Origin of the sequence: Sphingomonas sp. PAMC 26617 (genome assembly GCF_000242835.1) — a bacterium.
In the GTDB taxonomy this organism is placed as follows: Bacteria; Pseudomonadota; Alphaproteobacteria; order Sphingomonadales; family Sphingomonadaceae; genus Sphingomonas.
The window spans coordinates 718,777-832,048 of sequence record NZ_JH594425.1; the positions used below are offsets into that span (position 1 = coordinate 718,777).

Annotated in this window: 112 protein-coding genes and 1 pseudogene (2 of these 113 running past the window's edge); 52 read left to right on the top strand and 61 right to left on the bottom strand. The window is 67.8% G+C overall.

The genetic code is table 11. The features are described 5' to 3' along the window. The 3 genes from rnc to RH91_RS02910 all read left to right on the top strand — a co-directional run. A protein-coding gene (rnc, locus tag RH91_RS02900) for a ribonuclease III (protein ID WP_010161022.1) crosses the window boundary here: on the top strand, positions 1–154 show its 3' portion. It extends 512 nt beyond the left edge of the window; 154 of the gene's 666 nt are visible here — the last part of the coding sequence; the start codon falls outside the window, past its left edge; its stop codon occupies positions 152–154. A 200-nt stretch (positions 155–354) separates the two neighbouring features. After that, positions 355–1,356 (top strand): threonine aldolase family protein, encoded by a 1,002-nt coding sequence (locus RH91_RS02905; RefSeq protein ID WP_010161023.1) that lies wholly within the window; start codon positions 355–357, stop codon positions 1,354–1,356. Continuing rightward, positions 1,353–2,282, top strand: a complete 930-nt coding sequence (locus RH91_RS02910) for a DMT family transporter (protein WP_010161024.1) — start codon at positions 1,353–1,355, stop codon at positions 2,280–2,282. The genes RH91_RS02905 and RH91_RS02910 overlap by 4 nt, the downstream gene beginning before the upstream one ends. Here the strand turns inward: RH91_RS02910 and RH91_RS02915 are convergent. Then, the gene (locus tag RH91_RS02915; protein WP_010161026.1) at positions 2,192–3,028 is read right to left on the bottom strand and encodes an SDR family oxidoreductase; all 837 of its coding nucleotides are present in this window, start codon (positions 3,026–3,028) and stop codon (positions 2,192–2,194) included. The genes RH91_RS02910 and RH91_RS02915 overlap by 91 nt on opposite strands. A 132-nt stretch (positions 3,029–3,160) precedes the next feature. Next, entirely contained in the window at positions 3,161–4,813 is a 1,653-nt protein-coding gene (locus tag RH91_RS02920) for a M28 family peptidase (RefSeq protein ID WP_010161027.1), read from the bottom strand. Positions 4,814–4,911: 98 nt separating this feature from the next. On the opposite strand from RH91_RS02920, the gene pepN reads away from it, so the two are divergent. Beyond that, on the top strand, positions 4,912–7,518 hold the full coding sequence (pepN, locus tag RH91_RS02925; RefSeq protein WP_010161028.1) for an aminopeptidase N: 2,607 nt from the start codon (positions 4,912–4,914) through the stop codon (positions 7,516–7,518). A 175-nt stretch (positions 7,519–7,693) separates the two neighbouring features. On the opposite strand, the gene RH91_RS22785 is transcribed toward pepN, so the two are convergent. The 3 genes from RH91_RS22785 to pabB all read right to left on the bottom strand — a co-directional run bounded on the left by RH91_RS22785 (position 7,694) and on the right by pabB (position 10,981). Further along, positions 7,694–7,831 (bottom strand): hypothetical protein, encoded by a 138-nt coding sequence (locus RH91_RS22785; RefSeq protein WP_170318333.1) that lies wholly within the window; start codon positions 7,829–7,831, stop codon positions 7,694–7,696. A 132-nt stretch (positions 7,832–7,963) separates the two neighbouring features. Then, positions 7,964–9,163 (bottom strand): pyridoxal phosphate-dependent aminotransferase, encoded by a 1,200-nt coding sequence (locus RH91_RS02930; protein WP_010161029.1) that lies wholly within the window; start codon positions 9,161–9,163, stop codon positions 7,964–7,966. Positions 9,164–9,199: 36 nt separating this feature from the next. Next, the gene (gene pabB, locus RH91_RS02935) at positions 9,200–10,981 is read right to left on the bottom strand and encodes an aminodeoxychorismate synthase component I (protein ID WP_010161030.1); all 1,782 of its coding nucleotides are present in this window, start codon (positions 10,979–10,981) and stop codon (positions 9,200–9,202) included. 94 nt (positions 10,982–11,075) lie between these two features. Here pabB and RH91_RS02940 point away from each other — a divergent pair, with 94 nt between their 5' ends. Then, positions 11,076–11,735: an MBL fold metallo-hydrolase gene (locus RH91_RS02940; RefSeq protein WP_010161031.1), complete on the top strand. Its 660-nt coding sequence runs from the start codon at positions 11,076–11,078 to the stop codon at positions 11,733–11,735. A 61-nt stretch (positions 11,736–11,796) separates the two neighbouring features. Here the strand turns inward: RH91_RS02940 and RH91_RS02945 are convergent, their stop codons facing one another. Next, entirely contained in the window at positions 11,797–12,219 is a 423-nt protein-coding gene (locus RH91_RS02945; protein ID WP_010161032.1) for an MAPEG family protein, read from the bottom strand. A gap of 219 nt (positions 12,220–12,438) precedes the next feature. Between RH91_RS02945 and rpmF the strand changes: the two genes are divergently transcribed. The 5 genes from rpmF to RH91_RS02970 all read left to right on the top strand — a co-directional run bounded on the left by rpmF (position 12,439) and on the right by RH91_RS02970 (position 15,455). Further along, positions 12,439–12,618, top strand: a complete 180-nt coding sequence (rpmF, locus tag RH91_RS02950; RefSeq protein WP_010161033.1) for a 50S ribosomal protein L32 — start codon at positions 12,439–12,441, stop codon at positions 12,616–12,618. A gap of 70 nt (positions 12,619–12,688) precedes the next feature. Continuing rightward, positions 12,689–13,720, top strand: coding sequence for a phosphate acyltransferase PlsX (gene plsX / locus RH91_RS02955; RefSeq protein ID WP_026046386.1), 1,032 nt, complete (start codon positions 12,689–12,691; stop codon positions 13,718–13,720). Beyond that, on the top strand, positions 13,717–14,691 hold the full coding sequence (locus tag RH91_RS02960) for a beta-ketoacyl-ACP synthase III (RefSeq protein WP_010161036.1): 975 nt from the start codon (positions 13,717–13,719) through the stop codon (positions 14,689–14,691). Before plsX ends, RH91_RS02960 begins: the two co-directional genes overlap by 4 nt. Before the next feature lie 93 nt (positions 14,692–14,784). Further along, a complete protein-coding gene (locus RH91_RS02965; protein ID WP_026046385.1) occupies positions 14,785–15,084 on the top strand; it encodes an integration host factor subunit alpha in 300 nt (99 codons plus the stop codon). A gap of 8 nt (positions 15,085–15,092) precedes the next feature. Further along, on the top strand, positions 15,093–15,455 hold the full coding sequence (locus RH91_RS02970) for a MerR family transcriptional regulator (protein WP_010161038.1): 363 nt from the start codon (positions 15,093–15,095) through the stop codon (positions 15,453–15,455). A gap of 155 nt (positions 15,456–15,610) precedes the next feature. On the opposite strand, the gene RH91_RS02975 is transcribed toward RH91_RS02970, so the two are convergent. The 6 genes from RH91_RS02975 to rpmI form a co-directional block, all read right to left on the bottom strand. Continuing rightward, entirely contained in the window at positions 15,611–17,182 is a 1,572-nt protein-coding gene (locus RH91_RS02975) for a peptide chain release factor 3 (RefSeq protein ID WP_010161039.1), read from the bottom strand. 17 nt (positions 17,183–17,199) lie between these two features. Further along, a complete protein-coding gene (locus RH91_RS02980) occupies positions 17,200–18,075 on the bottom strand; it encodes an aldose 1-epimerase family protein (RefSeq protein ID WP_010161040.1) in 876 nt (291 codons plus the stop codon). Between the two features lie 134 nt (positions 18,076–18,209). Next, positions 18,210–20,573 (bottom strand): phenylalanine--tRNA ligase subunit beta, encoded by a 2,364-nt coding sequence (pheT, locus tag RH91_RS02985; RefSeq protein ID WP_010161042.1) that lies wholly within the window; start codon positions 20,571–20,573, stop codon positions 18,210–18,212. Further along, positions 20,570–21,646 carry a phenylalanine--tRNA ligase subunit alpha gene (pheS, locus tag RH91_RS02990; RefSeq protein WP_232283396.1) on the bottom strand — a complete coding sequence of 359 codons (1,077 nt, stop codon included), beginning with the start codon at positions 21,644–21,646 and terminating at the stop codon, positions 20,570–20,572. The genes pheT and pheS overlap by 4 nt, the downstream gene beginning before the upstream one ends. Before the next feature lie 345 nt (positions 21,647–21,991). Then, positions 21,992–22,357 carry a 50S ribosomal protein L20 gene (gene rplT, locus RH91_RS02995; RefSeq protein ID WP_010161044.1) on the bottom strand — a complete coding sequence of 122 codons (366 nt, stop codon included), beginning with the start codon at positions 22,355–22,357 and terminating at the stop codon, positions 21,992–21,994. A 17-nt stretch (positions 22,358–22,374) separates the two neighbouring features. Next, positions 22,375–22,578, bottom strand: coding sequence for a 50S ribosomal protein L35 (gene rpmI / locus RH91_RS03000; protein WP_010161045.1), 204 nt, complete (start codon positions 22,576–22,578; stop codon positions 22,375–22,377). Between the two features lie 166 nt (positions 22,579–22,744). On the opposite strand from rpmI, the gene RH91_RS03005 reads away from it, so the two are divergent. Next, positions 22,745–24,868: an AsmA family protein gene (locus RH91_RS03005; protein ID WP_029623558.1), complete on the top strand. Its 2,124-nt coding sequence runs from the start codon at positions 22,745–22,747 to the stop codon at positions 24,866–24,868. A 110-nt stretch (positions 24,869–24,978) separates the two neighbouring features. Here the strand turns inward: RH91_RS03005 and hisN are convergent, their stop codons facing one another. Further along, complete coding sequence (gene hisN / locus RH91_RS03010; RefSeq protein ID WP_010161047.1) at positions 24,979–25,764, bottom strand: histidinol-phosphatase; 786 nt, start codon at positions 25,762–25,764, stop codon at positions 24,979–24,981. A 95-nt stretch (positions 25,765–25,859) separates the two neighbouring features. Here hisN and RH91_RS03015 point away from each other — a divergent pair, with 95 nt between their 5' ends. The 3 genes from RH91_RS03015 (at position 25,860) to RH91_RS03025 (ending at position 29,913) form a co-directional block, all read left to right on the top strand. Further along, positions 25,860–26,939, top strand: coding sequence for a phospholipase A (locus RH91_RS03015; protein WP_232283397.1), 1,080 nt, complete (start codon positions 25,860–25,862; stop codon positions 26,937–26,939). Between the two features lie 117 nt (positions 26,940–27,056). Continuing rightward, positions 27,057–28,079, top strand: coding sequence for a GGDEF domain-containing protein (locus RH91_RS03020; RefSeq protein WP_010161049.1), 1,023 nt, complete (start codon positions 27,057–27,059; stop codon positions 28,077–28,079). A gap of 517 nt (positions 28,080–28,596) precedes the next feature. Next, positions 28,597–29,913 (top strand): S41 family peptidase, encoded by a 1,317-nt coding sequence (locus tag RH91_RS03025; protein WP_010161050.1) that lies wholly within the window; start codon positions 28,597–28,599, stop codon positions 29,911–29,913. Between the two features lie 199 nt (positions 29,914–30,112). On the opposite strand, the gene RH91_RS03030 is transcribed toward RH91_RS03025, so the two are convergent. Continuing rightward, positions 30,113–30,634 carry a YciE/YciF ferroxidase family protein gene (locus RH91_RS03030; RefSeq protein WP_010161051.1) on the bottom strand — a complete coding sequence of 174 codons (522 nt, stop codon included), beginning with the start codon at positions 30,632–30,634 and terminating at the stop codon, positions 30,113–30,115. Between the two features lie 232 nt (positions 30,635–30,866). On the opposite strand from RH91_RS03030, the gene RH91_RS23430 reads away from it, so the two are divergent. Continuing rightward, the gene (locus RH91_RS23430; protein WP_269724634.1) at positions 30,867–30,995 is read left to right on the top strand and encodes a hypothetical protein; all 129 of its coding nucleotides are present in this window, start codon (positions 30,867–30,869) and stop codon (positions 30,993–30,995) included. A 2-nt stretch (positions 30,996–30,997) separates the two neighbouring features. Next, a complete protein-coding gene (locus tag RH91_RS03035; RefSeq protein WP_010161052.1) occupies positions 30,998–31,312 on the top strand; it encodes an alkylphosphonate utilization protein in 315 nt (104 codons plus the stop codon). Positions 31,313–31,349: 37 nt separating this feature from the next. Here the strand turns inward: RH91_RS03035 and RH91_RS03040 are convergent, their stop codons facing one another. After that, positions 31,350–32,783 (bottom strand): GH1 family beta-glucosidase, encoded by a 1,434-nt coding sequence (locus RH91_RS03040; RefSeq protein WP_010161053.1) that lies wholly within the window; start codon positions 32,781–32,783, stop codon positions 31,350–31,352. A gap of 199 nt (positions 32,784–32,982) precedes the next feature. Next, positions 32,983–36,189: a TonB-dependent receptor gene (locus tag RH91_RS03045; RefSeq protein WP_010161054.1), complete on the bottom strand. Its 3,207-nt coding sequence runs from the start codon at positions 36,187–36,189 to the stop codon at positions 32,983–32,985. 264 nt (positions 36,190–36,453) lie between these two features. Here RH91_RS03045 and RH91_RS03050 point away from each other — a divergent pair, with 264 nt between their 5' ends. From RH91_RS03050 to RH91_RS03060, 3 genes are all read left to right on the top strand, one after another. Then, entirely contained in the window at positions 36,454–37,491 is a 1,038-nt protein-coding gene (locus RH91_RS03050; RefSeq protein WP_029623560.1) for a LacI family DNA-binding transcriptional regulator, read from the top strand. Then, positions 37,488–38,813 carry an MFS transporter gene (locus tag RH91_RS03055; RefSeq protein ID WP_010161056.1) on the top strand — a complete coding sequence of 442 codons (1,326 nt, stop codon included), beginning with the start codon at positions 37,488–37,490 and terminating at the stop codon, positions 38,811–38,813. Before RH91_RS03050 ends, RH91_RS03055 begins: the two co-directional genes overlap by 4 nt. Positions 38,814–39,298: 485 nt before the next feature. Next, positions 39,299–41,950, top strand: coding sequence for a TonB-dependent receptor (locus RH91_RS03060; RefSeq protein WP_029623561.1), 2,652 nt, complete (start codon positions 39,299–39,301; stop codon positions 41,948–41,950). Between the two features lie 61 nt (positions 41,951–42,011). Here the strand turns inward: RH91_RS03060 and RH91_RS03065 are convergent, their stop codons facing one another. From RH91_RS03065 to RH91_RS03100, 8 genes are all read right to left on the bottom strand, one after another. Continuing rightward, a complete protein-coding gene (locus RH91_RS03065; RefSeq protein WP_010161058.1) occupies positions 42,012–43,358 on the bottom strand; it encodes a sensor histidine kinase in 1,347 nt (448 codons plus the stop codon). Then, complete coding sequence (locus RH91_RS03070; RefSeq protein ID WP_010161059.1) at positions 43,355–44,032, bottom strand: response regulator transcription factor; 678 nt, start codon at positions 44,030–44,032, stop codon at positions 43,355–43,357. Before RH91_RS03070 ends, RH91_RS03065 begins: the two co-directional genes overlap by 4 nt. Positions 44,033–44,119: 87 nt before the next feature. Next, positions 44,120–44,503: a hypothetical protein gene (locus tag RH91_RS03075; RefSeq protein ID WP_010161060.1), complete on the bottom strand. Its 384-nt coding sequence runs from the start codon at positions 44,501–44,503 to the stop codon at positions 44,120–44,122. Positions 44,504–44,598: 95 nt separating this feature from the next. Next, positions 44,599–45,018, bottom strand: a complete 420-nt coding sequence (locus tag RH91_RS03080) for a hypothetical protein (protein WP_010161061.1) — start codon at positions 45,016–45,018, stop codon at positions 44,599–44,601. A 140-nt stretch (positions 45,019–45,158) separates the two neighbouring features. Beyond that, positions 45,159–45,923, bottom strand: coding sequence for a flagellar basal body L-ring protein FlgH (flgH, locus tag RH91_RS03085; RefSeq protein WP_010161062.1), 765 nt, complete (start codon positions 45,921–45,923; stop codon positions 45,159–45,161). A gap of 180 nt (positions 45,924–46,103) precedes the next feature. Then, entirely contained in the window at positions 46,104–46,577 is a 474-nt protein-coding gene (flgA, locus tag RH91_RS03090) for a flagellar basal body P-ring formation chaperone FlgA (RefSeq protein WP_010161063.1), read from the bottom strand. Then, entirely contained in the window at positions 46,574–47,356 is a 783-nt protein-coding gene (gene flgG / locus RH91_RS03095) for a flagellar basal-body rod protein FlgG (RefSeq protein ID WP_010161064.1), read from the bottom strand. The genes flgA and flgG overlap by 4 nt, the downstream gene beginning before the upstream one ends. A gap of 24 nt (positions 47,357–47,380) precedes the next feature. Continuing rightward, the gene (locus tag RH91_RS03100) at positions 47,381–48,121 is read right to left on the bottom strand and encodes a flagellar hook-basal body complex protein (protein WP_029623562.1); all 741 of its coding nucleotides are present in this window, start codon (positions 48,119–48,121) and stop codon (positions 47,381–47,383) included. Positions 48,122–48,244: 123 nt separating this feature from the next. Between RH91_RS03100 and RH91_RS03105 the strand changes: the two genes are divergently transcribed. The 4 genes from RH91_RS03105 to RH91_RS03120 are packed head-to-tail and all read left to right on the top strand — an operon-like array spanning position 48,245 to position 50,671. Next, positions 48,245–48,820 carry a flagellar basal body-associated FliL family protein gene (locus tag RH91_RS03105; RefSeq protein ID WP_010161066.1) on the top strand — a complete coding sequence of 192 codons (576 nt, stop codon included), beginning with the start codon at positions 48,245–48,247 and terminating at the stop codon, positions 48,818–48,820. Beyond that, positions 48,817–49,833, top strand: a complete 1,017-nt coding sequence (fliM, locus tag RH91_RS03110) for a flagellar motor switch protein FliM (RefSeq protein WP_010161067.1) — start codon at positions 48,817–48,819, stop codon at positions 49,831–49,833. Before RH91_RS03105 ends, fliM begins: the two co-directional genes overlap by 4 nt. After that, entirely contained in the window at positions 49,830–50,171 is a 342-nt protein-coding gene (locus tag RH91_RS03115) for a hypothetical protein (protein ID WP_010161069.1), read from the top strand. Before fliM ends, RH91_RS03115 begins: the two co-directional genes overlap by 4 nt. A gap of 2 nt (positions 50,172–50,173) precedes the next feature. After that, entirely contained in the window at positions 50,174–50,671 is a 498-nt protein-coding gene (locus RH91_RS03120; RefSeq protein ID WP_010161070.1) for a MotE family protein, read from the top strand. Here the strand turns inward: RH91_RS03120 and RH91_RS03125 are convergent. Beyond that, positions 50,652–51,041 (bottom strand): hypothetical protein, encoded by a 390-nt coding sequence (locus tag RH91_RS03125; protein ID WP_010161071.1) that lies wholly within the window; start codon positions 51,039–51,041, stop codon positions 50,652–50,654. The genes RH91_RS03120 and RH91_RS03125 overlap by 20 nt on opposite strands. 79 nt (positions 51,042–51,120) lie before the next feature. On the opposite strand from RH91_RS03125, the gene RH91_RS03130 reads away from it, so the two are divergent. Next, positions 51,121–51,348 carry a hypothetical protein gene (locus RH91_RS03130; RefSeq protein WP_010161072.1) on the top strand — a complete coding sequence of 76 codons (228 nt, stop codon included), beginning with the start codon at positions 51,121–51,123 and terminating at the stop codon, positions 51,346–51,348. Next, complete coding sequence (locus RH91_RS03135) at positions 51,345–53,084, top strand: hypothetical protein (protein WP_010161073.1); 1,740 nt, start codon at positions 51,345–51,347, stop codon at positions 53,082–53,084. The genes RH91_RS03130 and RH91_RS03135 overlap by 4 nt, the downstream gene beginning before the upstream one ends. A gap of 27 nt (positions 53,085–53,111) precedes the next feature. On the opposite strand, the gene flhB is transcribed toward RH91_RS03135, so the two are convergent. From flhB to flgC, 5 genes are all read right to left on the bottom strand, one after another. Beyond that, the gene (flhB, locus tag RH91_RS03140) at positions 53,112–54,176 is read right to left on the bottom strand and encodes a flagellar biosynthesis protein FlhB (protein ID WP_010161074.1); all 1,065 of its coding nucleotides are present in this window, start codon (positions 54,174–54,176) and stop codon (positions 53,112–53,114) included. Positions 54,177–54,180: 4 nt separating this feature from the next. Next, the gene (locus tag RH91_RS03145; protein ID WP_010161075.1) at positions 54,181–54,939 is read right to left on the bottom strand and encodes a flagellar biosynthetic protein FliR; all 759 of its coding nucleotides are present in this window, start codon (positions 54,937–54,939) and stop codon (positions 54,181–54,183) included. 2 nt (positions 54,940–54,941) lie between these two features. Beyond that, positions 54,942–55,205, bottom strand: a complete 264-nt coding sequence (locus tag RH91_RS03150) for a flagellar biosynthetic protein FliQ (RefSeq protein WP_010161076.1) — start codon at positions 55,203–55,205, stop codon at positions 54,942–54,944. Further along, positions 55,205–55,531 carry a flagellar hook-basal body complex protein FliE gene (locus tag RH91_RS03155; RefSeq protein WP_010161077.1) on the bottom strand — a complete coding sequence of 109 codons (327 nt, stop codon included), beginning with the start codon at positions 55,529–55,531 and terminating at the stop codon, positions 55,205–55,207. Before RH91_RS03155 ends, RH91_RS03150 begins: the two co-directional genes overlap by 1 nt. A 193-nt stretch (positions 55,532–55,724) precedes the next feature. Next, positions 55,725–56,132 (bottom strand): flagellar basal body rod protein FlgC, encoded by a 408-nt coding sequence (gene flgC / locus RH91_RS03160; RefSeq protein ID WP_029623563.1) that lies wholly within the window; start codon positions 56,130–56,132, stop codon positions 55,725–55,727. 145 nt (positions 56,133–56,277) lie between these two features. Here flgC and RH91_RS03165 point away from each other — a divergent pair, with 145 nt between their 5' ends. From RH91_RS03165 to fliP, 3 genes are read left to right on the top strand one after another with little or no spacing between them, the layout of a single operon-like run. Then, on the top strand, positions 56,278–56,517 hold the full coding sequence (locus RH91_RS03165; protein WP_010161080.1) for a FliM/FliN family flagellar motor switch protein: 240 nt from the start codon (positions 56,278–56,280) through the stop codon (positions 56,515–56,517). After that, positions 56,514–56,966 carry a FliO/MopB family protein gene (locus RH91_RS21390; protein WP_010161081.1) on the top strand — a complete coding sequence of 151 codons (453 nt, stop codon included), beginning with the start codon at positions 56,514–56,516 and terminating at the stop codon, positions 56,964–56,966. The genes RH91_RS03165 and RH91_RS21390 overlap by 4 nt, the downstream gene beginning before the upstream one ends. After that, positions 56,959–57,687 carry a flagellar type III secretion system pore protein FliP gene (gene fliP / locus RH91_RS03175; protein ID WP_010161082.1) on the top strand — a complete coding sequence of 243 codons (729 nt, stop codon included), beginning with the start codon at positions 56,959–56,961 and terminating at the stop codon, positions 57,685–57,687. Before RH91_RS21390 ends, fliP begins: the two co-directional genes overlap by 8 nt. A 318-nt stretch (positions 57,688–58,005) precedes the next feature. Here fliP and RH91_RS21200 read toward each other — a convergent pair whose 3' ends face one another. From RH91_RS21200 to motA, 13 genes are read right to left on the bottom strand one after another with little or no spacing between them, the layout of a single operon-like run. Further along, complete coding sequence (locus tag RH91_RS21200) at positions 58,006–58,617, bottom strand: PilZ domain-containing protein (protein ID WP_010161083.1); 612 nt, start codon at positions 58,615–58,617, stop codon at positions 58,006–58,008. A gap of 19 nt (positions 58,618–58,636) precedes the next feature. Continuing rightward, positions 58,637–59,080, bottom strand: a complete 444-nt coding sequence (locus RH91_RS03185; protein ID WP_010161084.1) for a hypothetical protein — start codon at positions 59,078–59,080, stop codon at positions 58,637–58,639. A 3-nt stretch (positions 59,081–59,083) separates the two neighbouring features. Continuing rightward, complete coding sequence (locus RH91_RS03190) at positions 59,084–59,941, bottom strand: flagellar motor protein MotB (RefSeq protein ID WP_010161085.1); 858 nt, start codon at positions 59,939–59,941, stop codon at positions 59,084–59,086. Between the two features lie 5 nt (positions 59,942–59,946). Then, complete coding sequence (locus RH91_RS03195) at positions 59,947–60,231, bottom strand: hypothetical protein (protein ID WP_029623564.1); 285 nt, start codon at positions 60,229–60,231, stop codon at positions 59,947–59,949. A gap of 35 nt (positions 60,232–60,266) precedes the next feature. Next, on the bottom strand, positions 60,267–60,803 hold the full coding sequence (locus RH91_RS03200; protein WP_010161087.1) for a chemotaxis protein CheD: 537 nt from the start codon (positions 60,801–60,803) through the stop codon (positions 60,267–60,269). Beyond that, entirely contained in the window at positions 60,800–61,189 is a 390-nt protein-coding gene (locus RH91_RS03205; RefSeq protein ID WP_010161088.1) for a response regulator, read from the bottom strand. The genes RH91_RS03200 and RH91_RS03205 overlap by 4 nt, the downstream gene beginning before the upstream one ends. After that, positions 61,190–62,230: a protein-glutamate methylesterase/protein-glutamine glutaminase gene (locus tag RH91_RS03210; protein ID WP_010161089.1), complete on the bottom strand. Its 1,041-nt coding sequence runs from the start codon at positions 62,228–62,230 to the stop codon at positions 61,190–61,192. Beyond that, positions 62,230–63,108 carry a CheR family methyltransferase gene (locus RH91_RS03215; RefSeq protein ID WP_010161090.1) on the bottom strand — a complete coding sequence of 293 codons (879 nt, stop codon included), beginning with the start codon at positions 63,106–63,108 and terminating at the stop codon, positions 62,230–62,232. The genes RH91_RS03210 and RH91_RS03215 overlap by 1 nt, the downstream gene beginning before the upstream one ends. After that, a complete protein-coding gene (locus tag RH91_RS03220) occupies positions 63,105–63,659 on the bottom strand; it encodes a chemotaxis protein CheW (protein WP_010161091.1) in 555 nt (184 codons plus the stop codon). The genes RH91_RS03215 and RH91_RS03220 overlap by 4 nt, the downstream gene beginning before the upstream one ends. Then, complete coding sequence (locus RH91_RS03225; RefSeq protein WP_010161092.1) at positions 63,656–65,914, bottom strand: chemotaxis protein CheA; 2,259 nt, start codon at positions 65,912–65,914, stop codon at positions 63,656–63,658. The genes RH91_RS03220 and RH91_RS03225 overlap by 4 nt, the downstream gene beginning before the upstream one ends. Further along, positions 65,911–66,276 (bottom strand): response regulator, encoded by a 366-nt coding sequence (locus tag RH91_RS03230; RefSeq protein WP_010161093.1) that lies wholly within the window; start codon positions 66,274–66,276, stop codon positions 65,911–65,913. The genes RH91_RS03225 and RH91_RS03230 overlap by 4 nt, the downstream gene beginning before the upstream one ends. Continuing rightward, positions 66,273–66,602, bottom strand: a complete 330-nt coding sequence (locus RH91_RS03235; RefSeq protein WP_051116666.1) for an STAS domain-containing protein — start codon at positions 66,600–66,602, stop codon at positions 66,273–66,275. Before RH91_RS03235 ends, RH91_RS03230 begins: the two co-directional genes overlap by 4 nt. Continuing rightward, positions 66,577–67,461, bottom strand: coding sequence for a flagellar motor stator protein MotA (gene motA / locus RH91_RS03240; RefSeq protein ID WP_010161095.1), 885 nt, complete (start codon positions 67,459–67,461; stop codon positions 66,577–66,579). The genes RH91_RS03235 and motA overlap by 26 nt, the downstream gene beginning before the upstream one ends. Before the next feature lie 171 nt (positions 67,462–67,632). On the opposite strand from motA, the gene RH91_RS03245 reads away from it, so the two are divergent. Then, the gene (locus RH91_RS03245; protein ID WP_010161097.1) at positions 67,633–67,992 is read left to right on the top strand and encodes a flagellar biosynthesis regulator FlaF; all 360 of its coding nucleotides are present in this window, start codon (positions 67,633–67,635) and stop codon (positions 67,990–67,992) included. A gap of 6 nt (positions 67,993–67,998) precedes the next feature. On the opposite strand, the gene RH91_RS03250 is transcribed toward RH91_RS03245, so the two are convergent. The 9 genes from RH91_RS03250 to RH91_RS03290 all read right to left on the bottom strand — a co-directional run bounded on the left by RH91_RS03250 (position 67,999) and on the right by RH91_RS03290 (position 77,497). Beyond that, the gene (locus RH91_RS03250) at positions 67,999–68,616 is read right to left on the bottom strand and encodes a response regulator transcription factor (protein ID WP_010161098.1); all 618 of its coding nucleotides are present in this window, start codon (positions 68,614–68,616) and stop codon (positions 67,999–68,001) included. Continuing rightward, entirely contained in the window at positions 68,613–70,550 is a 1,938-nt protein-coding gene (locus RH91_RS21205; RefSeq protein ID WP_442852551.1) for a PAS domain S-box protein, read from the bottom strand. Before RH91_RS21205 ends, RH91_RS03250 begins: the two co-directional genes overlap by 4 nt. Positions 70,551–71,365: 815 nt before the next feature. Continuing rightward, positions 71,366–72,493, bottom strand: a complete 1,128-nt coding sequence (locus RH91_RS03260; RefSeq protein WP_010161100.1) for a helix-turn-helix domain-containing protein — start codon at positions 72,491–72,493, stop codon at positions 71,366–71,368. A gap of 94 nt (positions 72,494–72,587) precedes the next feature. After that, positions 72,588–73,118: a hypothetical protein gene (locus RH91_RS03265; protein WP_157136836.1), complete on the bottom strand. Its 531-nt coding sequence runs from the start codon at positions 73,116–73,118 to the stop codon at positions 72,588–72,590. An 11-nt stretch (positions 73,119–73,129) separates the two neighbouring features. Continuing rightward, positions 73,130–74,197, bottom strand: a complete 1,068-nt coding sequence (locus RH91_RS03270) for an RNA polymerase subunit sigma-70 (protein ID WP_010161102.1) — start codon at positions 74,195–74,197, stop codon at positions 73,130–73,132. Between the two features lie 219 nt (positions 74,198–74,416). Beyond that, positions 74,417–75,346 carry a hypothetical protein gene (locus RH91_RS03275; RefSeq protein WP_010161103.1) on the bottom strand — a complete coding sequence of 310 codons (930 nt, stop codon included), beginning with the start codon at positions 75,344–75,346 and terminating at the stop codon, positions 74,417–74,419. Further along, positions 75,343–75,777: a hypothetical protein gene (locus RH91_RS03280; RefSeq protein WP_010161104.1), complete on the bottom strand. Its 435-nt coding sequence runs from the start codon at positions 75,775–75,777 to the stop codon at positions 75,343–75,345. Before RH91_RS03280 ends, RH91_RS03275 begins: the two co-directional genes overlap by 4 nt. Continuing rightward, positions 75,761–77,098, bottom strand: coding sequence for a flagellar protein export ATPase FliI (fliI, locus tag RH91_RS03285; protein WP_010161105.1), 1,338 nt, complete (start codon positions 77,096–77,098; stop codon positions 75,761–75,763). The genes RH91_RS03280 and fliI overlap by 17 nt, the downstream gene beginning before the upstream one ends. 6 nt (positions 77,099–77,104) lie before the next feature. Continuing rightward, positions 77,105–77,497: a flagellar biosynthesis repressor FlbT gene (locus RH91_RS03290; protein ID WP_010161106.1), complete on the bottom strand. Its 393-nt coding sequence runs from the start codon at positions 77,495–77,497 to the stop codon at positions 77,105–77,107. A 187-nt stretch (positions 77,498–77,684) separates the two neighbouring features. Between RH91_RS03290 and RH91_RS03295 the strand changes: the two genes are divergently transcribed. The 4 genes from RH91_RS03295 to RH91_RS03310 all read left to right on the top strand — a co-directional run bounded on the left by RH91_RS03295 (position 77,685) and on the right by RH91_RS03310 (position 84,205). After that, on the top strand, positions 77,685–78,989 hold the full coding sequence (locus RH91_RS03295; protein ID WP_081469491.1) for a flagellar hook protein FlgE: 1,305 nt from the start codon (positions 77,685–77,687) through the stop codon (positions 78,987–78,989). Positions 78,990–79,177: 188 nt separating this feature from the next. Beyond that, positions 79,178–81,280 carry a FlgK family flagellar hook-associated protein gene (locus tag RH91_RS03300; RefSeq protein WP_029623566.1) on the top strand — a complete coding sequence of 701 codons (2,103 nt, stop codon included), beginning with the start codon at positions 79,178–79,180 and terminating at the stop codon, positions 81,278–81,280. Positions 81,281–81,291: 11 nt separating this feature from the next. Further along, positions 81,292–82,194, top strand: coding sequence for a flagellin (locus tag RH91_RS03305; RefSeq protein WP_010161109.1), 903 nt, complete (start codon positions 81,292–81,294; stop codon positions 82,192–82,194). Positions 82,195–82,306: 112 nt separating this feature from the next. Continuing rightward, positions 82,307–84,205, top strand: a complete 1,899-nt coding sequence (locus RH91_RS03310) for a methyl-accepting chemotaxis protein (protein ID WP_010161110.1) — start codon at positions 82,307–82,309, stop codon at positions 84,203–84,205. A 170-nt stretch (positions 84,206–84,375) separates the two neighbouring features. On the opposite strand, the gene map is transcribed toward RH91_RS03310, so the two are convergent. The 3 genes from map to RH91_RS03325 form a co-directional block, all read right to left on the bottom strand. Next, positions 84,376–85,149 (bottom strand): type I methionyl aminopeptidase, encoded by a 774-nt coding sequence (map, locus tag RH91_RS03315; RefSeq protein WP_010161111.1) that lies wholly within the window; start codon positions 85,147–85,149, stop codon positions 84,376–84,378. A gap of 1 nt (position 85,150) precedes the next feature. After that, positions 85,151–85,369, bottom strand: a complete 219-nt coding sequence (locus tag RH91_RS03320) for a ParD-like family protein (protein ID WP_010161112.1) — start codon at positions 85,367–85,369, stop codon at positions 85,151–85,153. A gap of 72 nt (positions 85,370–85,441) precedes the next feature. Further along, a complete protein-coding gene (locus RH91_RS03325) occupies positions 85,442–85,831 on the bottom strand; it encodes a flagellar assembly protein FliX (protein ID WP_010161113.1) in 390 nt (129 codons plus the stop codon). Positions 85,832–85,937: 106 nt separating this feature from the next. Here RH91_RS03325 and RH91_RS03330 point away from each other — a divergent pair, with 106 nt between their 5' ends. The 3 genes from RH91_RS03330 to RH91_RS03340 are packed head-to-tail and all read left to right on the top strand — an operon-like array spanning position 85,938 to position 87,785. Next, a complete protein-coding gene (locus RH91_RS03330) occupies positions 85,938–87,065 on the top strand; it encodes a flagellar basal body P-ring protein FlgI (RefSeq protein WP_010161114.1) in 1,128 nt (375 codons plus the stop codon). Beyond that, on the top strand, positions 87,065–87,373 hold the full coding sequence (locus RH91_RS03335) for a rod-binding protein (protein WP_010161115.1): 309 nt from the start codon (positions 87,065–87,067) through the stop codon (positions 87,371–87,373). Before RH91_RS03330 ends, RH91_RS03335 begins: the two co-directional genes overlap by 1 nt. Further along, complete coding sequence (locus RH91_RS03340) at positions 87,363–87,785, top strand: hypothetical protein (RefSeq protein ID WP_010161117.1); 423 nt, start codon at positions 87,363–87,365, stop codon at positions 87,783–87,785. The genes RH91_RS03335 and RH91_RS03340 overlap by 11 nt, the downstream gene beginning before the upstream one ends. A 90-nt stretch (positions 87,786–87,875) precedes the next feature. Here the strand turns inward: RH91_RS03340 and RH91_RS03345 are convergent, their stop codons facing one another. After that, positions 87,876–88,283, bottom strand: a complete 408-nt coding sequence (locus tag RH91_RS03345; protein WP_010161118.1) for a flagellar basal body protein — start codon at positions 88,281–88,283, stop codon at positions 87,876–87,878. 144 nt (positions 88,284–88,427) lie between these two features. On the opposite strand from RH91_RS03345, the gene RH91_RS03350 reads away from it, so the two are divergent. The 12 genes from RH91_RS03350 to RH91_RS03405 all read left to right on the top strand — a co-directional run bounded on the left by RH91_RS03350 (position 88,428) and on the right by RH91_RS03405 (position 102,256). Continuing rightward, on the top strand, positions 88,428–89,459 hold the full coding sequence (locus RH91_RS03350) for a flagellar motor switch protein FliG (protein WP_010161119.1): 1,032 nt from the start codon (positions 88,428–88,430) through the stop codon (positions 89,457–89,459). Between the two features lie 12 nt (positions 89,460–89,471). Beyond that, a complete protein-coding gene (locus tag RH91_RS03355) occupies positions 89,472–90,149 on the top strand; it encodes a FliH/SctL family protein (protein WP_010161120.1) in 678 nt (225 codons plus the stop codon). A gap of 14 nt (positions 90,150–90,163) precedes the next feature. Then, positions 90,164–90,703, top strand: coding sequence for a heme NO-binding domain-containing protein (locus RH91_RS03360; RefSeq protein WP_010161121.1), 540 nt, complete (start codon positions 90,164–90,166; stop codon positions 90,701–90,703). Then, positions 90,700–92,715: a putative bifunctional diguanylate cyclase/phosphodiesterase gene (locus tag RH91_RS03365; protein ID WP_029623568.1), complete on the top strand. Its 2,016-nt coding sequence runs from the start codon at positions 90,700–90,702 to the stop codon at positions 92,713–92,715. The genes RH91_RS03360 and RH91_RS03365 overlap by 4 nt, the downstream gene beginning before the upstream one ends. A 97-nt stretch (positions 92,716–92,812) precedes the next feature. Further along, positions 92,813–94,432 carry a flagellar basal-body MS-ring/collar protein FliF gene (fliF, locus tag RH91_RS03370; RefSeq protein WP_010161123.1) on the top strand — a complete coding sequence of 540 codons (1,620 nt, stop codon included), beginning with the start codon at positions 92,813–92,815 and terminating at the stop codon, positions 94,430–94,432. Further along, positions 94,432–94,821 carry a flagellar motor switch protein FliN gene (fliN, locus tag RH91_RS03375; protein WP_010161124.1) on the top strand — a complete coding sequence of 130 codons (390 nt, stop codon included), beginning with the start codon at positions 94,432–94,434 and terminating at the stop codon, positions 94,819–94,821. The genes fliF and fliN overlap by 1 nt, the downstream gene beginning before the upstream one ends. 4 nt (positions 94,822–94,825) lie before the next feature. Next, entirely contained in the window at positions 94,826–96,127 is a 1,302-nt protein-coding gene (locus RH91_RS03380; protein ID WP_010161125.1) for a sigma-54-dependent transcriptional regulator, read from the top strand. A 3-nt stretch (positions 96,128–96,130) separates the two neighbouring features. Then, positions 96,131–98,212 (top strand): flagellar biosynthesis protein FlhA, encoded by a 2,082-nt coding sequence (gene flhA / locus RH91_RS03385; RefSeq protein WP_010161127.1) that lies wholly within the window; start codon positions 96,131–96,133, stop codon positions 98,210–98,212. A gap of 154 nt (positions 98,213–98,366) precedes the next feature. Then, on the top strand, positions 98,367–99,488 hold the full coding sequence (locus tag RH91_RS03390) for a glycosyltransferase family 4 protein (RefSeq protein WP_037478498.1): 1,122 nt from the start codon (positions 98,367–98,369) through the stop codon (positions 99,486–99,488). A 105-nt stretch (positions 99,489–99,593) separates the two neighbouring features. Next, positions 99,594–100,907 (top strand): MFS family transporter, encoded by a 1,314-nt coding sequence (locus RH91_RS03395; protein WP_010161129.1) that lies wholly within the window; start codon positions 99,594–99,596, stop codon positions 100,905–100,907. An 81-nt stretch (positions 100,908–100,988) separates the two neighbouring features. Next, positions 100,989–101,279, top strand: a complete 291-nt coding sequence (locus RH91_RS03400) for a hypothetical protein (RefSeq protein ID WP_010161130.1) — start codon at positions 100,989–100,991, stop codon at positions 101,277–101,279. 359 nt (positions 101,280–101,638) lie between these two features. Continuing rightward, entirely contained in the window at positions 101,639–102,256 is a 618-nt protein-coding gene (locus RH91_RS03405; RefSeq protein WP_232283399.1) for an N-acyl amino acid synthase FeeM domain-containing protein, read from the top strand. A 63-nt stretch (positions 102,257–102,319) separates the two neighbouring features. On the opposite strand, the gene RH91_RS03410 is transcribed toward RH91_RS03405, so the two are convergent. Further along, complete coding sequence (locus RH91_RS03410) at positions 102,320–102,892, bottom strand: FxDxF family PEP-CTERM protein (RefSeq protein ID WP_010161132.1); 573 nt, start codon at positions 102,890–102,892, stop codon at positions 102,320–102,322. A gap of 117 nt (positions 102,893–103,009) precedes the next feature. Then, complete coding sequence (locus tag RH91_RS03415; RefSeq protein WP_010161134.1) at positions 103,010–105,331, bottom strand: GH92 family glycosyl hydrolase; 2,322 nt, start codon at positions 105,329–105,331, stop codon at positions 103,010–103,012. A gap of 263 nt (positions 105,332–105,594) precedes the next feature. Here RH91_RS03415 and RH91_RS03420 point away from each other — a divergent pair, with 263 nt between their 5' ends. Continuing rightward, a complete protein-coding gene (locus tag RH91_RS03420) occupies positions 105,595–105,993 on the top strand; it encodes a hemerythrin domain-containing protein (RefSeq protein ID WP_332306624.1) in 399 nt (132 codons plus the stop codon). Between the two features lie 10 nt (positions 105,994–106,003). Here RH91_RS03420 and RH91_RS23570 read toward each other — a convergent pair whose 3' ends face one another. The 3 genes and pseudogenes from RH91_RS23570 to RH91_RS03430 form a co-directional block, all read right to left on the bottom strand. Next, the gene (locus RH91_RS23570; RefSeq protein ID WP_442852552.1) at positions 106,004–106,126 is read right to left on the bottom strand and encodes a helix-turn-helix domain-containing protein; all 123 of its coding nucleotides are present in this window, start codon (positions 106,124–106,126) and stop codon (positions 106,004–106,006) included. Between the two features lie 329 nt (positions 106,127–106,455). Continuing rightward, positions 106,456–107,337, bottom strand: a pseudogene (locus tag RH91_RS03425) (sigma-54-dependent transcriptional regulator); the annotation flags it as partial. Then, positions 107,304–109,025, bottom strand: coding sequence for a sensor histidine kinase (locus RH91_RS03430; RefSeq protein WP_010161137.1), 1,722 nt, complete (start codon positions 109,023–109,025; stop codon positions 107,304–107,306). The pseudogene RH91_RS03425 and the gene RH91_RS03430, both read right to left, overlap by 34 nt. Positions 109,026–109,254: 229 nt before the next feature. Here RH91_RS03430 and RH91_RS03435 point away from each other — a divergent pair, with 229 nt between their 5' ends. The 3 genes in view from RH91_RS03435 to RH91_RS03445 are tightly spaced (at most 17 nt apart) and all read left to right on the top strand, a layout consistent with a single transcriptional unit that may run on beyond the window. After that, positions 109,255–110,604, top strand: coding sequence for a dicarboxylate/amino acid:cation symporter (locus RH91_RS03435; protein WP_010161138.1), 1,350 nt, complete (start codon positions 109,255–109,257; stop codon positions 110,602–110,604). Between the two features lie 17 nt (positions 110,605–110,621). Beyond that, the gene (locus RH91_RS03440; protein WP_010161139.1) at positions 110,622–112,115 is read left to right on the top strand and encodes an alginate export family protein; all 1,494 of its coding nucleotides are present in this window, start codon (positions 110,622–110,624) and stop codon (positions 112,113–112,115) included. After that, positions 112,060–113,272: the 5' portion of an NAD-dependent malic enzyme gene (locus RH91_RS03445; RefSeq protein ID WP_010161140.1), read on the top strand. The gene runs 461 nt beyond the window's last position; the window shows 1,213 of its 1,674 coding nt (coding positions 1–1,213); it begins with the start codon at positions 112,060–112,062; the stop codon falls past the right edge of the window. Before RH91_RS03440 ends, RH91_RS03445 begins: the two co-directional genes overlap by 56 nt.

Genomic DNA, 113,272 nt, shown 5'->3' on the forward strand with positions numbered 1-113,272 from the left:
CTATGAGGTGATGGAGCGGTCGGGCCCACATCACGCGCCACGCTTTCGCGTGAAGGTCGCGTTGGGCGGGTTTGCAGAGGCCGAGGCGGAGGGCAGCTCGAAGCAGGAAGCGGAGACCGCGGCAGCGACCGCACTGCTGGAAAAGCTGCGCTAACTTTCCAACCTACCGCTTCCCCGGCGAAGGCCCGGGCCCAGTAGAGGAACATAAGATTGCTGGCGACTGCGCGCAGTTACCTCGACCATCGCTCCGGGGCCTTGGCCTTCGCCGGGGAAGCGTTCGTTACAGAAGGAAGCGCGCCTTGCCCCTCCTCCCTTCGGTTGACGCCCCCGCGACCGCGCGCGTAGGCACGACCCATGCGCTTCTTCTCCGATAACGCCGCCCCGGTGCACCCCGCCCTGTTCGCCGCCATGGCCGATGCGAACACCCTCGACACCGCCTATGACGGCGATCGTTGGAGCAAACAGCTCGACGCGCGCTTCTCCGAAGTGTTCGAGACGCCGGTCCGTGCCTTGTGGGTGCCCTCGGGCACTGCCGCCAACTGCCTCGCGCTCGCCGCGATGTGCCCGCCGCACGGGAGCATCATCTGCCACCGCGACGCGCATATACAGAACGACGAATGCGGCGCACCCGAATTCTACACCCATGGTGCCAAGCTGTTCCTCGCCGAAGGCGACGGCGCGAAGTTGACGCCCGAGACGATCAGCGCGGTCCTCGACGCCACCCGCTACGACGTCCACCAGACGCAGCCGCACGCGATCTCGATCACCAACGCGACCGAATATGGCCGGGTCTATTCGCCCGCCGACGTCGCCGCGATCGGCGATCTCGCCAAGTCGCGCAAGCTCGGGCTGCACATGGACGGTGCGCGGTTTGCCAATGCGATCGCGTCGTCCGATTGCTCGCTTGCCGACATGACGTGGCGCGCGGGCGTCACCGCGCTCAGCTTCGGGTTTATCAAGAACGGCGGAATGAACGCGGAGGCTTTGGTGTTCTTCGACACCGACCTCGCCGACGCGACGCTGTACCGCCGCAAGCGCGCCGGGATGCTGCTGTGCAAGGGTCGCTATCTCGCCGCGCAGTTGCTCGCGATGCTCGAGGGCAATCTGTGGCTCGATCTCGCGCGCAACGCCAATGCGGGCGCGGCGCTGCTGGCGCAGGGCGCGGGCGATCGCCTGATCCATCCGACCGAGGCGAACGAGGTGTTCATCCGCGTGACCACGGAGGAAGCCGCAAAACTGCGCGCGCTCGGGTTCGACTTCTACGACTGGGGCCCCGGCGAGGCACGTCTGGTCGTTTCGTGGGACCAGAAGCCGGAGGACATCCGCCCGCTCGCCGACGCGATCGCGGCGCTTTGAGTTCCGCGCCCCCCGGCGCCTGGCCACCCCGCTCGAGCCAGCTCGCGATCCTGATCCCGTTCGGGATCGTGACGCTGATCTGGGGATCGACCTGGCTGGTCATCCGCGGGCAATTGGGCGTCGTGCCCGCAAGCTGGTCGGTGACGTACCGCTTCCTGATCGCGGGCACCGTGATGGCGGGCTATGCGCTTGCGCGGCGCGAGAAACTGCGGCTCGATGCGTGCGGCTGGCGGTTCGCGATCCTGCTTGGGCTCAGCCAGTTCTGCCTCAATTTCAACTTCGTCTATCGTGCCGAGATGCACATCACCTCCGGGTTGGTGGCGGTGGTGTTCGCGCTGATGCTGCTCCCGAACGCGGTGTTCGGGCGGATCTTCCTCGGGCAGAAGCTCGGGCGGCAATTGGTAATCGGGATGGGGGTCGCGATGGCGGGGGTGACGCTGCTGTTCGTCCGCGAGATGCGGGTCGATCCGCATGGCCCGACGCAGGTGCTAATCGGAATCGGGTTTACCGTGCTCGCGATCTTCTCTGCCTCCACCGCCAATGTGATGCAGGGCACGCAGACCGCGCGCGGCTATCCGATGATCCCGATGCTCGCGGTGGCGATGGTCCTCGGCGCCTTGTTCGACGGCGCGTTCGCCTGGATCACCACCGGCCCGCCGGTGTTCGAGCCGACGTTCGGCTATGTCGCGGCAACATTGTACCTTGGCGTGTTCGCCTCGGCGGTCGCCTTCCCGCTCTATTACGGCGTATTGCGCGTGATCGGTCCGGCGAAGGCGGCTTATTCGGGCGTCCTCGTCCCCGTCATCGCGATGCTGTTGTCGACGCTGTTCGAGGGCTATCGCTGGTCGACGCTCGCGGGGGCAGGTGCGGCGCTGGTCGTCGGCGGGCTGGTCATCGCCTTGAGGGCGCGCAGACCCGCGCGGTAATCGGGGTAGCGCGGGGTCCAGTACAACACGCGCTTCGCCTTGCCGTTGGCGACGCGGCGGTTCTCCGCATAAAACCCTTGCGCCATCGGCGACAGCGTCTCGAGTGCGACGAATGGTGGCGAGGCCATCCCGAGCAGGCGTGCGGCGAAGTCGACAACGTCGTTCTGGCTCGCGGGCAGATCGTCGGAGAGGTTGTACGCGCCCGCCGGGCCGTTCATCCCCGCGATCACCCCCGAGACGATGTCCTCGACATGGCAGCGGCTGAACACCTGCCCCGGAGACTCGATCCGGTGCGCCGCGCCGCTCGCGACGCGGTCGAGCGGCGAGCGCCCGGGGCCGTAGATGCCCGGCAGCCGGAAGACATGCGCCCCCGACGCGAGCCATGCCGCATCCGCCTCTGCGCGCGCGCTGCGGCGGCCGGTACCGGTCGGGGTGGTTTCATCGACCCATGCGCCGTTCGCGTCGCCATAGACGCCGGTCGACGACAGATAGCCGCGCCACCCGCCCAGCCGCGCGAGGTCCGCGCCATAAGTGGCGAGGACGGGGTCGGCCTCGTTCGCTGGCGGAACCGAGGAGAGCACGTGGGTCGCCACCGCGATCTCGCGGCGCACCGCGTCCGTGTCATCGAAGCGGATCGTTCCGCCGCGCCCGTCGCGGCTGGTGCCGGTGACGCGCCAGCCGTCCTCGCGCAACCGATCCGCGAGGTGTTGCGCGGTGTAGCCGAGGCCGAAGATCAACAGGCGCATGATAGTCCTTGCCCTACTTTTACCTTTGCCCCCCCGGCGAAGGCCGGGGCCCAGGTGTGAAACAGATGTTGGACGCGGGCTACCGCGCGCCTACGAACGGCCAGACGGACGGTCATGTTCCTGCGGCCATCGCTACTGGACCCCGGCCTTCGCCGGAAAAGTGAAGGCGAGGTGCCAGCTCCACTTCGCGCCATACCCCCCATAGAGCAGCCCGAAGAAATCGCCCTTGTTCCACCGCGGCCGCGCGTCGCCATCGGCGATCTCGCGCGCGATCGCGTAGTTCGCATTCACGAAGCGGATCCCCTGCGCCCAGTCGATCGGTTGCGCCAGATCGTCCGAGACCTGGTGATACCGCTTCGCGAAGAACTCCGCGGTTGCGGCCTTGCCCGGCCCCTTCTGGCCCGGCCACAGGAACACCGAGGGCACGCCCTGCTGGACGAAACGATAATGGTCCGACCGCACGAAGATCCCCTGCGCGGGATCGGGATCGGGCGACATCGTCACCCCCAGCGTCCCGACCGCCTTCGCCACGATCGGCCCGAGCGTCGAGCGATCCGCGCCGAACACGGTCATGTCCTCGAACGGATAGGACAGGATCGGCATGTCGAGATTGACGTCGGCGACGATGCTCCGGATCGGCACGGTCGGGTGCCGCGCGAAATAGTCCGAGCCGACCAGCCCCTTCTCCTCGGCGGTCACCGCGAGGAACAGGACCGAGCGGCGCGGCGGCTTGCCCGACGCCTTGAAGCGTTTCGCCTCCTCGATCAGCGCGGCGATCCCGACCGCATTGTCCTCCGCGCCATTGTAGATCAGGTCGCCCGTCCCCTCCGCCTTGACGCCGAGATGGTCGAGATGCGCCGACAGCACGACGACTTCCTTGCCGAGCGCGGGGTCGCTGCCGCGGATCATCCCAGCGACATTCGCGCTCGTGCCCGGCTCGAACGCGGTGCGGATCGCCACCGCGAGGTTCGTGCCGAGCGCTTCGGCGGTGAAGCGCGCTTCGCCGTCGCTCGCCTTGGCGAGGATCATCTTCCACGGCGTCCGCGCACCCGCGAACAGCTTGGCCGCGCCGCCTGCGCTGAGCGTTGCGAGCATCGGCGCGCCCTGCATCTCGCCGGTCCCGTCGGGCCGCGCCCAGGTCGTGCGGGCACGGTCCCACCCGCCGCCGCCGGGCGGCAGGGTGCCGCGCGACAGGACGATCACGCCGACCGCGCCATGCGCCGCCGCGATCGCCGCCTTGGTCGCGGGGCTCTGGAAATGCGCACGTTCCTCGCTCTGGAAACTTGCGGGCGCACCGGCGAAGAGCGCGACGACCTTGCCGCGCACATCGACCCCGGCATAATCGTCGCGCTTGTAGCGCGGCGCGACCAGCCCGTGCCCGACGAACACGACCGGCGCATCGAGCGTCGTCCGCGCCGCGCCGGCAATTGCCCCCGGCGTGTAATCCTCGGCAAAGACAAATGGCTGCGGTGCGGTGCCGGGGCGCGTCAGCACCACGTCGCCGTGGTCCGCGGGGTGGAACGCGACGAGCGGCACCTTCTGGAGATACCCGCCGGCATCGCCCGCGGGTGCCAGCCCCGCCGCGGAGAACTGCGCCGCGACATATTCCGCCGCAATCCGATATTCGGGGCTCGCCGCCTCGCGCCCGCGCAGCGCATCGGACGCCAGGAACAGCACATGCGCCTTCATCTGCGCCTGATCGTCGGGCAAGACGGGCGGCGTCTGCGCGAAAGACGTCGTGGTCAGGGAAAGGGCCGCCAGCGCGGTGAGGACGGAGCTACGCATCGCCCTCGGGTAGCAGCGCCGCGAGGCGAGACAAGCGCCATGACCGGCAAAACCGATTTCGGTGGCACCGCGCGCATGCCCCCCTTACATCTCGGGACATGCTCGATATCCAGACCAGCCTCGCCCAGCCGCACGTCACCCGCCGCGCGGATTATACCGCGCCCGACTGGCAGGTTCCGGAAATCGCGCTGGATTTCGATCTCGATCCGGCGAAGACGCGGGTGAAGGCAACGCTCCACGTGCTCCGCACCGACGCGCATGATCGCCCGCTGCGGCTCGACGGCGAAGGGCAGACGCTGCTGTCGGTCAAGGTCGACGGTGCGCAGGTCAACGACTGGGTGATCGAGGACGGCGCGCTGCTGCTCCACCTGACGGGCTCGGCGCACGTCATCGAGACCGAAGTCGAGATCGCGCCCGATCGCAACACGCAGCTGATGGGGCTCTATGCCTCGGGCGGGAACCTCTGCACTCAGTGCGAGGCGGAAGGCTTCCGCCGCATCACCTTCTTCCCCGACCGGCCCGACGTGCTCAGCCGCTACACGGTGCGGATGACCGCGGACAAGGCGCGCTATCCGGTACTGCTCGCGAATGGCGACCCGGTCGCGCAGGGCGATGCGGGCGACGGGCGGCATTGGGCGGAGTGGAACGATCCCTTCCCCAAGCCGTGCTACCTGTTCGCGCTGGTCGCGGGCGATCTCGCGGTCAATCGCGGCACGTTCGTCACCGCCTCGGGCCGGACGGTCGAGCTCGGCATCTGGGTCCGCGCGGCGGATCTAGAGCGCACGCACCACGCGCTCGACGCGCTCAAGACTTCAATGGCGTGGGACGAGCGGACCTATGGCCGCGAATATGACCTCGACGTGTTCAACATCGTCGCGGTCGACGATTTCAACTTCGGCGCGATGGAGAACAAGGGGCTCAACATCTTCAACAGCCGCTACATCCTGGCGGACCCCGACACCGCGACCGATTACGATTACGACGCGATCGCCGCGGTCGTTGCGCACGAATATTTTCACAACTGGTCGGGCAACCGAGTCACCTGCCGCGACTGGTTCCAGCTCTCGCTGAAGGAAGGCTTCACGGTCTACCGCGACCAGACCTTCTCCGCCGACCAGGGCTCCGCCGCGGTCAAGCGGATCGAGGACGTGCGGGGCCTGCGCGCCGCACAATTCCCCGAGGATGCCGGGCCGCTCGCGCACCCGATCCGGCCGAATGCTTATCAGGAAATCTCGAACTTCTACACCGCGACCATCTACAACAAGGGTGCCGAGATCATCCGGATGCTGGCCACGATCCTCGGCCCGGACCGCTTCCGTGCAGGCACCGACCTGTATTTCGACCGGTTCGACGGGACCGCCGCGACCTGCGAGGACTTCGTCGCGAGCCTCGAGGACGCGAGCGGGGTCGACCTTGCGCAATTCCGCCGCTGGTACGGCCAGGCGGGCACGCCACGCGTCACCGCGTCGCTGACGCACCATCTGGGCTCGGCGCGCGCGGAACTGGTGCTGACGCAGCGCACCCCGCCGACGCCGGGCCAGTCGGACAAGCTACCGGTCGTCCTCCCGCTCAAGATCAAGCTGTTTGGCGCGGAGACCGGCCACGCGCTGACCGACGAACAGACGATCCTGCTAACCGATGCCGAGCAGACGATCGTGTTCGAGACGGTCACCGAGCGGCCCGTGCTGTCGATCAACCGCGGCTTCTCCGCGCCCGCGATCATCGCGACCGACCGGAGTGCCGAAGACCTCGCCTTCCTCGGCGCGCACGACGACGATCCGTTCGCGCGGTATGAGGCATTGCAGCAGTTGATGCTCGACACGCTCGTCGAGGGTGCGTCGCAGGGCCGTGCGGATCATGCGGCGGTGGTGGCCGCGATCAAGGGCACGCTTGCCGACGCGAAGCTCGACTCGGCGTTCATCGCCGAGGCGGTGCTGCTCCCGTCGGAGAGCTTCATCGGCGACCAGCTTGCGATCGTCGACCCCGAGGCGATCTTCCGCGCGCGCGAGTCGCTCCGCCGCGACATCGGACGTGCGCTGGAGAGTGAATGGCGGTCGGCCTACGATCGCGCCCGCGCCAACACCGCCGGCGGTTATATCTACTCGCCCGACGCGAAGGGCCAGCGCCGGCTCAAGGCGGTCGCGCTCGGCTATATCGCGGCATCGGGCGCGTCGGACGCGGGCGATCTCGCGTTCGCGCAGTTCGAAGCGGCGGACAACATGACCGACCGGCAGAGCGCGCTCACCACGTTGGTCGGCGGCGAAGCCCCGCAGCGCGAGCCCGCACTCGACATCTTCTACAATCGCTACAGCGACAATGCGCTGGTGCTAGACAAATGGTTCTCGGTCCAAGCGATGGCCCCGCGCGACGATACCGGCGCGGCGGTCGAGGCGCTGTCGCGGCATCGCGACTTCACCTTGTCCAACCCGAACCGCGCGCGCGCGCTGATCGGGGCGTTCGGGGTGAACCAGCGTGCGTTCAATGCGGCATCGGGGGCGGGGTATCGCTTCCTGGCGGACCAGTTGATCGCGCTCGACAAGCTCAACCCGCAGACCGCGGCCAAGCTGATCCCCCCGCTCGGGCGTTGGCGGCGGTTCGATACGGCGCGTGCCGGGCTGATGCGCGCGGAGCTGGAGCGGATCGTCGCGACGCCGGGGCTGTCGAAGGACATGTTCGAACAGGCGTCGAAGAGTCTGGAGGGGTAGGTCGCGGGGGGGTGTGCCTCCCCCCAAACCGTCATCCCCGCAGACGCGGGATCCATACTGGCTGAATGTGCCCGTCTTACGGGCCGCTAGTATCAATGGATTCCCGCCTTCGCGGGAATGACGGTAAGTGTGGGCGGGTACGAAGCCAGCAAGCTCCCGCAACCGCGAACGCGCCTCAGCGCGTCGCCGCAACCTCGGTCCGCATCGCGGCATGCGCGCCCTCGACCGGGTGCAACGTGACGAGCGCAACCGCGCCCAGCGCGAAACCGCCAACGAACTGCCAGATGAAATCGGACTTCAGGATGCGGCGCATCGTCTTACCTCTTCGTCGCCGGCAGGAACGCCGGAAAACGTAGCGGTCAGATCGTCCTGATGCTGCACCGCGACAAGAGCCAAATCGCAAACGCAGCGTTGCCAAAAGCTGAACGATCGTTTCGGATACGGTTCATCGAAGCGCCGCGCATGCCGCGTGGATCCGCTCGCATGCCGATTTCAGCAGCGCGTCCGAAGTCGCATAGGAGATCCGCATCGCGGGCGACAGGCCGAACGCCGCGCCCTGCACCGCCGCGACCTTCGCATCGTCGAGCAGATAGGCGACCATCGCCTCGTCGCTGTCGATCAGCTTGCCCGACGAGGTCGACTTGCCGATCAGCGCGGAGAACTCCGGATAGACGTAGAACGCACCATCGGGCTTGGGGCAGGTAATCCCTTCGGCATCGTTGAGCATCCCGACCACCAGATCGCGCCGCACCTGGAACGCCGCCGCGCGCTCTTTCAGAAACGACTGGTCACCGTTGAGCGCCGCCACCGCCGCCGCCTGCGCGATCGAGCAGGGGTTGCTGGTCGATTGCGACTGGAGCTTGGCCATTGCCTTGATCAGCCACGACGCACCCCCTGCGAAGCCGATCCGCCACCCGGTCATCGCATAGGCCTTGGAGCAACCGTTCACCGTCAGCGTGCGCTCGTACAGCGACGGGCAGACCTGCGCGATCGTCGCGAATTCGAAGCCGTCGTACAGGATGTGCTCGTACATATCGTCTGAGAAGATCCACACATGCGGATGCCGCTCAAGCACGTCGCCAAGCGCCTTGAGTTCGGCGGCGGTATAGGCCGCGCCCGTCGGGTTGGACGGCGAGTTGAGGATCACCCACTTGGTCCGGGGCGTGATCGCCGCCTCGAGCTGCTCGGGGAGCAGCTTGTAGCCCTGCGCGGGGCCGGCCGCGACGAACACGGGCGTGCCGCCTGCGAACAGCACGACGTCGGGATAGCTGACCCAATAGGGCGCGGGGACGATCACCTCGTCGCCCGCTTCGACGGTCGCGACGATCGCGTTGAACAGGGTGTGCTTCCCGCCGACGTTCACGCTGATCTGGTCCGCCGCATAGGTCAGGCCATTGTCGCGCGTGAACTTGGCGGCGATCGCCGCCTTCAGCTCGGGCGTGCCATCGACGTTGGTATATTTGGTCTGGCCGTCGCGGATCGCCTTGATCGCGGCTTCCTTGACGAAATCGGGGGTATCGAAATCGGGTTCGCCCGCGCCCAGGCCGATCACGTCGACGCCCGCGCGCTTCAATTCCTGCACGCGCGACGTGATTGCCAGCGTCGGCGATGGCTTGATCCGGTTGAGCGCGGCGGAGGGGTGCATAGCAAAGGCCTAAATGACGAACGGTCGGGCGTGCGCTTATCGTGGCGGTGGCGTCGTCGCAACCGTTCGTCGCGCACGAATCAGACCGCGCACTGCATTGCCGATGAAAAATTCGTGCGCGAGGTCGTCCGCGGTCAGCACACCCTCGACCGCGCGACCGGTCGCGAGCAGCTCGGTGCGCAATACCCCCGGGAGCAACCCGTCGGGCAGCGGCGGCGTCACCAGCACATCGCCGCGCGGCACGAACAGCGCGGTGAAGCTCCCTTCGGTCAGCCGGCCGTCCGCGCGTTCGAACAGCACCTCGAAACACCCGGATGCGACTCGCGCGGAATCGTAGAAGGCACGGTCGGTCGTCTTGTGGCGCAATCGGAAATCGGCGGGCGCGACCGGGAGCGGGACGATTGCCACCGCGACGGGTTCGGCGGGCGTTGCGGGCAATGCGGCGACCTCGATCGCCACCGCGCCGCTCGGCGCGAGCATCAGCCGCACCCGCGACGCGACGCGCAGCCGGAAGGTCGCCGCCTGCAATTCGTTGCGCGCGCTGTGCCGGTCGAACGCGAACCCGAGCGCGGCCGCGCTCGCCGCGATCCGGCGGAGATGCCGGTCGAGCAGCAGCAGCCCCTCCTCGGGGTCGAACGCCATCGTCTCGATCAGGTCGAACCGGCGAACCCCGTGCGTCAGGAACGCGAGCTTGGCGCGCGCCTCGTCCCATTCCGCCGCCGGGTCGGAGTCGGCGACGATCCCGCCGCCCGCGCCGATCGTCGCTTGCTCCGCGCCGTGGGGCCACACCAACGTGCGGATCGCGACATTGGCGATCGCGTCGCCGTTCGCATCGAGCCGCACGACCGCCCCGGTGTAGAGCCCGCGTGGGCCATCCTCGATACCCTGGATCGCGCGCATCGCGGCGATCTTGGGCGCGCCGGTGATCGACCCGCACGGGAACAGCGCGGCGAGCACGTCGACCGCGTCCTGCCCGGGCGCGAGTTCCGCGGTCACGGTCGACACCATCTGGTGGACCGTCGGGTAGCTTTCCACTGCGAACAGCGTCGGCACCGCGACCGAGCCGGCGCGCGCGACTCGCGCGAGATCGTTGCGCATCAGGTCGACGATCATCAGATTTTCCGCGCGCTGCTTCGGGTCGTCGCGCAGCGCCGCGATCGCCGCCGCATCGGCGGCGGGCGTCGCTCCCCGGCGCGCCGTGCCCTTCATCGGGCGACACGTCAGCCGGTCGCCGTCGAGCGCGAAGAACAGCTCTGGTGACAGCGACAGGATCGTCTCCGCGCCGGTATCGATCAGCGCGCCGAACCCCGCGCGCGCACTGCCGCGCAACCGGGCATAAAGCGACAACGGATCACCGCACACCGGCAGCGTGGCGCGATAGGTCAGGTTCGCCTGATACAGCCCGCCCGCGACGATCTCTTCGCGGACTGCGGCAAACTGCGCGTGATAAGTCTCCGGCGTTATGGCCGGCTCGGGCGCGCCATTCCAGGCCCCCGCCGGATCGGGCAGCAACGCCGCGACCGCTTCGGGCGCGATTTCGCGATAGGTCGCAAATAAGCCGAACCACGCGAGCGGCTGGCCGGTCGTGGGGGGCGAGTCGAGCGCGGGTTCGAACGCGGCAGCCGCCTCATATGTGAGGAAGCCGACCGCATGGAGCCCATCTGCGCGCGCCGCGCGTACCGCCGCCAGCACCGCGTCGATCTCGTCGACCGTGCGCGCCTGCACGATCCTTAGCGGATCGGTATAGAGCCGCGCCGGTGCGCCGCCGTCCTGCGCGTCGTCGAGCAGGATGAAGGGAGGGGTCTGTTGGCTCAGCATCGTCCCCCGGCAAATGCCTCGCTTGTTGCCTTGGGGGCAACCCTAAACCCGGTGAAGCTTGCCGCAAAAGCCGCGCCGCCGTATCGAGTCGGGCATGAGCACCCCGCCCCTCCGCGCCGCGATCCTCCCCGTCACCCCGCTCCAGCAGAATTGCACGCTGCTCTGGTGCACCGCCACGATGCGCGGCGCGTTCGTCGATCCGGGTGGCGACCTGCCCCGGCTGCGCGAGGCGGCGGCCCAGCATGGCGTGACGATCGAGAAGATCATCCTGACGCACGGCCACATCGACCATTGCGGGGAGGCCAAGCCGCTTGCCGACGAGCTCGGCGTACAGATCGAGGGCCCGCACGAGGAAGACCGCTTCCTTACCTCCACGCTGTCCGAGAGCGGCGCGCAATATGGCATCCCGGGGGTCAATTTCGAGCCGGACCGCTGGCTGGTCGAAGGCGATACGGTAACGGTCGGCGATCTCGTGCTCGATGTCTACGAGACGCCCGGGCACACGCCCGGCCACGTCATCTTCCACCACGCACCGTCGAAGCTGGCGATCGTCGGCGACGTGCTGTTCGCAGGCTCGGTCGGCCGGACCGATTTCCCGCGCGGGAATCACCCCCAGCTGATCGAGTCGATCGTCACGAAGCTGTGGCCGCTCGGGGACGACACGACGTTCCTCCCCGGCCACGGCCCGGCCAGCACCTTCGCGCACGAGCGCGCGACCAACATGTTCGTCAGCGACTCGGCGCTCGCGGACTAGAAGCCGCCCGTCCTCCCGCGCCATGCCGGACCAAGCCCGGCATGGCGAAGGCGGAAGAACGTCACCCCGCCGGCGCGACGCTCGGTGCGACAACGCTCGCCGTCGGATGTCCGATCAACGGCATCACGATTGCATAGCCGCCCAGCCCGAGCAGCAGCAGGAAGGTGATCAGCGTCCCCGCCATCCGCCCGAAACCCCAGCCGTCCATCCCCAGCGGATGCGCGACGCGCGCGACCAGGAACAGCGCGCTCGCGCTCCACAGCCACCACGAGCTGCCCGCGGTGAACTCGATCAGCGCAAGCAGGATCAGGATGAACGGCGCATATTCGACGAAATTGGCCTGTGCGCGCATCTGGCGGATCAGCCGCTCGTCGCCGCCGTCGCCAATAAACACCTTCGCCTTGCCGCGCGCCGCTCCAACGCGTGCCGCCAGCCACAAATTGATGATCGCCGCCGCGCCCGCGGTCACCAGCGTGATCGTCATGTCGGATCCCGAAACCATCGCACTCTCCCCTTCTGTATCAGGCCCGGTCCGTCGCACGAGCGCGCAAAGCTTGCAACGCCGCGAAGAATCGCTATAGCCCGCCATCTTCGCGAGATGTCTGGCCACCCGTGCCGCTTTCGCGGTCGACCTTGCGTCGATTGCGTCGCAACGGGTTCGGGCTTATCGCACCGGTTCAGACAAGTATAAGGTTTCGCCGAAATGGCCGTCCCCAAAAGAAAAACCACGCCGTCCAAGCGCGGCATGCGTCGTTCACACGATTCGCTCACCGTTGCGTCGTTCCAGGAATGCCCGAACTGTGGCGAACTGAAGCGTCCGCACAACCTGTGCGGGTCGTGCGGCCACTATAACGGCCGCGAGATCCTCTCGGTCGAAGGCTGATCCCGACGGATCGGCGGCGGCTCGTGCGATCGAGCGGGTGCTCAATGCGCGTATTCAGGGAGCGGCCAGCGTGACGAACAGCTCCCGAATCGCCGTCGATGCGATGGGTGGCGACGAGGGACTGGCGGTCATGCTCGCCGGTGTCGCACGCGCGTGTCGTAAATATGAGGACATGCGCTTCCTTCTCGTCGGTGACGAGTCGGCGATCGCAGCCGAACTCAAGCAGCATCCGGCCCTGAGCGCCTGCAGCGAGATCGTCCACGCCCCCGAGGTCGTCGGATCGAGTGAAAAGCCGACTCAGGCGATTCGTCGGTCCAAGAAGACGTCGATGGGGATCGCGATCGACATGGTGAAGCAGGGGCGTGCCGCTGCTTGCGTCTCCGCGGGCAACACCGGCGCGATGATGGCGATGGCGAAGCTGTCGCTGCGGATGATCCCCGGGATCGATCGGCCCGCACTCGCCGGGTTGATGCCGACGCTTGGCGACAATGACACGGTCGTGCTCGATCTCGGTGCCAACACCGAGTGCGATGCGCGCAACCTCATTCAATTCGCGGTGATGGGGGCAGCCTATGCCCGCACCTCGCTCGATCTCGCGCGCCCACGCGTCGCGTTGCTCAACATCGGCAGCGAGGACCAGAAGGGCACCGACGTGATACGCGACGCCGCGCACGCGTTGCGACATGCGTCGCACCTCCCGCTCGACTTCACCGGCTTTATCGAGGGCGACAAACTGTCGCGCGGCGATGTCGACGTGATCGTCTGCGACGGTTTCTCGGGCAATATCGCGCTCAAGACCGCCGAGGGCACCGCGCGCTTTGTCGCGGACCTGCTCAAGCGCGCGTTCCGTTCGTCGGTCCGGTCGAAAATCGGGTTCCTGATCTCCAAGCCCGCGACCGACCTGTTGCGGCATCATCTGGACCCCAACAACCACAATGGCGCGGTCTTCCTCGGGCTCAACGGGCTCGTCGTCAAAAGCCATGGCAGCGCAAACGAGATTGGCGTCGCAACCGCGATCGCGGCGGCGGCAAAAATGGTGCGCGATGACCTGACTCGGCGAATCGCCGAGGACTTGCGTGAATTCGAGGCGAAAGCAGCATGATTCGATCGGTCATCGTCGGCACCGGATCGGCGCTCCCCGCACGGCGCGTCTCGAATGCCGAGCTTGCCGAGACCGTCGACACCTCGGACGAATGGATCGTCGAGCGGACCGGGATCCGCTTCCGTCATATCGCTTCCCCCGACGAAACCACCGCGACGCTCGCTGCCGATGCGTGCCGCGCTGCCTTGGGTTCGGCCGGCCTGTCCGCGCAGGACATCGACCTGATCGTGCTCGCGACCGCGACGCCCGACCAGACGTTCCCGTCGAGCGCGACCAAGGTGCAGGCGAGCCTGGGCATCAACGATTGCGTCGCCTTCGACGTGGCGGCGGTTTGCTCGGGCTTCCTCTATGCGGTGCAGGTCGCCGACAGCATGATCCGCGCGGGGTCTGCACGCCGCGCGCTGGTGATCGGGTCCGAGACGTTCAGCCGCATTCTCGACTGGGAGGACCGCACCACCTGCGTCCTGTTCGGCGATGGCGCGGGTGCTATCATTCTGGAAGGGCAGGAAAATAACGACAGCGGCAATGCGGGGCGCGGGATTCTCTCGACACGCCTGCATGCCGACGGTCGCCACAACGAGCTGCTCTACGTCGATGGCGGCCCCTCCACCACGGGCACTGTCGGCAAGGTCCGGATGAAGGGTCGCGAAGTCTTCCGCCACGCGGTCGTCAACCTCGCGAGCGTGATGACGGAGACGCTCGCCGCAAGTGGCCTTTCCGCCGAGGACGTCGACTGGGTCGTCCCGCACCAGGCGAACGCGCGCATCCTGGATGCCACCGCGCGCAAGCTGGGCCTTCCGCCCGAGAAGGTGATCGTCACGGTCGACCAGCATGCGAACACGTCCGCTGCCTCGGTTCCGCTCGCGCTCGACACCGCGGTGAAGGACGGCCGGATCAAGCGCGGCGACCTGATCGTGCTCGAGGCGATGGGCGGCGGGTTCACCTGGGGCGCTGCAGTGGTCCGTTTTTGAGATTAACCTTGTTACGGTACTGTAACTAGCCCTTTCCGTTCGTGCCTTCTGTGTGTTAGACCAACGTCTTGCCGCTTGGGGAGGGAAACCGGAATGGCGCCTGCAGGAACGTTGACACGGGCCGATCTGGCCGAGGCTCTTCATCATCAAGTCGGCTTGTCGCGCGCAGATTCGTCGCGCCTCGTCGAACAAATTCTGTCGCACATGTGCGGGGCCCTCGCGAAGGGGGACAACGTCAAGATCTCGGGCTTCGGGACTTTCGTTCTGCGCGACAAGGGCGAACGGATCGGGCGCAATCCCAAGACCGGGGTCGAAGTGCCGATCGCGCCGCGTCGCGTCCTGACGTTCCGGGCAAGCCAGATGATGCGCGACCGCATCGTCAGCGCGGACTGAGACACATCATGGCAACGCCGCCGACGATCCCCGGCAAGGCCGAGGGGGCCTTTCGCACGATCGGAGAACTGTCGAAAGAGACGGGCTTGCCGCAGCATATCCTGCGCTATTGGGAAACCCGCTTTCCGCAGCTGCGCCCGCTCCAGCGCGCGGGAAACCGGCGCTATTACCGGCCTGAGGACGTCGTTCTCGTCCAGCGGATCGCACGGATGCTCAACGATGAGGGCTACACCATCCGGGGCGTGCAACAGGCGTTGATGGCGGACCGCAGGCGCTCTCCCGCGACGCCGCTTCCGCCCGCAAGCTATGGCGCGATCCTCGCTGTTCGTGAGGCGCTGGTCGAGGCGCTGGAACAGGACGCCGCGGCCTAGGACTTGGCGCGGCTACACCTCATCCGTTCGGCCTGAGCGAAGTCGAAGGCCCTTGCGTTCCGCTGGGGGCTTCGACTTCGCTCAGCCCGAACGGGGGAGTCGGAACGCAGGCTGGAATACCCCCCATTCGTTTCGAGCGAACGGGAAGAGGGTGCTCAGCGCTCGCGTGTCGCCGCGAAGGTGACCTTGGGGTAACGATCCGCGACATAGCCGACGTCCCACGCGGTCTTCGCCATATACACCGGGTTGTTGTCGCGATCCTTCGCCATCGACGTGCGGTTGAGGTCCATGAACGCCTTGAGATCCGCCGGATCCGCCGCCGAGACCCAGCGCGCGGTATCGTATGGCGCCATCTCCAGCCCGGCGTCGACCTTATATTCCGCCTCGAGCCGCGACAGCAGCACCTCGAGCTGGAGCTGACCGACCACCCCGATGATCCAGTTCGACCCGATCTCGGGGTAGAAAACCTGCGTCACACCCTCCTCGGCCATGTCATCGAGCGCCTTGCGCAACTGCTTGGTCTTGGTCGGATCCTTGAGCGCGACGCGGCGCAGGATTTCGGGCGCGAAGTTGGGCAGGCCGGTGAAGCGCACGTCCGCCCGCTCGGACAGCGTATCGCCCACCCGCAGCGTCCCGTGGTTGGGGATGCCGATGATGTCGCCCGGAAACGCCTCGTCCGCCAGTTCACGCTCGCGCGCGAAGAACAGGATCGGCGAGTGGATCGCGATCGGCTTGCCGTGGCCGGTCGGGGTCAGCTTCATGCCGCGCTTGAAGGTGCCCGAGCAGAGCCGCATGAACGCGATCCGGTCGCGGTGGTTAGGGTCCATGTTCGCCTGCACCTTGAACACGAAGCCCGTGACGTCGGCGCGGTCGGGCAGCACCTCGGCGGGCTCGGCCGGCTGCGGGCGCGGGCCGGGCGCGTGGCGGCCGAGCGCGTCGATCAGTTCGGCGACCCCGAACTCCTTGAGCGCCGAGCCGAAATAGACCGGGGTCTGGTCGCCGCCGCGATACGCCTCGACGTCGAACGCGCCGTAGCCGCCGAGCGCGAGCTCGGACTCGTCCTGGAGCAACTGCAGCCCCGCCGGGCTAAGCGTGGCGGCGAGCGCGGGGTCGTCGAGCCCGGTGAACGACAGCGCCTTGCCGAGGAACTCGCGGCTCGGCCCCTCGGGCCGGCTCAGGCTGTTGGCGTGGAGATCGTACACCCCCTCGAAATCGCTCCCCATGCCGACCGGCCAGCTCATCGGCGTGACGTCGAGCTGAAGCATCTCGGCAATCTCGTCGAGCAGCTCGAACGGCGGACGCCCCTCGCGATCGACCTTGTTGACGAAAGTGATGATCGGCACCGAGCGCAACCGGCAGACCTCGAACAGCTTGCGCGTCTGCGCCTCGATCCCGCGTGCGGCGTCGATCACCATGACCGCCGAATCGACCGCGGTCAGCGTGCGATACGTGTCTTCCGAGAAATCCTCGTGGCCCGGCGTGTCGAGCAGGTTGAAGGTCAGCCCGTTCCGCTCGAACGTCATCACCGACGACGTCACCGAGATCCCGCGCTGCTGCTCGATCTTCATCCAGTCCGAGCGCGCGCGGCGGTTCTGCCCGCGCGCCTTGACCTCGCCGGCAAGATGGATCGCGCCGCCGAACAGCAGCAGCTTTTCGGTCAGCGTGGTCTTGCCGGCGTCGGGGTGGGAGATGATCGCGAAGGTGCGGCGGTCGGACGTGTGATTCATCGCTGCGCTGTAGCGCCTCAGGCCTCCAACGTCACCTGCATCCCACAGGCCAGCGTCGCGCCCGGTGCGATCGCGACGATGCCGGGTTTCTCGCGGATATCGCCGCTGAACCCCTGCGGGTCGGCGATGCCGTGCCACGGCTCGATGCAGACGAACGCGGCCCCCGGCTTGGTCCAGATCCCGAGCATCGGCATGAGCGGGAAATCGACGCGCAATTGCGGGCCGGTCGGCGCGCCATAGCGGACGCTGCGCGAGTGCGGCTGGTCCCAGATCAGCGCGTCGCGTTCAAACAGCGCATCGTTCAACGCCAGCGTACGGCCGTCGAGCGGCGACGGACGGAGTTGCTGGATGATCGCGCTGTCGACCAGCTCACGAAGCGGCTCTGGCTCGTCCTCGGCGAAGACGATGCGGTGGTCGGCGCGGGGGAGACCGTACGGCAATGGCCACGCAAAGGCGGGATGGAAGCCGAAGCTCGCCGGGAGCACGTCGCCGCCGCGATTCTCGATCACCACCGCAATGTCGAGTGTGGCATCGGTGATCGTGTAGGTCACGCGCAGCGCGAACGGGAACGGATAGACCGCACGGCTCTCGGCACTGTCCTCCAGCACGAACACCGCCTGCGCCTCGCTGTGCTCGACCAAGGTGAACACGCTGCGGCGCGCGAAACCGTGCTGGTTCATCGGATATTCCGCGCCATCGATGTGGAGCACGTCCCCGTTGAGCCGCCCGACGATCGGGAACAGCAACGGCGCATGGCCGGTCCAGAAGGCTGGGTCGGCGTTGGTCATCAGCTCACGGCCCTCCGCATCGTTCAGGTGCGTCAGTTCCGCGCCGAGCGGGTTGATCGCGGCGGAAAGCTGCGGCGTGGCGATGGTGATGAGAGCGTCGGCCATGTCGGTCTGTCCTTGTATGAAAATCACCTCCCCCACCCCGTCATGCCGGGCTCGTCCCGGCATCCACCGCGCCGCGCAGCCGGCAAGCGCAACCCCCGGTGGACCCCGGGACAAGCCCGGGGTGACGGAAGAGGTTACCCCCGCAAACTCGCCCCCAGCTTGCCAGCCGCAGCAACCACCTTGTCCGCGACCGCCTTCAGCTCCGCCTCGGTGAAGCTCTTGTCCCCCGGCTGGAGCGTCACCTCGACCGCGATGCTCTTGTGCCCCGGCTCGACGCCTGTCCCGGTGAACACGTCGAATACCCGCGCCCCGACGATCGCCGCCTTGTCCGCCCCGCGTGCCGCACGCACCAGCGCCTCGCCCGAAACGCTGTCGGGGACGAGGAACGCGAAGTCGCGCCGCACCGCCTGCAACGCGGGCGGGGCATAGGCCGCACGCGCGAAGCTCGTCGCGCGCTTGGCGGGGATCGCATCAAGATACAACTCGACCGCCGCGACCGGGCCATCCACGTCGAACGCGCGCGTCGTCAGCGGGTGGACCATGCCGAACGCCGCGAGCACCGTCTTCGGCCCCAACCGCAGCGTGCCCGACTGGCCGGGATGCCAGGCGTCGCCCGCCTCCCCCATCACCTGCAGATTGTCGACCGGAGCCCCCGCCGCCGCGAGCAGCGCGAGTGCCTCGGCCTTGGCGTCATAGGCGGTGAACTGCGTCGCCTTGCCGTCTTGCCAGCCGCGCGCACGCGCCTCGCCCGCGAGCACCACGCCCAGCGTCGGACGCTCGCCATCGGCGAGATACCGGCGCCCGAGCTCGAACAGCCGGACCCCGCCCGCGCCGCGCTTCATGTTGCGCTCCGCCGCCGCCAGCAGCCCCGGGAGCAGCGACGGACGCATCACCTTGAGCTCCTCGCTGATCGGGTTGGCGAGCGTCCACGCCGCCCCGCCGATCGCGGTCGCCTGTGCGTCCGACAGGAAGCTCCAGGTGATCGTCTCGTTGAGCCCCCGTGCGGCGGCAGCCCGGCGGACACGGCTTTCGATCTTCTGTGCCGGTGTCGCGGTCGGCTTTGCCACACCCGCTGCACGCGGCAGCGGGGTTGCGGGGACCGAATCGATCCCGACGATGCGGATCACTTCCTCGACCAGATCGGCCGGGCCATCCACGTCGCGCCGCGCGGGCGGCGGCAGGACGGTCCAGTCGTCCTCGACCGTGAAGCCGAGCGCGGTCAGGATCTCGCGCTGGCGTTCCGGCGCAACCGCGAGGCCACCGAGCGTTTCCGCGCGGGCGGTGTCATAAGCGATTCGCTTGCGCGTCGTCGGCGGGGTGCCCGCATGCGTCGGCAAGCTCGCGCTGCCGCCGCACAGGTCGAGCACCAGCCGGGTCGCGATCGCCAGCCCCTCCTCGAGGAACGCCGGGTCGACGCCGCGCTCGAACCGCGACCGTGCGTCCGAGGTCAGCATCAACGCCTGCCCGGTGCGCGCAATCGAGTCCGGGTCGAAATAGGCGCATTCGATCACGACGTCGGTGGTCTCGGGCGTGACGCCCGAATCCTCGCCGCCCATGATCCCGCCGATGTCGTGGACATGTGCGTCGTCCGCGATCACCGTCATCGTCTCGGCCAGCGTATAGGTCTTGCCGTTGAGCGCGAGCACTTGCTCGCCCGCCGCCGCCTTGCGCGCGACGAGCCCGCCCGACAGCTTGGCGCGGTCATAGACGTGCAGAGGGCGCCCGAGATCGAACATCACGTAATTGGTGATGTCGACCAGCATCGAGATCGACCGCTGGCCGATCGCGGTCAGGCGGCGGCGCATCCATTCGGGCGCGGTGCCGTTGACGAGGCCGGTGACGCCCTGCGCGTAGAAGGCCGGGCAGCCCTCGGTATCGTCGGTCCGGACGTCGGGGCCTGCGCCCGCGCCCACAACCGGGGCGTAGGCGAGCGGCTTGGCGGTGCCGAGCCCGGCGGCGACCAGGTCGAGCGCGATCCCGCGCACGCCCATACAATCCGGGCGGTTGGGGAGGACGTTGACCTCGATCACCGGGTCGTTGAGCCCGGCATAATCGGGATAGGCCATCCCGATCGGCGCATCGGCGGGAAGCTCAATGATTCCGTCATGCTCCTCGCCGAGTTCGAGCTCGCGCGTCGAGCACATCATGCCGTTCGATTCGACCCCGCGGATCGCCGCGACCTTGAGCACCATCCCGTTCGACGGCACCGTCGCGCCGGGCGCACCGAACACGCCGACGAGGCCAGCACGCGCATTGGGCGCACCGCAGACGACCTGCAGCGGGCCATCGCCAGCATCGACCGAGAGGACTTGCAGCTTGTCCGCCTGCGGATGCGGCGCGGCGCTCAGCACCTTGGCAACGCGGAACGCGGCGAGCGTCGCGCCGGGGTTCTCGACGCCTTCGACCTCGAGGCCGATCCGCGTCAGCGTCTCGACGATGACGTCGAGCGAGGCGTCGGTGTCGATATGCTGCTTGAGCCAGTCGAGCGTAACCTTCATGCGCCGACTCCCTGGCTCAGCGTGGGCACGTCGAGTGCCGAGAAACCGTAATGCTTGATCCAGCGCGCATCGCCTTCGAAGAACGGGCGCAGGTCATCCATGCCGTATTTGAGCATCGCGAGCCGATCGACCCCGACCCCGAAGGCGAAGCCCTGCCACTCGTTCGGATCGAGCCCGCACGCGGCGATCACCTTGGGGTGCACCATTCCGCTGCCGAGCAACTCCATCCAGCCCTCGGACCCGCCAAGCACGCGGCGGCCCTTTTCCATCGTCCAGCCGACATCGACCTCGGCCGAAGGTTCGGTGAACGGGAAATAGCTCGGGCGCAGCCGCAGCACGATGTCGTCGCGCTCAAAGAACGCCTTGAGGAAGGTCTCGAGCGTCCATTTGAGATGGCCGAGCGTGATCCCCTTGTCGATCACCAGCCCCTCGATCTGGTGGAACATCGGCGTGTGCGTCGCGTCCCAGTCCGAGCGATAGACCCGGCCCGGCGCGATGATGCGGATCGGCGGCTCCTGCCCCATCATCGTGCGGATCTGCACCGGCGAGGTGTGGGTGCGCAGCACCTTGGCCTCTTCGCCCTCGCCCGCCTTCAGATAGAAGGTGTCGTGCATCGCGCGCGCGGGATGGCTCTCGGGCATGTTGAGCGCAGTGAAATTATGCCACTGGTCCTCGATCTCGGGCCCGGTCGCGACCGCGAACCCCAGATCGGCGAAGATCTCCGCCATCTCGTCGAGCACCTGGCTGACCGGATGGACCGACCCCAGCGGTGCGGCATCGGCGGGGAGCGTCATGTCGAGCGTCTCGCGCGCCAGCCGCGCGTCGAGCTCGGCGCGGTCGAGCGCGGCCTTGCGGGCGGCGATCGCGGTGGTCACCGCCTCGCGCACGCCCTGGATGCGCGGACCTTCCACCAGCCGCTCGTCGGGCGACATTTTGCCGAGCGTCTTGAGCAACGCGGTGATGCTGCCCTGCTTGCCGAGCAACGCGACACGGAGCGTCTCGAGCTCCGCCGCGTCGGCCTGGCCGATCGACGGCAACTGCAATTCAATCTCGGCAAGGTCAGCCACGTACATCTCCGTCATTCCCGTAAGGGCGGGAACCCATCATGGGTGACGCCGTAGCGGGAGGTGAAGCCCTTGATCAACCCTGCGCGGTGCTGATGCAGCCGGCCAGGGAGGGTCATGGTAACGCCGACGGAGTGCTGTTCTCCAACCCGTCCGTCATCCTGAACTCGTTTCAGGATCCAGCCCTCCGCGAGTCCGGACCATGCCCGTTACGCGGTGGATGCTGAAACAAGTTCAGCATGACGGCAGCTTTTGGGTCGCGAGGATGGCCGCCGGAGGGACACCCCTCAAACAGAAAAAGGGCGCCGGTGTTGCCACCGACGCCCCAAATCTCAGTCTCGCGACAGGTCGCCCTCAGGCAGCCTGGGGCAGAGCCGCCTTCGCCTGCGCGATGATGGCGCTGAACGCAGCACCCTCGTGCATCGCGAGATCCGCGAGGACCTTGCGGTCGAGTTCGACGCCGGCGAGCTTCAGGCCATGCATGAAGACGCCGTAGGTCAGACCCTCGACGCGGACCGCTGCGTTGATACGCTGGATCCACAGGGCACGGAAGTTGCGCTTCTTAACCTTGCGGTCGCGATACGCATACTGGCCGGCCTTCTCGACTGCCTGACGGGCGATACGGATCGTGTTCTTGCGACGGCCATAATAGCCCTTCGCCAGATTGAGGATCCGCTTGTGCTTTGCGTGGGTGGTTACACCCCGTTTTACGCGTGCCATTCTCTAATTCCTTCCGCTCAGCCGAGACCGTAAGGCGCCCACGCCTTGACGGTGGCCGTGTCGGCCTTGGACAGAAGCTTGGTGCCGCGGTTCTGGCGGATGTACTTGCTGTTGTGGCTCATCAAGCGGTGACGCTTGCCAGCGACGCCATGCTTCAACAGGCCGGATGCGGTGAGCTTGAAGCGCTTTTTGACGCCGCTCTTCGTCTTGAGTTTGGGCATTTTCGTCCTTTCAGTTTTGCGACGATCTATGAACGGCCACGGCAGCCCATACCGGCCGGGCAGTTCCTCTTACTCGCAGGAAAGCGGGCGCATACCCGGACCCTTGCGAAAACGCAACCTTGGATGCGCGGAGGAACGATTACGCAAGGCGAACGGTTTGGCAGCGATGGACGCTGCACCCTCACCGCCCCCTGCCGCGCCTCCGGCGCAGTCCGCTGCAACCGTCACGCGCCGCAGCGCGTGGCGAATCGTGCGCAACGTCGTGATCGGCCTCGTGGTCGCGCTTTTCCTCGTGTGGCTGGTGCTCTACATCACCAAGGGCCGGTTCCTCAAAAGCCCGTTCGAGCGCATCGTCTCCTCCGCGACGCATCGCGACGTGAAAGTCACCGACGACTTCCAGCTCTATTTCGACCCGATCACGATCCACTTCCGCGCCGACGGGATGACGATCTCCAACCCGTCCTACGCCTCGCGTCCCAACCTGTTCGAAGCGAAACAGATCGACGCGCGAATCGCGCCGCTGTCGATGCTGTTTGGCAAACGCCATTTCTACACGCTAGACCTGACCGGTGGCGCGGTCGACCTCGAGTGGAACAAGCAGCACACCCACAATAGCTGGACGTTCAGCGAGAAAAAGGGCGGCAAGCCGCTCGATTTCCCGCGGATCGACGTTGCGACCGTGGCGGGAACGACGCTGCGCTACCTCGACCCCAAGATGCTGTTGCGCACCGATCTGGCGTTCCAAACGATCACCTCCAGCGATGCGCGAATCGGCAAGTCGGTCCGCTTCACCGGCGACGGCAAGGTCCGCGCAACCCCGTTTACGCTCAAGGGCGCGTTGCTTTCCCCTGACGCCACCGTCGCGCGCGGCAGGAACCAGCTCGAACTCGCCGCCGATGCCGCCAACAACCACGTTACCGTTGCAGGCACGCTTCCGAGCATCGCCGACATCGAGAACGTCCCGCTGACCGTCACGTCGCGCGGGCGCAACCTTGCCGAACTGCTCGACATCATCGGCGTCGCGATTCCGCGCAGCCGGACCTATCACGTCAAGGCAATCCTGACGAAGACCGGCACGACCTACGCCTTCACCCGGCTTACCGGCCGCTTCGGGGACAGCGACCTGGCAGGTGCGTTCACCGTGCAGAACATCGAGCCTCGTCTCCACATTGGCGCGACGCTGACCACGCGCAAGCTCGACATCATCGATGCGGCACCGTTCATCGGCTACAACCCGGACATCGTTGCGACCAAGGGCGCGGTCGCCGCTGCCGCGGACACCGGCGCCGCGCCCGCGCGAATCCTGCCCAACGCGGCAATCCCGGTCGAGACCTTCAAGAATTTCAACGCCGATCTCAAATATCGAATCGGCGTCGTCCGTTCGAAGAACGTCCCCGTTTCCGATATCGACCTGACGCTGTCGCTGAAAGACAGCCTGCTCAAGGTGTCTCCGCTCACCTTCGTAATGGCGCGGGGCAACGTTGCCGCCGATATCACCTTCGACGCCCGCCGCCGTCCCGCGCACGACACCTACGACATCCGCCTGTCGCCCACCCCGATGGGGAGGCTGCTCGCGGGCTATGGCGTCATCGAATCGGGCACGACCGGGATCGTCAAGGGCCGCATCGCGCTGACCGGCGACGGCGATACGGTCCACGACTCGCTGGCGACGGCACACGGGCGGATCGCATTCGTCATGCCCGGCGGGAACTTCTCCGCGCGCAACGTCCAGCTCTCCGAACTGGACATCGGCACCTTCGCGCAGAAGCTGTTCCAGGGGAAGCTCAAGGAACCGGTCACGATCAACTGTGGGCTGATCGGCTTCACCGTGCGCGGCGGTGTCGCGGCGGCGGACCCGATCCTGATCGATACCGAGAAGAACGTGATCGCGGGACGCGGTGGGTTCAGCTTCCGCGACGAGCATCTCGATCTCGTGTTCCGCGCGGATGGCAAGCGGATCAGCCTGTTCTCGGCACAATCCCCGGTCGGGCTGGTCGGATCGTTCGCCAAACCCGGGATCAACGTGTTGACGCCGCAGTTGCTGGAACGCGCGGGGGCCGCGGCGGGGCTCAGCCTCGTCGCAACTCCGGTGGCGGGGCTTCTCGCGTTCGTCGACGTCGGCGACGCGAAAGCCGCGCAATGCGGCCCGATCCTCGCGGCGGCCCCCGCCAGCGCGCAGCGCACCACCAAGGGCCACCAGCGCGACGATGTCGGGCACGGCACCACCGCAACTGCGGAGAAGGACAAGACAGGCAAGGCACCGCGGAAGAAGTTCCTCGGGATCTTCTGAGGAATTTCGTTCGAAGCCCGCCTCGGGCGTAACGGCGGCATTCCCTACCGTTGTCAGACGCCGCGCGATGGTGCGCGCCGAAGGGCGTTCGGCGTTCCGCTGCTAAGCGGTCAATGCCCCCCGCGGCACGCCAGCGCCTCGAGGATCTCCTCGATCCGCGCCGGATCACCCGCCGCGACGACTTCGCCGATGCTGTCCGCGGTCAGCGGGTCGCCCGCCCAGTCGCACATCCGCCCGCCTGCACCCTCGACAATCGGCACCAGCGCGGCGAAATCATGGAGCTTGAGCTCGGCTTCGACCACCACGTCGAGCCACCCGCTCGCGACGCAGCCGTAATTGTAGCAATCGCCCCCCAGCACGGTGCTGCGGACCTTCGCGTCGAGGTGCTCGAACGCATGCAACTGATCATCCGTGAACAGCGCGGGCGAGGTCGTCGCGAGCAACGCCTCCCCCAGATCCGCGCAGCGCCGCGTTGAAGCGGGCTTGCCGTTGAACAGCGTCGGCTTGCCGGTCGTCCCCACCCAGCGCTCGCCGATGATCGGCTGGTCGAGCACGCCGAGCATCGGCCATCCCTCGACCACCAAAGCGATCAGCGTCCCGAAGATCGGCCGCCCCGAGATGAACGCACGCGTCCCGTCGATCGGGTCGAGCACCCACGCGCGCCCCGAGGTCCCCTCGCGTACGCCATATTCCTCGCCGATGATCGCATCGTCGGGGAAGGTCCGTTCGATCAGCGCGCGCATCGCGGCCTCCGCCGCGCGGTCGGCGAGCGTGACGGGCGACGCATCGCCCTTCATCTCGAGCCCCTGCTCGGTGCGCCAATAGGGACGGATCGCGGCGCCCGCGGCATCGGCGAGCGCGGCGGCAAGGGTTAAATCGGATTCGGTAATTCGCATCGGCCCTGCGTAATCCGGCTGGCATCAAATCGCCAGTCCATGCGATGAGGCGGCGGGGTCTGGCGAACGGGGAAGCCAAGCAGATGCGGCTGCGAATGTTAGGACTTGGCGGCGGCGCGCTGATCGCCGGTGTGGCCCTGCCGGCGGCGGCGCAGCTCCGTCCACTGCTCGATCCGCCCGCTTCCGCCGATGCCGCGCGCGCCGGGGTCGAGGTGTTCGTCCTCAACGAAACCACCGCCGCGCAACCTGCACAAGGGCCCGCCGAAATCGAGACGGTCGCGCGCGACGGCACCCGGCTGCGGCTGATCGCCGCCCCCGACGAACCCGCGACGGTCGCCCCGGGCGGATTCGTGCGGCTGCGCTACCGGCTTGCCGCCTCCTATCCGCTCGCCGCCGTGGCACCGCCGGCCAGGCCGGAGGCGACGGCGGCAGCGCCCCCCGCGGGTGCCCCGGCAAAAGGCGAGGCGCTGGTCGCGACCTCGCGCGGCGGGTCTGGCGCGTTTCTTGACCGGCTGCATCCGTTCGCACCGACCTATGCGGTGATGGGTGCTGGCAATTCGGGGGCAAAACTGTCGGTCAGCTTCGATTTCAGGGTGCTCGGCCGCGATGACGGTCCGCGGCTCGATTTTGCCTATACCCACACCTTCTTCCTTGCGACCGACAAGCCGTCCGCCCCGCTGACCGCGCAGGGTTTCGCCCCCGAGGTGTTCCTCGACGTGCCGGTCGACCGCACGCTCATCATCGGCGGCGGCTATCGCCATGATTCGAACGGTGGCGGCGTGACCAACTCGATCGACGTCAACCGCTTCTTCCTGCGCGCGAACAAGACGTTCGCCTTGGGCAAGGGGTGGAATCTCGGGATCGCGCCGATGGTGTGGGGCTATTTCGGCGACCAGGGCCTCGCACCCGATCTCGACCGCTATTGGGGCTACACGTCGCTCGGTCTGTCGATCGGCCAGCGCGACGGGGTCAAGGTCGCGGTGAGCGGTCGGGGCAATCCGGGGACGGGCAAGGGCAGCGCGGAGACCTTCGTCTCCTATCCGCTCGCGCGGATCGACCAGCGCCTGCCGCACATCTACCTGTTCGGCGATTTCTACACCGGCTATGCCGAAACGCTGATCGCGTACAACCGGATCGTCAATCACGCCCGCTTCGGCATCGCGCTGACGCGCTGACGCACCTCGCCGCTATCGTTACGCATTCGGTCACTGTATTTTAGCAGTTTCGGCCTAGCACGGGCCACAGACAAGGGTCGTTTTGGCGCGACCGGGATCAAGGGACGGGTTCTACCGATGGCGACGGCAAGGGAGGCACGACGGGTTGCGCTCGACAACCGCGCCGACCCGGTGTTCGACCGGATCGGGTTGTTTCTGGCCCAGCACCGGCTGAGCCCCGATCCGCTCCATTATGCGTTTGCGCACCGCGTGGTTTCCAATCCTGCGGGCGTGCTCGCGCAATCGGTGGCGGCACTGACCGAAGGCGGGATCCGCCTGACCGCGCGCGATATCGAAAAGCTCGGTGGACAGGTCGTGACCGCCGTAACGCAACCGGAAGTGGCGGAGGCACCAAGCGCCACCGACGGACTCGTCGCGCAAACGCAGATGCAGGTCGAGGGCTTCACCGACATGATGCACGCGATCCGCGCGGAGACGCAGGATTTCGGGCGCAATCTCGCGGCGAGCGCGGACGCGATGCGATCGACCGATCGCACGGAGGATATCGTCCGGTTGACCAACGTGATGCTCGATCGGGTCCAGTCCGCCGAGGCGCGACTTGCGGCGGCGACTCACGAAGCCGAGGAACTTCGGCTCAAGCTCGAGGAAGCGCGCGACAATGCGCGGCGCGACCCGCTGACCGACCTGCCCAACCGGCGCGCGTTCGAGGAGAGATTCGCGGCGCACATGGTCGCCGGGGAGCAGGTATGCCTCGCGGTGTGCGACGTCGATCGGTTCAAGCGAGTCAACGATCGCTTCGGCCATTCGGTCGGCGACCGGGTTCTTCGCGCGATTGCCGAAGCGTTGACCACGGCCTGTCCCGGGCATCTCGTCGCCCGCTATGGCGGCGAGGAATTCACCGTGTTGTTCGCCGGTATCACGCTCGATCAGGCCTATACCACGCTCGACCAGGCACGCGACATCGTCGCGACGAAGCGGTATCGCCTGCGCGAGTCGGACGAACCGCTCGGCGCGGTGACCTTCTCTGCCGGGATTACCGAATCGCAGCCCGGCGAGTTCCTCGGCGCGGTTTTCGGACGGGCCGACAAGCTGCTTTATGCCGCCAAGGACAACGGCCGGAACAGGATCCATCGCGCGTAGCAAATATCCCCAAGATCTGGTGAGAATCACTGGCCTCCCAACCAGACTGACCGGGAACTTTTCGAAAAAATCGCAGTAACCCGCCAGATTCATCATCTGGCACGGTCCCTGCAAAACCTGAAATGTCGGCGACGGAATGGTCCGGACCGCCACATCATCAGGAGTTACCCCCATGTTCGCTCGTTTCGAAGCAGTCCAGCGCGTCGCCGTTTCGCTCGCAGCCGCGCTCGTCCTCACCACCGTTCTTGCCTCGACTGCGGTATCCTTCGCCCCCATCGCATAATCGCTTCCCGACAAGGCTTTGCGATCCCGCACTTTTCGCGCTGACATCGGCAAAGCGACGCGCTAGCCTCGGACTTCGAGGTGGCACATGAGCCGAATACGTTACGGTGTTTCGATACTGACCCTTGCCGCGCTGCTTTCCGCCTGTGGCGGGGGCGGCGGTGGATCGGGCGCGGCGAGCGGCGTCGTCGCCGCACCGGCCCCTACCCCTAGCCCGACACCGACCGCAGCCGCCGTGAGTTGCACGCTGCGCGACCGGCAGGATTGGGCGGCGGCGCAATTGCGCGAATGGTATCTGTTCCCCGAAACGCTCCCCGCCGCGCTCGACCCGACGCCCTATCCGACGGTCGACGCCTATATCGACGCGCTCACCGCCACGGCGCGCGCGCAACGCAAGGACCGGTATTTCACCTATCGCACCTCGATCGCCTCCGAGGATGCCTATTACGACTCCGGGGCGAGTGCCGGGTTCGGGTTCCGTTTGTCCTATGACACCGGCGCGCGGCGCGTATTCGTTTCCGAAAGTTTCGAAGGCACCGCTGCGCTGTCCGCCGGGATCGATCGCGGCACGGAAATCGTTGCGATCGGCACCAGCGACACCGACCTGCGCTCGGTCGATTCGATCATCGCGGCGCAGGGGACCGCGGGCGTCATCGACGCGCTCGGGCCAAATACCGCAGGCACCACGCGACGGTTGCGGATCACCGATTCACAAGGGACACGCAGCGTATCGCTCGCCAAGACCGATTATGCGCTGACCCCGGTGTCGAGCCGCTATGGCGCGCAGATCCTCACCGATGGCGGGCAGCAGGTCGGTTATATCAACCTGCGCAGCTTCATCTCGACCGCCGACCCTGCGTTGCGCGCCGCCTTCGCGCGCTTCAAGGCGGCGGGCGTCACCAATGTCATCATCGATGTGCGCTACAATGGCGGAGGGCTGGTCTCGATCGCGGAGTTGATGGCGAATCTGCTCGGCGGTGCGCGCAACAGCAGCGACGTGATCGATTTCACGACCTTCCGCCCCGAAAAGTCTGCGAGCAACGTCACGGCCTTCTATGCGCGACAGCCCGAGTCGATTGCGCCGACCAGGATCGCGTTCATCGGCACCGGGAGCAGTGCCTCGGCGAGCGAATTGGTGATCGCGCAGGCGATTCCGTATTTCCACGCCAATGTCGGACTGATCGGCGCCAATACCTATGGCAAGCCGGTCGGCCAGATCGCGCTGGACCGGCCGCAATGTGATGACCGCCTGCGCGTCATCGCCTTTGCACTGCAAAACTCTGCGCGACAGGGGGCCTATTACGACGGGCTTGCGAGCATCATGGAAGCAAGCTGCAAGGCGGGTGACGACCTGGCTCATCCGCTGGGCGATCCGCAGGAGGCCTCGACCCGGGCGGCGCTGGATTATCTTGGCGGCAAGAGTTGCACGCCGATCGTGGCGGCGGCGGGGACACAGGGGACGCTGTCGCTGCGCACCAGGACGAACCCGCTCGAGTTGCTGACGCCTGACGCGCCCGACACCGTACAGCGCGAGGTGCCAGGATCGTTTTAAGGCGGAGGGGTCAGCGTTTAGCCCCCTGCCCGGACTAGACGTGGCCCCGGTAGCGCAGCGGTAGACGGGAGCGTCTACGTGTACCTGCGTCGACTATTTCCACTAGGCCCCGACTTGTGCCGCGCGTGGGTCAGCAGGCGATTTCCGCCACCCCGGGGTTACCCAAGAATGGCGGAGTCACGTTTCTCGCAAGCCCGCCTTACTCGGCCGGGGTCGCTGCCTCTGCCTTCGCGTTGGTCTTGCTCGTCGCCATCTGCGTCAGCTTGTCGTCGGTGGCATATTCTTCGTCGAGCGTTTCCTGCAGGATCGCGGCGATCTGGTCGCGCCCGAGCTGCTTCGACCAGGCGATCAGCGTACCGTAACGCGTGATCTCATAATGCTCGACCGCCTGGGCCGAGGCGATGAGTGCGGCATCGAGTACCGCCTTGTCCGCGATTTCGCTGGCGACCTCGTTGGCTTCCTTGATGATGCCTTCGATCGCAGGGCACGTCGCGCCCTTGGGCTGCTCGCCGAGCAGGTCGAACACCTGCTCGAGCCGGCGGATCTGGACTTCGGTCTCGGTCAGATGCGTCTGGAAGCCGCTCTTCAGCCCGGCGTCGGTTGCCTTGTCGATCATCTTGGGCAGCGCCTTGGTGATCTGGTTCTCGGCGTAATAGACGTCCTGGAGCTGATGCAGGAAGAGATCCTCGAAGGTCGCGATATCCTTGGTGAACAGGCCCATGTCGTGTCTCCTGGCGTGCGGCTACTGGAAGGGGGGGTAGCCGGACGCGAGGGGTGGCACGTCCGGCTTCTGCTCCAAACGGACCGGGTCGAGGGTGGTTGCGTCCGGTCCGGTCAAATCAGGTTAACCTCGGTCAACTGCGCCGTGCCTGCGCCAGACCGAAAAGATGCCGGTGCGGCGCCGCTTTGGCGCTACAAGCACCCGGGGCCTCCCGCCTCCGAAGGTAAGTCCGATGGCCAAGAGCCAGAAGAAGTCGAACAAGGAAACGCGCAAACCCAAGGCCGAAAAGGCACCGAAGGCGAATGCCTCCAACCCGACCACCAAGGGCCAGCCGGTCGCGATGGTCAATATCAAGGGGTGAGCATGGCCGAGGGGGACAGCGACGCGTTCGTCTATGACGAGGCGAGCGGCGAGTGGATCAGCGCGAGCGATGCCGCCGCGAAGGGCACCGCTGATGGCGATGCAGTGGTCGTCCGCGATTCGGTCGGCAACGTGCTCGCCGATGGCGATCAGGTGACGTTGATCAAGGATCTGACCGTCAAGGGCGCGGGCCAGACGCTCAAGCGCGGCACGCTGATCAAGGCGATCCGCCTGACCGGCGACGCGCAGGAGATCGATTGCCGGTTCGACGGGATCAAGGGCCTCGTACTGCGCGCCGAGTTCGTCAAGAAACGCTGACGTCGCGGCGCGATTGCCGCGCCGCGACCTCGACGTTTCAGACCAGTGCGTTCCGGCGGATCAGTTCGCGATACCAGGCCGCGCTCAGCTTGGGGGTGCGGACCTGTGTCGCGAAATCGACGTGATGGAGCCCGAAGCGCTTGGTATAGCCATCCGCCCATTCGAAATTGTCCATCAGGCTCCACAGGAAATAGCCCTTGAGCGGAAAGCCCTCAGCGGTCGCGCGATGGAATTCGGTCAGATAATTGCGCAGATACATGATCCGGTCGCTGTCATCGACTCGCCCGTCGACCATCACGTCATCCGCCGACGTGCCGTTTTCCGAAATGTAGATCGCCTTGGGCTTCCACAGTTCGGAGACGGTACGCACGCCCAAATAGGCGACCTCTGGCCCGACATAGAGCCACGGCGACGCCATTCGGGGCGACGACGGGAGATGCGGCAGGATCTTGTAGCCGCTCGGCCCGGCATCGGCGCGGACGTAGTTCGGCGCATAGATGTTGAGCGCGACGAAATCGAGCGGGCTGCCGATCGCCGCCATGTCTCCGCTCGCGACGCGCGGCGCATTCGCGCCCTCACGCGCGAGGTAACCGTCGGTATAGCGCCCCTCGAGCACCGCGGTCAGGAACATCGCATTTTCCTCGCGCACGGCCTGTTTGGCGGCGGCGATATGCTCGGGGGTCTCGATCACGGGGACGTAGAAGTTGCTGTTGTCCGCAAGCCCGACCTGCGTCCCGCTGCGGGCGTGCGCGCGGATCGCCTGGACGCCAAGCCCGTGCGCGAGCACGCCGTGGTGCCGGACCTGGTTTCCCGCGGCCGGTGGCAATTGCAACCCGGGCGCGTGGCGACCCTCGACATGGCCGATATCGGTGAAGCAGCGCAGTTCGTTGACGGTCATGAAATGCCCGACGCGGTCGGACAATTTGCCCGCCATGAACCCGGCGTAGTCCGCAAATGCCCAGGCGGTGTCGCGCGATTGCCAGCCGCCCGGCAAAGCTTCGGGCAGGTCCCAGTGGAACATCGTGACATAGGGCGTGATCCCGGCAGCGAGCAGCGCGTCGATCAGTCTGTTGTAATAATCCACGCCCTTCTGGTTCGGCGTGCCGCGCCCGTCGGGGAAGATCCGCGACCAGGCGAGCGACATCCGATACGCCTTGACGCCCAATCCCTTGAGCAGCGCGATATCCTCGGGATAGCGATGGTAGCTGTCGCACGCGATATCGCCTGTATCGCCGTTGGCGACTCGGCCCTTGCTGTGCGCGAACACGTCCCAGTTGGTGCGTCCACGCCCGTCCTCGGCGACTGCACCCTCGATCTGATACGAAGCGGTCGCGCACCCCCACACGAAATCCTCGGGGAAGGACGACGGGCCGGCAGGCGCACGCTGCGCCACCGCAGCCAGTGCGCCCCCCGATCCACCGGCAAGCGCCGCGCCTAGCACGCCGCCCCTGATAAAATCGCGCCGGTCCATATTCCTCTCCCGTTCAGTGCCTTGATATCAGTGAAAACCTTGACATCGTTGTCAATGCACGACCGCAGATGTGCCTGAACCACGCCTGGCGAACGGCTCGAAGGGCGGGCCGGCGGGTTCGCTTCGTAATGTACAGGACAGAAGAGGGAGGATGCCGCCAGGGCGACCATGCTCCCTCCCCTTTTTCGTCAGAACCGGTTCAGAACTTGAACCGAGCGCCCAACAGATAGCGCGCAGACCCCTCCTGTTCGAAGAAGACCTCGTTCGGCGAACGGCCATAGATCTTCAGGCCATCCTCGAAGATGTTGATCCCTTCCACCGACACCGCGATGTGCGGCGTAACGTCGTAGCTGACGTTGAAGTCGACCTGGCTGTGCGCCGCAGTGAAGCGCGGGCTGTGGTAGCTGTCGGCGTTGATCCCCGACAGGAACTTGTCGCGCCAATTGTACGACAGGCGAGCCGAGACGCCATATTTGTCATAGATCAGCGTGGCGTTGGCGGTGTCAGACAAACCGACGAGCGCAAACTGGTCCTCGTTGATCGACGCCGCGACGTTGATGCCGATATCGCTCTCGACGTGCGTATATTGCGCCGCGATACCGATCCCGGTCCGACCGAAGAAATACTGTCCGGCTAGTTCGAAGCCGTAGATCTCGGCATCCTTGTTGTTGATCGGCGTGCTGACGTTGAACTTGAACAACGGATCGTTCGCATCCGCGATGATGTCCACCGCGTTCAACGTCGAGTCGACGAACGATTGGGTCAGCGACCGGTTCACCGTGTTGTAGTTCGCCAGGAACGTGCTGGTCGCGGTGTTGGTATTGCCGCCGTTCTGAACCAGCAGCGCCGTATAGGTGAACAGATTGACGTCGGTGACGTCCGCCCCGATCGCCTGGAGCTGGGTCTTGGCGGTGCCCGACCGTCCCGACACCCCGGAGGACGGATCGCGCAGACCGTACAGCGACTGCGGAACGACCGACGTGCCGATGAAATTGTGGACGCGCTTGTCGAAGAACCCCGCCGAGAGATAGGCGCCGGGCTTGAAATACCACTCCAGCGCGACGTCGAAATTGTCGGAAATCAACGGCTTCAGATTGGGGTTGCCCGAACTGCCGCCGGTCTGGCCGCCAACTGCGGTGGCATCGTTGGGGTTTCCGACACTCGCCGAAGTGAACAGGTTGTTATACGTCGGGCGCGCGATCGTGCGGCTCGCCGAAAAACGACCGATCAGGTTCGACTTGATGTTGAACTGGAAATCCATCGACGGCAGCAGATTGTTGTACTTGCCGCGCCCCTGCGTCGTCTGCAGGTATTTGGCATCGAAGATCAGGTCCTGCGTGAAGTCGTTGTCGGACTGCCAGCGGATATCCGCCGGAGCATACAGCGTGCCGTTGGCATGCACGGTGGTCTGCTCGTAGCGAGCGCCTGCGACGAGACCCGCATCATGCCCGGCGAGCTGACCCTTCCATGTCACCTGACCGTAGGCCGCCCAGATTTCCTCCCGGACGCGGTCGTTGCCGTAGCCGTTCACACCATTGGCATGCCCCGGAACATTGGCATACGCGCTGCTGAGTGCGTTGTAGAGTGCCGTCGGATCTTCGGTACGGAACGCCACCAGACCGTCACCGCTCGCCTTCGGGTCGAAGTGCGTGAATTTGCAGACCAGGCAGAACTGGTTCACCTGACCGGGTGCGATCTTCTGGACGTCCCCGGGGAAGTTGTTCCCCCAGTCGCCCAGTGTCTGGTAATAGGTCGTCTGCGTCGATCGCGTGTCGGTCTTGCGATAATCGCCGCCGAAGTCGAAACGGCTGCCGCCGCCAAGATCCCAACCGGCGTCGACCCGGCCTTCCTTGATCGTCTGCCGCAAGCTGGTCGAGATCTGACGTCCGACCTGGCTGCCGAGATCGCCGACGTCCAGTTTGCCGTTGCCGTTGCCCTTGATGATCGCATTGCCCGGGGCCGGAGTCGCCGGATCGCTGAACTGCACGGTCTGCACCGGGAAGCCGTTGTTCGAATAATCCCACGAATGCTGCGCCAGCAGCGGGATCGACAACGAGATCAGCGTCGAGCTCATGCCATTGGGGTTGTCAGGCGTGCTGCGGGAGAGACCGACGTGGCCATCGGCGGTGACCGTGAAATTGTCGGTCAGGTCCCACTTGGCGTTGAGGCCGAAATCCTGCAGCTGGTTCTTCTGAGCGCGATACTGCTGCTCCGCACCGGAATCCTTTTGGGCCCCGCTGTTCGTCTCGTGCAGATACGTCGCGGTCGCGACGTCCTTGTTCTTGTCGAAGGTAATCTCGTCGAAGAGGCCGGCGAACCAGTTCGCCTCGTCCGAGCGCCGCTCCGAAGCGCGATTCTGCGCGTAGAGGCCATCGGCGGTGAGGGTCAGCCGATCGGTCGGCTTGAATTGCAGCGAACCCTGGAAATTCATCCGCTCGTTGGTATCTTCGGCGAAGTGATAGCGCGCATCGTCCGGTCGGGCGACCAGCGTGTTGGGGTCGCTCGGGGCGTTGTTGATCTTGGTCGCGGCGTTGACGTGGCTGCCGCTCGGGTCGAGCAAGGCCGCCAGCGTGCTGATGTTCCAGCCGTTGACCGATGCGCTCGCCGCCGAGAAGTTGCGCTTCTGATAGCTGCCGAACAAGGACGCACCGAAGGTGTGGCTGGGGTTCGACCAGCTCAGCAATCCGGAGCCCTGCGGGGTGACGTGACTGCCGCAGTCGATGCAGGCATCCGCGCTCGTGTCGTAATCCGCCTTTACCCCGAACGAGCCGTTCAACCCGCTTTCGCGCGCGTCGAGCGGGCGACGGGTAACGACGTTGATCGCGGCGCCGATCCCGCCCGACGGGATCGCGGCGCGACCGGTCTTGTAGACCTCCAGCGTCCTGACGCCTTCGGATGCGAGATTGGAGAAGTCGAACGAACGACCGGTGCTGCGCGTGAAATCGTTCTCGCCACCGACCGACGTCTGGTCGGACGCGGCAAGCTGACGCCCGTTGAGCGTCACCATATTGTAGTCCGGACCGAAGCCGCGGACCGTCACCTGCGCACCCTCACCGTTGCGCCGGTTGATCGACACGCCGGTGATGCGCTGCAGCGATTCCGCGAGATTGGTATCCGGGAACTTGCCGATATCCTGCGCCGAGATCGCGTCGACGATGCCGAACGAGTTGCGTTTGATGTCGATCGACCGTTCGAGCGAGGCGCGGATGCCGGTGACGACGATATCGTCCGAAACCGGCGGTGCCGTGGCGGCCGGATCCTGTGTGACCGGCTGCGCATTGGTTGCTTCCGCACCAGCGGCGGGCGCGGTCTGCGCGAACCCGTGCGCCGGAATGGCGAGCCCGATGGCAAGTGCGATGGTGGATGTCGTACGCGCGAGCATGCTCGCCGGGTAAAAACCCTTCATTGTAATCCCCTCCCTGGCCGCGATCCCTGTTTCGCGGACGGCTGCTGTCCGTTTTGAACCACTTACCGTGTTGGTAGCGGTAGCAAATTGTCTTACGTTGTCAATTCAAGATTTGACATGGCCGGGAACCAAACGGAAAAGCGCTTTGAATTCGTACGTTTGCTCGGCGCGCCTTGGAAACCGCACGCGAATCCGACACCGTTGTCTGTATCGTCCGTACCGTTTCGTCCGAACCCGTGAAGGACCGATTCCCTGCCCCGTGAGATCAAACGCACAACGATCGTCGATGTCGGACGCCACGCAGGCGTCTCGACCAAGACCGTATCGCGCGTCTTCAACGACGAGCCGCACGTCAGCGATGCGGTGAAACAACGCGTCCGCGCGGCGGCCAGCGCGCTCAATTATCACCCAAACGTGTTCGCTCAGTCACTGGTGCGGCGACGCTCGCACCTGATCGGGCTGGTCTATGAAAAGCCGAGCGCGAGCTATGTCGTCGAACTGCAGGAGGGGGTGCTCGAGCGGCTGGAGGGGGAAGGCTATCGGCTGATCGTGATCCCGGTGCAATCGGTCCAGCAGAACGCGGCGGATATCGTCGGGCTGTTGCGGGCGGCGGCGCTCGACGGGGTGGTGCTCGCGCCGCCCGCGTCCGACCATCTCATGATCCTCGCGCAACTCGACGCTGCGGGAATCCAATATGCGCGGATCGCACCGACGCGTCAGCTCGAGCTTGGCTCGTCGACCCTACTCGACGACGTCGCGGGCGCGCGCGCGGTCGCGGCACATCTGCTCGCGCTGGGGCATCGCGACATCGGGATCATCAAGGGCGACCCCGATCATGCCGCGACCGACGCGCGATTGATCGGCTATGGCGAGGCGTTCCGCGACGCGGGCTGCACCATGCGGCTCGACCGGATCGAGACCGGGCTGTTCACCTTCGATGGCGGACATGCGGCGGGGCGACGTCTGCTCGGCGGCACGGACCGACCGACCGCGATCCTGGTGCAAAATGATGAAATGGCGGTCGGTGTCATGCTCGCCGCGCGCGAGCTCGGACTTTCGCTGCCCGACGACCTGTCGATTGCCGGGTTCGATGATGCCGAAGTCTCCCGGATCGCCTGGCCGCGGCTGACCACGGTCCGTCAGCCGGTGTTCGAAATGGCGGTCGCCGCGACCGACATGCTGATCGCCGACCTTGAGGGCCGCGCCTCGCAGCGCCAGACACATCACACGAACATGCTGCAGGTTCGCGATTCGACGGCAGCGTTGCCGCGGCCGACCGCGCCCGGCGATCCATCGGCATGATTTCCCGCCGCGAGCGCTGGAGCTATGCCGCCGGGGATCTCGGCTTCAACTTCGTATGGCAATCGGTCGAGCTCTACCTGCTGTTCTATTACATCCGCACGCTCGGAATCGCGCCGGCGGTCGCCTCGGCGATCTTCCTGGTCGGCGCGGTGGTCGACTGGGGGATCGATCCGCTCGTCGGCGCGATCGCGGATCGTGCCGCACCGCGCATCCCGCTCCGGTTATGGGTTCTGGCGGGCGGGCCGCTGTCGGTGCTGCTGCTCGCCTTAGCATTCGCGCCCTTGCATGTTCCCCGGGCGTGGATCCCACCTGTCGCGCTCGCGGTCTATCTTGCGCTGCGGATCGCTTACGGCATCGGCAACATCCCTTATGGTGCACTGACCGCACGAATCTCGACCGACCCGGCCGACCATCTCGCGTTGAGCAGCGCGCGGATGCAGGGGGCCGCGATCGGTGGCCTGATTGCCGCGCTTGTCTTTGCGCTGCTGCCGACCGCGCAGGGGACGACCGATTTTCGCAGCGGCGCACTGCTCCTCGCGGTGCTTGCGCTTCCGGCGTTCCTCGCGACGTTCCTTGGCGTGCGCGAACGGGTTCCCGCGCCGACACGACCACGACCGATCGGCGAGACCGCGAGCCTGTGGCGCGGTGCCCGGGCGACCGTCGGGTTGCTGCGATACTCCCCCGCGCTGCGTCGATTGCTCGCAACCATCCTCGCGGCGGGGCTCGCGGTGACGGTAATCAACAAGTCGCTGCTGTTCCTGTTCGAGGAAATCGGCGCGCCCCGGCTCGGGCTGTTCGTGGCGCTCGCCCCGGCGACGGCGCTGCTCGTGACGACCCCGGGATGGGCGATGGTCGGCACCCGGATCGGGCGGCCGTCGACCCTCCTCGTCGGCGCCGCGCTGCAGGTGGCGGCGACCGTATTGACGTATCTGCTGCGGGAGAATGTCGCCGCGGTCATCGTGCTGACGTGCGTTGCGATCGTTGCCGGCTGCGGCATTTCGGTCATGTTCTGGTCGCTCGTCCCCGCTGCGGTCGCCGAATGCGAACGGGAGATGGAAGGCGGGGGCTATGCCGGGCGAGTCTATGCGCTCGCCAATATCGCGCGCAAGCTCGGGCAGGCGCTGGCCCCGACGGTGATCGCGCTGACGCTCGCCAGGTCTCCCGGGGCGACGCTCGCGGGGATGGTGGGCTGTTCGAGCGTCGCACTATTGGTGGTGCTGCTGTACCGGCCCAAATCTGCCGGCACCGCGCGTTGCCCGCTCGAATCGACGCGTTTACGCAACGCGAGACTGACGCGGAACGCGCGCGGCGATGCGAGCTGATCGAGAGGTCCCGGCCGCGATCCGGCTGGGAGGATCACGGGGGCATCCGCTGATCCATGCCCCTAGGCATTTCCCGAGGCGTTTCCCGAACGAGTGTGACGCTTGGGCAACGGGATCACCGGCCACGACAGTTTGTCACACCCAGATTAGATGGCAGCCGTTGATGCATCGCCGCCACCCACTTGAACTTTAACAATGAACATCGGGTCTGAACTCCGCAGCAGTATTTAGCTGAACTTCCTACAGAGAAGGGCGGTATCACCCTGTTTACTGTATCATGAGTATATTCTATTATGTACGTCATGGACCGCACCATGGTTTCTTAGGTTCTTTTCGTTCCGGAATTGGCGAAAGGAGAAACATGACGCGAACATGACAGAGGTGAAACCCGCATGTTACCGTGACTGTAACAATGATGACCTAATCGCTCTGTAGCGGGCGCTGGACCGGGATGAGACACGTCTCAGGGTTCAGGGGAATTCACAATGACTGTTCGATCGGGCCTGCGCCTGCAGTTGCTTCTGGGTGGCGCGATGCTGGCCCTCACCGCCGCGCCGGCCATGGCGCAGACCACGACCGCTGCCGATGCTGCGCAGACGCCCGCTGGCGATGTCGCGCCGACCGCAGCTGCCGCGACCGACCAGCAGGGGATCGGCGATATCGTCGTCACCGCGACTCGCCGCGAAACCAACCTGCAGAAGACGCCGATCTCGATCAGCGTGCTGAGCAGCCAGGGCATCGCCGATCGCCACGTCCAGAGCCTGTTCAACCTGGCGGATGGCTCGATCCCGTCGCTCCGCGTCGCGACTTTCGAAGCGCGCCAGTCGGCGCTGACGATCGGCATCCGCGGCATCGTTCCGTACGACCAGAACCAGACCGCCCGTGACGGCGGCGTCGGCGTCTACATTGACGGTATCGCGCTCGGAAAGACGCAGGGCCTCAACGCCGCGCTGTTCGACATCGAGCGGATCGAAGTCCTCAAGGGCCCGCAGGGCACGCTGTTCGGCCGCAACACCGAGGGCGGCGCGCTGTCGCTCGTCTCCAAGGCGCCGACCGGCATTCTCGGCGGTCGCGTCACCGCGGGCGTCGGCAATTATGGCAGCCACAACGCCGATCTTCACCTCGACCTGCCGAGCTTCTACAACATCTCGCTCAAGTTCGACGGCGTCTACCAGCACCAGGATCCGACCGTGAAGGATCCGCTCACGGGTTCGACCGGCTGGAACTATTATGACCGCAAGGGCGGCCGCGCCGCCGCGCGCTGGCAGCCGATCGACGGCTTCACCGCCGACTTCGCCTATGACTATGCGAAGGACGAGAACACCCCGCAGTACAGCCAGCTGCTCAACTACAACCCGAACAACTACGCCGTCGGCACGTACAATGCAGCGGGCGGACTCACGCTTAACGGCGCTGCTTGCGGCGGGACGATCACGCCGGCCCAGACCGCGGCCGGCCGCCAGATCTGTATCGCACCGAAGGGCCCGCTCGTCGGGGTGCACCCCGATCGCCAGACCGTTGCGGACGTCGGCGTACCGCAGCAGCCGAGCGTCGACATCACGCACGGCTTTTCGGCCAACCTGAAATACAAGCTCGCACCGTGGCTCGAGCTTCGCTCGATCACCGCATGGCGCGGCGTCAGCACCGACCAGTGGGACAACTCGGGCGGACCGGAGCGTAGCACCTTCGCACCGTTCGTACCCAACACCGCAAACCCGGCCGCGATCAACACCACCGGTACGTTCAGCCGCTACAGCCTGTCGTTCCTGCGCCAGCATCAGTTCAGCCAGGAAGTCCAGGCAGTCGGCAGCATCCCGCAGTTCGATTATGTCGTCGGTGGCTATTACTACACCGAGCAGGCGTCGGAATATGCCGCCACGCCGCTGAGCAACCAGTGGAACGGCGATGGCACCGCCTACACCGTCCGTTCGCCGATCCCGGGCAATTCGACGGCGATCAGCGCCGCGAACTCGGGCTATCAGCAGTATGATCCGTCGTGCAACAACGGCCTGGCAAACACCGCTCCGCAATTCCGCAACAGCTGCCAGTTCATCACCCGCGCCAGCGCGGCGACGGACCACAACTACTCGGTGTTCGGCAACCTGACCTTCACCCCGGAAGCGCTCGGCAACGTCGTGCACATCACGGCTGGCGGTCGCTGGACGAAGGACGATCGTCACGGTCTGCTCTACGTCGTCAACAACCGGACCGATCTGAACCCCGTCACCACGGTCGCCAACAGCACCGCGACTCCGTTCACGTTCAAGAGCAACATCAGCCGCTTCGACCCGATGATCAACATCGCGTTCGACGCAACGCCGGACGTTCACCTCTACGCAAAGTATGCAACGGGCTTCCGTGCCGGTGGTGCGAACGACCGTTCGCTCCAGTTCAACGCCTTCGGTCCTGAATCGGTCAAGTCGTATGAAGTCGGCGCGAAGATGGACTTCCTGCAGCATCGCGCGCGCTTGAACCTCGCCGGCTACATCATGGATCGCAAGAACACCCAGTTCGACTTCGATTATTTCGATACGAACGGTTCGAGCGTCACCAACGGCAGCCACATCGAGCAGACCGTCAATGCCGGCAACAGCAAGATCCGCGGCATCGAAGCCGATCTGACGGTGAAGCCGTTCCCGGAACTGACGCTGACCGGTTCCTATGCCTACACCTACTGGAAGGCGCCGTCGGCGATCAGCCCGCTGGGTGGTGGTCTGCAGCAGCTCTACATCGTCTACACGCCTAACAATGCGGCATCGGGCGCGATCGACTATGTCACGCCGATCCACATCGGCGATGCCAGCGTCCGCCTGCATCTCGACGGCAACTATGCGAGCAGCCAGTACAGCTTCCAGCTCGAGCCGACCAAGACCGATGCGAGCTTCGTGATGAACGGCCGCCTTGCGCTCGCCGACATCTCGGTGAACGATCATAACAAGGTCACCGTCGCGGTGTGGGCGCGCAACCTGCTCGACACGACGTACGTCTACCGTCGCTCGTCCGCGAACTCCGGGCCGGTCCAGAACATCGGTGCCAACGGTCAGTTGATCTCCACCAATTACGGCGGAATCCTCGGCGATTACGGCAACTTCAACCCGCCGCGGACCTGGGGCCTGGAGCTCTCGGCCAAGTTCTGATCGTTCCGATCACGACGGGCATCTGATGACCCGGCCCGAGCGCAGGCTCGGGCCGGGTTTTTCATGCCTGCGCGGGAAGCGTGACCACGGCGCGCAGCCCGGGTGCCGCATCTTCCAGCCGCAACGCCCCGCCATGAAGCCGCGCGATCGCGTCGACCAGCGTCAGCCCAAGGCCCTGCCCTGGGCGGTCCGCGGCGGTCTCCAGCCGGCCGAACCGCAGGATGACGGTTGCATGCGCTTCGGCCGGAATGCCGGTGCCGTCGTCCACGACGCTTATGGCGACCCACCCGGCGCCGGACCGCACGTCGATCGCGACCTGCGCCCCCTGCGGCGTGTGTCGGATCGCGTTTTCGACGAGGTTGACCACCAGCTGGCGCAGCAGCCGCATATCGCCGCGCACCAGCGCCGGCCCGGTCGCACTGACCGTCAGCCGGTCCCCGCGGTCCTCCGCCACCGGGCGCAGCGTGTCGCCGACCTCGTGCGCGAGCTGCGCCACGTCGACCGCGCCGAACCGCCCGCGGCGTTCCCCGCCCTCGATCTCCCACAGCCGCATCAGGCTGGCGAACAGCTCGAGCAGTTCGTCGGTCTCGGCGAGGATCGCGGCGCTATCCACCGCGAACGGTGAATCCCGCGCGCGTCGCTCAAGCCCCGCGACACGGTTGCGCAGCCGCGCGAGCGGGCTTTTCAATTCATGCGCGACGTCGCGCGCGGCGTGTTTGACGTTCGCCATCAGCGCGTCGATCCGGTCGAGCATCGCGTTGAAGGCGGCGGCCTGCCGGTCGAACTCGCTGCCCGAGCCGTCGACCGGGATGCGGCTGGCGAGGTTCCCCGCCATGACCGAATCGAACGTCCGCTGCATTGCGTGAAGACGGCGGCTGACTTCCCAGACGATCGCCGCCGCGCCCCCCGCAAATACCAGCAATCCGATCGCGAGGCTGGCAAGCTGGACCTGAAACAGCAGCGCGTCGAACCCGTCGACGACATCATTGTCGGAAACGATCGTCAGGCTCGCGCCCCCGGTCACGCGCGCAACCAGGACGCGACCGTGTGCGACGCCGTCGACGCCGGCGACATCGCCGAAGTCCGAAAAACCAACCGGTGGCGGAGCGGCGAGCCGGAGCTTCCCGGCGACGGCGCGGCCTGCCGGGTCACGCAGCAGGAAGATGAGATCGGCGCTTTCGTGCGTGGCTTGCTTCGCCGCGATCCGCTGCGCCATCGTTGCCATAGTGGCGTCGCGCGGAGGACCGGCGATCTCGTCCATCTCCTCTTCCAGCCGTCGATCGACCGCACGGTTGAGCGCGTCGTGCACGATCACTTGGTTGGTCGCGCGGACCGCGATCAGCGCGACGAAGATCACCCCCACATAGACCGCCACCGTCGCGCGGAACGAGCGTGGGCGGAACCTCATCCCTGGTCGACGAGCATGTAGCCGACCCCGCGGATCGTCACGATCGGGTCGGGCTCGTCGGCGGCGCACAATTGCGCGCGGACTCGCCGGATATAGGATTCGACGATGTTGGTGGCGGGCTCGAAATCATAGTCCCACACCGTCTTGTAGAACATCTGCCGCGTGACGACGCTGTTCTTGTTGCGGATCAGTTCGCATAACATGTCGAACTCGAGTTTCGGCAAGCTCAGCACGCGGCCGCCGCGGACCACGCGATGCTTGACCTCGTTGACCTCGATATCCCCCGCGCGCATCAGCCCGCTGTCGGTCGCGCGCGCGGTACGGCGCAGGATTGCGCGGATTCGCGCCTCGATCTCGGTCGGCGCGGCGGGCTTCACGAGATAATCGTCGGCACCGGCATCCAGCCCGGCAAGGCGCTGTTCGAGATCGCCGAGCGCAGTGAGCATCACGATCGGGACGCTCACCCCGCGTTCGCGCAACGCGGTCGCCACCCCGACCCCATCGACATGCGGGAGCATCACATCCAGCAGCACCGCGTCGAACGGATCTTCGGTCGCGCGCAGCAAGGCGATGCGCCCGTCCTCGGCCACCACGCTGTCATGCCCGAGCTCGGCCAGATCGCTGACCAGCATCCGTGCCGCGCGGGCATCATCCTCGACGACCAGAAGACGCATGATCGGTGGTTCCCTGACGCAAAATCGCGCCAGAGCATCGCCTGTTCGGGCGGAGGTTACAAATGCAATCGCGCGGACGACCGCAGCTCAGGAACCGCTGCCCGCGTGGGGCAGGGAAGCGCTGCGCGGGGTTCCGCGCGCGTCGTGCCCGGGCAGCCCCGGGATCGTGTCGATCCAGAAATCATCGGCATGGCAGCCCGGAACCGGCACCATGCGGAGGAAGGCCGCGGGGTCGCACAGAACGGCGAGACAGTCCTCGAGCGACGGAGCATCGGGGGGGCCGATCGTCTCGTGGACCATCTCGTCGGTCGTCAGGCCGTCCGCAAGCAGGCGCTGTCGCGCCGCCGACCATAAGGCGCTTTCATCGTCCAGCACGAAGGTAAGCGTGACCCGGAACTGCGGTTGCGGACCGATAGGAACGGCTTGACCGGCCGGCGTGCTGGCGAAGGCGTTATGATCGAATGCGTACATCGTACATCCTACAAAACAGGCCGTTCAACGACCCGATGGGTATAGGCCCCCACGCAGCGCCAAGATATACTGGACAACTACTGTTGTATGTACTCTTATTGTAGCGCATGCCGGGGAAATACTTTCGGATCGGCGCGGCCGTGTGCAAGGATCAGGCACAGTTCGGCGAAGAGACAGTCCCACAGCGTGCAGGGAATCCATAACGGCGGTCCGGTCCGGTCGGTCTCGAGCTCGATCCGGCTGACCGGCTCGCTCACCAGCCGCAACGTCGCGCTCCAGGTGCCGAAAATCCGTTCGTCGGGGAGCACGCCCGGGACCGCCAGCCGCGCGGACATCAGGAACCCCCACAGCACTTCTGCACCGTGCAGATCGAGCGTCGCCTGCGGTTGCCCCGCGACATCGGGCCGCTGGACCATTATCCGCGCGCCCGCCGGGTGCCGCTCGGCATACAGGCGCACCCTGAGGCCGAGCGCGTCGACGATCTCTCTGACCCGGGGAAAGCCATCTTGCTGCATAGGCTATAGTAAGACGCCGCCACCATTGCCGGACGCGCGCATGCGCTTAAATCCGCCCAAAACGGGTGACGGGCGCGTGCATCGGCTGCACGCGCCCGTCGGAGAAGCCGACCGTAGTCGGAGGGGCAGAACGGTAGCCGTCAGAACGGGAACAACGCGTCGTAGATCTGCTGGCCCCAGCGCGCCTGCTGCGCATCGGACAATTGCCCGCGCCCGCCGTAGCTGATGCGCGCCTCGGCGATCTGCGAATGGAGCACCGAATTGTCGCGCGCGATGTCCTGCGGGCGGACGAAGCCGGTGACGATCAGCTCGCGCAGCTCGTTGTTGACGCGCACCTCCTGCCGCCCGCGCACCGCCAGATTGCCGTTGGGCAGGACGTCGGTGACGATCGCGGACATCGTCATGCTGATCGTCTCCGACCGGCTGATGTTGCCGCCGCCGGCCGAGGCGGACTTGCTGCTGGTGCTCGCCAGATTGGTCGGGTCGATGCTCTTGGGCAGCAGCTTCTGCAGGCCGAGCAGGCTGCCGACGCTGGCGTTCTCGGATCCGGTGCGGTTGCGCGTGGTGGTGTTGCCGACCTCGGCCTTGTCCGCGATGTTGATCCGGATCGTCAGGATGTCGCCGGTCCGGGTCGCTCGCTGGTCGGCGAGGAAGGCGGCGGCGCCCGCGCGGAACAGCGAGGCGGTGACCGGGCGGGCCGGGGTGGCGGCATAGCCCGTTCCCGGGGTCCGCGCCTCGCGCCGCAGCGTCGCGCCCGCCTGCCCCAGCGAAGGTTCGGCGGCGACGGTCTCGGTCATTTGCGTGGGCGACATCCTCGGTGCCTTGCCGATCGTCTGCAGCCGCCCGACCGCGCCGCAACCCGATAGCAACAGCGCGCCACCCGCAATCGCAAAAATGGTCTTCATTTCATATGTCCCCTGTCAGAGTGCCCGAACCTCCGCCTCCCGCCACCCCGACGAAGGCCGGGGCCCAATCGCGATAGTCGTGGTAACGAAGCGCGGTCCTCAGCCTTCAACTGTACTTCTCTTGGGCCCCGGCCTTCGCCGGGGTGGTGGTCTGTATCGAACGATCCAGCTCGCCCGCGTTTACGGCCCGACCAGCACCAGCCCGCTCGCCGCCGCGACGCCGTCCAGCGTGCGGGTGGTCGCGGTGGAGACCACGCGGACCGGTTCGCCCGAGCCGGCGCTGGCAAGCGCGCGGCCGCTGGTGGTGATCAGCAGACCGCGGCTGCGATAGGCGATCAGCACCGGCTCGCCGCGGCGGACCAGCCGGGGCGCGACCACGTCGGTGATCCGCACGACGCTGCCGGGCGCGAGTCCGCGCACCGCTTCCTTGCCGATCGCGTCGGCCGGATCGAGCGCACCACGGGCCTGGCCGATGGCGCGGTCCTCATACGTAAAATCTTCTGCGACAAGCGTTTTCCCCTGCCCGACCGGGTGCCCCAGCACCGCGACCCGGACCACTGCGGGCCGCCCCACGGGGGCAACGCCCTGCCCCGGCACAGGACCGGTGACCGCGCCGAGCGCCAGCAGCGCAAACTTCGCCAACCGCACGCTCATCGCATCTGGCTCGTCGTCGCGAGCATTTCGTCGGCGGTCTTCACGACGCGGCTGTTCATCTCATAGGCGCGCTGCGCGGTGATCAGCGCGGTGATCTCGGACACCGGATTGACGTTCGACGCCTCGATGAAGCCCTGCTGGATCGTCCCGAACCCCGGCTCCCCCGGATTGGCGAGCGTCGGCTGCCCCGACGATCCGGTCGCGAGGAACATGTTCCCGCCCTGCGCCTCGAGCCCGCCTTCGTTGACGAAGGTCGCGAGCTGCAACTGGCCGACGGTCTGCAGGTCAGGCTGCCCGGCCAGCTTGACCTGGACCAGCCCGGTCTTGGACACGCTGACATCGACCGCCTCGGGCGGCACGGTGATCCCGGGTTCGACCGGCAGGCCATCGGCCGTCACGAGCTGCCCCTGGTCGGAGAGCTGGAACGACCCGTCGCGCGTGTAGCCAGTCTCGCCCGAAGGCAAGGTGACGGGGAAATAGCCCCGACCCTGCACCGCGATGTCGTAGCGATTGTCGGTCTGCGTCAGCGCACCCTGCGTCGCGATGCGGTACACCCCGCCGGTCTTGACGCCCGCGCCGATCTGGATCCCGGTCGGCACGCGATTGTCGCCCCCCGCCGCCGCGCCGGGGCGCGAGACCTGCTCGTACAGCAGGTCCTGAAATTCGGCCCGCTGCCGCTTGAACGCGGTGGTGTTCATGTTGGCGATGTTGTTCGAGATGACATCGACGTTGGTCTGCTGCGCGAGCATGCCAGTGCCGGCAATCGAGAGGGAACGCATACAGGTCTCCTGGGTGGAAAGGGGTCAGCCGAACCGGCCGAGCTTGTCGATCGCGGCCTTGCGCATGTCACCGATCGCCTCGCTCATCTTCATGCTGGTCTGATAGGCGCGCAGAATCTCGACCATGTTGGTCGTCTCGACGATCGGCTGGACGTTCGAGCCTTCGATCCCGCCGCTGCGCACTTTCGTTTCGGCGGCGCTCAGCGAGCGCCCGCCGGTGGCGGAGAACATCCCGTCGCCGCGCGGATCGACACCCGCCTCATTGTCGAACACGGTCACCTCGATCCGCCCGAGCACGCCGCCCGGCCCAGTCACCGAGCCGTCCGTACCGATGCTGAGCTTGCCGATCTGGTCGGGCGGGATCGCGATCGGTTGCCCGCCCTCGCCGCGCACGGGCAAGCCGCCCGCGGTGACGAGCGACCCATCGTCGCCGACCTTGAGATACCCCGCGCGCGTATAGGCGACGGTCCCGTCGGGTGCGTCGACCGCGAGATAGCCGGCACCGTCGATCATCACGTCGATCGGGTTGCCGGTCGGCTGGAACCCGCCCGGCGCGGTGTCGTGCGTCGCGCCCTGGTCGAGCACGAAGGAGGTGGTCTGGACCGGGGCCTGCGGATCGGCGGTCTTCTCGACATATTCGCGGAACACCGGCGCCTCGCGCTTGAACCCGGCGGTCGAGACGTTGGCGAGATTGTTCGCCGCGACGTCGAGCTGACGGCGCAACGCCTGCTCGTGGCTCAGCAATACGGTAGAGGATATGTCCACCAGGCAGTCCCTCGGGAAAATCGCTTTTTGTCGCCGCTAGGCAAAAACTGCCCGGCTGCGCTTCTATAATAGTCGGCAAATGGCCGGGGCGGTCGCCGCCGTGGTGCCAAGAGGGGACCGATCATGAGCAAGGCGGACAAGGACAGCGGTGCCGGCGCAGCGGGCGAAGGCGGCGAAGCGCCCGCACCCGCGCCCAGCAAGAAGAAGAAGCTGATGCTGTTCGGCGCGATCGGCGCGGCGGTGCTGCTCGGCGGCGGAGGCGGCGCGTACATGCTGCTCGGCAGCGGCGGCAAGGCACCCGCGCAGGAGGAGGCTGCGGCCGAAGCGTCCGCCAAGGAAGGCGGTGGTGCCGGTGAAAAGGGGGGCGAGAAGGAGGGCGAAAAGGGCAAGGAAGCCGCGCATTTCGTCGACGTCCCCGCGATGGTCGTCAACCTGCGCAGCGCGGACGGCGCTTCGCGCTTCCTCAAGCTCCATTTCGTGCTGGTTCCGGGCGACAAGGGCAATCCCGAAGCGATCACCGCGAAACTGCCGCTGCTGCTCGATGCCTATCAGCCGTTCCTGCGCGAACTGCGCCCCGACGATCTCGCCGGATCGGCGGCGGTATACCGCGTCAAGGAGGAGATGCTGGTCCGCGCGCACCAGACGCTCGGCGACGGCGCGGTGAAGGACGTTCTCATCCAGGACCTGATTCAGCAATGAGCATCGATCTCGAGGATTTCGACCTGCCCGAACCCCCGGTCGGGATGATCGGCGGCGACGCGATGCTCGGCCAGGCCGATATCGACGCGCTGTTCGGCGATATCGGCGCGCCGGTCGACCCCAAGCAGGGGCTGCGCGCGGTGATCGAATCCGACGTGATCAGCCACGAACGGCTGCCGATGCTCGAGGTCGTGTTCGACCGGATGGTGCGGATCTTCGCGACGTCGATGCGCAACCTCACCTCGGACGCAATCGACGTCAGCCTCGAGGAAGTCAGCTCGGTGCGCTTCGGCGATTTCCTCAGCCGGGTCGCGCTGCCCGCGATGATCGGCGTGTTCCGGATCGAGGAATGGGAGAATTACGGGCTGGTCACGGTGGATTCCGGACTGATCTACGCGGTCGTCGATGCGCTGCTCGGCGGGCGGCGTGGCGGCGCGACGGTGCTGATCGACGGGCGCGGCTTCACCACGATCGAAAGCGACCTGGTCGGACGGATGCTCCGCACCGTGCTTGCCGACATGAGCGCGGCGCTCGCGCCGATCACCCCCAATACGATGAAGCTGGAACGGATCGAGACGAGCCCGCGCTTCGCGACGATCGCTGGGTCGACCAACATTTGCACGGTCGCGACCTTCCGCGTCGACATGGACGAGCGCGGCGGGCGGTTCAGCATCCTCCTCCCCTACGCCACGATCGAACCGGTCAAGCACCTGTTCGGCCAGCGCTTCATGGGCGAGAAGCTGGGGCGCGACGGGATCTGGGAACCGCATATGGCGGACGAAGTCCGCAAGACCACGGTCAGCGTCGACGTCGTGCTCGGCGAACGGCTGCTGCCGCTCGAAACGGTGCGCGATTTCGCGGTGGGGCAGACGATCCCGCTGCGCCGCGGACCGGACGATCCGCTCGACCTCCAATGCGGCGGCGTCACGCTCGGGCGCGTGCAGATCGGGCAACGCTCGAACAACATCGCGGTCCGGATGATGACCGATATTGCGAAGGGACCAAGGGCATGACGTTCGCGACGATCGCCAATTTGCTGACGATGCTGCTGTGCATCGCGGTCACGGTGCAGAGCCAGCGGGTCAAGCGCGCGCTCGACACGATCCGGCACGGTGACCTCGCGCAGGTCGTGACCGCGCTCGACCAGTCGACCGTCCAGGCGCGGATCGTGCTGTCCGAGCTCAAGGGCACGCTTGCCGCGGGAAGCGGGCAGGTCGCCGCCGCCGCCGAGGGCAAGGCGGTGCTCGATGAACTCCGGATGATGATCGAGATCGCCGATGCCGCCGCCGAGCGGCTCGCCACTGCGGGCTCGGCGAACCGCGCGGCGGACGTTTCGGAGGCGGTATCGTGACGATGCGGATCCCGTTGCTCACGCTCACCGCCGGAATGGCGGGGATCGCCGCGATCGGCAATGCGGTGGCGGTCGCGTCGCCTGCGACCGACAGCCGGCTCGGGCTGTCGGTGCAGCAGGACATCGCCACGCGCGACCGGCAATCGGCGCAGCGCCAGCAGGCGCTCGACCTGCGCGAACAGGCGGTCCGTGCGAGCGCCGCGCGGATCAAGGCCGAGCTCGAGGCGGCGCGCGCCGCGCCCGCCGCCGGGCCGCAGGCGGGCGCGCCCGAGGCGGCGACCGACAGCTTTTCGGACCTTGCGAGCATCTATCAGGCAATGAAGCCCGCCAAGGCCGCGCTGGTGTTCGAACAGCTCGAGCTCGACGTGCAGGTGAAGGTCGCGCGGAAGATGCGCGAGCGCTCTACCGGTATGATCCTCGCGGCGATGACGCCGAAGGGCGCGGCAAAGCTGACGATGGCGCTGGCACGCGCGCCGCGCGCTATGGCTGCCGCGCGCTGACGTCGAGGATCAGCACGCGCCGGACATGCGGGTCGACGCTGCGCGCCGCGCGGGTCAGCGTTTCCGAAAGCAGCGCTGCATCGATCGGCGCGAGCGCGGACACATGGAGCCGCGCGAAGTCCAGCCCCGCCGCGAGCGCCGCCGCGCGCAGCTCGGGCGCGCGTTCGGTCGCGGCCTTGCCGTCCGCCGGATCGGCATAATCGAGCGCCGACTGGACGCGGAGCGTGCCCGCAAACCGCCCGGCATCGAGGATCGGCACGCGCAGCTCGGCGACCGGAACGACCGACGCCGCGCCGCCCTCGGCCGCCGGGGCGGGGGCCGGCAGCACCGCCAGCAGCGCAAACACAAGCGAACCGGCCGCACGCGGCATCGAACGTCTCCCTCGGCGCGGCCACCCGGTGCGCGCCCCCGCCTCTATAATAGACACGAACCCTCACAGGCGGATCGCAATGAGCCAGGACCAGAAACCGGCGCGGGTGCGCGTCGTCTCCGTCGGACAGACACCGCCGGAAACGGGCGGCACCGGTGGCGAAGACGCGGCGACGGCAATCGGCGCGCCCGGCTCGGGCACGCCGCAATCCGCCTCGCGCGAAAGTGTCGCCACGCTGCTGCTGGCGCTGATATTCGTGGCTGCGGCGGGGATCGGCGGGGCGCTGGCGGCGGCGCTGTTGCCATGATCCGCCCGCGCCTCGCTTTGCTCGCGCTGTCGACGAGCCTGATCGGGACCGCGCCCGTGCCGGCTCCGCCCGCCGCGCGTCCGGTCGCTTCCTTCGCCGCGATCCTTGCCGAGCAACCGCTTCCCGCCGCCAACGGTGCGTGGCTGCGCACGCAGGATTCGACCGCCTGGGCAGCGATCGCACGGTCGACCCCGGAGACGCGCCAGGCTGCGCGCTGGACGCTCGCGCAGGCACTGATCGCCACGGACCGCATGGCCGAGGCGGCGGGCGTGCTCGACACGATGGTCGCCGACGATCCCGCGCTCGCGCTGACCGCGGCGTGGCAGCTCGCGCACGGCGTGGTGCTCGCGCGGATGGACCGGTCGCGCGCGGCGCTGGCCGCGCTCGATGCGCCGTTGCTGGAAAGCTATCCCGAGGCGTGCGCATGGCGGCTGCGCGCCGCCGACACGCTTGGCGAGACGGCGACCGCGGCGCGCGCGATGCGGTGTGCGATGCCCGCCGTCTCGGCGCGCGGCCGCGCGGCGCGACGCGGTTTCCTGCTCGCCTTTGCCGATGTCGCACTGGCCAGCGCGCATCCCGGCGACGTCACGAGGATGCTTGCGACGCTCGGCGAACAGGATTCCGCCGCCAACCTCCGCCGCGCGCGCGCCGCGCTTGCGCTGGGGGACCGTCCCGGCGGACGGTTGTTGCTCGAACGCGTCGCGCTGCACGGGACGCCTGCCGAGCGCGCGGAGGCGACGCTCGCGCTTACCGAGGATCGTGTCGCGACGCGCGAACTGACCAACGCCGCCGCACTGAAGGCGCTCGATACGGTGACCTTCTGGCGCGGCGATGCGGTCGAGCGGCGCGCGTTGCAATTGCGCTGGCGGATCGCGGACGGGCGCAACGACCCGCGCGCCGCGCTCGCGGCGGGGGCGACGCTGTTCCGCTATTTCGATCTCGGCGACCAGACCGCGCCGACCTTGCTACGGCTGCAGGATCATCTGCGCGCTCTGGTCGCAAGCGCGGATGGCGCGGCGGTCGGGCCGGCGGCGGGTCTGTTCTGGGATTATCGCGACCTGCTCCCGGGCGGGGGCGAGGGCGAGACGATCGCCGCGCGGCTCGCCGACCGGCTCGCGGCGGCGGGGCTCTATGCCCGCGCGGCCGATCTCCTGCGCTTCCTGCTCGAGCGCCGCCCGGCGGATGCCGCGACCGGGCCGCTGTCGATCCGCGTCGCCGAGCTCGACCTGCTCGCGGGCGCGCCCGACCGTGCAATGCGGACGCTCCGCGCGGGGCAGGCGATCGTCTTCCCCGCCGACATTCAGGCGCGGCGCCGCACGATCGAGGCGACGGCGCTGGTTCGGCTGGGCAAGCCGGACGAGGCGCTCGCGCTGCTCGACGGGACTCCCGGGGGCGACGCGTTGCGGGGCGAAATCCTGTGGCAGAAGCACGACTGGCCGCGCTTCGCCGCGGACAATGCGCGCGCGCTGCCACCACCGCGCGCGCTCGACGCTGCCGCGCAGGCGCGGGTGCTGCGGCAGGCGGTCGCGCTGTCGCGGACGGGGGATCGCGCGGCGCTCGGCGCGTTGCGCGCGCGCTACGCGGGCGGCTTCGCCGCGCTCGACACGCACGATGCGTTCGATTTCCTGACCGCGCCCGCCGCGACGCTCGATCCGGCGAAGGCTGACAAGGCATTCGCCAAGCTGGCGGCGCTGGATGCGCCGGCTTCGCTCGCGGGGCTGGCCGGGCGCAACTGAAAAGGGTTCGGGCTGCCCCGATGCCGCCTACCCGCGTTCGCGCGCCAGCCGCAGGACGTAGCCGATCACTTCCGCCACCGCGGCATACTGTTCGACCGGGATCGCGCGGTCGATCTCGGCGCTGGCATACAGCGCGCGCGCGAGCGGGCGGTTCTCGACCAGCGGGACGCCCGCCGAAGTCGCGACTTCGCGAATCCTGAGCGCGACCGCGTCGGTGCCCTTGGCGACGACGATCGGCGCGGCCCCCTTGCCGTGATCGTAGCGCAAAGCGACCGCATAATGCGTCGGGTTGGTGATGACGACGCTCGCACCCGGCACCGCCGCCATCATCCGCCGCCGCGCGCGCTGCATTCCGATCGCGCGAATCTTGGCCTTGATCTTGGGGTCGCCTTCCTGCTGCTTGTGCTCGTCCTTGATCTCCTGAAGCGACATCCGCATCTTCGCCATCCAGCTGCGGCGCTGCCAGACGAAGTCGAACAGCGCGATTGCGCCGACGAGGATCGCGACCGAGCGGATCAGTTGCACGACGATCCCGCCCGCGACCGTGCCGATCGCCATCGGATCGAGCCCGACGAGCGTCTCGAAGCCCGGCACGAACGGGCGCAGCGCGACCCCCGCGATCGTGCCGACCCCGACCAGCTTGGCGAGCGTCTTGGCGAATTCGACCAAAGCGCGCGGACCGAACAGCCGCTTGGCCCCCGCGATCGGCGACAGCTTCGACCATTTGGGCGCGATCCGCGACCACACCAGCATCGGGCGCGCCTGCACCACCCCGCCGACCAGCGCGCACCCGACGAGGCACGCGAACAACGGCAGCAGCGCGGTGAAGGTCGCGCCGAACAGTGCGGTCAGCAGCGCGTGCGCGCCGTCGGGGGCGAGCGGCACCGCCTCGGCATTGCCCCACAGATGCGCGAGGCCGGTGCCGAGCCGCGCGAATGCGATCGTCCCCACGCTCCCGGTCGCGATCAGCATCGCGATGAAGCCGAACGCGTGACGCAGCTCGGGCGCCTGCGCGACGTCGCCCTTCTTGCGCGCGTCGCTCAGCCGTTTTTCGGTTGGATCGTGAGTCTTCTGGTCCTTGTCGCCGGCCATGCGATCAGCCCCACACCTGCTGGATCGACTGCGCCATCGCGGCGGCGAAAGCGGTCAGCGTCGCCCCCGCGGTGCTCGCGACGATGCCGAGGCCGAGCAGCAGGTTGAGCGGCTGCGCGATGAAGAACAACTGGATGCTCGGCGCGACCCGCACCGCGAGCCCGAGGCCCACGTTGAACACGATCCCGTAAACGATGAGCGGCGCGGCGAGCGACACGCCCAGCGTCATCGCGTCGCCCGCGACCCGCACCGCAAGCTGCGTGAGATCGGCCGCGGGGAGCACGGTGCCGACCGGAAACGCGGTATAGGATTTGATCAGCCCGCCGATCCACAGATGATGCACCCCGCTCGCCATGCACACCACCGCCGCCGCGATCGCCAGGAAGCGCGACACTTCGGGCGCGCTGCTGCTTTGCGCGGGGTCGAAGATGACCGCCGAGGACAACCCGACCTGCAAGCTGATGATCGACCCCGCAATCGAGATCGCGAGGAACATCAGGCGGATCACCAGACCGAGCGCGAGACCGGTGCCGAGTTCGGCGGCGATCACCCCGGCAAGCGCGGCATCGCTGCGCCCCGCCAGCGGCAATACCGCGGGCGACAACAGCCCCCACAGGCCGAGCGTCATCCCGCCTGCAGCGAGCAGCCGGATCCGCGGCGGGATCGCGTCTTCGAAAAACACCGGGAGCAGCATCAGCACCGCGCCGACGCGCGCGAACAGGATCAGGAAGGCGGTCGCCTGGAGCGGGAACTGGTCGAGCATGCTCAGCCGCGCGCGACGTGATCGGCGATCACGCGCATGAAATCGCCGAGCGCCGCGCCGATCATCGGCAGCGACAGCAGCAGCATCGCGCCCATCGCGAGCAATTTGGGGACGAACGTCAGCGTCTGTTCCTGGATCTGCGTCAACGCCTGCAACACCCCGATCGCGAGCCCGGTGACGAGTGCGGCACCCAGCATCGGCCCGGCGACGGTGAGGATCAGGATCAGCGCGGCGCGGGTGATCTCCATCGCTGCGGCGGCGTCCATCAGATCTGCATCCGCATGATGTCGCTATACGCCCCGACGACGCGGTCGCGGACCGCGACCATCGTGTCGAGCGCGCTTTCGGCCGCGCCGATCGCGGTGACGACGTCGATCAGGTCGCCCTTACCCGCGATCTGTTTGGCCGACGCGGTTTCGGCGGCGCGCAGCCCCTGCCCCGCGTCGCCGACGAGTTGCGACACCAATGCGCCGAACCCGCCGCTGGGGTCGGCTTGCTCGACACCCGCATAGGGCGGCGCGGCGTTGCCGAACGGCGTTACGCCGGCGGCGCGGCCATAGGCATTGGCGGCATCGAGAGCCCCGATCGACATCGATGGTATTCCTTAGTTGAGCGTTACTGTTGCGTCGTTTTTCGAGCACCCACCCCACCCCACCCCGCCGTCATGCCGAACTTGTTTCGGCATCCACCGGGAAGCGCTTCCGACGTCACGTCGGGCAAGACCACGGTGGATGCTGAAACAAGTTCAGCATGACGGAGTGAAGGGGTTGGTGCTGCGGCATCCTTCATTTCAGCAGATCGATCGTGCGCATGGTCATGCCGCGCGCCGCCTCGATCGCGTTGAGATTGGCTTCGTACGATCGCTGCGCCGCCTTCATGTCGGCCATTTCGACCAGACCGTTGACGTTGGGCGTCAGCACATAGCCGCGCGTATCCGCCGCCGGGTTGCCCGGCTGATAGACGCGCTGGAAATCGGACTTGTCGGTCGCGACCCCGCCGACCTTGACCGTCGTCGCGCCAGACGCACGGTCGACCTCGGCCTTGAAGGTCGGGATCCGGCGGCGATAGGGCGCGCCGCCCGGGGTGGTCGCGACCGAGTTCTGGTTCGCGAGATTCTCGGCGATGATCCGCATCCGTAGCGATTGCGCGCGCAGACCCGAGGCCGATACCGATACCGTGCTGTCCTGCCCCATGCCGTCCCAATCCCCGACCCAATGCCTAACGGGGGAGGCAGGCAAGGATTGCCGCCTCCGACCATCTTATAGGCAAGTTTTTCCGGGTCGGGTCCGGGTCGCCCGGTTTTCGCTTCTATAATTCCCGGCGAAAGGGGGCTGCATCATGTCCGTTCTGGAATCCGTGCCCGTCGAGGTGTCGATCGTGCTTGGCGCGGTGCGTCTGCCGATCCGCCAGGTGCTGAAAATGAGCCGTGGCGCGACGATCGCGTTCGATTGCGGGCATGAGGAACCCTCGCGCATCTACGCCAATGGCACGCTGGTCGCGAAGGGGCGGATCCAGGTGACAGGCGAGCGGATGGCGATCGAGGTGACCGAAGTCGTGCCGCGCGGGGTGGAGTCGTGACGCTGCTGCCGCTGCTGCGGATGGTCGGTGCGCTGGCGCTGGTGCTGGGCGGGCTCGCGGGGGCGTTGTGGGCGGTGCGGCGGTTCGACCTGCGGCTGCCCGGGCGGATCGGTGCGGCCCCGCGCCGCGACCGCCGGCTCGAACTGGTCGAACGGCTCACCGTCGACCCACGGCGCAGCGTGCTGCTGATCCGCCGCGACGGGCGCGAGCATCTGTTGCTGATCGCGCCCGAAGGTCATGTCGTGATCGAGGCGGTGGACCCGTCCCCCGCCGCGCCCGCGCCCGCACCCGCACCTACGTTCGACGATCTGGTCGCGCGGCACGCGCCGCCGGCACCGCCTGTCGATCGCGCGCCACCCAAGTCCAGGACGCCCCGCGCCCCCCGCGCCCCGACTCGCGCCCCGACCCGTGCCCGGACTCGCGCCAAGCCGGAGACGACCGATGCGTAAGGCCGTGTGGCTGCTGCCGCTCGCGGCGGCGGTGCTGCTGCCGACCGAGGCGTTCGCGCAGGCGACGCTGTCGCTCGGTGGCGGCGGATCAATGAGCGGCAAGACGATCGGGCTGGTCGCGATGCTGACCGTGCTGAGCCTCGCGCCCGGCATATTGATGACGATCACTTCGTTTACGCGGATCGTCGTCGCCTTGTCGCTGCTCCGCACCGGCCTTGGCGCGCAGGGGGTTCCGCCCAACCCGGTGATCATCAGCCTTGCGCTGTTCCTGTCGCTGTTCGTGATGACTCCGACCTTCGAGGCGGCGTGGTCGGCGGGGGTAAAGCCTTATACCGAGGGCAGGATGACCGAGGCCGCCGCGTTCGAGGCGACCGCCACGCCGTTCCGCGCGTTCATGCTCGGGCAGGTGCGCGACGACGATGTCGCCTTGTTCAACGGCCTGTCGCGCAAACCCGCCGCGAAGCGCGCGGACGTGCCGCTCGCGACGCTGGTGCCTGCGTTCATGATTTCCGAGCTGCGCCGCGCGTTCGAGATCGGTTTCCTGTTGCTGCTGCCGTTCCTCGTGATCGATCTGGCGGTGTCGGCGGTGCTGATGGCGATGGGGATGATGATGCTCCCGCCAGCGACCGTCGCCTTGCCGTGCAAGATCATCTTCTTCGTGCTGGTCGATGGCTGGGCGCTGGTGGCGGGGTCGCTGGTACGCAGTTTCGGGACTGGGTGAGGGGATTCCTCTACCCTTATGCCCTCCCCCACCGTTCGTTTCGAGCCTGGTCGAGAACCCGGCACAGCGAGACCTCTGCATAAAGGCATTCGTAGGTTTGGTCGTCACCCCTCGGCTCAGACCCTGCCGTCATGCTGAACGTGTTTCAGCATCCACCGCGCAGCAGGCATAGTCCGGACTCGCGGTGGGCTGGATCCTGAAACGAGTTCAGGATGACGGGCGGTTTTGCACAACGCTCGCGCAGCGCAGGTTTCTCGACGACGCTCGAACCGAACGGGAGCGGGGCGTTCGTCCCGCTTGGGCGAACGCTTCTGTTCCCTACCCCCGCGCGGAAAAGCGCGTTGCCGTGTCCTGCGACCAGGCGGAGAGCGTCACGAACGGGATCGGCTCGGGGAAGAACAGCCCGATCGTGTCGGGTTTCGACCAGCGCACCACCGCGGCGATATGCCCCAGCCCGGCCGCTTCCAGCCGGACGCTGGTGTCGCGCGCGAGGTTGCCCGCGCCGCCGATGCGCGCGCCGCGTTGCCCGATGTCGAGCAGCCGCGTGGAATGCGCGTGCCCGGCCACGCGCAGGATCGCGGGACACTCCGCCTCGAGCCGCGGGCTGCGCTGCTTGAAGCGCTCCTGCCCGGCGTGACCGAGCAGCATGTCGCGCTCGACCGGCGCGGCGAAGGCGACCCCCGCGGTATTGCCCGAGACCCACGCGACCGTTCCCGGCACCAGCGTCGTCCCGCGCAGCTCGACCGAAACCGGATCGCCCACCGCCAGCGGCGCACGGATCTCGATCTTGGCACCGCCCTGCGACAGGTTGCGGATGCGGCACACCGTGTCGCCCAGCGGCGCGACGATGCGGCCCAGCAGCAAGGTGGTGACCAGCCGGTCGTCGCGGGCCTTGCGACGATCGGTTACCGTCGCCTGGGGGTCGTTCATCGGGAGATCCTCGTGGCCATCATGCAGGAACGGCCTGCGTCACCGCTACGCGCCGTACTACGCCACGGCCAAATGCTTCGGTTGCTGCTTCCAGCGTCACACGACGAAACACATCGATGTCGGGTAGCGCGCCATCGCGCCCGGCGGCAAGCGGAATACGGTAGGTGCGCATGTTGATCGCATGCTGGAGATACGGCAGCCGCGCGGTGACCCGCGCCGCCTCGGCGGCCGGCACTTCGAGCTGCTCCTCGAACGCGGCATAGCCCGACAGGCGCCCGTCGGGGAGCACCAGCGGCGCGGTCATCCGCGGCAGCGGGACGAGCGTCGTTTCGACGTCCGCCGCCGGCTTTGCCTTGCCCGCCGCGGCGGCGGGGAAGAAGAGGGTGCGCACGCCGAACGCGCTCGCGCCGCCGACCGCCGCACCGAGCAGCAGGACGATGAGGGGGAAAAGCAGCTTGCCCATGCCCTAGAACCGGAAGCTCGCGTCGATCGGCAATGCGGGCTTCTCGCCCTTGACGACCAGCGTGATGCGGCGGTTCTCGGGACGATCGGGCTGGTCGGGATAGACCGGCTCGGTCGCCGCCATCGCGACGACGCCGGCGATCCGGTCGGGGGTCAGCCCGCTTGCCAGCAGCACCGCGCGCGCCGCCAGCGCCCGCTCGCCCGACAGCCGCCAGTTCGCCTCGGCCTGCCCGCCCGCGCCGTCGGTATGCCCTTCGATCGTGAGCCGCGCGTCCGATTTGGCGAGCTTGCCCGCGATCGTCGCGAGCCGCGCTTGCGCAAAGCCATTGAGCCGCGCGGTGCCGCCCTGGAACATCGGGCGGTTGGCAGTGTCCATCAGCGTGATCCGCAGCGTTTCACCGTCGCTCTCGATCTTGCTCGCGGTGGCGGTTTCGGTCGGGGGCAAGGTATCGAGCGCGACGCGCAATTCCTGTGCGAGCACGCGCAGCGACGCGTCGGGCACGTTGGCCGTGCCGCCGCGCGCGACCCCGGCGGTCTGCGCCTGCATCGCGGGAACGCCGCTCTTCTTGGCCGAATCCGCATCCATCTTGCGCGCATAGCCGCCGTTGCCGGGGCGCTCGCCGGGGTTTTCGCCAAAGCCCGACGCAGCGGTGCTCGGCGGCGAGGGCGAGAAATATTCGGCAAGGCCCTTCAGGCGTTGCTTGTCCGGGTTGCTGATCAGCCACAGCAGCATGAAGAACGCCATCATCGCGGTGACGAAATCGGCATAGGCGACCTTCCACGCGCCGCCGTGATGCCCCGCCGCCGTCTTCTTGATCTTGCGGATGACGATCGGGCGCGCATTGGGGGCGTGGCTCGCCATCGCGCTCAGCCCTGCGCCACGGCGGTGTGGAGCCGTTCGTGGACGCAGCCGAGCCGCACCGGCGCGATCGCGGCGTCGACGTCCATTCCCTGCGCGAGCCGGTCGAGCACCGCGGCATGTTCGTCGGTCGACTGGACGATCATGTCGAACGCCTGGAGCTGCTCGAGATAGGTCTCGACGAAATAGGCGTCGCCGACGAGCGCCTCGGCCAGCGTCTCGACGCGTTCGCGGACGCGGCGCAATTCGCGCGCCATCGCGGCGTACAGCGCGGCATGTGCGTCTGCGGGCATCGGGCAAGCGACGGAGCGGGTCATCGGCCTTACCATCAGAAGAGTTCGATTTCGCCACCCCCCGCGGGGATGCGGGGTGCGACGGGGGGCGGGAGCGGGCGGTCGGCCACCGTGTTGCAGCGGATCTTGCCGTCGTAGGGCCTGAATTCGAGCTTGCGCGCGAGCGTGCCGCCGGTGTCGATCTGGCCGATCGTGATCCCCTCGGTCGCGAGGAAGCGCTTGGCGAAGGCGGCATTGGCGGAGCCGATCCCGCCGAGCCCGGCGATGATGTTGGCGCCGCCGTACAGGTTCGCGCGCAGCCGGTTGCGATCCCCGCCCGCCTTCATCGTCGCGTTGATCAACAGTTCCATCGCATGGACTCCGTACCGCTGCAGGTCGATCGCGCTCAGCTGCTGGTCCTGCTGCGGCTCGCCGAGCAGGAAGTGGTTCATGCCCCCGAGCCGCGCCTCCGCATCGTGCAGGCAGACCGCGATGCACGACCCGAGCACGGTCGAGATCACCGTGCCCGCTTCTCCCACGACCACATGTTCGCCCTGGATGATCGGGATGCGGCGCACGGGCGCCATGCTCATGTCAGCGCCCCGAACACGCGCTCGATCTTCTCCTTGAGCGCGGCGGGGGCGAACGGCTTGACGAGGTAGTTGTTGACCCCGAGTGCCGCCGCCTGCTGGACGATCTCGCGATCGGACGATCCGGTCAGCATGATGAAGACGGTCTTGCCGATCACGTCGTCGGTGCGGATCGCGCGCAACAGGTCGATCCCGTCCATGTCGGGCATGTTATAGTCCGAGATGACGAGGTGGTCGCGATCCGTCTTGATCGCGGCGAACGCCTCGGACGCCGCGCCCTTGTCGCGAATGTCCTTGAAGCCGAAATCCTGGAGCGCACGGCGAATCATCGCGCGCATGCTTGCCTGGTCATCGACCACCATGACCTTGATTGCTGACGCGGCAGGCATTTATGGCTCCCTATGCTGTCCATCGCGGCAGGCGGCGAGAATCGTGCCGGCCATGTGCGACAGACTGACTTCCTGATCGACCGCGCCGATTTCCAGCGCAACTCGTGGCATTCCCCAGACCACGCAGCACCCGCGCGTCTGGGCGAAGGTACACGCCCCCGCCGCGCGCATCGCGAGCAGCCCGCGCGCGCCATCGTCGCCCATCCCCGTCAGGATCACGCCGACCGCCTTCTCGCCCAGCGGCGCGACCGACCGGAACAGCAGGTCCGCCGACGGACGATGCCCGTTGACCTTGTCCTGCGCGACCAGCCGGACCGTGCCGGCGATCCCGCCGTCGAGGATCATGTGGTGGGTACCCCCAGGAGCAATATAGACGGTTCCGGGGCGAAGCGGCGCGCCATCGCGCGCTTCGCACACGCGCACCGCGCAATCCCGGTCGAGCCGCCGGGCGAAGCTCGCGGTGAAGGCGGCGGGCATGTGCTGGACGACCAATGTCGGCGGGCAATCGGCGGGGAATTGCGGCAGGATGTGGAACAGCGCCTCGACCCCGCCGGTCGACGCGGCGATCGCGACGACGCGTGGCCGGAACCCCGCGCGCACCGCCACGCCCGGCGCGCGGCGCTGGACATGCGTCCGCCGCGCGCGCGAGCTCGCGGCGTCGCGCACCGTCTGGCACAGCAGCGCGGCATCCTGTTGCCACCCCGCCGGGCCACCGCTCGGCTTGGCGACGCAGTCGACCGCGCCGAGGCGCAACGCATCGACCGTCGTCTCCGCCCCCGCCGCGGTCAGCGAGGAGACCATCACCACCGGCATCGGCCGCAGCCGCATGATCCGTTCGAGGAACGCCAGCCCGTCCATCCCGGGCATTTCGACGTCGAGCGTGACGACATCGGGGTTGAGCGCGCGGATCATCTCACGCGCGGCGTGCGGCTCGGGCGCGGCGCCGACGACCTCGATCTGCGGGTCGGAGGCGAGGATCCGCGACAATGCCATGCGCATCGCGGCGCTGTCGTCGACGACCAGGACGCGCGTCGGCTTCATCAGGCGGCGTCCCGCGGCCGGTAGATCGTCTGCCCGCACGCTCGCATCCGCTCGGCCGCCGTGCCGATCAGCCGTTCGGAATGGCCGATATAGAGAAAGCCATCCGGCGCGAGCTGGTCGACGAGTCGTGCCTCGAGCTCCGCCTTGGCGGGATCGTCGAAGTAGATCATCACGTTGCGGCAGAAGATCGCATCATATTGGTGAGTCAGCGGCCACGGCTCGAACAGGTTGAGCACGCGCGCGGTCACCAGCTTGCGGAGCGCATCGCCGACCCGGTAGCCCGCCTCGTCCTTGACCATCCACGCCTTGCGATACGGCTCCGGGATCGGCTCGACCGCGGATGCGCCGTAACAGCCGCGCCGCGTCGTCTCGACCACGGGTTGCGACAGGTCGGTCGCGAGCAGCCTGATGTCGCGCCCTTGCGTCCAGCGCGACTCCGCCAGCGTCGGCCCGAGCAGCGTCATTGCGATCGAATAGACTTCCTCCCCGGTCGAGCAGCCCGCCGACCAGATGCGGATCGGTCGATCCGCCGGGCGCGCCTGCAGGCGCGGCAGCACGGTTGCGCGGAAATGCTCGAAATGATGGTTTTCGCGGAAGAAATGGGTGTGATTGGTGGTGAGCGCGGTCACCATCAGCCGCCGTTCCTCGGCATTGCGCTCGACCAGCGCGACATAGGCGCGGAAACTGTCGAGCCCGTTGTCGCGCACGCGCCGCGACAGCCGCGAATGCACGAGCGTCTTCTTGGCCGGGGGCAGATGGATCCGCGCATCACTCTGCATGATCCGCGCGAGCGCGGCGAACTCGGCATCGCCCAGCACCGGCATCGCATCGGTCGCGAGCAGGTCGGACGGCGGCGGGGCGAGGCCGAGCGTGCTCATGCGGCGATGTCCAGCGCCGCACCCGCGACGGGGGACGTCGTCGCGACCGGCCCCGCGCCGGCGGCGAGTCCGGCAGTGGCGGTGCTGGTCACGGTCAGCGCGTCGAGATCGAGCAGCAGCACCATCGCCGCCGCGGCGTCGGCACCATCCTTGCCGCGCGTGGTGATCTGGACCAGCCCCGCGATGACGTTGGTATCCTGAATCTCGACGTCCGGCGCGGGCTGGATCGAATCCTCCTGGATCCCGACGATGTCGTTGACCTCGTCGACCAGGAACCCCGCCTGCTTGCCCGCGATGTTGACGACGAGCACGCACGAGCGGCTGTGGATCTCGCTCGGGGTCCACCCGAGCCGCTCCGCCAGCCCGACGATCGGCACGACCGTCCCGCGCAGATTGGTGACGCCTAGGATATAGCCCGGCACGCTCGGCAGCGGCGTTGGGGCGGCCCATTCGCGGATTTCGATCAGCGACCGCATGTCGATGCCAAAGGTCTGCTGGCCGAGCGCGAACGTCACCATCTTCAGTTCGCCGGCGTTTTCGGTCGTGGTCATGCGGCAAGTCCTCGTGCCAGGGTTCGGGAAAGAGCGGTGACGGGCGCGACCAGCGCCTCGACGTCCAGAATGAGCGCGATCGAGCCGTCACCGAGGATGGTCGCACCGCCGAGCCCGCGGATCGGGTGGAGATTCTGCTCGAGGCTCTTGATCACAACCTCGCGGCGATCGTCGATCGTATCGACCATCAGCCCGACGTTCCCCGCGGTCTCGCTCTCGACGATGATGACGAGCGAATCTTCGGGCGGCAGCGGGTTGGCCTCGGGCAGGCCGAAGGTCTGCGCGAGCCGACGCACCGGGAGATACGTCCCGCGCACCTCGATCACCTCGCTCCCCGGCGTGGTCGCGCGGATCTGCCCCCGTTCGGGGCGGATCGCCTCGACGACATGCGCGAGCGGGAGCACGAAGCGCTGCCCCGCAAGCCGCACCACCATCCCGTCGAGGATCGCGAGTGTCAGCGGCAGGACCAGCGTGAAGGTGGTGCCGCGCCCGGGGACCGAGCTGATGTCGACCTGCCCGCCGAGCGCCTCGACGTTCGAGCGAACCACGTCCATCCCGACGCCGCGCCCCGAGATGTTCGAGACGGTGTTGGCGGTGGAGAAGCCGGGCGCGCAGATGAGCTGGTCGATCTCCTCGTCCGACAGCACGGTGTCGGGCGCGATCATCCCCTTTTCGATCGCCTTGGCGCGAACCCGCGCGCGGTCGATCCCGCGGCCGTCGTCCGCCACCGTCACCACGATCCGCGCGCCCTTCTGCGCGGCGGAGAGCCGGATCGTCCCCTGCGCGGGCTTGCCCGCGCGAAGCCGATCGTCGGGCAGTTCGATCCCGTGGTCGACCGCGTTCCGGATCAGGTGGGTCAGCGGATCGCCGATCTTCTCGATCACGCCCTTGTCGACCTCGGTCGTCTCGCCCTGCGTCTCGAGCACCACCTGCTTGCCGGTCTCGGCGGTAAGGTCGCGGAGCATGCGCGGGACGCGGTTGAACGCCTGGCGGATCGGCTGCGCGCGCAGCGACATCACCGTGTCCTGGATCTCGCGGGTGAGGCGCGCCTGTTCGGGGAGTTCGACGCGCTGCTGGTCGGCGGGCGAAAGCCGGTCCGACAGGATCGACCCGCGGATGACGAGTTCGCCGACCAGGTTGAGCAGCATGTCGAGCTTATGCAGATCGACCCGAATCGTCTGCGATCCGGCGTCGGCGGCGCGCGTGTCGGGCGCGGGCGCGCCCGACGGCGGGGCGAACGCCGCACCGGCCGCCGCCGCAGCGACGATCGCGGGCGAGGCGACTTCGACGCGGTGGAGCAGGTCGTGGATCGCGCCGGGCTCGCGCAGCGGCGCGGCGGTTTCGCCGACGGGGTCGGTCACCGCGTGCGGTGCGACCGGCCTGTTGCCCGCATCGCGCGTGATGTCGACCCCGGAGTCGGGCGCGACGAAATCGAAACAATCGCCGATCTGGTCCTCGGTTACATAGCCCGGGAGCTTGAGCGTCCAGCGCAGGTAGGATTGCTCGGGATCGAGGTCGCGCAGCGGCGGGAGCATCTTGGTGTCGACGTCGCAAACCCGCCCGCCGAGCTCCTCGAGCTCGCGGATGACGAACACGGGCTCGGCGCCATTCGCCATCGCGTCGCGCGAGGGGGCGAAGACGATCGTCCATTCGGGCTCCCCGGGCGCTTCGGCTTCGGGCGGGGCTTCGGGGGCGGCGGCTTCGGGAAGGGCATCGGGCGGGCCATCCGAAAAGTCCTCGATCGCGACGGCGACGGGTTCGAACCCGAACGGATCGATCTCGAGCGTCGGCGCGGGTGCGGGTTCGGGTTCGGGTTGGGGGGCAGGACCCGGGACAGGCTGGGGCGCCGCGACCGGCACGGGTCCCGCGCCTTGGTTGGCGAGGATCGCCTCGAGCGCTGCCAGCGACGCCGCGTCGTCGGGCAGCCCGATCGTTCCTTGCGCGGCACCGACGTGATCCGACAATGTGTCGAACGCGCCGAGCATCACCGCGATCACGCCCTGCGACGGGGCGATCCGCCCGGCGCGGATCTCCTCGAGGACATTTTCGAAGCGATGCGCGAATGCGGTCAGCGCGGCATGGCCGAACGCGCCCGCGCCGCCCTTGATCGAATGTACCGCGCGGAACACGCTGGCGATCGTCTTGGGGGCGGTGTCGCCGCCTTGCATCGCCGCAAGCCCCTGTTCGGCCGCAAGCAACCCTTCGGTGCATTCCTCGAAGAAGATCGCCTGGATTTCGTCGAGTTCGTCGCTCATGGGCACACCCGGCGGATCGCCGCTCCCAGTTTGGCCGCCTCGAACGGCTTGGTGATCCAGCCGGTCGCACCCGCCGAGCGCGCGCGCGCCTTTTTCTCGTCCGAGAATTCGGTCGACAGCACGAGGATCGGCGTGCCGCGGAACTGCGGCAGCGCGCGCACCGCCTCGATCAGCTCGAAGCCGTCCATCTCGGGCATGTTGATGTCGGTGATGAGCAGGTCGGGTTGCACCTCGTGCATCCGCTCGAGCCCATGGACCCCGTCATTGGCGGTTTCGATGCTGAAGCCCTGCGCGGTCAGCGAGGTTTTCAGCAGCATCCGCATGCTGGCGGAATCATCGACGGTCAGAATCAGTTTGCTCACGGTTCAACGTCCTCCGCGGCGGGGATCGCCAGGGTGTGATTGAGGCCAAGCGCGGCGACACGCGCGGTGAAGGATGGGCTGGGGTTGACGATCGCGAACGGCCGGCCGGCCGCCTGCGCGTCGTTGCTCGCCGCGATCAGCAGCTGGAGCACCGCCTGGCCGACGCTTTCGACGCCGCTCGCATCGACCCGCACGCGCTCGCCGAAATCGGCGGCGAGGACGAGCCGGACCTTGAGGTCCTCGGCGGTGACGGTCGTGCCGTGCGCGGGCAGATGGATCGTGTCCACTGCGATACCGGGATCAGGCTGGTTGGGCGTTAAGGTCATTTTTGGCCTCGTCGAGTGCGGTCTCGAGTTGCTGGAACGTCGGGGCATGTTCCGACGGGGTGGCGCGGCGCGCGATCTCGATCGCGACCTGGGTCGGCATGCCCTGGGCGTGCGCGACGATGGCGGTCTTGGCGATGACGAACGGCTTGCCGTCCGCCTCGATGATCTGGAGCAGATTGGAGGCGAGCGGGCCGACCAGGCAGTAGGCAAGCAACACGCCGAGGAACGTCCCGACGAGCGCGCCGCCGATCATCGCGCCGAGCACCTCGACCGGCTGGTCGATCGACCCCATCGTCTTGATCACGCCGAGCACCGCGGCGACGATGCCGATCGCGGGCAAGCCGTCCGCCATCGCCTGCAGCGCGTGCTGCGGCCCGAGTTCGTGATGGTGATGCGCCTCGATGTCGTTTTCCATCGCTTCGGCAAGCTGGTGCGGGTCCTCGAAGTTGACCGTCATCATCCGCAGGTAATCGCAGATGAAATCGATCAGGTGATGGTCCTTGAGCAGCCGCGGGAAGCGGTTGAACAGCGTGCTTTCCGCAGGCGTGTCGAGGTGCGGTTCGATCGCGGTCGCGCCACCCTTCTTGAAGGTGGTGAGCAACCCGAACAGCAGCGTCAGCAGGTCCTTGTAATCCTGGTCCTTCCACCGGCTGCCCTTGAACGCGCGGAGCAGCCCCGCGCCCGCCTTCTTCACCACGCCGAACGGGTTGGAGACGATGAACGCGCCGATCGCGGCCCCCGCGATCGCCATCAGTTCGTGCGGCAACGCCTCAAGGATGATCTCCATCTTGCCCCCGCTCATCAGGAAGCTCCCGAAGACGCAGGCCAGAATGATCACAAGACCGACGCCGTTGAGCATGTGCGGTGCATTCCCCCGTCAGACCCGCCGAACTGCGGTCTGGCAGATTATAGACCGCGCCCGGCACTGGCGGTTGCGGGCGCGATGTTTTCGCAGGCGACCGCACGGGCGCGACCGGACGTCGCGCCGGGCGGCTAGAATAAGGGGCCAACCCCTTCTGCAGGAGCGTACATGTCGGTCGAGGCCTATCGCCGCGCGCGGACGATCGTCGAAACCCCGCGCGCGACCGAGCGTCGCCTGATCGGGCAGATCATCGGCGAGATGATCGCCGCGCGTGATGCCGGGCTGCGCGGCGTGCAGCTGATGCCGGTGCTGCATCGCAACCGCGAGATGTGGGGCACCTTCGCCGCCGCGTGCGGCGCGCCCGGCAACGCCTTGCCCGATACGGTGCGCGCGGGGATCATCTCGCTCGGGCTATGGGTCGACCGGCACACCAGCCACGTCGTCGCCGGGCGCGACACGATCGACACGCTGATCGCCGTCAACCGCACGATCCTCGACGGGCTCGCCGCCGAACAGCTCGCCGCCTGAGCGCGCTCAGGCGGGTTCGACCAGCCCCGCCGCGAACGCCAGCCGCAACGCCTCGGACAGGCTGCCGACCGCGAGCTTCTCCATCATGTTCGCGCGGTAGATCTCGACCGTGCGCGGTGACAGGTCGAGATCGTGCGCGATCACCTTGTTGGCGCGCCCCTCGATCAGCCCGAGCAGCACCTCGCGCTCGCGCGGCGACAGGCTCGCGATCCGCGCGCGCGCGCTTTCGACCTGTGCGCTGCGCGCGCTGTCCTGTTCGAACCGGCTGAAGGCGGCCTCGACCACGTCGATCAGCCGATCGGGATCATACGGTTTTTCGAGGAAATCGAACGCGCCCGCCTTCATCGCCTGCACCGCGATGGCGACGTCGCCGCGCCCGGTCAGCATCACGGTGGCGAAGCACTCCGACTTTGCCCGAAGCGTCCGCAGCACGTCGAGCCCGGTCGCGCCGGGCATGTGGAAGTCGAGCAGCACGACGCCGCGATCCACCGGGTCGATCGCGGCAAGAAACGCGTCGCCCGACGGAAATCCTCGCACGATCAACCCCGGCAGATGCTGCAACAAGGTCTGCAGTGAAAGCCGTACCGGATCATCGTCGTCGACTATGTATACGCTGCGCATCATGGCTGTTCGTTCCCCGTTTCGATGACGATACGGGGCACGGTGAACCGGAATTCGGCACCACCCCCTGCAAGATTTTCGGCAACCAGCCGCCCGCCATGCGCCTCGACGATCCGTCGACAGATCGACAGGCCGATCCCCATCCCCGCTTCGCCCTTGGTCGAGGTGAACGGCATGTACAGTTGCGACAGGATCTGCTCGGCGATTCCCGGCCCCGTGTCGGACACGCGGATCTCGATCCAGTCCGGGTCCAGCGTCCGGGTCGCGACGCCGATGCGGCGCTGCTCCTTGGGCATCGTATACAGCGCGTCGAGGCTGTTGCGGAGCAGGTTGACGAGCACCTGCTGCACCTGGATGCGATCCGCCAGCATATAGTCGGCGTCGGGCGCGAGATCGTAGCAGATGGTCACGTCGAGCCGCTCGTAGCCGACCAGCACCAGCGCGCTCGCCGCGCGGATCGCGGCCTCGACCGGTTCGACCCGCGTGTCGGTTTCATGCCGCGACGCGAAGTCGCGCATCCGCCGGATGATCTCGCCCGCGCGCAGCGATTGCTCGCCCGCCGCGACGATATGGTCGCGCAGCGGACCATCGGCGTGGTCGCCCAGCCCGCGCCGCGCGGCGGCGAGATAATTGGCGATCGCGGTGAGCGGCTGGTTTATCTCGTGCGCGAGCCCGGCGGCGAGTTCCCCCATCGCGTTGAGCCGCCCGACATGCGTCAGCTCGCTGCGCAACGAGGCGAGCCGCTCCTCATTCTCGAGCCGTTCGGAAATGTCGCGGACGAACCCGGTGAACACCCGCACCCCGCCATAGCGCGCCTCGCCGATCCGCAGTTCGATCGGCAGTTCGTGGCCGTCGGCCCGGCGCGCGGTCAGGATGCGGGTGCGGTCGATGACGCGCGTGGTCCCGGTTTCGCGATAGCGGCGGAGATAGCCGTCGTGGCGCGCGCCATGCTCGCGCGGCATCAGCATCGACACGTTCATGCCCACCGCCTCCCGCGCGGCATAACCGAACAGCTGTTCGGCGGCGGGGCTGAACGTGAGGATCGCACCGGCCTCGTCGATCACGATCATCGCATCGGGCACCGTCTCCAGCACCGAGCGCAACTGCGCCTCGCGCGCGGCAAGCTGGGTCTCGTTCGCGACTCGCTCGGTCACGTCGATATTGACCCCGATCGTGCGATCGAGCTGGCCGTCCTCGTCGTAGAAGCACCGCGCCGACCCCTCGATCGACCGGACATCCCCGCCCTGGCCGCGGATCCGATAACCGAACGAGAAACGGTCCGCCCGCGCCCAGACCGCCGCCGCGAGGCGTGTCTCGATCGTCTTGCGGTCCTCTGGGAAGACGTCCGCCGCCCAACTGTCATAGTCGGTGATCGTCCCGGGCGGGATGCCCGGCAACAGTTCGGTATTGCCGATCCAGTGGATCGCATTGCTGCGCGTATCCCATTCGAACACGCCGATCGCATGCGCCTGCGTCGCCAGCAGCAGCCGCGCCTCGCTATGCTCCAGCGCGCGTTCGGCGGCGGCGCGCGCGGTGATGTCGCTCAACGACAGGACGGTCAGCGTGCTTGCGGTGTCACCGCTGCGCGCAAGTTCGAGCACGCGCAATTCGCGGCCGTCGCGGTGTTGCTCGATCAGCTCGACCCCGCCGTGCAGGTCGCCGGCGGCGGGTTGCCGCATGACAGCACCGTCGCGCGTGCGCGACTGGAGCAGCGCATACTTGTTCTGCCCGATCGCCACCGCGGCGCTCCAGCCGTACAGGTCCTCGCACCCGCGTGACCAGTGGACGATCGTCCCGGCGGGATCGATCATCGCGATCGGGCCATTGTCGAGCGCGCGCGCCATGGCGCGGGTGGCCATCCGTTCGGCGACGAGGCCGGTGATCAGCCACCACACGACCGCGCCCAGAATCAACGTGTCGAGCGGGACGACCGACATCAACTGGGTCGGGTCGGACAACGCGGGGAACACCAGACCCTGCAGCACCACGATCAGCGCGGGCGTGACCAGAATGGCGGGCAGCACGAGATGCAGGTTGCGCCACCCCGCCGCATCCGGCGACGCCAGCGTATCGAGCGCCGCGCCGCACGCCTCGATCAGGATCGCCCCGGCCAGCACCGTCGCCGGGAGCGCGGTCGGCAACGCGATGGCGATGCCCGCCGGTGCCGCCCCCGCACCCGCCGCGTGCAGCGTCGCCGCCAGCGCCAGGATCGCGAAGCTCTCCGCCAGGGCAGCGGTGAGCGAGGCGACCCGCAGCAGATCGACCCGGCGCAACCGCAGCATCGCGGTACTCATCACCAGCAGCCCGAGAATCGCGGCCATCCCCCCCGCAGGCGTGCCGGACAGAAGGGCGGCGGGCTGCCGCAAGAGCGTGCCTGCTGCGACCAGCGCGGGAACGAAGAGCAACACCGCGACCAGCCAGGCCGTCGTCGGGCGGCGGGCGGCGGTAAGGCCGATCGCGACGAGCAGCAGCGCGACGACCTCGGCTGGCTCCGCGACCAATCCGTGCTGGCCGTAATCCAGCAGCACGGGGAAGCGAAGCGACCACCCCAGCAAGACCGTAGCCGTGCTGGCCGCACAGACGAGCAGACTGGCAAGCAGGCTCAACCGGCGGGCGGTGTCTGCGGCAACGCGGTTCGGCACTATGCTCCTGCCCGGCCTAAAGGTCGTTCGTTCGGCGGCTACAGTAAGCGACGACTGGTTACGAAACGCAATACATCGCGGCGAACGACTCAGGCGTGGAGATGCGACCGCTAGACGAAATACGCGGCGACGATCGCACCGAGATCTTCCGCCGGTCGCGTGTCGAGCGGGATTTCGATTGCCGGGGTCGTGCTATAGCCGCACAGGCGGCCATCGCGATCGACCGTTACAGCGACGATCCGATAGCTTTCGACGGACGTCGCCTCCGATATCTTGGGGCCATCCGCCTCCGCGTCGCGTTCCCGAACGACCGCGAGCCCGCCGGCCACGGGATAGCGGTCAGGATCGACGATGACGATGGCATTGCCGGGCAATCCGCCGCCAAGCGTCGCGCGGCAGACCCGCAAGGCGAACGCGCGTGCGCCCGCCCCGCTGCTGTCGGCGATCGTGATCGCGGTCGGGGTCCGCGCGACCCGCCCCTCGCCGACCGCCGCACCGAACACCGCGAGCCGGCGCAGGCCAGCGCCACCCAGGGTACCCGGCTCCGGAACGCTGCCGTGCGGGCCGGTGAGTTCGGCCCGCAACGCCACCAGCCGTTCCCGCATTCGCTCGCGCCGCGCGGTCGGATTTTGCATCGCGGCGATCATCGGCGCGAGGGCACCGTCGTTCGCCAGCAGCGAGAGCGCGGCGCGCAACGCGGGTTCATCGCGAACTTCGAGCAACGCGAAGATCGCTTCCTGGGTCGTCGGGTTCCAGCGGGCGAAGGGCCGCTGGGCATTCTCGATCCGCGAGAGCGTGACCGGCGCGATGCCGAAGCGGCGTTCGATCGCGGCGATCGTCAGCGACCGGTCGCCCTGCCGGCGCAAACGGATCGCGGCGGCCAGTTCCTGCGCGAAGGCTTCTTCCGAATGATCGGGCGCGCGCCGGTCGTTGAACGGTGTCGCCCAGCGCTCGATCGAGAAATGCGGTGCCTCCAGATCGAGCAGCAGATCCTCCGGCCGGATTCCCAATACCCCCGCGATCCGGCGCAACTCATGCGCTCTCGGCACGACTTCGCCACGCTCGATCTTGGACAGGCGAATGTAGGGGATGTCCGCGATCCGCCCCGAAAAGGGCAGCAGCCGGGCAAACCCCGCGCGCTGTCGCCACTCGCGCACGCGATTGGGGAAGACGATTGCGCGAAACGGATCGACGGGCGAGTCACGCCGCGCGCCAGAGGTAGTTTCTGCGTCCGCCAACCTGAACCACCTCGCTCTTATGCCACGTCGTCGCGCATACCCCATCGCGACCATAGGCGGCGGGTCAAGACCGGTAAATCTACGATTCGCGGGGTCAATGGGCGGAACAGCGCGCCTGGCGGGGCAAGCGCAGCATGGCGAGGCCCCCGTCGGGCGAAAAGCGCTTGAGCGCGACCAGCCCGCGCGGATGGGCGAGCCGGCGGTCGATCCAGCCTTCCGCCAACGGCCAGGGATCCTCGGGGGCGAGCGCCACGCCCGTGCCGTCGCCGAGAATGCCGATCCGCCTCGGGCGCGCGGCGGCGGGCCAGCGCGCGCGCAACAGATCGAGCAGCATCGCCGCGGTCCGTGCGATCTCGCGATCGCGGCGGCGGTTCGGGTCGAGCGGCAGGTCGCTTGCGCGAAGGCCTGTGTCCCAGCAGCGCAGCCGGACGCCGCCTTCGGCGAGATCGTGCGCGGCGGCGATCAGCAGCGGGCCATGCGCCGGCTCGGAACCTTCGATCAGCGCCTGGATCGTCTGGGAGAAATTCGCCGCAACGGTATCGAGCAGCGTGTCGCGGCTCGGCACCGTCTCGCACACCGACGGGCCCGGATCGTTGCGACCGCGAACGGCTCGCCTAGGGGGCATTGCGATCGCCATCACTGCAGCCGTTCGCTGCTGAGTGCGACGAAGCCGTGCGACGGCTTTGCGCCGCGCAGCGGTTCCAGCGGTGCACCGATCGTTTCGCGCGACTCGATCGCATCGACCGCGGCGGGATCGAGCACGATGACGCGGGCCAGTGCGTTGTGGGGCGCGCGCGCATCGGGAAGGATCGACGTCTCGGCCGCGCCGTGATCAGTCTTGCGACGCCGTGGCTGCGGCTTGCGCCGGTCGGCGAAGCCCGCGAAACGCGGATCGCTGGTCGCGATCTCAGCGACGACCCGCGCGGCGCGCTTGGCGACCTGGCGCATGCGCTCGCGTTCGATCGGGCAGGTCTCGCTATCCTCGGTCCCCGGCGTATCGTCGCGCAGGCGGCGCTCGACCATTGCGCGCTGCGTCGCGATCCGCGCTTCCAGTTCCGCGAGTTCCGCCGGATCGGGGGTCGACGGCTTTGCGCGGAAACGCGGGAGCGCGGGTTCGTCGACATGGACCGAGCGGACGCCGCGCGCCTTGCGTTTGAGCTGGTCGACCCCGACCTGCCGCAGGTGCGCGACATAGGCGTCGAGCAGCGCGGTGCGCAGGTCGTCCGCCATCATGCCGTCGACCAAGGCCTCGGTCCGGTCGAGCGCGGCTTCGTCCTCGATCATCGCCTCGAGCGAGGTCGACTCGCCATCGGGGCCGAGCGTGGAAGCGTGGAGCGAGACGGTGGTCGCCTCGACCCGGCGCGCGGACTGGCGCTGGTCGGTCATGAGGCGGAACCGCAGGCTCTGCAATTCGCCGCGGAGCTGCCAGTTGACGAAGGTCGTGAACTGCGCGCGCTCCGGATCATACGCCTCGATCGCGCGGTGGACGCCGATCGCGCAGCACTGCTCGGCATCGTCCCAATGCGCGGTCAGCCCATATTGGCGGATGAAGTGGCGGATGCGCGGCGCGATGATCTTGAGCACTGCGGCGAACGCGCGGTCGGCGAGGATGCGCTGGCGCATCGTCGGGGTCGCACCGGCGGCCGGGCGGTTGGCGATGACGTCGGCGACAGCGGCTTCGAGCGCGATGGTGGTCTTGGACATGTGCTCCCCCAAAGGACGATCGGGAGCGGCACCGTTGCTGTTCCCGTTGGAGCAACCATGCCGATTGCGGCTCTAACGGGTTTATAAACATCCTATACGTAGTTTCCCGATGCGAAGGGGTTTCCGTCAGTGCATGGCCCTGAAATTACGCCGGTTTCATTGGTAACCAGCGGGTTAACCATTCTATAGGATGAACGCACGGCCGGTGCCGATTAAGACTCAGGCGAAGCGTTGCGGCTGGACGTTGCGCGCGACGTAGGCGGTCAGCCATGCGCGGTGTGCGGCGCGCGCATCGCCGCTCGCCGCGATCGCGCGCCCTGCCCCGCTGTGTCCGATCTGCGCGGTGAGCAGCGTGCGTGCGCGGGCGTCGTCGAGCCCGCCTTTGAAGAAACGCACCATGTCGCCGGGGCCGAGGTGATGCCCGAGATAGGCCGAGCGCGCGATCGTCGCCGGATCGGTCCCGACCGCAACGCCCGCGCGGCGCAGCGTGTCGAGGTTGCTCCGCGCGTAATCCGCGATGGACTGGATCGCCGCGGTCGGATCGTAGCGGAGCGCGAGCACCGCCGCCTTCGACTCCGCACGCACGCGCCCCGTCGAATCAAGCCAGCCGTGCGCCTGCGCGACCCCGTTGAGCCACGATCCGGGTTTCTCCGCGAGCGACTGCCACGTCCCGCCGAGAAACTGGCCGAGCCCCGCCGCACTCGACCGCGGGTTGCGCGAATAGCAGTTCCACCGCCCGCCCGAATCCTTCGCTGCCTCCGCCTGGACGATCGCGGCGAGCGCGGCGCCGGGGATGCCCGAGCGGTCGGCCGCTGCCTGCAACGTCGATGCGTGGATCGCATTCGGCCCGAGATGATGCGTCGCCGCGTCGCCCGCGGGCGGGCAGGTCGCGGGGTCGGACGCGAGCGCGTCCAGCGGCGACGGCCGCGCGGCACCGCCGTGGCGTGCGTCGAACAGCGCGAGCAGTTGCGTCAGGTCGAACCGGTCAGGGGTGTTCGCCGCCGGTTCCGGCGCGGTCGGGTCGGCGGTCGAATCGCTCCCGAGCGCCGCCTGCCACAGATGGTCCGACACCTGGGCATGCGCGGCGGCTTCGATCAGGTTGGCGCGCTGCGTCGGGCTGAGCGGCGCGGCGTCGAGCGACGGAATCATTGCGACGGGCTTCGCTTGGCCCTGCGCAACCGGACGAAGCGGACCGCGGTCCTGTCGTCGACGAGCGCCTGCTGCTGCCGGTCTTCGGTCCGCTGCACGTCGGTGCGGAACTGGTCGGCGACGGTCTCGACCGCGCGGATCGTCGCATATTGCCGCGCGGCGCGCTGGCGGAGCTGGTCGAGCTCGACCGTCGCGGCGCGGGCGTCGCTGGCGCAGCGTTCGCGGTCACCGCGCGCGCGGGCGAGATACGGATCGGCGATCAGCAGCCGGTCGCCGGCGGCAAGCCGCGTTTCCGCCGCGATCTTCTCGACCAGCGCGTTGTGCAGCACGCGCGCTTCCTCGAGCCGTGACGCGGAGGCGGCGATCAACTGGGTCAGCGCATCCATCTCGCGGTCGAGCGCACGCAAGGCGGCGTCATAGGGAGTCTGCATCGGTGCCCTCCATCAACTGTGCCATCATCGCAAAAGCCTGGGCCGCATCGCCGCGATCCTGCCGGGTCTGCGTCAGCAGCGCCTCGATCTGCGGCGCGATCAAGATCGCGCGGTCGACCTCGGGGTTCGCGCCCGTGGTATAGGCGCCGAGCCGGACGATCTCCTCCATGTCACCATGCAGCGCGAGCACTTGCCGCGCGGCGAGGCGGATGCGGTTGTCCGCGTCCGACAGGCAATGCGGCAGCGTGCGCGAGACCGACTTGAGCAGGTCGATCGCGGGATAGCGTCCGCGCTCGGCGATCTTGCGCGTGATGACGACATGCCCGTCGAGAATCCCGCGCACCGCATCCGCGACGGGTTCGTTATGATCGTCGCCATCGACCAGCACGGTGAACACGCCCGTGATCGTCCCCTGCCCCGGCAACCCCGGCCCGGCGCGTTCGAGCAGCCGCGGCAGTTCGGCGAAGACGGTCGGGGTATAGCCGCGGGTCGCGGGGGGTTCGCCGTTGGCGAGCCCGATCTCGCGCTGCGCCATCGCGAAGCGCGTGACCGAATCCATCAGGCACAGCACGTTAAGCCCCTTGTCGCGGAAATGCTCGGCAATCGCGAGCGTGGTCCACGCCGCCTGCCGTCGCATCAGCGCGGGCTCGTCCGAGGTCGCGACGACGACGACGCTGCGCGCGAGCCCCTCGGGGCCGAGATCGTCGGTGACGAATTCCTGCACCTCGCGCCCGCGTTCGCCGATCAGCCCGATCACCGCGACATCGCACGCGGTCCAGCGCGCGAGCATCGACAGCAGCACCGACTTGCCGACCCCCGATCCGGCGAACAGCCCGAGCCGCTGCCCACTGCACAAGGGCACGAACAGGTCGAGCGCGCGCACCCCCGTGTCGATCCGCGCGCCCACCCGCGCGCGCACCGCAGCGGGCGGCGGGGATGCATTGATCGGTTGCGGATCGCCCCCGCCGGGCAGCGCGCCGAGCCCGTCGATCGGGCGGCCGAGCCCGTCGATCATCCGCCCGAGCCACTGCGCCGACGGCCGCACCGCAAACGCGCCGTCCTCCAGCCACGTGCGCGTCCCGGACATCAGCCCGTGCGGATCGCGGAACGGCAGGCATTGCGCACGGCCCGACTGGATTCCGGTGACTTCCGCCGCGATCCGCCCCGCGCTCGTCTCGAGCGCGATCCGCGACCCGATCTGCGCGGCGCCCGCAAGGCCGTCGACCTCGATCAGCGCGCCCTGCACCGACACGACACTGCCATAGCGCTGGTCGGGCGATGCGGCGGCAAGCGCGCGGGTGGCGGAAGCGAGCGACTGCATGATGCGTCAGGCCGCGAGCATCGCGCCGCGCGGTCCATCCTCCTGCGCGATCAGCGTCCGGCATTCGGCGAGGCCGCGGACATAGTCGCGCGCCGCGACCGCATTAGCAAAACGCACGCTGACCGCGCGCGCCGCGTCGTCGGTCTGCCCGGCAAGCACAATCTGCAACGCCGCGATGATCCGGTGATGCTGCGCGACGCGGTCGTGGCCGCAATAGGCAGCGAGGCACGCGACATACAATTGCCGCGCCGGGGTCGTCGCCTGATCGGGCGTCATCAGATCGTCTCCGCGCAGCACGGTCGCGTCCGGGTCGATCAGCAGGTCGCAGGCGAACGGCGCGCGCAGCGTGGCACCGTTGACGATCATCGTCTCGCCGTCGTCCAGTGCAAAGCTGCGCATCGCGCGATCCCTTCGATGGTGTTGGCGTTTTATAGGGGCGCTTGCCCCCCGCCGGACGCGCCGGGCACGATTAGACGGGCGCGCCCGCGCTTTTGGCAGTGCGTGCGCCCAGCCGGTGCCGCGGCTTTCTATGATGCAGGCGATATGCCGGGCGCGGGTCCGGCACCTGTGACGTGGGAGACCCCGGTTGAGCCTCTATTCCGCATTATACGCTGGCGTCTCGGGCCTCAGCGCAGAATCCGCTGCGATGGCCGCGGTCGCCGACAACATCACCAACATCAACACGATCGGCTACAAGGGCACCGATACGCAGTTCAGCACGCTCGTCACCGATGGCCGGTCGCGCACCACCTATTCGGCGGGCGGCGTGTCCGCACGGCCGCAGGCGCTGATCTCGAAGCAGGGGCTGCTCCAGGCGTCGAGCAACACCACCGATCTCGGAATCGAAGGCGGCGGTTTCTTCGTTACGCGCACCGGGCTGGGGGCCGGCGACACCGTCGCCTTCACGCGCGCAGGGTCGTTCAAGCCCGATGCTGCGGGCTTCCTGCGCAACACCGCGGGGTTCTATCTGCAGGGCTGGCGGCTCGACAACAGCGGCGCCTTCAACAACACCGGCAATGTCGCGGCGCTCGAACCGGTCCGGCTAAGCGACCTCACCGGCACCGCGATGGCGACCAACAGCATCGACCTGCGCGCCAACCTCCAGTCGAGCGCGACCGCGGTCACCGGCCCGGTCGCCCGTGGCGACATCGCAAACGGCACCGTCCCCCCGCAATTCACCCGCGCGATCGACGTCTATGACGCGCAGGGCGGGACGCATCGCGTGACGATGGGCTTCGTCAAGACCGGCCCCAACGCGTGGCGCGGGGAAATCTATGCCGACCCGGCCGATGTCACCGCGACCGGCGGGGTGCTGGCAAGCGGCGAGATCCGCTTCAACCCCGATGGCAGCATCATCAACGATCCCGCGGTCTATACCTCCGAGATGTTCGGGCCGCTCAAGGTCACCTGGACCAACGGCGCCGCCGCCGACCCGATCACGCTCGGGATCGGCAACAACGGCAGCCTCAGCGGGCTGACCCAGTTCGGCTCCGAATCCGCGCTGATCACCTCGAGCGTCAACGGAGGGATGCTCGGCAACATCTCGTCGGTCCAGGTCTCGGACAGTGGCACCGTCAGCGCGGTGTTCGAGAATGGCATTGCGCGGAAGGTGTTCCAGCTCCCGGTCGCGACCTTCCCCAATGCCGACGGGCTGACGCGCACGTCGGGCAACGCCTTCCTGATGTCCGACGCGTCAGGCAATTACGCGATCAACAAGCCGGGGTCGCTCGGCGCAGGCACGATCCGGGCGAGCACGCTGGAGGCGTCGACGGTCGATCTCGCGCAGGAGTTCAGCAACATGATCCGGTTCCAGCGCGCCTACAGCGCATCGTCCAAGATCATCACGACGGTCGACGACATGCTGCAGGAAGTCAGCAACCTGAAGCGCTGATCCGAGCGCAAGGCTTCGACTTCGCTCAGCCCGAACGGGTCTGGAATGGATCCGAGCCGCCGCAATACTCTCCGTTCGCCCTGAGCGTAGTCGAAGGGCCCCTCCCAACGGAGACCGCGGCAAGCGGCAGAGCGGACGGGAAAACGATAGAATCATAGTCAGCGACGCGCGACGAAAGGGCAGGCGATATGGCGCTCAGTGATATCCTCGGCTCCGCTATGTCGGGGCTCAACGCCGCGCAGGCGGGGTTGCGCGTCGTATCGACCAACATCGCGAACGTCGGCACCCCCGGCTACGCACGCGAGCAGTTGACCGTCTCGACCAACGTCATCGGCGGGCGCGTGAGCGGGGTCGTCGTCGGCGAGGCGACGCGCGTCGCGGACCGGTTCCTCGAGGCGGCGAGCTATCGCCGTGCGGGCGATGTCGGCGCGGCGGAGACGACTGCGGGGTATCTCGACCGGCTCCAGGCGACGCTCGGCGCGCCGGGGGCGGAGTCGAGCCTCACCGCGCAGCTCGATGCGGTCGCCAGCGCCGGCGTGACGCTGACCGGGTCGCTCGCGGTCCCGCAGAATGCCGATGCGTTCGTCGCGCGGACGAGCGACGCGATCAGCTCGCTGCAACAGGTCGACCATGACGCGGCCGCCTTGTCCGCCGATGCCGATGCCGAGATCGGCGATACGGTGTCGCGCGCCAACGCGCTGCTGACGCAGATCAGCACGCTCAACGACGCGGTGTCGCGGCTCGACGGGCTCGGGCGGAGTTCGTCGGGCCTGTCCGACCAGCGGATGCTCGCGCTCCAGGACTTGAGCGGGCTGATCGGCGTGACGGTGCGCGACCAGCCCGATGGCCGCGTGACGATCGAAACTGCGAGCGGTGCGCCGTTGCTCGACCAGCGGCTGCGGCTGCTATCCTATCCCAACGGCGGCAATGCTGCGGGCGCGGCGCAGCCGGCCTATCCCGGGATCGACATCCGCTTCGCCGACTCCGCCGGGCTCCCCGGGGTCGCGACCGGCGACCGGATCGACAATGCCGCGGTCGGCGGCAAGCTCGGCGCGCTGCTCGACCTGCGCGACCGGACGATCCCCGGCTTTCGCGACCAGTTGGGGAGCGTGTTCACGGGCCTGGCTCAATCGCTCAACGCCGCCTCGAACGCCGCGACCGCGATGCCGCCGCCCGCGCAACTGGTCGGCGCGGTGACGCCGCTGGCGACGGGCGACCGGCTCGGCTTCACCGGCAAGGCGACGGTCGCGGTGACCGACACCGCGGGCAAGCTGGTCGCGTCCACCACTCTCGATTTCGACGCGATGGGGCCGACCGCGACCGTCGGGGACATGGTTGCCGCGATCAACGCCGGACTTGGTGGCAAGGCGACCGCGAGCTTTGCGGGCGGGCGGCTCACCCTCGCCGCGAGCGCGCCCGACACCGGGGTCGCGATCGGGCAGGATCCCGCCACGCCGGCGCAGCGCGCGGGGGTCGGGCTGTCGCAGGTGTTCGGGATGAACGACCTGATCCGGTCGGACGGGCTGACGATCCCGAGCGGTTTCGCCGCGAGCGACCCGCACGGCTTTGCCGCCGGCGGCACCGCGCAGGTCATGCTGCGCGACGGTGCGGGGCGGCTGCTCGCGCAATATACGCTGGCGCCGGTTGCGGGGGGCACGTTCGGCGATCTCGTCACCAGCCTCAACGCAAGTCCGCTCGGGCAGTTCGGCCAGGTCTCGCTCGATGCGACGGGCCGGATGCGGTTCGCCGCCAACCCGAATGTCGCGGGCGCCTCGCTCAGCATCCCCGGCGATTCGACCGATCGCGCGGGGACCGGGCGCAGCTTCACGATGATCGCGGGGCTGACCGGCGGTGCGAGCGTGCTCCAGTCGGGCGAGATCCGCCCCGATATCCAGGGCAATACCGGCCGCCTGCCGCTCGCGCTGCTCGATACGCGCGCGGTGCCCGGCGGGATCGCGCTCGGCAGCACCGACCGTACGGGCGCGGCGGGCTATGCCGATGCGCAGGGCAAGCCGATCGACCTCGGTGTCGCAGGCATTGTTTCGGTCGAGAAGCTGGCCGCGCAGGTGCTCGGCGGCGCGGGCAGCAGTGCCGCGCTCGCCAAGATGCGGCTGACCGAGGCGACCGCGCGGCGCGACGATGCGGTCAATCGGCGCGACAGCTTTTCGGGCGTCAACATCGACGAGGAACTGTCGCAGATGGTCGTGCTGCAGAACAGCTATTCGGCCGCCGCGCGCGTCATCTCCACGGTGAACGCGATGTACGACACGCTGCTCACCATGGTCCGTTGAAAGGAACCGGCATGACCCGTATCGCCACCATTCCGCAGCAACGCCTCACCGCCGACGCGATCCAGCGCAACCAGGCGCGGCTTGCGGAAACGCAGGCGCAGCTTGCGTCGGGCAAGAAAGCGAACGACCTCGCCGCGCTCGGCAGCGATGCGGTGCGCACGCTGACGACGCATTCGATGCTGGCGCGCGCCGAGGCGCAATCGACCGTCGCCAGGCAGCTCGGCACCACGCTGTTGCTGTACGACACCGCGATCAGCGGGATCGACACGCTCGGCACCGACCTCCAGCAAAGCCTGCTCACCGCCAAGGGAACCGGCGAAACCGCGGGGCTGCAGGATACGATCCAAAGCGCGTTCGCGCAATTTTCCGCGCTGCTCAATACCGAGGAGGGCGGCGTTCCGCTGTTCGGCGGCGGGCAGGACGCGAAGCCGTTCACCCCTGCCACGCTGCAGGACCTGTCGAGCGACCCCGCCAAGGATTTCACCAATGGCAGCGTCCGCGCCAGCGCGCGGGTCGGCGACAATCGCGACATGGTGTACGGCATCTCCGCCAGCGATCTCGGCGGCGCGGTCGCACAGGTGTTCCGCAAGCTGGCGGATGCGGGGCCGTTCACCGGCCCGCTGACCGCGGCGCAGAGCACCGCGCTGAAGGACGCCGGAACCGCGCTCGACCGTGCAATGACGGGGGTTCGCGCGCTCAACGCCGAAAACGGGCACCGACAGGCGCAGGCCGAGACGCTCACGACGCGCGCCGAGGACCGCGCGACGCTGTTCAAGGGGATCATCAGCACCCAGGAGGATGCCGATCTCGGGCAGATCGCGATGGACCTGTCGCAACAGAAGACGATGCTGCAGGCAAGCTATTCGGTGTTCAGCCAGTTGAGCGGGCTCAGCCTCGCCGATTACCTGCGGTGAGCGAATTGTCGGCAGGGCGACAACGGGCGCGCCGCCTGCACTCTATAATATCCGGGATCGATCCATCGCCGCTTCTTCCGTGCGGTGGAGTCTTGCACGCAAAGGGGCAACGATGACCTTCTTCACCAATCTCAAGATCGCGATCAAGATCGCGGTCCTGATCCTGTCGCTCGGGGTCGTGACCCTGTTCGTCGTGTTCAACGGTGCAAGCCAATTGGGCTCGATCAGCACCGGCTATGCCGCGCTGTCGGGGACGACCCTGCCCAGCAATACGCGGCTGGCGCGGATCAGCGATCTGTCGGGATCGTTGGTCTATGCCGGTTACAAGACGATGGCGTATGACGGCGCCAGCAAGGAAGCGCGCGACGCCGCCGCGCAGGAACGCCGCGACACCGCCGAGGCGCATGACCTGCTGCGGAAGGTGGCACAGGCCGAACCCGCCGCCGCCGCAGCGCTTCGCGCGATCGAAACGCGATTGTCGCGCCTCGATGCCAGCGTCGGGCACGCGATGGAGCAGGGTCTGCGCAACGACAATGACGGCGCGCGCCGCTCGTTGAGCGAGGCCGACCAGCTTGCCGCGCAGTTCAGGGAGAGTATCGCCACGCTGATCGACACGCGCGAAACCGCCTCGAACGACACCACGGCCGCGCTCGCGGCGCGCGCGTCCGCGACGCAGCACAGCCTGGTGCTGATCGGCGTGATCGGCGTGATCGTCGCGATCGGCGCCAGCATCCTGGTGACGCAGCGGACGATCACGGGGCCGCTTGGCGCGCTCGAGAAGGGCATGCGCACGCTCGCCGGCGGAACCAACGCAATCGACGTCGACGGCACCGAACGGCGCGACGAAGTCGGCGCAATGGCGCGCGCGTTGCTGGTGTTCCGCGACAATGCGGTTGAACAGGACCGGCAGGCCGCCGCGAAGAAGGTTGCCGACGCGGATCAGGCGATGGTGATCGAGACCGTCTCGGGGCATCTCGAGCGGATGGCGAAGGGCGACCTGACCCAGCCGATCACGCGCGAGTTCCCGCCGAGCTACGCCGAGTTGCGGGCGCATTACAACGCCGCGCTCGCCAGCCTGCGCGACCTGATCGGCGCGGTGTCGGACAGCGCGCGGACGATCCGTGCGGGATCGAGCGAGATCGAACAGGCATCGGAAGACCTTGCCCGCCGGACCGAGGCGAGCGCCGCGTCGCTGGAGGAAACCTCGGCTGCGGTCACGCAGATCAACGACCGGCTCCGCACCGGCGCCGACAATGCGCACCGCACGGTCGAGCGCGCGGACCAGGCGATCGCGACGGTCGGCACCGGTCGCGGCACCGCAGGCGAGGCGGTCCAGGCGATGCACCGCGTGTCGGACAGCGCCAAGGGGATCGACAGCGTGATCGAGGGGCTCGACAAGATCGCGTTCCAGACCCGCGTGCTTGCGATGAACGCCGCAGTCGAGGCGGGGCGTGCGGGCGAATCCGGGCGCGGCTTCGCGGTCGTCGCGGATCTCGTCGGGCAGCTCGCGATGCGCTCCGAGGAAGAAGCCAAGCGCGCCCGCGAGCAATTGACCACGACGCAGAACGACGTCGTCCTCGCGGTCGACGCGGTCCACAAGGTCGATCGCGCGCTGCTCGCGATCTCGGACGATGTCGGCGTGGTGCACGAGCTGCTCGCCTCGATGTCGGTGGACAATGCCGCGCAGGCCGCCGCGATCCAGCAGATCGCCACCGCGATCCACGACATGGACGAAGGGACGCAGAAGAATGCGGCGATGGTCGAGGAAGCCTCCGCCGCCGCGCGCAACCTCAACGGCGAAGTCGGGACGCTGACGCAGAAGGCGGCGGTGTTCACGATCGGGCAGCACGTGGCGACGGCAAAGACGGTCGCCAGGCCCGTTGCGAAAGCGGCTGCTAAAAATGCCGCACCGGGCAAGACAACGCCAGCCTATCTCGCACCGGTCAAGCCGCTCCCCGCCGCCGCGATCCCCGCGCTGGTGCGCGACAAGGACGATTGGGACGAGTTCTGAGGGGGGGGGGCGTCCCGAAACTACTCCTTCCCCGGCGCAGGCCGGGGCCCAGAAGTGGAACAGAAGAATGCTGGCGATTGCGCTCTCTACGCCGACCTCCACGACTGGGCCCCGGCCTTCGCCGGGGAAGCGCAGAAGGGAAGGACAGCAAGAAACGCAGCAGGAAAACGCTAGCGCCGCCCGCCCGCCCCTTCGTCCCGCCGCAGCGTCAGCACCTCGACCCCGGTGGCGGTCACCGCGACGGTATGCTCGAACTGCGCGGACAATTTGCCGTCGTTGGTGACGACCGTCCAGCCATCCGCCTTGGTCGAAACCTTACGGGTGCCCTGGTTGAGCATCGGCTCGATCGTGAAGACCATCCCCTCGCGCAGCAGCATTCCGGTCCCGGCGCGGCCGAAATGCAGGACGGTCGGTTCCTCGTGCATCTCGCGACCGATTCCGTGCCCGGCATAGTCGCGCACGACCGCATATCCGTTCCGCTTGGCATGGCGTTCGATCGCGAAGCCAATGTCGCCGAGATGCGCGCCGGGCCGCACGGCGCCGATCCCCTTCCACATCGCTTCCTGCGTCACGCGCACCAGCCGCCGCGCGGCGGGGGTTGCCGTACCGACGATATAGGTCTTGCTCGAATCCGCGATGAAGCCGTTCTTCTCGAGCGTGATGTCGAGGTTGATGATGTCGCCCGCCGCGATCACCGCGTCCGCGCTGGGGACGCCGTGGCAGACGACGTGGTTGATCGAGCAGTTGAGCACGTATTGAAACCCGTATTGCCCCTTGCTCGCGGGGCGCGATGCGAGATCCACGGTGATGAACCGCTCGACCAGGTCGTTGACCTGCAACGTCGTCATGCCGACCAGATCCTGCGTGTCGAGCATCTCGAAAACGGACGCGAGCAATTTCCCCGACACGCGCAGCAGCGCGATTTCGGCAGCGGTCTTGATCATCTCAGACGGTGTCGCGCGGCACGGCGACCTCGGGCCGATGGACCCGCGCGGACGCCAGTTGCGCAGTGACGATGTCGTTGAACGACAAGGTCGGATGCGCTTCCGCGAGCATCCCGATCTTCATCCAGAATTCGGCCTGCGCGTTGATCGAGCGGCACATCACGCTCGCCGCCAGTCGCGCATCCTCGTGCAAGATGTCGTCGATCTTCACGATACCCATATCACCGCCTTGTCGAACCTGACCATATGAACCGTATATGGTTCATAGTGCCGGTCGTCAACGCAGGCGGGGTTACAGGTGTCGGTCGTGCCGCGCGAGCTCGACGCGGACGCGAAGTTCGACGTCGCGCGCGATTGCGGCGGCCTGGGGATCGTCGGGCGGAACGAACCGCGCCACCCAATCCGCCATCTCGGCGAGCATCGCGGGCGGGGCCACGCCGGCGGCCGTGGCGGCGTGGAGCCGTTCGAGCAGCCCGAGGCCGTGATCGACTTCGGCGACCAGACGGCGACGGCGCTCGCGCGGGGGTTCGGTCGCCGCCAGCGCGACGAGCATCTGGACCGAGGTCGCCGCCTGCAGCGGGCGCGGTGGCGCGGGCAGTTCGGTTGCGGCGGGCGCGGCGTCGGTCGCGCGGAACCCGGCGGTCGCGCGCGGCAGCGCCGCGAGCAACGCCTGAACCGGCACCGAAACCCCTTCAACGCGCAAAACCCGTTCTCCCCGGCGAACCGTCGCCGCTCTGTCTTCCTATAAGAGAAGCGAACGGTCTTTGGTGACCGAGGGGAAGGGAAATATGCGCAGCGTCGCGACGCTTCAGGCCTTGAGGGTGATCCGCATGCTCGTCACGCTCGCGATGGTGCTGGCGGCTCCGGCGGCGCTCGCCAACGGTCGGATCAAGGATGTCGTCGACGTCGAGAACGTCCGCTCCAACCAGCTGGTCGGCTATGGCATCGTCGTCGGGCTCGCGGGCACCGGCGACCGCACGCGCAACGCGCCGTTCACCGAGGAATCGCTCCAGGCGATGCTCGAGCGGATGGGGGTCAACGTGCGCGGCTCGCCGCTCAAGACGCAGAACGTCGCCGCGGTCTCGATCACCGCGACGATGCCGCCGTTCGCGCGCGCCGGCTCGCGGATCGACGTCACCGTCTCGGCGATCGGCGATGCCACCAGCCTGCAGGGCGGCACGCTGATCGTCTCCTCGCTGCGCGCGCTCGACGGCGAGATCTACGCGGTCGCGCAGGGGCCGCTCGCGGTCTCGGGGTTCAAGGCGCAAGGGGCCGGCGCGAGCGTCAGTCGCGGCGTCGCCACTTCCGCGCGGATCGCGGATGGTGCGATCATCGAGCGCGAAGTGCCCTATGCGCTGCGCTCCGCGACGACGCTCAAGCTCGCGCTCAAGAACCCCGATTTCACCACCGCCAACACGATCGCGGCGGCGGTCAACGGCCGGTTCGCGGGGACCGCGACGGTGCTCGACCCCGCCACGGTCGAGCTGCATTCGGGCAGCGGCTTTGGCGGATCGATGGTCGACCTGGTCGGCGCGATCGAGAATCTGCCGGTCAAGGTCGATCAGCCCGCCCGCGTCGTCATCAACGAAGCCTCGGGAACGGTCGTGATGGGCGCGGACGTGCGGATCAGCCCGGTCGCGATCGCGCAGGGCGGGCTGACGATCAGCGTCACCGAAAGCCCGGTCGTGTCGCAACCTGCGCCCTTGTCGAACGGCCAGACGACGACCGTCCCGCGCACCGCGATCACCGTCAACGACGGCAACAACGCCTCGCTCGGGCTGGTCGGTGGCGAACCGACCCTCGCCGCGCTCGTCTCCGGGCTCAACACGCTCGGCGTCAGCCCACGCGACCTGATCACGATCCTCCAGGCGGTGAAGAGCGCAGGTGCGCTCCAGGCCGATATCCAGGTGCAATGATGGACTCCGCGCGCCCCGTCGGCGCTGTGCCCGCCACGCCCGCTCCGACAGCGACACCGACGCCGACCCCGAAGGACCGCAAGACCGCGGAATCGTTCGAGGCGGTGTTCCTCGGCCAGATGACCCAGCTGATGATGGAAAGCGTCGACCCCGGCGAATTCTCGGGCGGCAATGGCGAGGACGTGTTCCGCGGCGTGCTCGCGGAAAAGCTCGGCACCGCAATGGCCGCGCGCGGCGGGCTCGGCCTCGCGCCGAGCGTCCTCGACCAGATCCTGCGCCTCCAGCAAGGAACCCCCGATGCCCGCTGAACTCCTCGATCTCGTCCAGTCGCTCACGCTCCTGATCGGCGAGGAGAGCGACCTGCTCGCCCGGCCCGGCGGCTATCGCCGGATCGGCGAGCTCGCCACCGCCAAGGGCCGCGTCGTCGCCGCGCTCGAGACTCGGCTCGCGCGGAACGACCGCGAGACCCCGGGTTGGCAGGCGACGCTCGATCCGGACACCCGCACGGCGCTGGCAACGGCTTCGGAAGCCCTGATGCAGGCCGCACGCGCCAATGCCGTGGTCCTCGAACGGCAAATCGCGCTGTCCGACGATCTGCTCGGCGCGATCGCGCAGGAAGCGCAACGCCGCACCGGCGCGACCGCGACGGCTTATGGCGCGGGCGGGCTGCTGTGGAACACCGAACAGGCAGCACCGATCGCGATCAATACGAGTTTGTAAGAGGCCTCACGCCGTTCGCCCTCAGCGAAGTTGCAGGGCCCGCGGCGTGCCAGAGGCTTCGACTGCGCTCAGCCCGAACGGATGGGGGGATCACCCCCCATGCTTGCCGAGCGCGGTCTGGAGCAGCGCCTGCTGCTTGCGGTAGATGCCCGTGACTGCCGCGAAGTCCGCCTGGATCTGGCCCATCTTGAGCAACTGATCCTCCAGCGTGACCGTGTTGCCGTCGGGCTTGGTCTCGAACGTGTCGCGATCCGGAATGAGCGCGGTGCCCGCCCCCGGCCGTGCGCCGAGCGCGACCATCGCCGCGGTCGGCGCGACGCGCGGCGCGGCGACGCCGGAACTTCCGCCCCCGTCCAGCAGCGTCCCGAAATCGGGGGCCGCGACGTCCTGCGCCTTGAAGCCGGGCGTCTCGCTGTTGGCGATGTTCTGCGCGACCACGCGCTGGCGTTCGGCAAGATGCTTCATCTGGCGGACTGCACCGGCGATCAGATCGGTCATTCTCGTGCAGTCCCATCCTGGCTGGCGCTGGCAGCGCTTCTAAACACGCGAGCGGCGGCCCGAGATGGGCCGTCCCGCCTCTATAATAGACGTGCCGCGCGGCATCCGGCGGCGTTACCAAGTCTGTTGCTGGAGCATTCCGTCATGCTGATGGCCCCCGTCGCCGAACCCGCCGAGCTCAAACGCTTCTCGCAACGCGAGCGCGCCGCCGCGCTGATGCTCGCGCTCGGGCAGGATTATGGCGCGCCGATCTGGGAGCAGCTTTCGGTCGAGGAGATGAAGGAGCTGTCGTCGGCGATGTCGCAGCTCGGGCGCGTGCCCGCCGCGGTGATCGAGCATCTGCTGCTCCAGTTCACCACCGAAATCTCGAGCCTTTCCTCCTGCCACGGCTCGTTCGAGACGACCGAACGGCTGCTGAACGGGATGATGCCGCCCGAGCGCGTGCGCGACATCATGGAGGATATTCGCGGGCCGTCCGGCCGGACGATGTGGGACAAATTGTCGAACGTCAGCGAAGGCGTGCTCGCGGGCTATCTGCGCAACGAATATCCGCAGACGATCGCGGTGATCCTGTCCAAGCTCAAGTCCGACCATGCCGCGCGCGTGCTCGCCGCGCTGCCGCGCGATCTGGCGGTGGATGTCGTCCAGCGGATGCTGCGGATGGACACGGTGCAGAAGGAAGTGCTCGCGCAGGTCGAGGCGACGCTCAAGAACGAGTTCATGGCCAATTTCGCGCGCTCGCAACGCCGCGACCCGCATGAATCGATGGCCGAGCTGTTCAACGCGATGGACCGCGCGACCGAGGAAGCGATGCTCGAGGCACTCGATGCCAAGGCGCCCGAGTCCGCCGAACGGATCCGCGCGCTGATGTTCACCTTCGAGGACCTCGCCAACCTTCTCCCCGCCGCGATCGGCGTGATCGTCCGGCAGGCCGACAAGCGGCAGATGGCGCTCGCCCTCAAGGGCGCGCCCGAGCTCATCAAGCAACTGTTCTTCTCGACGATGACCGAGCGCTCGGCGAAGCTGCTGCGCGAGGACATGGCCGGGATGGGCCCGATCCGCGCGCGCGACTGCGAGGAAGCGCAAAGCGCGCTCGTGCGGCTCGCCAAATCGCTCGCCGAACGGGGGGAGATCGTGCTGGTCGACCCCAAGAGCGACGATACGATGATCCTGTAACCGGAGGTTTTTATGGATTTGTCGTTCCACGCGCGCCCGTTCGCGTTCGACCGCGTCTTCACCGCCGCCGCCCCGCAGGCCGAAGACGAGCCCCGCGATGCGGAGTCGCTCGCGATCGAGCTCGAGCTGGCGCAGGCCGAAGCGGCGCGCCGCGACGCAGCGCACCGCGACGAGCTCGCCCGCGCGCGCGCCGACGGCTTCGCCGCAGGGCTGGTCCATGCCCGGGCGGACCGCGAGACCGCGCTGCTCGCGGCGATCGATGCGCTCCATTGCGGGGTCGAGGCGCTGACCGACTCGCTCGGCGAAACCCGTGCCGAGCTGCTCCGCGATGCCGCCGCCCTCGCGCGGACCGCCGCCGAACACCTCGCCGCGCACACGCTCGCGCTCGATCCCGCTGCACCGATCGACGCGGCGATCGGCCGCGCGCTCGCGCAGGTGGCGCGCGGGACCGAGCTGGTCGTGCGAGTCCACCCCGATCTCCTGGAACCCGTCGAGAATCGCATCGCGCAGCGGCAGGCGCAGGACCGTCGTCGCCTCAACCTGCATGTCACGGCGGACCCGGCACTGGCACCGGGCGACGCGCGGATCGCGTGGGACGACGGCGGCCTGAGCCTCGACCGCGCCGCGCGCGATGCCGTCGTCGGCAACGAAATCGCAATGTTATTGTCTCATTCCAGCGCGGTTCAGTAAGGGGCGGCCGGCGTATGAAGGGCATTATTTTCAATATCCTGGAAGAAGCCGTCACGCTTGAGCACGGACCGGACACGTGGGATGACCTGCTCGATGCAGCAGGCGTCGACGGCGCGTTCACCTCGCTTGGCAGCTACCCCGACGAGACGATGCTCGCGCTGGTCGACGCCGCCGCCGCCGCGACCGGCGCCGCCCCGGCGGACGTGCTGCGCTGGTTCGGCGAGGCGGCGATGCCGTTGCTCGCCGAACGCTATGGTGTCTTCTTCGAAGGCCACCGCAGCGCGCGCAGCTTCATCCTGAGCGTCAACGAGATCATCCACCCCGAAGTCCGCAAGCTTTACTCGGGCGCGGGCTGCCCGCACTTCCAGTTCAGCACCGCGCCCGATGGCGACCTGATCATCGGCTACCAGTCGCCGCGCCGGCTGTGCGCGCTGGCGGAGGGGTTCATCCGGGGCGCGGCGATGCATTATGGCGAACAGGTAACAATCTCGCATCTGGCCTGCATGCTGGACGATAGCCCGCTCTGTCGGCTTCGCGTCCGGTGGGACGGATGAAACACGCCCTCGTGGCGGCGGCTCCGGCGTTAGAGCAACAGCTCGCGCGCGCTGAACGGATTGCCCAGCGCGAACGCGCGGCGCGGCTGGAGGCCGAGCGAATCGCCGAACACGGGCTCCGCACGCTGTACGAAAGCAAGCAGCGGTTGCAGCTGCTCCAGCATATCACCGAGCTTGCCAACAGCGCGCGCACGATTCCCGAGGCACTCGATGCCGCGCTGGAAATGATTTGCGAACGGATGAGCTGGACGGTCGGCAACGTGTTGATGGTGTCGCACGATCTGCTCCGGGTCGAGGCGTGCGACATCTGGCGCGCGACCGATGCGGCAGACGTGATGGCGTTCGTCGAGGCATCGCGCCGCATGCCGTTCGGTCGCGGCGAAGGGCTGCCGGGCCGGGTCTTCGCGAGGGGGCGCTCCGAGTGGATCACCGATCCGGGCCATTCCGAACACTTCCTCCGCGCCGACGTCGCCGCGCGCTGCGGGCTCGGCACCGGCTGCGCGTTTCCGGTGCTCGCGGGCAATGACGTGGTGGCCGTGCTCGAATTCTACATGCGCCAGGCGGTGCCCGAGGACACCGAGATCATCGGCATCCTCGAACAGGCGGGGATCCAGCTCGGTCGCGTGTTCGAGCGGGACCGTGCACAGCGCGCGCTGGTCCATGACGCGTTGCACGATCCGCTGACCCGCCTGCCCAATCGCGCGTTGTTCAGCGATCGGCTGCAGGCGAGCTTCGATCGGCTCGCGCCGCCGCGGCGGCATGCGCTCGCGGTGATGGTGCTCGATCTCGATGGCTTCAAGCTGGTCAACGATTCGCTTGGCCACCATGCCGGGGACCGCGTGCTGATCCGCGTCGCGGATATCCTGCGCGACACGCTGGCGCGGCTGGAGGGCGAGCGCGGGGCGCATCCCGCCGCTTGGCGCGCCTCCCCCGCACGGATGGGCGGCGACGAATTCACGATTCTGGTCGAGGATCTGGCGGGCGAGGACCTTGCGGCACACGGCACGATCGGCACGATCGCCACCGCGCTGCACGACGCGTTGCAGGACAGGCTTGGCCTCGTCACCGACATTGCGCCGGTCGGAACCTCGATCGGCTTTGCGATCGGCAATGCGCTCCACGCCAATGTCGACCATTTGCTGCGCGACGCCGATCTGGCGATGTACGAGGCGAAGGCGGGGGGCCGTGGCCGCACGATCGGCTTTACCGAGGCGCTGGGGGAAACGCTGCGCGACCGCGCGCGGCTGACCGACGAATTGCGCGCCGCGATCGAAAACCGCCAGTTCGAGCTCGATTACCAGCCGATCGTGACGCTCGACGCAAGCCGGTCGGTCTGCGGGTTCGAGGCGCTGGTGCGCTGGAACCATCCGCTCCGCGGTCGGCTGTTGCCCGCCGAGTTCATCGACGTGGCGGAAACGAGCGGGCTGATCCTGTTCCTCGGCGACTGGGTGCTGCGCGAGGCCTGCGCGACCGCGGCGAGCTGGCCGATGCGCGACGGGGTCGCGCCCTTCATCAGCATCAACATTTCCGCGCGACAGTTCGCGCAGCCGGGCTTCGCCGCACGCGTGCGGCAGATCGTGCTCGAGACCGGGGTCGACCCGACGCGGATCCGGCTAGAGCTGACCGAGAGCACCGCGATCGTCGATATCGACCATACCTGCCAGGTGATCGAGGAAATCCGGCGCTGGGGGGTGCAGACCAGCCTCGACGATTTCGGGACCGGCTTCTCCTCACTGTCCTCGCTCCACCGCCTGCCGTTCGACGTGCTCAAGATCGACCGCAGCTTCGTGATGGCGATGGACGGGCACGGCAAGGGCGACGGCATCGTCCGCGCGATCGTCGCGCTCGCGCGGACCATCGGCATGACGATCGTCGCCGAGGGGATCGAAACCCCGGCGCAGGCGGAGCTGCTGATCGAACTCGGCTGCGAGCTGGGCCAGGGCTATCATTTCGGCCGACCCGCGGTCGCGAGCCATGCAGCGACGCTGCTCGCGCCACGGGACGCGGGCTAACCCGGCAAGTTTTTCCCACCGGCAAGACCTGCCCCGCCCCCGCCTGCCTATAATTCGGCAAACGGGGCTGTTGCCCCGCAACGCCACGGGGTCGCGCTTGGAGCAGTTCCGCCAACTGATCGCCCAATTGGGGCCCAAACGCCTGATCGTGATGGGTGTGGTCGCCGCCGCGCTGCTCGCGGTGCTAGGGGTCGTCGCACTGCGCGGCGAGGACCGGACGATGGCGTTCCTGTTCACCGACCTCGACCCGACCGCCGCCGCCGCGATCGGCGAGAAGCTGCGCGCGCAGAACATCCCGTTCCAGCTTTCGGCCGACGGCAGCGCGGTGCTCGCGCCGCAGGACAAGATTGCCACCCTCCGCATGACGCTTGCGGGCGACCGGCTCGGCGGCAAGATCGGCTATGACGTGCTCGATGCCGAACAGCCGTTCGGCGTCTCGGCCTCGCGCGCCAAGATGGACGAGACCCGCGCGATCGAGGGGGAACTCGCGCGCTCGATCCAGAGCATCGACGCGGTAACGCAGGCGCGCGTCCATCTCGTCATGCCCGAGCGCCAGATGTTCGCCGCCGAGGCGCGCCGTGCATCGGCCGCCGTCACGGTCAAGACGCGCGGACGGCTCCCCGCCGAGACGATCCAGGCGATCCGCTACCTCGTGTCGTCCGCCGTTCCCGAACTCGCGCCCGAAGCGGTGTCGATCGTCGACCAGACCGGCGCGCTGCTCGCGCGCGCGGGCGAAGCGAATGCAATGGGCGGCAGCGACGCCGACACGCGCCAGGCGCAGGTCGAGGGGAAGCTGCGCGACCAGATCGTCGCCTTGCTCGAGCCGATCGTCGGCCAGGGCAAGGTCCGCGCGGAAGTCGCGGCGCAGATCGACCGCGACCAGACGCGCGAGGATTCGACCGTGTTCGATCCCGACAAGCAGGTGATCGCGCGGCAGGTGACGGTCGACAATGACGACCAGAATCGCGAACTTCAGAGCACCGGCGCGGCAACCGTCGCGACGCAGCTTCCCGAAGCACAGGGACAACCCCCGGCCGCCGGGGGCGGCGACACGCGGCAGACCGCACGCAAGGAAACCTCCGAGGACACGACCTACGCCAACAGCACCACGCACAGCATGGTCGTCCGCGCGCCGGGGAAGATCAACCGGCTGACCGTCGCAGTGATGGTCGATGGCGGCACCAAGGGCCTGCCCGCGCCGCAGATCCAGCGGCTGAAGGGGCTGGTCGAGAATACCGTCGGCCTTGATGCGCAGCGCGGCGACAGCGTGGTCATCGAAAGCATGGCGTTCGCCGCGGACGGCGCGCTGGCGGACAGCAAGAGCGCATGGTGGGCGGTGCTGACGTCGGATCAGGTCGTCGGGCTGGTCAAGCTGCTGGTGATCGCCGGGGTCGGGCTGGTCGCGCTGCGGATGATCCGCGCGCGGCGCGATCCGGTCGCGGCGGCCCCCGCCGAAGACCCGCAGGCCGCGCTCGCCGACCAGCAGGCGGAAATGCTCGCGATCGCCGAGCAGGCCGCCGGCGGCGATCCCGACGCACTGCGCCAGCTCGAGGCGCTACAGGCGGCGCAGAGCGACCAGCCGCTGCTCGACCATGAGATCACCGTCGCGCAGGTCGATGGCCGCGTGAAGGCATCGGTCCTGAAGAAGATCGGCGACAGCGTCGCCGCCAGCCCGCCCGAGGCGGCAGCGGTCCTGCGCCAGTGGATGAACGCATGATGGAGCCAAGCATGTCCGACCCGGTCATTCCCGACGACGCGCAGGCGTCGCACGATCTGGCGACATTCGCCGGCGCGACCGAGGACTCGATCGGTCCGGTCTATCAGGAATTCGACGATCCGGTCGCAGCGACGTCCCCTGCCCCCCCGACCGGGCTGGAAGCGGTGCATGAAGTGCCGGTCAAGGTGCAGGCGGTGCTCGGGCGCGCGCAGATGCCGGTCGGGGATCTGCTCGGGCTGTGCACCGGAATGGTGTTCGAACTCGACCGGCGTGTCGGCGAGCCCGTCGATGTTTTCGTCAACGATCGCCTCGTCGCGCGCGGCGAGGTGGTGCTGGTCGATCACGCGCTTGGCGTGACGCTCACCGAAATCGTCCGGGCGGGGCGCTGAGCCGGTGGCGGGGGCGATCGTCCGGATGCTGCTGGTCGGGCCAGCCGATGGCGCGTTTCACGTCGCGGCGGGAATGGCGCGCGATGCGGGGGCCGAAGTCGCCACCGCGACGACGGTGGCGGCGGCGCTCGACTGCCTGCGCCAGCAGGGCGCGGCGCTGGTGATGATCGACGTCGCGGCGGACGTCTGCGGGTTTCTCGCGGATCTCGCGGCGGAACGCTTCGCGGTCCCGGTGATCGCATGCGGGATCGACGCCTCGGCGGCGCGCGCGGTCGCCGCGATCCGCGCGGGCGCGCGCGATTACGTCCCGCTCCCGCCCGACCGCGACCTGATCGCCGCCGCGATCCGCGAGATCGCCGCGCTCCCCGCCGGGCCGCTGATCGGCGACCACCCGAGCTTCACCCGCGCGCTCGATTTCGCGCGCGCGATGGGGCCGAGCCACGCGCCGATCCTGCTGACCGGCGAACGCGGCACCGGCAAGGAACGCGTCGCGCAGGCGATCCACCAGGCCGGGCGCGGCATGGGGAGTTTCGTGACGATCGAATGCGCCGGGGTCGCGCCCGACATCCTCGAATATGAGCTGTTCGGCCATGACGGCACCGCCTTCCCCGGTACGCGCGCGGGGCGTCGCGGCGCGATGACGACCGCGCGCGGCGGTACCGTCTTCCTGCGCGATATCGACGTGTTGCCCGCGGCATTGCAGACCCGGCTGCTCGGCGGACTCGAAGACCCCGGCGCGCCGCGGCTGATCGCGAGCGCGCGGCGGGCGCTGGACCCGCTGGTGGAGGCCGGACGGTTTCGTGCCGATCTGCTCGCGCGCTTTGCGCTGGCGACGATCGTGCTGCCGCCGCTGCGCGCGCGGGGGGGCGACATCGCGTTGCTCGCGCGCAGCTTCGCGACCGCGTCCGCCGCCGCCGAAGGCCGCGCGGCGCCGACGGTGAGCGACGACACCTGCCGTCTCCTCGGCGGCTATGGCTGGCCCGGCAACGTCGCCGAGTTGCAGGAGGTGATGCACCGCGCGGTCCTGCTCGGTGCGGGGCCGGAGATCGCCCCGCCCGCGCTCGTCCTGTCCGACGGATCGTCGCTCGCAGCGACCGCCGACGCGCCGGGCGGCCCGGCCGAGATGGACGCGCTCGTCGGGCGCACGGTCGAGGATGTCGAGCGCGACCTGATCCTGCTGACGCTCGAGCGGTGTCGCGGCAACCGCACCTCCGCCTCGCAGATCCTCGGCATCTCGGTACGGACGATGCGCAACAAGCTCCGTGCGTTCGTCGAGGCGGGAATCCCCGTCACCCCGGCGCTGTAACCGATGCCCGCGCTCAACCGCCTGCTTGGCCGGATCGGCGCCAATCGCGACATGGCGCTCGCGTTCGGCGTGGTCGCGATCATCGCGATGCTGATCCTGCCGATGCCCGCGTGGCTGCTCGACCTCGGGCTAGCGCTGTCGATCACGCTGTCGGTGATGATCCTGATGACCGCCTTGTTCATCGAGAAACCGCTCCAGCTCTCCGCCTTCCCGACGATCCTGCTGATCGCGACGATGCTTCGGCTCGGCCTAAACCTCGCCTCGACCCGGCTGATCCTCGCGCATGGGCATGAGGGCGCGCAGGCGGCGGGCGGGGTGATCGGTGCGTTCGGGGAATTCCTGATCGGGGGCGACACGATCATCGGGCTGACGATCTTCGCGATCCTCGTCGTCATCAATTTCGTCGTCATCACCAAGGGCGCGGGGCGCATCGCCGAGGTCGCCGCGCGCTTCAGCCTCGATGCGATGCCCGGCAAGCAGATGGCGATCGACGCGGACCTGTCCGCGGGGATGATCACCGAGCAGCAGGCGCGCGACCGCCGCGGCGAGGTCGAGGCCGAAAGCGGCTTCTACGGCGCGATGGATGGCGCGTCCAAGTTCGTGAAGGGCGATGCGATCGCCGCGCTGCTGATCACCGCGATCAACGTGCTGGTCGGGCTGGTGATCGGCGTCGGAGTCCACGGCGTACCGATCAGCGAGGCGTTCCACACCTATACGCTGCTGACGATCGGCGACGGGCTGGTCAGCCAGATCCCCGCGCTGATCGTGTCGATGGCGGCGGGGCTGCTCGTGTCCAAGGGCGGGGTCGCGGGCAAGACCGGGGCGGCGCTGGGCGAGCAGCTCGGGCGCTACCCCAAGGCGTTCGGGATGGTGTCCGCGCTGATGGGGGCGCTTGCCTTGCTGCCCGGGCTGCCGTTCGTGCCGTTCGCGCTGTTCTCGGGGATTGCGGGCTATGCCGCCTGGGCGCTGTCGCGCGCCGCGACGCAGCGCACCGCGCGCGCCGCCGCCGCAGAGGCCGCCGCCGAAGCGGAAGCCTCGGCCACCGCGGAGGAACCGATCTCGCGCACGCTCGCGATCGATGCGGTGCGGATCGAGATCGGCTACGGGCTGCTCCCGATCATCAACGACGCCGCGCGCGAGCCCCGGCTCGACGATCAGGTACGCGCTTTACGCCGACAGATGGCGACCGAGTTCGGCTTCGTGCTCCCGGCGGTCCGCATTATCGACAATCTCGCGCTCAAGCCCGACGAGTATCTCGTCTATATCAAGGAGACCGAGGCTGCGCGCGGCGAGATCCGGCTCGATCGGCTGCTCGTCATCAATCCCGGCGGGGGGCAGGTCGGCATCCCCGGAGAGGCGACGCGCGAACCCGTCTTCAACCTGCCCGCCTTGTGGATCGACCGCGATCTGCGCGAGGAAGCGGGGTTCCGCGGGCTGACCGTGGTCGACGCAGGCACGATCATCACCACGCACCTGACCGAGCTGGTCAAGGGCAGCATCGCCGACCTGCTGAGCTATACCGAAGTGCAGAAGCTGCTCGGCGAGATCCACCCGGATTCGGCCAAGCTGGTCGCGGAGATCGTGCCGAGCCGGATCTCGGTGTCGGGGGTCCAGCGGATCCTGCAGAACCTGCTGAGCGAGGGCGTGTCGATCCGCGACATCCCGACGATCCTCGAAGGCATCGCCGAGGCCGCGCCGATCACCGCCAACCTGACGCAGATGACCGAACACGTCCGCGCGCGGCTGGCGCGGCAGATTTCGGCGCAACAGGCGCTCGACGGCGCGATCCCGATCGTCACTTTGTCCCCCGATTGGGACATGGCGTTCGCAGAGAGCATCATCGGCCACGGCGACGAGCGCCAACTCGCGATGGCACCGTCCGCGTTGCAGGGGTTCATCGCCGCGGTCCGCGACACGTTCGACCGGCTGGCGGGCGAAGGCGAAATCCCGTGCCTGCTGACCAACCCGACGATCCGCCCGTTCGTCCGCTCGGTGATCGAGCGCGTCCGCCCCGCGACCGTAGTGCTGTCGCAGAACGAGATCCACGCGCGCGCGCGGGTACGCGCGCTCGGGAGCATCGGCTAAGACGCGACGACGAATAGGTTGGCTCCGCGTCGTCGGGATATTCTCCGGACTCGTCTTTTCCGCGATATTTGGTATGCCTTTTCTACAGGCGTTGGGCGGCTTGCGTTCCTTTACCGACCCACGGCGCACAAAATCAGCATAAGGGACTGTCATCTTGCGGGTTTTCGTGCATCTGGCCTTCGGGTTCGGCGACGAGAATTGGGCGCGTCGGTATGATGCGGGCGCGCTGATCGGCATCAACGACCGGGATGCCTATGGCTACCGCCGGGCGGAAGCGATGGGTGCGACGCTCGAGACATCGCGCGATCACCGCGAGGGACGGCTCGGGCGGCTGGTGCGACTGGGGTTTCGCTGGCTGCTGGGGTTCGACCTGCTCCACGCGGTGCGCAACCGCCGCCGCGCCTTTACGGCGGAGGTGATCTGGACGCACACGGAGTCGCAATTCCTCGCCTTCTGCCTGCTGTTCGCCGTGCTGAAACGCGGACGGGACCGGCCGAAACTGATCGCGCAAAGCGTCTGGCTGATCGACCATTGGGATCGCCAGCCGGTCCTGCGCCGGATGCTGTGGCGTCGGCTGATCCGCGAAGCCGATGTGCTGACGTTCCACTCCCCCGACAATCTGGCCCGGGCCCGCACGATGTTCCCGGAGAAGCGGTGCGAAATGGTGTTATACGGAATCCGGGCGGATGACCGCTATCCGCGTGACCCGCAGCGTCGCTTCGGGGTGCCGCTACGCCTGCTTGCGGTGGGCAATGATACCGAGCGCGACTGGCCGTGCCTCGTCGAGGCAGTTCGCGACCTGCCGTCGTGCCGGTTGCGGATCGTATCGACCACCTGCCCGCCCTCGCTGGCCGACGGCATCGCCAATGTCGAGATCGCGGGAGTCGCGAGCAACGACGCCTTGAAGACGCTGTACCACGACGCCGATATCGCGCTCCTGCCGCTCAAGGAAAACTCGCACGCGTCCGGTTGCACGGTCGCGGAAGAGGCGGCGCTGTTCGGTCTCCCGTTGATCGTCAGCGATACCGGCGGCCTGCGCGCCTATTTCGCTCCCGACGCGGTGCGCTACACGCCCCCCGGCGACGCCCCGGCGCTGCGACAGGCGATCCTCGACCTGGGCACGAATCCGGCTGCGGCATTGGAAATGGCGCAACGTGCGCAGGCGCGGATGGGGAACGACGGGCTCAGCGCGCACAGCTTCGTCCGCCATCACGTCCTGCTTTCGCGAGCGTTGCTCGACCGCATCCCCGCGCCGGCTCAAGCGGTAGCCGCGTGACACGGTGCCCCGTACCGTAACCGGATGGCGGGGGTCGCCACCGCTTTGCAACGTCTTGTGTCTGTGCGGTTGCGGGCCTGAACGCCAGGGTTCACAAGCAGGTCGATGACGACCGAACCACAGGCCACCCCGATCGGCAACCCTGCCGCCGAGCTCAGCACCGCTGGTCGCGCCCGCGCCATCATCGCGGGATCTATGGGCAATCTGATCGAATGGTACGACTTCTACGTCTATGCCTTCACCGCACTGTATTTCTCCGCCGAATTCTTTCCGAGCGAGGATCTCACCGCGCAGTTGCTCGGCACGTCGGGGATTTTCGCGGTCGGTTTCCTGCTGCGCCCGCTCGGCGGCTGGTATTTCGGGCGGTTTGCGGACCGGCACGGGCGACGCCGCGCGATGGTCGTGTCGATCGTGCTGATGGGGATCGGCTCCGCGCTGATCGCGGTGCTGCCGACCTATGCCGCGATCGGCGCGTTCGCCCCCGCCTTGCTGTTGCTTGGGCGGATGATCCAGGGATTCTCGACCGGGGGGCAATATGGCACCGCCGCGACCTATCTCAGCGAGATCGCGTTTACCGGGCGGCGCGGCTTCTTCGCGTCGTTCCAATATGTCACGCTGATCGGCGGGCAGTTGATCGCGCTTGCGGTGATCCTGGTCCTCCAGCAGCTGCTGACCACCGAGGAGATGCGCGCCTTCGGGTGGCGGATCCCGTTCGCGATCGGCGCGGTCGCGGCGATGACGATCCTGCTCTTCCGGCATGTCCTGCACGAGACCACCCGCACCGGCGCGCAGCATCCCGATGCGGGGACGATCCGCGGCCTGCTCCCGCACTGGCGCGCGTTCGTCACCGTCCTCGGGCTGACCGCGGGCGGATCGCTGATGTTCTACGTCTTCTCGACCTACATGCAGAAATATCTGGTCAACACCGCGCACATGGACCCCAAGACGGTCAATTGGGTGATGACCGCGGTGCTGATCCCGTTTGCGTTGTTGCAGCCGGTGTTCGGGCTGCTGTCGGACCGGATCGGTCGGCGCACCAACATGCTGCTGTTCGGCGCGCTTGCGACGATCACGACGGTGCCGTTGCTGTCGCTGCTCGCAAACGTACAGAGCGCGACCGCGGCGTTCGTGCTGGTGCTGGCGGGGCTGGCGATCAACAGCCTCTACACCTCGATCAGCGGGCTGTTCAAAGCGGAGCTGTTCCCGGTCCATGTCCGCGCGCTCGGCGTGAGCCTCGCCTACGGGATCGGCAACGCGCTCTTCGGCGGATCGGCGGAATATGTCGCCTTGTCGTTCAAGGCGGCGGGGCGGGAATCGGGCTTTTACTGGTATGTCACCGCGATCTGCGCGGTCGCGTTCCTTACCGCATTGCTGATGCGCAACACCCGCGGGACCGATCCGCTCCACGACACACGCTGAGCGCGACCCGCCAGCGTCACGGTGACGCCCTGATTCGTCCGCCGGACGGAACCTCCGGGTGGACACGAGGGTTAGACGATCATGCTGCAGGACCAGAACCTGAACGATGTGATCGACGCCTTCGAGGCGGGATATGCCGATGCGGTTGGCGCGATTTGGCAGGCTTCGCCCTGCCCGTTCGGCGCGCATGACCTGGTCCGCCGGACGGCCTGGATCGACGGCATTTCCTTCAACACCGCAACGGCCGCCAATCCATCCAAGTACGGCGAATCGCCCTTCCTTCCGACAAGCGCCGCCAACGGTTACGGTGTCGGCCTGCAACGTCATCCTTTTGTTGGAAAATTTATCCCGACGGGGCCGCGCGCAAAGTAGTTCGACGCGTTAACCTTGCAAACGGCACGTCTGGCCGAAGCGGTCCTGCCCTCGGCCTAGTCTTCATTAACCAAGCTGTGCAAGGCAGCGGCGTCTGGAACGCCGTTCATAAACAGTATCTTATAGATCGAGCCTCCAGGCTAGAAGCGTGATCGGCAAGCGCTGCCGAAAACTGGGGGTTTGCGATGTTGTTGCAGCCGAGTGCGTGCGTTCCTGACCGAGACCCTGCGCCCCCGCAGGGGCTTGAGCGTTTGGTATCGGGGGCGGAGTTACGGCCGCAACTGCATGCGCGCTCGTCCGCGAAGGTCGTCGATATCCAGCTTGCCGATACATGCGACCGGCGCGAAGGCGCGCGTTCGTTGATCAACCGCCGCTATGCCTGGCGTGGTTATGGCAGCCACCATGTCGTTCCGGCGCATCGCGCGACCGCGACCTTTACCGCGTCCGACGACAGCAATGTTCTCGGGACGGTCACGCTGGTGGTCGATTCCGAGGCGGGTCTCGCCGCCGATGCGATCTTTGCCGACCAACTTCAGCCCTTCCGCGAAACCCCCGGACGCAAGATCTGCGAGCTCGGCAAACTGGCGTTCGACGCTGGAATGCCGTCCAAGCCGTTGCTGGCGGCGCTGTTCCACATCGTTTTCATCTACGGCTATCATCATCACCGCTGCACCGACCTGTTCATCGAGGTCAATCCGCGCCACCGGCGTTTCTATGAGGCAATGCTGGGGTTCACGCCAATCGGCACGCCGCGCACCAACACCAGCGTCGCTGCGCCGTCGCAATTGATGTGGCTCGAGATATCGAGCATCCGCCGGCGGATCGAAGCGGCAGCCCTCGACGGGTCGGACCCGATTCCGCGCTCGCTCTACGCGCTGTTCTTCTCGCACGGCGACGCGCTCGAACTGGCCGAGCAGCTCACGTCCGATCGGGCGACGCAGGACGCGCGGGTCAAACTGTTCCTCCCCGCATTCTGACACAAAAAATGCCGCCGGTCGAAACCGGCGGCATTCCTTTACCAGAAGTCTGGCAAATCGCTTTTAGGCGAAAGCAACCGTCGACTTGCGACGACCGTAGCGCAGGCCTGCACCCATCATGCCGAAGCCGACGAGCATCATCGCCCAGGTTGCTGCTTCCGGAACAGCCGACGGGGTGAACGACAGGCTGCCGCCGATCGATGCGCCGCCATACGAGAAGCCGTTGACGGTCAGCGTGTTGAGCTGGCCAGCCGTGATCGGAACGAGCTCAAGCGACGCGAACTCGAAACGACCGTTCGGCATCATTGCAGCAGCCGTGCCGTTGAAGAACACCGACGTGAAGTTGATGTCGGTGGTCGACATCAGCTTGCCCGATGCGATCGAGGTTACCGAACCGCTGCCGAAACCGTCGGTCGGCAGGGTGAACGTGAAGATCTCGGAGAAGTTGCCGAGGGCAATGTTCTGCACGCCGAACGTGCCGTTGAACGTGCCGTTCGCGCCGGGGGTGCCGGTGAACGAACCGCCCTTGGCGGTGTTGCCGACCGTGTCGTTGACCGCGAAGGTTGCAGCCGACGCCGGAGCGACAGCAGCGATGGCGACGAGGGCAGCAGCGGCAGAAAGAAGCTTGGTACGCATGGGTTACTCTCCAACTAAGATAGCCACATGCTAGCAAGGAGCGTGCCAACCCATGTTTTTCAACAATCTCGTGTAACTCACTAGCCCGGACTGTAATTTCTACTGACAGGGGGTCGGCTAATCGCGGGCGCTGCGGGAATACGGCCGATCGGCGGGCGCGCTGGCCCAGCCCGTTTCCGGGGTCGCCTGCATCCGGAAACGCATTTCTCCGCCGGCCATGATCTGCTCGTGGCGCAGATACGCCTTGGTCACCGCCACGCCGTTCAACGTCACGCCGCCGACATAGGGATGCGTCGCGTCCAGCCCCTCTGCCACGATCGTCAGCCGCTTGCCGTTGGGGAGCGCGAGCACGGCGCGGTCGACGAAGGGGCGACCGATGACATATTCGAGGCTCCCGGGCGTGACCGGATAGAAACCGAGCGCGGTGAACACCAGCCACGCCGACATCTGGCCGAGATCGTCGTTTCCGGCGAGCCCGTCGGGCGTCGGATGGTACTGGCTCTCGACGATCTGCTTCAGCCTGGCCTGCGTTCGCCACGGCGCACCGGCATAACTGTAAAGATAAGCGACATGGTGGCTGGGTTCGTTGCCGTGGATATACTGGCCGATCAGCCCGGCGATATCCTCGGCATGGCTATAGTCGAGTTTCGAAGTGTCATAGGCGAACATCGCGTCGAGCTTGGCGACGGTCGCCGCGTCGCCCCCCAGCGCGGTGACCAGCGCGGCTTGGTCCTGCGGCACGAACCAGCTGTATTGCCACGCATTGCCCTCGGTATAATCCGACCCGTAGTTGATCGCGGTCGGATCGAACGGCACGCGGAACGTGCCGTCGCTCTTGCGCGCGCGGACGAAGCCGGTCTTCGCATCGAAGCTGTTGCGCCAGTTGGCCGCGCGCTTGCCGAAGGTCGCCGCGACATCGCGCCGACCCATCGCCGCGGCCATCCGCGCGATGGTCCAGTCGTCATACGCATATTCGACCGTTTTGGAGGCTGCCTCGGGTTCGCGGTCGATCGGGACATAGCCGAGCTTCATATACTCCCCGAGTCCGCCATACGAGGCGTAGGTCGCGCTCGCGACCATCGCGTCGAGCGCTGCGGTGGCATCGAACCCCCGAATTCCTTTCAGATACGCGTCCGCAATGACCGGGGCGGCATGATAGCCGATCATCGTCCACGTCTCGCGCCCCTGGAACTGCCACACCGGCAGGATCCCGTACGGGCTGTCCGCACGGCTCGCGATCAGCGAGCGGATCATGTCACTGGTCGTCGCCGCGGGCTGGACCAGCGTCAGCAGCGGATGTTCGGCGCGGAACGTATCCCACAGCGAGAAGGTCGAGCGGAAGGTGAAGCCCTGCGCCAGATGGACCTGATTGTCGGTGCCGCGATAGCGCCCGTCGACATCCCCCGCGACCGACGGCGCGAGCAGGCTGTGATACAGCGCGGTCGCGACATTGCGGCGCATCGGCGCGGGGGCTTCGAGCGTCAGGACGTCGAGCGCTTTGTGCCACGCCGCCACCGTCTTCGCGCGGACCGTGTCGAAATCGCCGGGTTCGCTCGCGAGATTGGCGATCGCGCCCGCTTCGTCGACCGAGGAGATCGCGACGCGGACCTCGAGCGGGCGCGCGAGCCGCCCGAAATCGAGCCGCGCGACCAGCGCGCGGCCGAGCCGCTCGGCGACCGCATCGCTGTCGCGGCCGGGGCCCTGGAAGCCCTTGTACGCGACATTCTGTTCGGTGCTGACGAAGGCGTGGCCGGTCAGCGGCGTGGAGAAGCGCATCGCGAAGAACAACTGGCGGTCGGGCGCCCATCCCCGCGTCTGGCGTGCGCCGACGATCGTCCCGTCAGGAAGCAGCCGGAGCGACGACCAAAGGATTTTGCCCGGGTAATTATAAAGCGACGAGCGCAGGTCGAGCACGAGATGCGCCGCCTTGCCCGCCGCGAAGGTATAGCGATGGATGCCGACGCGGGTCCCCGCGGTCATCTCCGCGCGAACGCCGGGATCGCTGAGCGTCACCGCATAATAGCCGGGTGCCGCGACTTCGCTGCGATGGTCGAACCGCGAGCGGTAGCCCGAACCGAGCCTGGCGGCATCGCCGGGCTCGAGCGGGACGGTTTCCCCCGAGACCGGCATGACGAGGAAGTCGCCGAGATCCGAATGCCCCGCGCCCGAGAAGTGCGTGTGCGAGAACCCTTCGATCGTCGGGTCCGAATAGCGATAGCCCGCCGCCCATTTGTAGCTGTCGCGGACGACATGGCCGGTGTCGGTATCGGGGCTGAGCTGGACCATCCCGAACGGCGCGACCGCCCCGGGGAAGGTATGCCCCTCGCCCCCGGTGCCGATCATCGGATCGACCTGGTCGTAGGTCGATTGCGCAAGCAGCGGAGTCGTCGCGAGCGCGGACGCGGCGGCAAGGGTTGCGAACGTGCGGAGCAGGGTCATTTCTCAAGTAGAGCAGGCGCCTGCGGGAATGAAAAGGGGAGTTGCCTCGCCCGTCCGGCATGGCCAAGGGCTGGAGCATGACTGAAGATCCCAACGCGTGGCCGCTCGCCAATCGGCTCGGACTTCCCGACACGATCGCCTATCTGCGCGATACCTATCCCGCGCCGGAATGGCGGCAGCACCACAATTTCGGCGAACTCGCGGCATTCTGGCTGCAGGTCCACGCCAGCCTGCGCGAGCAGGGCGGGCAATTGCAGCAGATCATGCAGGCCTTCCGCGAGGGCGTGCTGGATGCACCGACGTTCCAGCAGGCGTTCGTCCCGCGCTTCAACCATTTCCTCCAGCACCTCGAGGGGCACCACGGGATCGAGGACAGCCTCTATTTCCCCAAGTTCCGCGCGCTCGACCCGCGAATGGAGCGGGGCTTCGACGTGCTTGAAAGCGACCACGAACTGATCCATTCCGCGCTGATCGGCGCGCTGGACGGCGCGCGCGATCTGGTCGCGGCGTTGCCGCGCGGTGCGGCATCGGTGCAGGACGCAAGCAACCGCTATGCCGACGCGACCGACCGGCTGATGGCGCTGCTTGCCCGGCATCTCGCGGACGAGGAGGATCTGGTCATCCCCGCGATGCTCCAACATGGCGAGCGCAGCGTCGGGTAGAACGCCCCCGCTATCCCCCGCGCTTGAGCGGGCCGAGGTCGATCCCGAGCCGCTTGACCCGGTAATAGAAGGTCTTGCGCGGTATTCCGAGCTGTTCGATCGCCGCGCCGACTTCGCCCCCGGCCTGCGCCATCGCCGCAATGATCGCCGCGCGCTCGAACGCGTCGAGCCGTTCGGGGAGACTTGCCGGGCGGTCGTCCGACGCTTCGCCAACAGGATCGAGCCCGAGCACGAAGCGCTCGGCGAAATGCGCAAGCTCGCGGACATTGCCCGGCCAGTCGTGCGTCGCGAGCCGGTGCTGGACCGCCGCCGTCTCATCGGCGGGACCGGTCGCGCGATCCGCCGTGCGCCCTGCGCGACGAAATGCGCGAACAGCGGGACGACATCCTCGCGGCGTTCGCGCAGCGGCGGCATGCGCAGCCGCACCGCCGCCACGCGGTACAGCAACGCGGGTGCGATCGCATCCTCGGCCCGCGCGCCTTCCTCGGCTGCGGTGGCGATGATCCGCAGGTCGATCGGGATCGCGTCGCGCGCACCCGGCGTCACCAGCGCGCGCGCCTCGACCAGCGCGGTCAGCCGCGCCTGCAGGCCACGCGAGGCGTGATCGAGATCGTCGAGCAGCACCGTCCCCCGGCTCGCCGCGACCACGCTGCCGGTGCCGACGCGCGCGAACAGGTCGGTGTCGAGCAGCGCATCGGGATAGGCCGCGCACGCCACCCCGAGCAGCCGGTGCCGCCGCCGCTTGCCCGCCGCGTGGATCCGCCGCGCGAGCAGCGCCTTGCCCGTCCCCGTCTCGCCTTCGATCAGCAGATCGATATCCGCATCGGCGAGCGTCGGGATCATCGCGCGCAATCGCTCGATCGCGGGGGACGTGCCGATCAGGCCATCGTCGGCATCCTCCTGCGCCGCTGCGCGCAGTTGCCGGTTGTCGAGCTCGAGCGCGCGCGCCGTTGACGCCCGCGCCACCGCGGCGAGCAGCACGTCCGGGTCGAACGGCTTTGTCAGGAAATCCCACGCGCCCGCCTTGAGCGCCGCGACCGCCATGGTCACGTCGCCATGCCCGGTGATGAGGATGACCGGCAGTGTCGGATCGCGCGTGCGCAACAGCTCGAACACTTCGGTTCCCGACATATGCGGCAACCGCACGTCGGTGACGACTACGCCCGTGAAATCGGCCTGGATCGCGGCGAGCGCGGGGGCGGCGCTGGGATAGGCGTCGACCGCGAACCCCGCGAGCGTCAGCAACTGCGTCGTCGAGACGCGCAGGTCCTCGTCGTCCTCGATCAACGCGACGCGCGGCAGCGGCGCGGTCACAGCGCGCGCCGCAGCAGGATTTCGAAACACGCGCCACCGGAAGCGGGCACATGCCGCAGGCTTCCGCCGAGATCCTCCATGATGTCCTTCGCGATCACCAGCCCGAGCCCGAGCCCGGCGGGTCGGCTGGTGGCGAACGGCGTAAACAGCCGTTCGAGGATCTCGGGCGCGATCCCTGGGCCGGTGTCGCTGATCCGCACCGCGACCGTGTCGCTCCCCGATTTCACCGTCACCGTGATCCCGGGCGCATCCTGCCCCTGGACCGCCTCGCTCGCATTCTGGAGCAAATTGACGAACACCTGTTCGAGCCGGATCCGCCCCGCGATCACGCGGAGGTCGGGCGCGACCTGCGGCCAGTCCACCGCGACCCGGGAGAGCGGTTCGCGCAGCAGCAATTGCGCGCCCTCGATCACCTCGACCAACGCGACCGGGCCGATCTCGCCGCTCGCCTTGCGTGAGAAGCCGCGCAGTTGCGCGGTAACGGTGCCGATCCGCTCGGTCAGCCGCGCGATCGCGCGCAGGTTGCCGCGCACCTCCTCGGTCGCGCCGCGGTCGAGCAGCGTCTCGCCGGTCGCGGCATAGGTGCGGATCGCGGCGACGGGCTGCGCGGTTTCATGCGCGACGCTTGCGGTAATCTGCCCGAGCGTCGCGAGCCGGTTGGCCTGGCGCAACGCCTCCCGCAGCGTCGCGGCGCGGGTTTCGAGCAAGGCGCGTTCCTCGATCTCGCGGCGGAGCAGGGCAGTGCGGTCCGCGACCGCACGTTCGAGCAGACTGGTGCGATCGGCGCGCCGCCGCGCGCGCGACCAGGCGGCTTGCGCGAGCCACAGCACCGCGAGCATCAGCGCCCCCGCCACCAGCGCCGCCGCGCGCGCGACATCATCCACCGCCACCCGGCTCGGTTGCGCAAGCGCGACCCGCCAGCCCGCCGCATCGGGCTTGGTCCGTGCGACGAGCAGCGCGCCTTTCTCGCCGGGGATGCGGATGCGGCCATCGTCCCCCGCGCGGAACGGCGGCTGGGTGAGCGTCGGCGCGCCGCTGACGCGCAATTCGGTCGCGCGCTCGGCGGGGGCCAGCGGTCGGGTCGTGGCGAAACGCCAGCCGGGGCGGCTCGCGATCAGGATTAGCCCGGCGGAATCGGTGACGAACGTCACGCCCCCCGCCGCCGCCCATTGCCGCTCGAGCGAATCGAAATCGAGCTTCACCACGACCACGCCCCCGCCGATGGTCCCGCGCGCGAGGTACAGACCCGGGCGATTGCTGACCGTACCCAGCGCGAACTGGCGCCCTTCCGCGCCGCGCCGTGCCTGCTGGAAATAGGGCCGGAAGCGATAGTCGCTGCCGACGAAGCTGCGCGTGCTGCGCCAGTTGCTCGCCGCGATCGCATGGCCGTCCGGCGCGATCACGTACATCACCGCCGCCCCGGTAATGCCGGCGAGCCGCTCGAGTTTCCGATCGAGCGCCCCGGTCGCCCCTGCCCCGCCCGCCAGCGCGGCGACGACGTCGCGGTCGTCCGCCAGCGCCAGCGGCAGCAGGCGGAACCGCGCGATCTCGCTCGCGAGCAATGCCGCCCGCAAGCGCGCGTCCGACGCGACCGAGGCGGCGAGCCGGTTGCGGGCCGCAGCGCCGACCACCATGCCGACGCCCCAGGCACTTCCCAACACCAGCAGCAGCGCGGCAAAAAGCGCGGCGAGTCGCTGCCAGGGGATCGCACGGACCATGCCCGATCCTACCAACCGCCGGAGATTGTGCAACTTTCTGCACATTGCCGGCTGTGCGGTGGCAGGAACTGGCGCAGCCGCACACAGGGCAATGGCGCTAGTATACTGATTTATGGCGATTTTATCAAATTCTGGAAATCACGTCTCCCCGCACGTCGGACACGGCGATACTGATCCCCACAGGTATCGCCGCAGAGCAGAACCTCGCGACCAGAGGATGAAGGCCCCCATGACCATTTCGATTCCCGCCGCCGGCGACCAGCCGCCCGCCGCCCCCAAGCGGTGGTATGCGCAGCTCTATTTCCAGGTGCTCACCGCAATCGTCGCGGGCGTGCTGCTCGGCCATTTCGCTCCGCACGCGGGCGAGGCGATGAAGCCGATCGGCGATGCGTTCATCAAGGCGGTCAAGATGGTGATCGCGCCGGTCATCTTCCTGACGATTGTGACCGGCATCGCCGGGATGCGCGATCTCGCCTCGGTCGGGCGCGTCGCGGGCAAGGCCTTCGCCTATTTTCTGTTCTTCTCGACGCTCGCGCTGATCATCGGGATGATCGTCGCCAACGTCGTGCGCCCTGGCGCGGGGCTCAACATCGACCCCGCCTCGCTCGATACCTCCAAGATCACCGAATATGCCGAAAAGGCGCATGAAACGACGCTGACCGGCTTCCTCACCAGCATCATTCCCGACACCTTCCTGTCGGCGATGACGCAGGGGAACATCCTGCAGGTGCTGTTCATCTCGATCCTGTTCGGGATCGCGCTCGCGCTGATCGGCGACCGCGGCACCAAGGTGGTCGACCTGCTCAACGACGTGTCGATCGCCTTCTTCCGGCTGGTCGGCATCGTGATGCGCGCGGCACCGATCGGTGCGTTCGGTGCGATGGCATTCACGATCGGCAAATACGGCGTCGGCACACTCGCCAATCTCGCGACGCTGGTCGCCACCTTCTACGGCACGTCGCTGCTGTTCGTGCTGGTCGTGCTCGGGCTTGTCGCGCGGTTTACCGGCTTCTCGATCATCAAGCTGATCATCTACCTCAAGGCCGAACTGCTCCTGGTGCTCGGCACCTCGTCGTCGGAAAGCGCATTGCCCTCGCTGATCGAGAAGATGGAGCGCGCGGGCTGCCCCAAGTCGATCGTCGGGCTGGTCGTGCCGACCGGCTACAGCTTCAACCTCGACGGCACCAACATCTACATGACGCTGGCCGCGCTGTTCATCGCGCAGGCGTGCAACGTCGACCTGACGCTGGGGCAGCAGTTGCTGCTGCTGAGCGTCGCGATGCTGTCGTCGAAGGGCGCGGCGGGCGTGACCGGTGCCGGGTTCATCACCCTCGCCGCAACGCTGTCGATCGTGCCGTCGGTGCCGGTCGCGGGGATGGCGCTGATCCTCGGGGTCGATCGCTTCATGTCCGAGTGTCGCAGCCTGACCAACTTCATCGGCAATGCGGTCGCGACCGTCGTCGTGTCGAAGTGGGAGGGCAAGCTCGACGTCGAGCAGCTCAACGCCGCGCTCTCGGGCAAGGTGCTTCCGGCGCCGGCCGTCTCGTCCGCCCCTGCCGCGCTTAGCGTCGCCAACTAAGCGCCAAAGGACTTTTCATGACACATCTTTCGCGGCTGCGCGCCGCCACGGCCATCCTCGTGCCTTTCGCCGGCCTCGTCCTCGCCCCTTCGTCGGCGCTCGCACAGGCAAGTTCGGTCGAAAAGGCCCCCGCCACCCCGATCGCGACGGGCTATCCCGCCGCCGGATCGGGCGATGGCGCGAACGCCAACGGGTACAATTTGTCGCGCTGGGCCGAGGACTGGCGCGGCATGGCGGACCCGGCGAAGCGCGACGATCCGCTCGACCGGCTCAAGTTCCTGCCGCTCGACTCGAATGGCGACATCTACCTGACGCTGTCGGGTGAAGCGCGGCTGCGGATGAACCACACCACCAACCCCAATCTCCGCGAGAGCAAGGCGCAGCGGCAGGACATTCTGCGGCTCGTCGGCGGTGCCGACCTGCACGTGGGGTCGCATCTGCGCGGCTATATCGAAGTCGCGCATGGCGGGATTTCGGGTGTCGAACTCGGCGCGCCCGCCGCGACGCTGCGCAACGACCTCGCGGTCCAGCAGGCGTTCGTCGAGGGTGACGTCGACGTCGGCTCGGTCCAGCTCGGCGCGCGATACGGGCGGCAGGAATTCACCGACGGCCCCAACCTGCTCGTCTCGCAACGCGACAACAACACGATCCGCTATACGCTCAACGGCATCCGGCTGTGGGCCAAGGGCAAGACCGTCCGCGCCGACCTGTTCGATCTCAAGCCGACCGCATATGGCGATCTCGGGACCGAGGACGACATCAGCGATCCTGCGCGGCGCTTCTCGGGCGTGTCGCTCGGCTTCGCGGTGCCGAAAACGGCGTTCGGCGGGTCGAGCCTCTTCGTCGACCCGTTCTTCTGGCGGCGCAAGAATTCGGTCGGCGCCTGGGGCGGGCGGATCGGCCCGGCGGAGCGGTTCTACGCGGGCGTCCATGCCTATGGCGACGCCGGGCCGCTGACGATCGACTGGACCGTCAACCATCAGTTCGGCACCTATATCGACCAGCGGATCGATGCGTGGCAGTTCTTCGTCGCGCAGACCTACCGCGTCGGCAAGGCCAAGACCGCCCCGCGCGTCGGCGTGCATTTCGATTATTCGAGCGGTGGCGGCGGCTATGGCGGGCAGACGCTGCGCAACGCCTATGCGCCGTTCGGGAACAACATCTATTACAGCTACCAATTGTTCCTGACGCCGTCGAACCTCGTCACGCTCGCGCCGAACGTGACGGTCTCCCCCGCCAAGTCGCTGCGGGTGACGGCGGAATATGCGCTCAATTGGCGTGCCAACGTCACCGATGCGGTGTATCGCGCCAGCGGTGCCCCGTTTGCCGGGACGCAGAACTTCCGCGCCGCGCGGATTGCCAACGTCTCGCGGTTGCAGGCGGTGTGGGCGGTAACGCCGCGGGTCTCGGTGACCGGGCGCTACGAACATCTCGCCGCCGGGCCGGCGCCCAGGGATGCTGGCTTCAAGAGCTCCGATTTCCTCGCCGGCTGGATCAGCCTGCGCTTCTAAGAAAAGGACCCCCGCCATCGTTCATGCCATCCATGCCGCCGCGCGTGCGCTGCTCGCCGATCCGCTGACCAACAAGGGCACCGCCTTTACCGAGGCGGAGCGCGATGCGTTCGGGCTGCACGGGCTGCTCCCGCCGCACATCGGGACGCTGGAAAGCCAGATCGACCGGCGGACGCGCGCGCTCGACGGGATGGCGGACGATTTCCACCGCTATGCCTTCCTCCGTGAACTCCAGGATTCGAACGAGATCCTGTTCCACGCGCTGGTCCAGCGGGACCTGCCGCGGATGCTCCCGCTGATCTACACGCCGACCGTCGGCGAAGGGTGCGAGCGATTCAGCGAGATCTGGCACCGCCCGCGCGGGCTGTTCCTGAGCTACCCCAACCAGCACCGGATCGCGGACATCCTCGCGGACCCGGCGTTCGACCGGGTCAAGGTGATCGTGGTCAGCGACGGCGAACGCATCCTCGGGCTCGGTGACCAAGGCGCGGGCGGGATGGGCATCCCGATCGGCAAGCTCGCGCTCTACACCGCGTGCGCCGGGCTGCATCCGGCAGAAGTGCTGCCGATCCTGCTCGACGTCGGGACCGACAATGCCGCGCGGCGCGATGATCCGTTGTATGTCGGCTGGCGGCATGCGCGAGTCCGCGGCGACGAATATGACGGCTTCCTCGAGAGCTTCGTTTCGGCGGTGTCCGCGCGCTGGCCGAACGTGCTGCTGCAATGGGAGGATTTCGCCGGCCACAACGCGCATCGCCTGCTCGATCGCTATCGCGACCGGCTGCTCAGCTTCAACGACGATATCCAAGGCACCGCCGCGACCGCGCTGGGCACGTTGCTGTCGGCGATCCGGCGGACCGGCGGCGCGCTTGCGGACCAGCGGATCGTGCTGTTCGGCGCAGGCGCTGCAGGATGCGGAATCGGCGAGCTGCTCGTCCGCGCGATGGTTGCAGATGGCCTGAGCGATGCCGAAGCACGTACGCGGATCTGGGCGGTCGATCGCGACGGGCTGGTCGCCGCCGGCATGCCGGGGCTGACCCCGTCGCAGACGGCGCTCGCGCGGCACGAGACCGACATCCCGATTCCGCTCGACCTGCTCGGCACGGTCGAGCGGATCCGGCCGACCGTGCTGGTCGGCACCTCGGGCCAGAGCGGCG

Coding starts and splice junctions, on each gene's coding strand:
- RH91_RS03420 (WP_332306624.1), top strand. CDS start 105,595: ATGCAGGCCTTCCGCGAGGGCGTGCTGGATGCACCGACGTTCCAGCAG.
- RH91_RS03105 (WP_010161066.1), top strand. CDS start 48,245: ATGAGCAAGGCGGACAAGGACAGCGGTGCCGGCGCAGCGGGCGAAGGC.
- rpmI (WP_010161045.1), bottom strand. CDS start 22,578: ATGCCCAAACTCAAGACGAAGAGCGGCGTCAAAAAGCGCTTCAAGCTC.
- RH91_RS03280 (WP_010161104.1), bottom strand. CDS start 75,777: ATGCAGACTCCCTATGACGCCGCCTTGCGTGCGCTCGACCGCGAGATG.
- RH91_RS03225 (WP_010161092.1), bottom strand. CDS start 65,914: ATGAGCGACGAACTCGACGAAATCCAGGCGATCTTCTTCGAGGAATGC.
- RH91_RS02970 (WP_010161038.1), top strand. CDS start 15,093: ATGGCAACGCCGCCGACGATCCCCGGCAAGGCCGAGGGGGCCTTTCGC.
- flgA (WP_010161063.1), bottom strand. CDS start 46,577: ATGAGCGTGCGGTTGGCGAAGTTTGCGCTGCTGGCGCTCGGCGCGGTC.
- RH91_RS03305 (WP_010161109.1), top strand. CDS start 81,292: ATGACCCGTATCGCCACCATTCCGCAGCAACGCCTCACCGCCGACGCG.
- fliP (WP_010161082.1), top strand. CDS start 56,959: ATGCGTAAGGCCGTGTGGCTGCTGCCGCTCGCGGCGGCGGTGCTGCTG.
- RH91_RS23570 (WP_442852552.1), bottom strand. CDS start 106,126: ATGGCGCAGGCCGGGGGCGAAGTCGGCGCGGCGATCGAACAGCTCGGA.
- flgH (WP_010161062.1), bottom strand. CDS start 45,923: ATGAAGACCATTTTTGCGATTGCGGGTGGCGCGCTGTTGCTATCGGGT.
- flhB (WP_010161074.1), bottom strand. CDS start 54,176: ATGGCCGGCGACAAGGACCAGAAGACTCACGATCCAACCGAAAAACGG.
- RH91_RS03185 (WP_010161084.1), bottom strand. CDS start 59,080: ATGGGCAAGCTGCTTTTCCCCCTCATCGTCCTGCTGCTCGGTGCGGCG.
- RH91_RS03265 (WP_157136836.1), bottom strand. CDS start 73,118: ATGCCCCCTAGGCGAGCCGTTCGCGGTCGCAACGATCCGGGCCCGTCG.
- map (WP_010161111.1), bottom strand. CDS start 85,149: ATGATCAAGACCGCTGCCGAAATCGCGCTGCTGCGCGTGTCGGGGAAA.
- RH91_RS21205 (WP_442852551.1), bottom strand. CDS start 70,550: ATGTCGGTCGTCCCGCTCGACACGTTGATTCTGGGCGCGGTCGTGTGG.
- RH91_RS03395 (WP_010161129.1), top strand. CDS start 99,594: ATGACGACCGAACCACAGGCCACCCCGATCGGCAACCCTGCCGCCGAG.
- RH91_RS03245 (WP_010161097.1), top strand. CDS start 67,633: ATGTCGGTCGAGGCCTATCGCCGCGCGCGGACGATCGTCGAAACCCCG.
- RH91_RS03080 (WP_010161061.1), bottom strand. CDS start 45,018: ATGCAGCAAGATGGCTTTCCCCGGGTCAGAGAGATCGTCGACGCGCTC.
- RH91_RS02980 (WP_010161040.1), bottom strand. CDS start 18,075: ATGGCCGACGCTCTCATCACCATCGCCACGCCGCAGCTTTCCGCCGCG.
- pabB (WP_010161030.1), bottom strand. CDS start 10,981: ATGCTGAGCCAACAGACCCCTCCCTTCATCCTGCTCGACGACGCGCAG.
- RH91_RS03135 (WP_010161073.1), top strand. CDS start 51,345: ATGATCCGCCCGCGCCTCGCTTTGCTCGCGCTGTCGACGAGCCTGATC.
- pheT (WP_010161042.1), bottom strand. CDS start 20,573: ATGAAGGTTACGCTCGACTGGCTCAAGCAGCATATCGACACCGACGCC.
- RH91_RS03235 (WP_051116666.1), bottom strand. CDS start 66,602: ATGACCTTAACGCCCAACCAGCCTGATCCCGGTATCGCAGTGGACACG.
- RH91_RS03435 (WP_010161138.1), top strand. CDS start 109,255: ATGACCATTTCGATTCCCGCCGCCGGCGACCAGCCGCCCGCCGCCCCC.
- RH91_RS03190 (WP_010161085.1), bottom strand. CDS start 59,941: ATGGCGAGCCACGCCCCCAATGCGCGCCCGATCGTCATCCGCAAGATC.
- RH91_RS03440 (WP_010161139.1), top strand. CDS start 110,622: ATGACACATCTTTCGCGGCTGCGCGCCGCCACGGCCATCCTCGTGCCT.
- RH91_RS03350 (WP_010161119.1), top strand. CDS start 88,428: ATGCTGATGGCCCCCGTCGCCGAACCCGCCGAGCTCAAACGCTTCTCG.
- RH91_RS03310 (WP_010161110.1), top strand. CDS start 82,307: ATGACCTTCTTCACCAATCTCAAGATCGCGATCAAGATCGCGGTCCTG.
- RH91_RS02915 (WP_010161026.1), bottom strand. CDS start 3,028: ATGCGCCTGTTGATCTTCGGCCTCGGCTACACCGCGCAACACCTCGCG.
- RH91_RS03040 (WP_010161053.1), bottom strand. CDS start 32,783: ATGGACCGGCGCGATTTTATCAGGGGCGGCGTGCTAGGCGCGGCGCTT.
- RH91_RS03345 (WP_010161118.1), bottom strand. CDS start 88,283: ATGACCGATCTGATCGCCGGTGCAGTCCGCCAGATGAAGCATCTTGCC.
- RH91_RS03045 (WP_010161054.1), bottom strand. CDS start 36,189: ATGAAGGGTTTTTACCCGGCGAGCATGCTCGCGCGTACGACATCCACC.
- flhA (WP_010161127.1), top strand. CDS start 96,131: ATGCCCGCGCTCAACCGCCTGCTTGGCCGGATCGGCGCCAATCGCGAC.
- RH91_RS03035 (WP_010161052.1), top strand. CDS start 30,998: ATGGCCGAGGGGGACAGCGACGCGTTCGTCTATGACGAGGCGAGCGGC.
- fliN (WP_010161124.1), top strand. CDS start 94,432: ATGGAGCCAAGCATGTCCGACCCGGTCATTCCCGACGACGCGCAGGCG.
- RH91_RS03210 (WP_010161089.1), bottom strand. CDS start 62,230: ATGAAGCCGACGCGCGTCCTGGTCGTCGACGACAGCGCCGCGATGCGC.
- RH91_RS03410 (WP_010161132.1), bottom strand. CDS start 102,892: ATGCGTACCAAGCTTCTTTCTGCCGCTGCTGCCCTCGTCGCCATCGCT.
- pepN (WP_010161028.1), top strand. CDS start 4,912: ATGCTCGATATCCAGACCAGCCTCGCCCAGCCGCACGTCACCCGCCGC.
- RH91_RS03340 (WP_010161117.1), top strand. CDS start 87,363: ATGCCCGCTGAACTCCTCGATCTCGTCCAGTCGCTCACGCTCCTGATC.
- RH91_RS02940 (WP_010161031.1), top strand. CDS start 11,076: ATGAGCACCCCGCCCCTCCGCGCCGCGATCCTCCCCGTCACCCCGCTC.
- RH91_RS03400 (WP_010161130.1), top strand. CDS start 100,989: ATGCTGCAGGACCAGAACCTGAACGATGTGATCGACGCCTTCGAGGCG.
- RH91_RS03020 (WP_010161049.1), top strand. CDS start 27,057: ATGGCGACGGCAAGGGAGGCACGACGGGTTGCGCTCGACAACCGCGCC.
- RH91_RS03355 (WP_010161120.1), top strand. CDS start 89,472: ATGGATTTGTCGTTCCACGCGCGCCCGTTCGCGTTCGACCGCGTCTTC.
- RH91_RS03150 (WP_010161076.1), bottom strand. CDS start 55,205: ATGGACGCCGCCGCAGCGATGGAGATCACCCGCGCCGCGCTGATCCTG.
- RH91_RS03065 (WP_010161058.1), bottom strand. CDS start 43,358: ATGAGGTTCCGCCCACGCTCGTTCCGCGCGACGGTGGCGGTCTATGTG.
- RH91_RS03250 (WP_010161098.1), bottom strand. CDS start 68,616: ATGATGCGCAGCGTATACATAGTCGACGACGATGATCCGGTACGGCTT.
- RH91_RS03060 (WP_029623561.1), top strand. CDS start 39,299: ATGACTGTTCGATCGGGCCTGCGCCTGCAGTTGCTTCTGGGTGGCGCG.
- rpmF (WP_010161033.1), top strand. CDS start 12,439: ATGGCCGTCCCCAAAAGAAAAACCACGCCGTCCAAGCGCGGCATGCGT.
- RH91_RS02975 (WP_010161039.1), bottom strand. CDS start 17,182: ATGAATCACACGTCCGACCGCCGCACCTTCGCGATCATCTCCCACCCC.
- RH91_RS21200 (WP_010161083.1), bottom strand. CDS start 58,617: ATGAACGACCCCCAGGCGACGGTAACCGATCGTCGCAAGGCCCGCGAC.
- RH91_RS03005 (WP_029623558.1), top strand. CDS start 22,745: ATGGACGCTGCACCCTCACCGCCCCCTGCCGCGCCTCCGGCGCAGTCC.
- RH91_RS03075 (WP_010161060.1), bottom strand. CDS start 44,503: ATGTACGCATTCGATCATAACGCCTTCGCCAGCACGCCGGCCGGTCAA.
- RH91_RS22785 (WP_170318333.1), bottom strand. CDS start 7,831: ATGCGCCGCATCCTGAAGTCCGATTTCATCTGGCAGTTCGTTGGCGGT.
- RH91_RS03030 (WP_010161051.1), bottom strand. CDS start 30,634: ATGGGCCTGTTCACCAAGGATATCGCGACCTTCGAGGATCTCTTCCTG.
- RH91_RS03215 (WP_010161090.1), bottom strand. CDS start 63,108: ATGAGCACGCTCGGCCTCGCCCCGCCGCCGTCCGACCTGCTCGCGACC.
- RH91_RS03290 (WP_010161106.1), bottom strand. CDS start 77,497: ATGCGCAGCTTTGCACTGGACGACGGCGAGACGATGATCGTCAACGGT.
- RH91_RS03015 (WP_232283397.1), top strand. CDS start 25,860: ATGTTAGGACTTGGCGGCGGCGCGCTGATCGCCGGTGTGGCCCTGCCG.
- RH91_RS03300 (WP_029623566.1), top strand. CDS start 79,178: ATGGCGCTCAGTGATATCCTCGGCTCCGCTATGTCGGGGCTCAACGCC.
- flgG (WP_010161064.1), bottom strand. CDS start 47,356: ATGCGTTCCCTCTCGATTGCCGGCACTGGCATGCTCGCGCAGCAGACC.
- RH91_RS03055 (WP_010161056.1), top strand. CDS start 37,488: ATGATTTCCCGCCGCGAGCGCTGGAGCTATGCCGCCGGGGATCTCGGC.
- RH91_RS03275 (WP_010161103.1), bottom strand. CDS start 75,346: ATGATTCCGTCGCTCGACGCCGCGCCGCTCAGCCCGACGCAGCGCGCC.
- RH91_RS02930 (WP_010161029.1), bottom strand. CDS start 9,163: ATGCACCCCTCCGCCGCGCTCAACCGGATCAAGCCATCGCCGACGCTG.
- RH91_RS03165 (WP_010161080.1), top strand. CDS start 56,278: ATGTCCGTTCTGGAATCCGTGCCCGTCGAGGTGTCGATCGTGCTTGGC.
- RH91_RS03320 (WP_010161112.1), bottom strand. CDS start 85,369: ATGGGTATCGTGAAGATCGACGACATCTTGCACGAGGATGCGCGACTG.
- RH91_RS03205 (WP_010161088.1), bottom strand. CDS start 61,189: ATGCCTGCCGCGTCAGCAATCAAGGTCATGGTGGTCGATGACCAGGCA.
- RH91_RS03130 (WP_010161072.1), top strand. CDS start 51,121: ATGAGCCAGGACCAGAAACCGGCGCGGGTGCGCGTCGTCTCCGTCGGA.
- RH91_RS03120 (WP_010161070.1), top strand. CDS start 50,174: ATGCGGATCCCGTTGCTCACGCTCACCGCCGGAATGGCGGGGATCGCC.
- RH91_RS03070 (WP_010161059.1), bottom strand. CDS start 44,032: ATGCGTCTTCTGGTCGTCGAGGATGATGCCCGCGCGGCACGGATGCTG.
- RH91_RS23430 (WP_269724634.1), top strand. CDS start 30,867: ATGGCCAAGAGCCAGAAGAAGTCGAACAAGGAAACGCGCAAACCCAAG.
- RH91_RS03360 (WP_010161121.1), top strand. CDS start 90,164: ATGAAGGGCATTATTTTCAATATCCTGGAAGAAGCCGTCACGCTTGAG.
- hisN (WP_010161047.1), bottom strand. CDS start 25,764: ATGCGAATTACCGAATCCGATTTAACCCTTGCCGCCGCGCTCGCCGAT.
- RH91_RS02945 (WP_010161032.1), bottom strand. CDS start 12,219: ATGACGATCACGCTGGTGACCGCGGGCGCGGCGGCGATCATCAATTTG.
- RH91_RS03430 (WP_010161137.1), bottom strand. CDS start 109,025: ATGGTCCGTGCGATCCCCTGGCAGCGACTCGCCGCGCTTTTTGCCGCG.
- RH91_RS02965 (WP_026046385.1), top strand. CDS start 14,785: ATGGCGCCTGCAGGAACGTTGACACGGGCCGATCTGGCCGAGGCTCTT.
- fliM (WP_010161067.1), top strand. CDS start 48,817: ATGAGCATCGATCTCGAGGATTTCGACCTGCCCGAACCCCCGGTCGGG.
- RH91_RS03145 (WP_010161075.1), bottom strand. CDS start 54,939: ATGCTCGACCAGTTCCCGCTCCAGGCGACCGCCTTCCTGATCCTGTTC.
- RH91_RS03330 (WP_010161114.1), top strand. CDS start 85,938: ATGCGCAGCGTCGCGACGCTTCAGGCCTTGAGGGTGATCCGCATGCTC.
- RH91_RS03200 (WP_010161087.1), bottom strand. CDS start 60,803: ATGAGCATGGCGCCCGTGCGCCGCATCCCGATCATCCAGGGCGAACAT.
- RH91_RS03220 (WP_010161091.1), bottom strand. CDS start 63,659: ATGACCACGACCGAAAACGCCGGCGAACTGAAGATGGTGACGTTCGCG.
- flgC (WP_029623563.1), bottom strand. CDS start 56,132: ATGGGGCAGGACAGCACGGTATCGGTATCGGCCTCGGGTCTGCGCGCG.
- pheS (WP_232283396.1), bottom strand. CDS start 21,646: ATGTACGTGGCTGACCTTGCCGAGATTGAATTGCAGTTGCCGTCGATC.
- RH91_RS02960 (WP_010161036.1), top strand. CDS start 13,717: ATGATTCGATCGGTCATCGTCGGCACCGGATCGGCGCTCCCCGCACGG.
- RH91_RS03115 (WP_010161069.1), top strand. CDS start 49,830: ATGACGTTCGCGACGATCGCCAATTTGCTGACGATGCTGCTGTGCATC.
- fliI (WP_010161105.1), bottom strand. CDS start 77,098: ATGCAGTCGCTCGCTTCCGCCACCCGCGCGCTTGCCGCCGCATCGCCC.
- RH91_RS03195 (WP_029623564.1), bottom strand. CDS start 60,231: ATGCCCGCAGACGCACATGCCGCGCTGTACGCCGCGATGGCGCGCGAA.
- motA (WP_010161095.1), bottom strand. CDS start 67,461: ATGCTCAACGGCGTCGGTCTTGTGATCATTCTGGCCTGCGTCTTCGGG.
- rplT (WP_010161044.1), bottom strand. CDS start 22,357: ATGGCACGCGTAAAACGGGGTGTAACCACCCACGCAAAGCACAAGCGG.
- RH91_RS03155 (WP_010161077.1), bottom strand. CDS start 55,531: ATGTCGATCGGGGCTCTCGATGCCGCCAATGCCTATGGCCGCGCCGCC.
- RH91_RS03415 (WP_010161134.1), bottom strand. CDS start 105,331: ATGACCCTGCTCCGCACGTTCGCAACCCTTGCCGCCGCGTCCGCGCTC.
- RH91_RS03125 (WP_010161071.1), bottom strand. CDS start 51,041: ATGCCGCGTGCGGCCGGTTCGCTTGTGTTTGCGCTGCTGGCGGTGCTG.
- RH91_RS03270 (WP_010161102.1), bottom strand. CDS start 74,197: ATGTCCAAGACCACCATCGCGCTCGAAGCCGCTGTCGCCGACGTCATC.
- RH91_RS03335 (WP_010161115.1), top strand. CDS start 87,065: ATGGACTCCGCGCGCCCCGTCGGCGCTGTGCCCGCCACGCCCGCTCCG.
- RH91_RS02905 (WP_010161023.1), top strand. CDS start 355: ATGCGCTTCTTCTCCGATAACGCCGCCCCGGTGCACCCCGCCCTGTTC.
- RH91_RS02920 (WP_010161027.1), bottom strand. CDS start 4,813: ATGCGTAGCTCCGTCCTCACCGCGCTGGCGGCCCTTTCCCTGACCACG.
- RH91_RS03365 (WP_029623568.1), top strand. CDS start 90,700: ATGAAACACGCCCTCGTGGCGGCGGCTCCGGCGTTAGAGCAACAGCTC.